Annotated in this window: 104 protein-coding genes and 1 pseudogene (1 of these 105 only partly in view); 49 read left to right on the top strand and 56 right to left on the bottom strand. The window is 68.2% G+C overall.

The annotated features are described in order from the left end of the window. On the bottom strand, positions 1-344 hold the 5' portion of the coding sequence (locus ACFV2O_RS24045; RefSeq protein ID WP_379253746.1) for an adenosine-specific kinase. The gene continues 139 nt to the left of window position 1, outside the view; the window shows 344 of its 483 coding nt (coding positions 1-344); its start codon is at positions 342-344; the stop codon falls past the left edge of the window. A 77-nt stretch (positions 345-421) separates the two neighbouring features. Then, positions 422-1189 (bottom strand): serine/threonine protein phosphatase, encoded by a 768-nt coding sequence (locus ACFV2O_RS24040; protein ID WP_356965783.1) that lies wholly within the window; start codon positions 1187-1189, stop codon positions 422-424. A 647-nt stretch (positions 1190-1836) separates the two neighbouring features. Between ACFV2O_RS24040 and ACFV2O_RS24035 the strand changes: the two genes are divergently transcribed. Beyond that, on the top strand, positions 1837-2787 hold the full coding sequence (locus tag ACFV2O_RS24035) for a DMT family transporter (protein WP_379253745.1): 951 nt from the start codon (positions 1837-1839) through the stop codon (positions 2785-2787). Positions 2788-3029: 242 nt separating this feature from the next. Then, entirely contained in the window at positions 3030-4427 is a 1398-nt protein-coding gene (locus tag ACFV2O_RS24030) for a hypothetical protein (protein WP_379253744.1), read from the top strand. 19 nt (positions 4428-4446) lie between these two features. Here the strand turns inward: ACFV2O_RS24030 and ACFV2O_RS24025 are convergent, their stop codons facing one another. Next, entirely contained in the window at positions 4447-4785 is a 339-nt protein-coding gene (locus tag ACFV2O_RS24025) for an MmcQ/YjbR family DNA-binding protein (protein ID WP_379253743.1), read from the bottom strand. A gap of 215 nt (positions 4786-5000) precedes the next feature. Here ACFV2O_RS24025 and ACFV2O_RS24020 point away from each other — a divergent pair, with 215 nt between their 5' ends. From ACFV2O_RS24020 to ACFV2O_RS24000, 5 genes are all read left to right on the top strand, one after another. Further along, positions 5001-6551, top strand: coding sequence for an acyl-CoA carboxylase subunit beta (locus ACFV2O_RS24020; protein WP_355075377.1), 1551 nt, complete (start codon positions 5001-5003; stop codon positions 6549-6551). Between the two features lie 75 nt (positions 6552-6626). Continuing rightward, positions 6627-8084, top strand: coding sequence for a lipase maturation factor family protein (locus ACFV2O_RS24015; protein ID WP_379253742.1), 1458 nt, complete (start codon positions 6627-6629; stop codon positions 8082-8084). Positions 8085-8243: 159 nt separating this feature from the next. Beyond that, entirely contained in the window at positions 8244-8390 is a 147-nt protein-coding gene (locus ACFV2O_RS24010) for a hypothetical protein (RefSeq protein WP_355075381.1), read from the top strand. 166 nt (positions 8391-8556) lie between these two features. After that, on the top strand, positions 8557-9660 hold the full coding sequence (locus tag ACFV2O_RS24005) for a mechanosensitive ion channel family protein (protein ID WP_379253741.1): 1104 nt from the start codon (positions 8557-8559) through the stop codon (positions 9658-9660). 59 nt (positions 9661-9719) lie between these two features. After that, positions 9720-10523 (top strand): class I SAM-dependent methyltransferase, encoded by an 804-nt coding sequence (locus ACFV2O_RS24000; protein WP_379253740.1) that lies wholly within the window; start codon positions 9720-9722, stop codon positions 10521-10523. A gap of 52 nt (positions 10524-10575) precedes the next feature. On the opposite strand, the gene ACFV2O_RS23995 is transcribed toward ACFV2O_RS24000, so the two are convergent. The 5 genes from ACFV2O_RS23995 to ACFV2O_RS23975 form a co-directional block, all read right to left on the bottom strand. Next, positions 10576-11076 carry a metallophosphoesterase family protein gene (locus tag ACFV2O_RS23995; protein WP_379253739.1) on the bottom strand — a complete coding sequence of 167 codons (501 nt, stop codon included), beginning with the start codon at positions 11074-11076 and terminating at the stop codon, positions 10576-10578. Between the two features lie 399 nt (positions 11077-11475). Continuing rightward, a complete protein-coding gene (locus ACFV2O_RS23990) occupies positions 11476-11832 on the bottom strand; it encodes a hypothetical protein (RefSeq protein WP_379253738.1) in 357 nt (118 codons plus the stop codon). Next, positions 11829-12683 carry a DUF692 domain-containing protein gene (locus tag ACFV2O_RS23985; protein ID WP_379253878.1) on the bottom strand — a complete coding sequence of 285 codons (855 nt, stop codon included), beginning with the start codon at positions 12681-12683 and terminating at the stop codon, positions 11829-11831. Before ACFV2O_RS23985 ends, ACFV2O_RS23990 begins: the two co-directional genes overlap by 4 nt. A gap of 13 nt (positions 12684-12696) precedes the next feature. Beyond that, on the bottom strand, positions 12697-13617 hold the full coding sequence (locus tag ACFV2O_RS23980; RefSeq protein WP_379253737.1) for a TIGR04222 domain-containing membrane protein: 921 nt from the start codon (positions 13615-13617) through the stop codon (positions 12697-12699). A gap of 114 nt (positions 13618-13731) precedes the next feature. Next, positions 13732-14958 carry a PucR family transcriptional regulator gene (locus ACFV2O_RS23975; RefSeq protein ID WP_379253736.1) on the bottom strand — a complete coding sequence of 409 codons (1227 nt, stop codon included), beginning with the start codon at positions 14956-14958 and terminating at the stop codon, positions 13732-13734. A 170-nt stretch (positions 14959-15128) separates the two neighbouring features. On the opposite strand from ACFV2O_RS23975, the gene ACFV2O_RS23970 reads away from it, so the two are divergent. The 5 genes from ACFV2O_RS23970 (at position 15129) to ACFV2O_RS23950 (ending at position 20579) form a co-directional block, all read left to right on the top strand. After that, a complete protein-coding gene (locus ACFV2O_RS23970) occupies positions 15129-16598 on the top strand; it encodes a class I adenylate-forming enzyme family protein (RefSeq protein ID WP_379253735.1) in 1470 nt (489 codons plus the stop codon). Between the two features lie 99 nt (positions 16599-16697). Further along, positions 16698-18518, top strand: a complete 1821-nt coding sequence (locus ACFV2O_RS23965; protein WP_379253734.1) for a DUF3556 domain-containing protein — start codon at positions 16698-16700, stop codon at positions 18516-18518. Between the two features lie 28 nt (positions 18519-18546). Then, on the top strand, positions 18547-19953 hold the full coding sequence (locus ACFV2O_RS23960) for a phytoene desaturase family protein (protein ID WP_379253733.1): 1407 nt from the start codon (positions 18547-18549) through the stop codon (positions 19951-19953). A 116-nt stretch (positions 19954-20069) separates the two neighbouring features. Continuing rightward, on the top strand, positions 20070-20363 hold the full coding sequence (locus ACFV2O_RS23955; RefSeq protein WP_356965813.1) for a hypothetical protein: 294 nt from the start codon (positions 20070-20072) through the stop codon (positions 20361-20363). Positions 20364-20447: 84 nt separating this feature from the next. Beyond that, positions 20448-20579 carry a hypothetical protein gene (locus ACFV2O_RS23950; protein WP_379253732.1) on the top strand — a complete coding sequence of 44 codons (132 nt, stop codon included), beginning with the start codon at positions 20448-20450 and terminating at the stop codon, positions 20577-20579. Positions 20580-20693: 114 nt separating this feature from the next. Here the strand turns inward: ACFV2O_RS23950 and fadD11 are convergent, their stop codons facing one another. The 6 genes from fadD11 to ACFV2O_RS23920 are packed head-to-tail and all read right to left on the bottom strand — an operon-like array spanning position 20694 to position 28461. Continuing rightward, positions 20694-22523, bottom strand: coding sequence for a fatty acid--CoA ligase FadD11 (fadD11, locus tag ACFV2O_RS23945; RefSeq protein ID WP_379253731.1), 1830 nt, complete (start codon positions 22521-22523; stop codon positions 20694-20696). Next, positions 22520-23485, bottom strand: coding sequence for a short-chain dehydrogenase/reductase (locus ACFV2O_RS23940; RefSeq protein ID WP_379253877.1), 966 nt, complete (start codon positions 23483-23485; stop codon positions 22520-22522). The genes fadD11 and ACFV2O_RS23940 overlap by 4 nt, the downstream gene beginning before the upstream one ends. An 8-nt stretch (positions 23486-23493) precedes the next feature. After that, complete coding sequence (locus tag ACFV2O_RS23935) at positions 23494-24960, bottom strand: flavin-containing monooxygenase (protein ID WP_379253730.1); 1467 nt, start codon at positions 24958-24960, stop codon at positions 23494-23496. Continuing rightward, positions 24957-26459, bottom strand: a complete 1503-nt coding sequence (locus ACFV2O_RS23930; protein ID WP_379253729.1) for an aldehyde dehydrogenase family protein — start codon at positions 26457-26459, stop codon at positions 24957-24959. Before ACFV2O_RS23930 ends, ACFV2O_RS23935 begins: the two co-directional genes overlap by 4 nt. Positions 26460-26518: 59 nt before the next feature. Further along, on the bottom strand, positions 26519-27571 hold the full coding sequence (locus ACFV2O_RS23925; RefSeq protein WP_379253728.1) for a PDR/VanB family oxidoreductase: 1053 nt from the start codon (positions 27569-27571) through the stop codon (positions 26519-26521). Further along, a complete protein-coding gene (locus tag ACFV2O_RS23920; protein WP_379253727.1) occupies positions 27568-28461 on the bottom strand; it encodes a metal-dependent hydrolase in 894 nt (297 codons plus the stop codon). Before ACFV2O_RS23920 ends, ACFV2O_RS23925 begins: the two co-directional genes overlap by 4 nt. Before the next feature lie 96 nt (positions 28462-28557). Between ACFV2O_RS23920 and ACFV2O_RS23915 the strand changes: the two genes are divergently transcribed. Together ACFV2O_RS23915 and ACFV2O_RS23910 are read left to right on the top strand one after the other, a co-directional pair. Further along, on the top strand, positions 28558-29190 hold the full coding sequence (locus ACFV2O_RS23915) for a TetR/AcrR family transcriptional regulator (RefSeq protein ID WP_356965825.1): 633 nt from the start codon (positions 28558-28560) through the stop codon (positions 29188-29190). A 562-nt stretch (positions 29191-29752) separates the two neighbouring features. Then, entirely contained in the window at positions 29753-31279 is a 1527-nt protein-coding gene (locus tag ACFV2O_RS23910; protein ID WP_379253726.1) for a flavin-containing monooxygenase, read from the top strand. Between the two features lie 28 nt (positions 31280-31307). Here ACFV2O_RS23910 and ACFV2O_RS23905 read toward each other — a convergent pair whose 3' ends face one another. From ACFV2O_RS23905 to ACFV2O_RS23890, 4 genes are read right to left on the bottom strand one after another with little or no spacing between them, the layout of a single operon-like run. Beyond that, positions 31308-31688 (bottom strand): VOC family protein, encoded by a 381-nt coding sequence (locus tag ACFV2O_RS23905; RefSeq protein ID WP_379253725.1) that lies wholly within the window; start codon positions 31686-31688, stop codon positions 31308-31310. Between the two features lie 34 nt (positions 31689-31722). Continuing rightward, complete coding sequence (locus ACFV2O_RS23900; protein WP_379253724.1) at positions 31723-32670, bottom strand: alpha/beta hydrolase; 948 nt, start codon at positions 32668-32670, stop codon at positions 31723-31725. A gap of 18 nt (positions 32671-32688) precedes the next feature. After that, positions 32689-33447, bottom strand: coding sequence for a glucose 1-dehydrogenase (locus tag ACFV2O_RS23895; protein ID WP_379253723.1), 759 nt, complete (start codon positions 33445-33447; stop codon positions 32689-32691). 26 nt (positions 33448-33473) lie between these two features. Then, entirely contained in the window at positions 33474-34601 is a 1128-nt protein-coding gene (locus ACFV2O_RS23890) for an LLM class flavin-dependent oxidoreductase (RefSeq protein ID WP_379253722.1), read from the bottom strand. Positions 34602-34818: 217 nt separating this feature from the next. Here ACFV2O_RS23890 and ACFV2O_RS23885 point away from each other — a divergent pair, with 217 nt between their 5' ends. The 4 genes from ACFV2O_RS23885 to ACFV2O_RS23870 are packed head-to-tail and all read left to right on the top strand — an operon-like array spanning position 34819 to position 38906. Next, positions 34819-35574 carry a glucose 1-dehydrogenase gene (locus tag ACFV2O_RS23885; RefSeq protein WP_379253721.1) on the top strand — a complete coding sequence of 252 codons (756 nt, stop codon included), beginning with the start codon at positions 34819-34821 and terminating at the stop codon, positions 35572-35574. 14 nt (positions 35575-35588) lie between these two features. After that, the gene (kstD, locus tag ACFV2O_RS23880) at positions 35589-37298 is read left to right on the top strand and encodes a 3-oxosteroid 1-dehydrogenase (protein WP_379253720.1); all 1710 of its coding nucleotides are present in this window, start codon (positions 35589-35591) and stop codon (positions 37296-37298) included. Then, positions 37298-38029: a glucose 1-dehydrogenase gene (locus ACFV2O_RS23875; protein WP_379253719.1), complete on the top strand. Its 732-nt coding sequence runs from the start codon at positions 37298-37300 to the stop codon at positions 38027-38029. Before kstD ends, ACFV2O_RS23875 begins: the two co-directional genes overlap by 1 nt. A 58-nt stretch (positions 38030-38087) precedes the next feature. Next, positions 38088-38906 (top strand): SDR family NAD(P)-dependent oxidoreductase, encoded by an 819-nt coding sequence (locus ACFV2O_RS23870; RefSeq protein WP_356965841.1) that lies wholly within the window; start codon positions 38088-38090, stop codon positions 38904-38906. 345 nt (positions 38907-39251) lie between these two features. Here ACFV2O_RS23870 and ACFV2O_RS23865 read toward each other — a convergent pair whose 3' ends face one another. Continuing rightward, on the bottom strand, positions 39252-40838 hold the full coding sequence (locus ACFV2O_RS23865) for a FadD3 family acyl-CoA ligase (protein WP_379253718.1): 1587 nt from the start codon (positions 40836-40838) through the stop codon (positions 39252-39254). Between the two features lie 366 nt (positions 40839-41204). Here ACFV2O_RS23865 and ACFV2O_RS23860 point away from each other — a divergent pair, with 366 nt between their 5' ends. After that, entirely contained in the window at positions 41205-43367 is a 2163-nt protein-coding gene (locus ACFV2O_RS23860) for a pyruvate, phosphate dikinase (RefSeq protein ID WP_379253717.1), read from the top strand. Beyond that, positions 43357-44142: a tyrosine-protein phosphatase gene (locus ACFV2O_RS23855; protein ID WP_379253716.1), complete on the top strand. Its 786-nt coding sequence runs from the start codon at positions 43357-43359 to the stop codon at positions 44140-44142. The genes ACFV2O_RS23860 and ACFV2O_RS23855 overlap by 11 nt, the downstream gene beginning before the upstream one ends. A gap of 46 nt (positions 44143-44188) precedes the next feature. On the opposite strand, the gene ACFV2O_RS23850 is transcribed toward ACFV2O_RS23855, so the two are convergent. The 3 genes from ACFV2O_RS23850 to ACFV2O_RS23840 form a co-directional block, all read right to left on the bottom strand. Further along, complete coding sequence (locus tag ACFV2O_RS23850) at positions 44189-44389, bottom strand: hypothetical protein (protein WP_364436780.1); 201 nt, start codon at positions 44387-44389, stop codon at positions 44189-44191. A gap of 336 nt (positions 44390-44725) precedes the next feature. Beyond that, positions 44726-45631 carry a tyrosine-protein phosphatase gene (locus tag ACFV2O_RS23845; protein ID WP_379253715.1) on the bottom strand — a complete coding sequence of 302 codons (906 nt, stop codon included), beginning with the start codon at positions 45629-45631 and terminating at the stop codon, positions 44726-44728. Between the two features lie 80 nt (positions 45632-45711). Continuing rightward, positions 45712-48108: a PEP-utilizing enzyme gene (locus ACFV2O_RS23840; RefSeq protein ID WP_379253714.1), complete on the bottom strand. Its 2397-nt coding sequence runs from the start codon at positions 48106-48108 to the stop codon at positions 45712-45714. Between the two features lie 162 nt (positions 48109-48270). Here ACFV2O_RS23840 and ACFV2O_RS23835 point away from each other — a divergent pair, with 162 nt between their 5' ends. The 3 genes from ACFV2O_RS23835 (at position 48271) to ACFV2O_RS23825 (ending at position 51866) form a co-directional block, all read left to right on the top strand. Then, positions 48271-49752 carry an FAD-dependent oxidoreductase gene (locus ACFV2O_RS23835; RefSeq protein ID WP_379253713.1) on the top strand — a complete coding sequence of 494 codons (1482 nt, stop codon included), beginning with the start codon at positions 48271-48273 and terminating at the stop codon, positions 49750-49752. Positions 49753-49848: 96 nt separating this feature from the next. Beyond that, on the top strand, positions 49849-51012 hold the full coding sequence (gene hsaA / locus ACFV2O_RS23830; protein ID WP_379253712.1) for a 3-hydroxy-9,10-secoandrosta-1,3,5(10)-triene-9,17-dione monooxygenase oxygenase subunit: 1164 nt from the start codon (positions 49849-49851) through the stop codon (positions 51010-51012). Next, on the top strand, positions 51012-51866 hold the full coding sequence (locus ACFV2O_RS23825; RefSeq protein ID WP_379253711.1) for an alpha/beta fold hydrolase: 855 nt from the start codon (positions 51012-51014) through the stop codon (positions 51864-51866). Before hsaA ends, ACFV2O_RS23825 begins: the two co-directional genes overlap by 1 nt. Before the next feature lie 20 nt (positions 51867-51886). On the opposite strand, the gene ACFV2O_RS23820 is transcribed toward ACFV2O_RS23825, so the two are convergent. The 4 genes from ACFV2O_RS23820 to ACFV2O_RS23805 form a co-directional block, all read right to left on the bottom strand. Next, positions 51887-54166, bottom strand: coding sequence for a LuxR C-terminal-related transcriptional regulator (locus ACFV2O_RS23820; RefSeq protein ID WP_379253710.1), 2280 nt, complete (start codon positions 54164-54166; stop codon positions 51887-51889). A 141-nt stretch (positions 54167-54307) separates the two neighbouring features. Next, on the bottom strand, positions 54308-55543 hold the full coding sequence (locus tag ACFV2O_RS23815) for a bifunctional 3,4-dihydroxy-2-butanone-4-phosphate synthase/GTP cyclohydrolase II (RefSeq protein ID WP_379253709.1): 1236 nt from the start codon (positions 55541-55543) through the stop codon (positions 54308-54310). 61 nt (positions 55544-55604) lie between these two features. Continuing rightward, positions 55605-56180, bottom strand: coding sequence for a PadR family transcriptional regulator (locus ACFV2O_RS23810; protein ID WP_379253708.1), 576 nt, complete (start codon positions 56178-56180; stop codon positions 55605-55607). Positions 56181-56217: 37 nt separating this feature from the next. Beyond that, complete coding sequence (locus ACFV2O_RS23805; protein ID WP_379253707.1) at positions 56218-57051, bottom strand: IclR family transcriptional regulator; 834 nt, start codon at positions 57049-57051, stop codon at positions 56218-56220. Positions 57052-57274: 223 nt separating this feature from the next. On the opposite strand from ACFV2O_RS23805, the gene ACFV2O_RS23800 reads away from it, so the two are divergent. The 5 genes from ACFV2O_RS23800 to ACFV2O_RS23780 all read left to right on the top strand — a co-directional run bounded on the left by ACFV2O_RS23800 (position 57275) and on the right by ACFV2O_RS23780 (position 61296). Next, positions 57275-57781 (top strand): flavin reductase family protein, encoded by a 507-nt coding sequence (locus tag ACFV2O_RS23800; protein ID WP_364436753.1) that lies wholly within the window; start codon positions 57275-57277, stop codon positions 57779-57781. Positions 57782-57874: 93 nt separating this feature from the next. Next, positions 57875-59017, top strand: a complete 1143-nt coding sequence (locus tag ACFV2O_RS23795; RefSeq protein ID WP_379253706.1) for a Rieske 2Fe-2S domain-containing protein — start codon at positions 57875-57877, stop codon at positions 59015-59017. 11 nt (positions 59018-59028) lie between these two features. After that, complete coding sequence (locus tag ACFV2O_RS23790) at positions 59029-59256, top strand: hypothetical protein (protein ID WP_355075456.1); 228 nt, start codon at positions 59029-59031, stop codon at positions 59254-59256. A gap of 56 nt (positions 59257-59312) precedes the next feature. Then, positions 59313-60392, top strand: a complete 1080-nt coding sequence (locus tag ACFV2O_RS23785; RefSeq protein WP_379253876.1) for a 2Fe-2S iron-sulfur cluster-binding protein — start codon at positions 59313-59315, stop codon at positions 60390-60392. Between the two features lie 16 nt (positions 60393-60408). Further along, the gene (locus ACFV2O_RS23780; RefSeq protein ID WP_379253705.1) at positions 60409-61296 is read left to right on the top strand and encodes a VOC family protein; all 888 of its coding nucleotides are present in this window, start codon (positions 60409-60411) and stop codon (positions 61294-61296) included. Here ACFV2O_RS23780 and ACFV2O_RS23775 read toward each other — a convergent pair. From ACFV2O_RS23775 to ACFV2O_RS23765, 3 genes are read right to left on the bottom strand one after another with little or no spacing between them, the layout of a single operon-like run. After that, a complete protein-coding gene (locus tag ACFV2O_RS23775; protein WP_379253704.1) occupies positions 61285-62775 on the bottom strand; it encodes an AMP-binding protein in 1491 nt (496 codons plus the stop codon). The two genes, ACFV2O_RS23780 and ACFV2O_RS23775, sit on opposite strands and share 12 nt — an antisense overlap. Continuing rightward, entirely contained in the window at positions 62768-63601 is an 834-nt protein-coding gene (locus ACFV2O_RS23770) for an enoyl-CoA hydratase (RefSeq protein WP_379253703.1), read from the bottom strand. The genes ACFV2O_RS23775 and ACFV2O_RS23770 overlap by 8 nt, the downstream gene beginning before the upstream one ends. Continuing rightward, positions 63598-65091: a carboxylesterase/lipase family protein gene (locus ACFV2O_RS23765; protein WP_379253702.1), complete on the bottom strand. Its 1494-nt coding sequence runs from the start codon at positions 65089-65091 to the stop codon at positions 63598-63600. Before ACFV2O_RS23765 ends, ACFV2O_RS23770 begins: the two co-directional genes overlap by 4 nt. Before the next feature lie 142 nt (positions 65092-65233). On the opposite strand from ACFV2O_RS23765, the gene ACFV2O_RS23760 reads away from it, so the two are divergent. Then, entirely contained in the window at positions 65234-65839 is a 606-nt protein-coding gene (locus ACFV2O_RS23760; protein ID WP_379253701.1) for a QsdR family transcriptional regulator, read from the top strand. A gap of 65 nt (positions 65840-65904) precedes the next feature. Beyond that, the gene (locus tag ACFV2O_RS23755; RefSeq protein ID WP_379253700.1) at positions 65905-66051 is read left to right on the top strand and encodes a DUF1059 domain-containing protein; all 147 of its coding nucleotides are present in this window, start codon (positions 65905-65907) and stop codon (positions 66049-66051) included. Positions 66052-66090: 39 nt separating this feature from the next. Here the strand turns inward: ACFV2O_RS23755 and ACFV2O_RS23750 are convergent, their stop codons facing one another. Further along, on the bottom strand, positions 66091-66690 hold the full coding sequence (locus ACFV2O_RS23750; protein WP_355075468.1) for a TetR/AcrR family transcriptional regulator: 600 nt from the start codon (positions 66688-66690) through the stop codon (positions 66091-66093). Between the two features lie 65 nt (positions 66691-66755). Between ACFV2O_RS23750 and ACFV2O_RS23745 the strand changes: the two genes are divergently transcribed. From ACFV2O_RS23745 to ACFV2O_RS23735, 3 genes are all read left to right on the top strand, one after another. Further along, positions 66756-68054 carry a DUF3533 domain-containing protein gene (locus ACFV2O_RS23745; protein WP_379253699.1) on the top strand — a complete coding sequence of 433 codons (1299 nt, stop codon included), beginning with the start codon at positions 66756-66758 and terminating at the stop codon, positions 68052-68054. 189 nt (positions 68055-68243) lie between these two features. Beyond that, positions 68244-68477, top strand: a complete 234-nt coding sequence (locus ACFV2O_RS23740) for a hypothetical protein (RefSeq protein ID WP_379253698.1) — start codon at positions 68244-68246, stop codon at positions 68475-68477. Between the two features lie 67 nt (positions 68478-68544). Continuing rightward, positions 68545-71448, top strand: coding sequence for a UPF0182 family protein (locus ACFV2O_RS23735; protein WP_379253697.1), 2904 nt, complete (start codon positions 68545-68547; stop codon positions 71446-71448). A 22-nt stretch (positions 71449-71470) separates the two neighbouring features. Here ACFV2O_RS23735 and ACFV2O_RS23730 read toward each other — a convergent pair whose 3' ends face one another. The 5 genes from ACFV2O_RS23730 to ACFV2O_RS23710 all read right to left on the bottom strand — a co-directional run bounded on the left by ACFV2O_RS23730 (position 71471) and on the right by ACFV2O_RS23710 (position 75561). Next, entirely contained in the window at positions 71471-72055 is a 585-nt protein-coding gene (locus ACFV2O_RS23730) for a DUF2165 domain-containing protein (protein WP_379253696.1), read from the bottom strand. A 301-nt stretch (positions 72056-72356) separates the two neighbouring features. Further along, positions 72357-72872, bottom strand: a complete 516-nt coding sequence (gene msrA, locus ACFV2O_RS23725; protein ID WP_355075477.1) for a peptide-methionine (S)-S-oxide reductase MsrA — start codon at positions 72870-72872, stop codon at positions 72357-72359. Continuing rightward, positions 72869-73324, bottom strand: coding sequence for a peptide-methionine (R)-S-oxide reductase MsrB (gene msrB / locus ACFV2O_RS23720; protein WP_355075479.1), 456 nt, complete (start codon positions 73322-73324; stop codon positions 72869-72871). The genes msrA and msrB overlap by 4 nt, the downstream gene beginning before the upstream one ends. Before the next feature lie 138 nt (positions 73325-73462). Then, entirely contained in the window at positions 73463-74623 is a 1161-nt protein-coding gene (locus tag ACFV2O_RS23715) for a hypothetical protein (RefSeq protein WP_379253695.1), read from the bottom strand. 11 nt (positions 74624-74634) lie between these two features. Continuing rightward, positions 74635-75561 (bottom strand): metal-dependent hydrolase, encoded by a 927-nt coding sequence (locus ACFV2O_RS23710; RefSeq protein ID WP_379253694.1) that lies wholly within the window; start codon positions 75559-75561, stop codon positions 74635-74637. Positions 75562-75790: 229 nt separating this feature from the next. On the opposite strand from ACFV2O_RS23710, the gene ACFV2O_RS23705 reads away from it, so the two are divergent. Next, a complete protein-coding gene (locus ACFV2O_RS23705; RefSeq protein ID WP_356965893.1) occupies positions 75791-76426 on the top strand; it encodes a TetR/AcrR family transcriptional regulator in 636 nt (211 codons plus the stop codon). A gap of 50 nt (positions 76427-76476) precedes the next feature. Here the strand turns inward: ACFV2O_RS23705 and ACFV2O_RS23700 are convergent, their stop codons facing one another. Continuing rightward, positions 76477-76827 carry a hypothetical protein gene (locus ACFV2O_RS23700; protein ID WP_379253875.1) on the bottom strand — a complete coding sequence of 117 codons (351 nt, stop codon included), beginning with the start codon at positions 76825-76827 and terminating at the stop codon, positions 76477-76479. Between the two features lie 233 nt (positions 76828-77060). Here ACFV2O_RS23700 and ACFV2O_RS23695 point away from each other — a divergent pair, with 233 nt between their 5' ends. Further along, positions 77061-78284 carry a cytochrome P450 gene (locus ACFV2O_RS23695; RefSeq protein ID WP_379253693.1) on the top strand — a complete coding sequence of 408 codons (1224 nt, stop codon included), beginning with the start codon at positions 77061-77063 and terminating at the stop codon, positions 78282-78284. Positions 78285-78640: 356 nt separating this feature from the next. After that, the gene (locus ACFV2O_RS23690; protein ID WP_379253692.1) at positions 78641-80443 is read left to right on the top strand and encodes a CocE/NonD family hydrolase C-terminal non-catalytic domain-containing protein; all 1803 of its coding nucleotides are present in this window, start codon (positions 78641-78643) and stop codon (positions 80441-80443) included. 86 nt (positions 80444-80529) lie between these two features. Here ACFV2O_RS23690 and ACFV2O_RS23685 read toward each other — a convergent pair whose 3' ends face one another. Further along, complete coding sequence (locus ACFV2O_RS23685; protein ID WP_379253691.1) at positions 80530-81264, bottom strand: 2OG-Fe dioxygenase family protein; 735 nt, start codon at positions 81262-81264, stop codon at positions 80530-80532. Positions 81265-81290: 26 nt separating this feature from the next. Further along, positions 81291-81410, bottom strand: a pseudogene (locus ACFV2O_RS23680) (SDR family NAD(P)-dependent oxidoreductase); the annotation flags it as partial. A 65-nt stretch (positions 81411-81475) separates the two neighbouring features. Between ACFV2O_RS23680 and ACFV2O_RS23675 the strand changes: the two are divergent. The 3 genes from ACFV2O_RS23675 (at position 81476) to ACFV2O_RS23665 (ending at position 84282) form a co-directional block, all read left to right on the top strand. Beyond that, entirely contained in the window at positions 81476-82159 is a 684-nt protein-coding gene (locus tag ACFV2O_RS23675) for a TetR/AcrR family transcriptional regulator (protein WP_355075491.1), read from the top strand. 168 nt (positions 82160-82327) lie between these two features. Next, positions 82328-83623, top strand: coding sequence for an FAD-binding domain-containing protein (locus tag ACFV2O_RS23670; RefSeq protein ID WP_379253690.1), 1296 nt, complete (start codon positions 82328-82330; stop codon positions 83621-83623). A 95-nt stretch (positions 83624-83718) separates the two neighbouring features. Next, the gene (locus tag ACFV2O_RS23665) at positions 83719-84282 is read left to right on the top strand and encodes a hemerythrin domain-containing protein (RefSeq protein ID WP_379253689.1); all 564 of its coding nucleotides are present in this window, start codon (positions 83719-83721) and stop codon (positions 84280-84282) included. 103 nt (positions 84283-84385) lie between these two features. Here ACFV2O_RS23665 and ACFV2O_RS23660 read toward each other — a convergent pair whose 3' ends face one another. Both ACFV2O_RS23660 and ACFV2O_RS23655 read right to left on the bottom strand, forming a co-directional pair. Further along, positions 84386-85276: a manganese catalase family protein gene (locus tag ACFV2O_RS23660; protein WP_379253874.1), complete on the bottom strand. Its 891-nt coding sequence runs from the start codon at positions 85274-85276 to the stop codon at positions 84386-84388. Positions 85277-85426: 150 nt separating this feature from the next. Beyond that, the gene (locus ACFV2O_RS23655; RefSeq protein WP_379253688.1) at positions 85427-87052 is read right to left on the bottom strand and encodes a glycoside hydrolase family 13 protein; all 1626 of its coding nucleotides are present in this window, start codon (positions 87050-87052) and stop codon (positions 85427-85429) included. Between the two features lie 155 nt (positions 87053-87207). Here ACFV2O_RS23655 and ACFV2O_RS23650 point away from each other — a divergent pair, with 155 nt between their 5' ends. Continuing rightward, on the top strand, positions 87208-88035 hold the full coding sequence (locus ACFV2O_RS23650) for an SDR family oxidoreductase (protein WP_379253687.1): 828 nt from the start codon (positions 87208-87210) through the stop codon (positions 88033-88035). 74 nt (positions 88036-88109) lie between these two features. Here ACFV2O_RS23650 and ACFV2O_RS23645 read toward each other — a convergent pair whose 3' ends face one another. The 6 genes from ACFV2O_RS23645 to ACFV2O_RS23620 all read right to left on the bottom strand — a co-directional run bounded on the left by ACFV2O_RS23645 (position 88110) and on the right by ACFV2O_RS23620 (position 94458). Beyond that, positions 88110-89459, bottom strand: coding sequence for a family 1 glycosylhydrolase (locus ACFV2O_RS23645; protein WP_379253686.1), 1350 nt, complete (start codon positions 89457-89459; stop codon positions 88110-88112). A gap of 133 nt (positions 89460-89592) precedes the next feature. Then, a complete protein-coding gene (locus ACFV2O_RS23640; RefSeq protein WP_379253685.1) occupies positions 89593-90174 on the bottom strand; it encodes a TerD family protein in 582 nt (193 codons plus the stop codon). A gap of 123 nt (positions 90175-90297) precedes the next feature. Beyond that, positions 90298-91221, bottom strand: a complete 924-nt coding sequence (locus ACFV2O_RS23635) for a phytoene/squalene synthase family protein (RefSeq protein ID WP_379253684.1) — start codon at positions 91219-91221, stop codon at positions 90298-90300. An 11-nt stretch (positions 91222-91232) separates the two neighbouring features. Beyond that, on the bottom strand, positions 91233-92765 hold the full coding sequence (gene crtI, locus ACFV2O_RS23630; protein WP_379253683.1) for a phytoene desaturase family protein: 1533 nt from the start codon (positions 92763-92765) through the stop codon (positions 91233-91235). Positions 92766-92782: 17 nt separating this feature from the next. Beyond that, positions 92783-93898: a polyprenyl synthetase family protein gene (locus tag ACFV2O_RS23625; RefSeq protein WP_379253682.1), complete on the bottom strand. Its 1116-nt coding sequence runs from the start codon at positions 93896-93898 to the stop codon at positions 92783-92785. A gap of 65 nt (positions 93899-93963) precedes the next feature. Further along, complete coding sequence (locus tag ACFV2O_RS23620; protein WP_355075507.1) at positions 93964-94458, bottom strand: DUF6764 family protein; 495 nt, start codon at positions 94456-94458, stop codon at positions 93964-93966. A gap of 123 nt (positions 94459-94581) precedes the next feature. Between ACFV2O_RS23620 and ACFV2O_RS23615 the strand changes: the two genes are divergently transcribed. Then, on the top strand, positions 94582-95439 hold the full coding sequence (locus tag ACFV2O_RS23615) for a MerR family transcriptional regulator (RefSeq protein ID WP_379253681.1): 858 nt from the start codon (positions 94582-94584) through the stop codon (positions 95437-95439). 143 nt (positions 95440-95582) lie between these two features. On the opposite strand, the gene ACFV2O_RS23610 is transcribed toward ACFV2O_RS23615, so the two are convergent. Together ACFV2O_RS23610 and ACFV2O_RS23605 are read right to left on the bottom strand one after the other, a co-directional pair. Continuing rightward, complete coding sequence (locus tag ACFV2O_RS23610) at positions 95583-96950, bottom strand: NtaA/DmoA family FMN-dependent monooxygenase (protein ID WP_379253680.1); 1368 nt, start codon at positions 96948-96950, stop codon at positions 95583-95585. An 11-nt stretch (positions 96951-96961) separates the two neighbouring features. Continuing rightward, on the bottom strand, positions 96962-98176 hold the full coding sequence (locus ACFV2O_RS23605; RefSeq protein ID WP_379253679.1) for an LLM class flavin-dependent oxidoreductase: 1215 nt from the start codon (positions 98174-98176) through the stop codon (positions 96962-96964). A 367-nt stretch (positions 98177-98543) separates the two neighbouring features. Here ACFV2O_RS23605 and ACFV2O_RS23600 point away from each other — a divergent pair, with 367 nt between their 5' ends. Further along, on the top strand, positions 98544-99575 hold the full coding sequence (locus tag ACFV2O_RS23600; RefSeq protein WP_379253678.1) for an aldo/keto reductase: 1032 nt from the start codon (positions 98544-98546) through the stop codon (positions 99573-99575). 54 nt (positions 99576-99629) lie between these two features. Here the strand turns inward: ACFV2O_RS23600 and ACFV2O_RS23595 are convergent, their stop codons facing one another. The 5 genes from ACFV2O_RS23595 to ACFV2O_RS23575 form a co-directional block, all read right to left on the bottom strand. Beyond that, complete coding sequence (locus tag ACFV2O_RS23595; RefSeq protein ID WP_356965927.1) at positions 99630-100688, bottom strand: LLM class flavin-dependent oxidoreductase; 1059 nt, start codon at positions 100686-100688, stop codon at positions 99630-99632. 415 nt (positions 100689-101103) lie between these two features. After that, positions 101104-101445, bottom strand: a complete 342-nt coding sequence (locus ACFV2O_RS23590) for a hypothetical protein (protein ID WP_379253677.1) — start codon at positions 101443-101445, stop codon at positions 101104-101106. Then, a complete protein-coding gene (locus tag ACFV2O_RS23585; RefSeq protein WP_379253676.1) occupies positions 101436-102071 on the bottom strand; it encodes an MspA family porin in 636 nt (211 codons plus the stop codon). The genes ACFV2O_RS23590 and ACFV2O_RS23585 overlap by 10 nt, the downstream gene beginning before the upstream one ends. Positions 102072-102184: 113 nt before the next feature. Further along, on the bottom strand, positions 102185-104128 hold the full coding sequence (locus ACFV2O_RS23580; RefSeq protein ID WP_364438967.1) for a glycoside hydrolase family 15 protein: 1944 nt from the start codon (positions 104126-104128) through the stop codon (positions 102185-102187). A gap of 169 nt (positions 104129-104297) precedes the next feature. Beyond that, positions 104298-104879 (bottom strand): TetR family transcriptional regulator, encoded by a 582-nt coding sequence (locus ACFV2O_RS23575; protein WP_379253675.1) that lies wholly within the window; start codon positions 104877-104879, stop codon positions 104298-104300. Between the two features lie 96 nt (positions 104880-104975). Between ACFV2O_RS23575 and ACFV2O_RS23570 the strand changes: the two genes are divergently transcribed. From ACFV2O_RS23570 to ACFV2O_RS23560, 3 genes are all read left to right on the top strand, one after another. Further along, positions 104976-105446, top strand: coding sequence for a DUF4334 domain-containing protein (locus tag ACFV2O_RS23570; RefSeq protein WP_379253674.1), 471 nt, complete (start codon positions 104976-104978; stop codon positions 105444-105446). Positions 105447-105452: 6 nt separating this feature from the next. After that, positions 105453-106541 (top strand): NAD(P)-dependent alcohol dehydrogenase, encoded by a 1089-nt coding sequence (locus tag ACFV2O_RS23565; RefSeq protein WP_379253873.1) that lies wholly within the window; start codon positions 105453-105455, stop codon positions 106539-106541. Between the two features lie 254 nt (positions 106542-106795). Next, the gene (locus ACFV2O_RS23560; RefSeq protein WP_355075525.1) at positions 106796-106936 is read left to right on the top strand and encodes a hypothetical protein; all 141 of its coding nucleotides are present in this window, start codon (positions 106796-106798) and stop codon (positions 106934-106936) included. 198 nt (positions 106937-107134) lie between these two features. Here ACFV2O_RS23560 and ACFV2O_RS23555 read toward each other — a convergent pair whose 3' ends face one another. Together ACFV2O_RS23555 and ACFV2O_RS23550 are read right to left on the bottom strand one after the other, a co-directional pair. Then, complete coding sequence (locus ACFV2O_RS23555; protein WP_356965934.1) at positions 107135-107380, bottom strand: hypothetical protein; 246 nt, start codon at positions 107378-107380, stop codon at positions 107135-107137. A gap of 487 nt (positions 107381-107867) precedes the next feature. Further along, the gene (locus tag ACFV2O_RS23550) at positions 107868-108599 is read right to left on the bottom strand and encodes an IclR family transcriptional regulator (protein WP_379253872.1); all 732 of its coding nucleotides are present in this window, start codon (positions 108597-108599) and stop codon (positions 107868-107870) included. 195 nt (positions 108600-108794) lie between these two features. Here ACFV2O_RS23550 and ACFV2O_RS23545 point away from each other — a divergent pair, with 195 nt between their 5' ends. The 4 genes from ACFV2O_RS23545 to ACFV2O_RS23530 all read left to right on the top strand — a co-directional run bounded on the left by ACFV2O_RS23545 (position 108795) and on the right by ACFV2O_RS23530 (position 112990). Further along, positions 108795-109619, top strand: a complete 825-nt coding sequence (locus ACFV2O_RS23545) for a 2-keto-4-pentenoate hydratase (protein WP_379253673.1) — start codon at positions 108795-108797, stop codon at positions 109617-109619. A gap of 4 nt (positions 109620-109623) precedes the next feature. Next, entirely contained in the window at positions 109624-110607 is a 984-nt protein-coding gene (locus ACFV2O_RS23540) for an acetaldehyde dehydrogenase (acetylating) (protein WP_379253672.1), read from the top strand. Continuing rightward, entirely contained in the window at positions 110604-111629 is a 1026-nt protein-coding gene (gene dmpG / locus ACFV2O_RS23535) for a 4-hydroxy-2-oxovalerate aldolase (RefSeq protein WP_379253671.1), read from the top strand. Before ACFV2O_RS23540 ends, dmpG begins: the two co-directional genes overlap by 4 nt. A gap of 422 nt (positions 111630-112051) precedes the next feature. Then, positions 112052-112990 (top strand): undecaprenyl-diphosphate phosphatase, encoded by a 939-nt coding sequence (locus ACFV2O_RS23530; RefSeq protein ID WP_379253670.1) that lies wholly within the window; start codon positions 112052-112054, stop codon positions 112988-112990. Positions 112991-113039: 49 nt separating this feature from the next. Here ACFV2O_RS23530 and ACFV2O_RS23525 read toward each other — a convergent pair. After that, positions 113040-113835: AMP-binding protein (locus tag ACFV2O_RS23525; RefSeq protein WP_379253669.1), on the bottom strand; the 796-nt coding region annotated here is incomplete at its 5' end.

Below are 113835 nucleotides of genomic sequence, written 5' to 3'. Positions count from 1 at the left end.
ACGGGATTGGCTGTGGCGCAGTAGATTCCGCAGATCTCCGGGACCTGCTGCACGGCGTTCAGCACGTTGACGGGGTAGCCCTCGCGGAGAAAGACGATGAACGAGTGTCCCGCACCGATGTCGACCGCGTTCTTGGTGGCGAGCTCGACGAGTGCGTCGTCGTTGCCGGACCGGCGGACCAGGCGCGGTCCGGAGGCCTCGCAGAACGCCAGCCCGAAGCGCAGGTGCGGACCGACTCCGACCAGCGCCTCGTGCAGGTCTTCCACGGTCTTGATGAAATGGGACTGTCCGATGACGACGTTGAGATCATCCGGTTTGTCGATGCGCACGGCTGTCAGCTCCACAGCGACATACTGCGCCCCGACGACGTCGATTCATAGCATTTCGACATTTGTTCCGCGCGTCGCAAACGGTCCCGGGATCACCCGTCGTGGGTGCCCCCCGGCCGGAAAGGCAGGTCCACGACCAGTGCGGTGGCGTTGTCCCTTCCACCGGCCAGGAGGGCGGCATCCACCAAAGTGTTCGCGATCGTGGGAGCCGCGTCGCCCTGCGCGAGGATGGCTTTGACCGCGGCTATGCCGAGTGGCTTGTGTACGCCGTCGGTGCTCAGCAGCAGTCTGCCCGTGCTCGAGCCGGTGGCGGCGTATCCGATCGCGTCCGGCCGCACGGTGCGCGCCGAGGTGGTGACCAGATGATCCATTCGCGGGGTGGAGGCGAGCCCGCGGGTGCGGTACAGCTCGGCGACGGTGTGGTCGGTCGTGATCTGGTGCAACACTCGCCCGTTCCAGCGATACGCGCGACAGTCGCCGACCCACGCCACCTCGCAGGGGCCATCGGGTTGATCGGCGGCCGGAAGCACCGCGACCACGAGCACGCTGTCGGCCGAAGGCTCCGGGACCTCGCGCAGGAGTTCCTCCTGGGCCGCGAGAATTCCCGCGCGCGCTCCGTCGGCGGCGGCGGAGCGCGCCGCCGCGGCGGCGACCGTGCGTGCCGCGCGGGCTCCGAGCAGATGATCTCCGACGCCGTCGGCGACGACGTACGCCGTCGCTCCGGTCACGGCGTCGGTCTCGATCGCCACCGCGTCGGCGTTGATCGACCGTGACGCGCGCCGACTGGCCGAAGCGCCGGTCGTTCCGCCCAGCCGCGGTGTCTGGATCCGCGGCATGCTCGCGGTGGTACCGGTAAACACGAACTGGTCTCCTCGTAGCTGGGCTCTGAGTGCTGCCGACCAGCACCCTTCAAGGACACCGCATCAGTATTTGGACTTGGCGAGAGTCCGTTGTGTGAACGCTGAGAATTCGCTCTCGATCAGGTCACGACGGGCGTCCCGGCCGGTGGCGCTGCCCGCCTTCCGGCCGGAGCAGACGCTGTCGCGTGCTGCCGCCGGCGGGCGGACGAAGGGCGCATTGATCGATCACCGCTGTACCTTGTGCCGCAGTCCACAGCGCGGGACGCATTTCGCAACATTGTTTCTGGATTCCGGCAATCGATCGGCTCACTGTTCGTTGCTCGGCGCATTTACGTTCTCCGCTGTGAAGCAGGGGTGCACGCAGCGCACAAATCACCGAAGCCGGTCACTTTTGTCCGATTTGTTCGGCTCTCGCCGCACAATTCGACGGATATCTGCGGCGACCGCAAATTCGGAGCCGTCGGCTCGTTACGTCCCAGCGCGGGTGCAGGATCGGTGCGTGTCCACGTCTGTTCGGCGCTGACGCGGCCGACAACCTCTCTGCCGCAGATCAATCGACGCGCCGAGTCGGGCCGTGCAGCGGATCCGCCGGCGTCCGACAACGCGCGCCGCCCCGGGTGCAGGCGTGTTCAGGAACGGAGTACTACGTGGTCATCAGTCCCGCCGATGACGCCTCCCTACGATTCGCGCCGCGGCTGATCCCGCCGCGCGGAGGTGTGCACACTCCGGTGCTCGTGGTCGCCGCGATGGTCAGCATCCAGCTCGGCGCGGTCATCGCCAAGCACCTGTTCACACTCGCGTCGCCGGTAACGGTCGCGTGCGGCCGGATCGTCCTCGCGGGCGTGTTCGCCGTGCTGCTGTGGCGGCCGTCGCCGCGGCTCGAGCGCAGGGCGCTGCTGCCGGTCGCCGGGCTCGGCGTGGCCATCGCGGGCATGAACCTGTGCTTCTATGCGGCCCTGGACCGCATCCCGCTGGGCATGGCGGTGACGATCGACTTCATCGGTCCGCTCGCCGTCGCCCTGATCGGGTCGCGGCGCACCCGCGACGCGCTGTGGGTGACGCTCGCCGGAGCGGGCGTTCTGCTGTTGGTCGACAGCGAAGGGCCGGTCTCGTGGAGCGGGGTGCTGTTCGCGGCGGCTGCCGGTGCGGGATGGGGCGCTTACATCACGTGCGGCGCCGTGGTGGGCAGGCACACCGCCGGACACGACGGACTGGCGTTGGCGATGGGCCTCGGCGGACTGCTCGCCGTGCCGGTGGTGGTCGCGAATGACGCTGTGGCGCTGAGAGATCCGGTCTTCCTGGTGGCCGCGGCGGCGTTGGCCGTGCTCTCGTCGCTGCTGCCGCATGCCATCGAGATGGCGGCCTTGCGCCGGATCACGCCCGCGGTGTTCGGCGTCATGATGAGTTTGGAGCCCGTGGTGGCCGCGGGCGTCGGGCTGCTGTTGCTCGGCGAGCAGATGCGGGCGGCGCAGTGGTCGGGTATCGGCCTGGTGGTCGTGGCGTGCGCGGGAGTGGCGCGCGGTTCCCGTGCCGACGCCGTCGGCGATCGGGCGTATGCCGAAATGGCGGTGTCCAGCGCTGTAGACAAAACCACCTAGGTTTTCCGGATGTCGGCATCGCTCACGTATTTCCGTCGCGGCTGCCGACAGACATGATGACTAGGCAGAACGCATTCGGCGCGCGACGTTTTCGCTACAGCGAGAAGTTGTCGGTGACGTAGACAACATCCGAAACTCGGTCGAATTCCCCGCCTTACCGGCGGGTACGTGATCGAATGCTCTGCAACTGATGTCGCGAACCCGTGTGATGCACCGGTTCAGTAATCCGGGAGGTTGTGGCTGTGGCCGACGCAAGCGTGCCCACGCTGCGTCCGTCCGAGCTGGAGAGGTTGGCTCAGCTCGACGAACACAACGAACTCTCCGCCGACCAGGTGCGATCGAGCTCGCAGCGGATGGGCGTGCCGGAGGAGGACCTGTGGCGGTGGCTGGAGGACCGCCGCAGTGCGTCCGCGCCCACCAGACGCATCGATGTCCCCGAGCGGCCGACCGCCCACGTCGAGGTTCCCGACGCGCCGACCGTCCACGTCGAGGTTCCCGACCCGCCCACCACACGCGTCGACGTCCCCGACCCGCCGACCACGCGCATAGATGTCCCTGATCCGCCGACCACCCGGATCGATGGCCCTGAGCCACCGACCAGGCACGTGGGGTATGGGGAGATCAACCACCGGCAGTCCCGCATCATCACGCTTCCCGAAGCGGCCGGAGGCGGGCTGCTGCCGCAGATCTCCGACGGGGACGTCACCACTTTCCGGGCCGATGCCTACCGGAGCCTGCCACCGGAAGAATTCGCGCGCATCGACGCCGTCTACGCCGACGGGATCCAGCTGGCCTGCCGGTGGCTGGCCGAACACACCGGGCGACCGTGCAGGCACGACCTGAACCAGAACGGCGTCGGCAGCTGGCTGGGGCCGCGCGGGGCCGGCCTGGCCGAATACATGCTCTCGGTGCTGCAACCTCGCCTCAGCGTGCCGGACCGCTTCCAGCAGGGCGCCGGTTTGGTGGACGAGTGGAACGACATTCTGAGCCTGTACCGATTCCTCGGCGGCCTCGTCGCCGACAGCCCCAGCCGCGGGCACACGATCACGCGCCTGCGCGGCGCCCAAGCGGCGTTCCTGTTGCACGGGATGCGCCTGGATCTGCCGCCGGACCTGGCCTACTCGGTCGGGCCGGGGCTGACGACGGTCCCGATCGACGACGACCTGGTCGCCCGGGTCCGGGCCAGGACCGCCGATCCGGTGGACGCGGCGGCGATCGTCACCGCGCTCTTCACCGGCGCCACCGCGATGGAACTCAACGCGATCCCCTGCGTCGCGCTCGCCGCGGACGCGCTGATCTTCAACGGCCCGATCGGTTACACCCACGCTCCGGACCTGTACGTGTGGGTTATTCCGCCGTCGGCGCGCCCTCTGCTGTACGAAGCCCGCGTCCACCAGGAATCACGCCCCACACCGAACACCAAGCTGTTCGCCGGCGCCATCGGCGGAGCGGGTTTCCGCCTCCGCAGGCTCGCCGCGGCGTGCGAGGTGACGCTGCCGGATCTGTACCACTGGCATCACAGCTGGATCCGCGAAGCGGGACTGCTCCGGAAGTCCGAACAATCGACACCGGTCCGCAATACCGATCTGCTCTTCGGTTTGAAACTCGCGCCACGGCCACGCCGCCGCCGCGCCCGCTGACGCCGGGGCGTCGAGCAGGTCACCCGGCGTCGTCGAGCAGATGCCGTGGTGCGGCCTGCCGCCACGAGTCCTGCACGATGGCTTCGAGTTCCTCCCGGTCGTCGAGGGCGGTCAGCCGCGCACGGACCCAGGCGTTGCCTGCTTCGTGCGCGGCGATCCAGAACTTGTCCGGTTCGGCGACGACGAGTTCGTCGCGGTCGGCGACGGGGCAGCGGACCGCCATCGAGGTCTCGGACTCAGGAAGGGTGAGGAACAGCTTGCCCGCGACCCGGAAGGTCGGCATACCCCAGGTGAATTGTTCGGATGTCTCCGGTAGCGACAGCGCGAAGGCCCGGACATCGTCCCCGGTGAAACTCATGCACCGAATCCTGCCAGCTCGCAAGGGAAGTCTCGGACCCGGTCGGATCACGGCGGAGATCGCCCACGCGATGCCGGGCCGATCCATAGGGCACCGTGCCAACGCGGCCGTCCGCGCGTTGTGAGCTTCCCAGTAATCGACTCGGCGCCACGGCGTTCGCCGTCCAGCCCCCTATCGTCTGCGCAACAGCCAGTGAGGTCGAGAGGCAGTTTCGGATGGTCGGCACGCGCGAGAAGTTGGAGCAGTTGCGGGGCACCCTCGCGATCGCCGAGGAACCTGCCGGTGCGTCCGGCATCGCGAAACGACAGAACAAGGGCATCCCCAGCGCCCGCGAGCGGGTGCGATCGCTGCTCGACCCGGGGACGTTCGTCGAGATCGGCGCACTCGCGCGCACGCCGGGAGCGCCGGACGCGAAGTACGGCGACGGAGTGGTCACCGGGCATGGTCGCATCGACGGGCGGCCGGTCGTGGTCATCGCGCACGACCAGACGGTCTACGGCGGCTCGGTCGGCGAGATGTTCGGCCGGAAGGTCGCCCACATCCTGAAGTTCGCCTTCGAGAAGGCGTGCCCGGTGGTGGCGATCAACGATTCCGGTGGCGCCCGGATCCAGGACGCGGTGACTTCGCTGGCCTGGTTCGCGCACATGAGCCGACGCCAGGAACGGCTGTCCGGGTTCGTTCCGCAGGTCTCCATCATGCTCGGCAAGTGCGCCGCCGGTTCGGTGTACGGCCCGGTGAACACCGACGTGCTCGTCGCGACCGAGAACTCCTACATGTTCGTCACCGGACCCGAGGTGATCAAGACGGTGACCGGCGAGGACGTGACCGCGGAGGAGTTGGGCGGCGCCCACGTGCAGGCGCGCAACGGCACGATCCATCACGTGACCGCCACCGAGCAGGAGGCGTTCGACTGGGCCCGCAAATACCTGAGTTACCTGCCGTCGAGCTGCCTGGAGCAGGCTCCGATCGTGAATCCGGGTCTGGAACCCGAGATCACCGCCACCGACCTCGAGCTCGAGTCGATCATCCCGGACTCCGACCGCGAGGGATACGACATGCACGAGATCCTGCTGCGCATCTTCGACGACGGCGATTTCCACGAGATCCGTTCGGCCACCGCGGCGAATCTGATCACCGGCTTCACGCGCGTGGACGGCCGCAGCGTGGGTGTCGTCGCCAACCAGCCGCTGGTTCTCGGCGGCGCGGTCGACGCGAAATGCTCCGACAAGGCAACGCATTTCATCAGGCTGTGCAATGCCTTCGGCATTCCCCTGGTGTTCGTGGTCGACACTCCCGGCGTGCTCCCCGGCGTGGAGGAGGAGCGCAACGGTGTCATCGTCCGCGGCGGTCGCGTGTTCCGCGCGATCATCGAGGCGACCGTGCCCATCATCAACGTGGTGGTGCGCAAGTCCTACGGCGGCGCGTACGGCTTCATGGCGTGCAAGCAACTCGGCGCCGACATCAGCCTCGCCTGGCCCACCGCCCGCATCGCGGTGATCGGTGCGGAGAGCGCGGTCGACATCGCGGGCAGGCGTCAGCTGTCACAGGTGCCGGAGGAGCAGCGCGCGGCCGTACGAGAGTTCATGATCGACCAGTACAACGCTACCGTGGCGACGCCGTGGATCGCGGCGGAACGCGGATACATCGACGCCGTCATCGAACCTTCCCGGACCCGGCTGGAAATACGGCACGCGCTGCAGCTCCTGCGGGACAAAGAGGCGGCTGCCGAACACAACCCGCGCAAGCACAGCCTGTACCCGATGTAGTAGCGGTTTCCCTGCCGCCGGGCCGGGTATGCGCCCGGATGGGAACGAAGGTCCGCGGTCGGAGGAGTTGCGGGCATGGACTGGTTCACCGCATCCGAATATTGGTTGAGCAGGCAGCTGCTGACTCGTGGTGTCGCAGCCGTCTATCTGATCGGCTTCGTGGTCGCCGCCCGCCAATTCCGGGCGCTGATCGGGGAGCACGGCATGCTGCCCGTGCCGCGCTGGCTGGCCCGGCGCTCCTTCCGGCGCACGCCGAGCATTTTCCATGTCCACTACTCCGACCGGTTCTTCGCCGTCGTGTCCTGGTTCGGTGCGGCGTTGGCCGCGGCGATGGTGGCCGGCACCGCCGATCTGGTGCCGCTATGGGCAGCGATGCTGATGTGGGCGCTGTTGTGGGTGCTCTACCTGTCGATCGTCAACGTGGGGCAGGACTGGTACGCGTTCGGATGGGAGTCACTACTGCTGGAATGCGGGTTCCTGGTGATCTTCCTCGGCAACGACCGCACCGCGCCGCCGGTGCTGGTGCTGTGGCTCGCCCGCTGGTTGCTGTTCCGGGTGGAGTTCGGCGCCGGACTGATCAAACTGCGCGGTGACCGATGCTGGCGCGATCTGACCTGCCTGTATTACCACCACGAGACGCAGCCGATGCCGGGGCCGCTGAGCTGGTTCTTCCACCATTTGCCCAAGCCGCTGCACCGGGCGGAGGTACTGGGCAACCACTTCGCGCAGCTCGTCGTGCCCTTCGGGTTGTTCGCGCCGCAGCCGGTGGCGAGTATCGCCGCGGCCGTCGTCGTCATCACCCAGCTGTGGCTGGTGCTGTCGGGCAATTTCGCCTGGCTGAACTGGCTGACGATCGTTCTCGCGTGCAGCGCCGTGAGCGGGTCCGCGGCCTCGGCGGTGCTCCCGGTGCCCGCAGCGCCGTCGCTGCCGGGACCGCCGGCGTGGTTCACCGGCCTGGTCATCGCGTTCGCCGCGTCGGTGGTCTTCCTGAGTTACCGTCCCGCCCGCAATCTGATCTCGAGTCATCAGGCCATGAACCGGTCTTTCGACCCCTATCACTTGGTCAACACCTACGGAGCGTTCGGCAGTATCGGCCGCACCCGTTACGAGGTGGTCGTGGAAGGCACCGAGGAGCCGGCCGTCACCGACCGGACGCGGTGGAAGGAATACGAGTTCAAGGGCAAGCCCGGTGATCCGCGCCGGCTCCCGCGCCAATGGGCCCCGTACCATCTGCGGCTGGACTGGCTCATGTGGTTCGCCGCCGCCTCACCGCGTTACGCGCAGTCGTGGCTGGGCCCCTTCCTGATACGACTGCTGGAAAACGACGCGGCCACGCTGCGACTGCTACGGAACAATCCGTTCCCGCAGGCCGCACCGCGCTTCGTCCGGGCGCAACTGTATCTCTACCGCTTCACCACACCTCGCGAATTGGCTCGCACCCGAGCGTGGTGGGACCGCACGCTGGTGACCCGATACGTTCCGCCCCTCTCACTGGACGACCTGCATTACCGCAGCCGTTCCGGTCGGCAATGACGCCTTGGTCGGCTCCACCGCGGGCCGAGAATCCATGCCGGACAACGGCTTGCGCTCGAAGCGCACGCCGGGGTGGCATTCGCCACAACGGGCGTGGCGACGATCGACGGAGAAACCGGGTATGCGCCCGAATGACGCAATCGACCGAAGGAGGATGTCATGTCCATCTCGGCCTCGCGCTCGCAGTATCGCGCCGCCCGACGCGGCGGCAGCGGCTATCCCGGCACGGAGCTGCCCGTCGAATGGACCATCGCGGCATGGGTTTTGGTGTTGACGGTGCTGAGCCTCGCGCTGGCGCTCCTGTAGGAACGCCACCCGGCGAAGATCGGGGACCAACTGAAGGCCCGCTTCGCTGGAGCAGGAAAGCTCAGCATTGCACTCACCTACGCGGGAGCTGAGCGGCATCGTGCGCTCGAGAATACTGGCGGTGCGCTACCGATGCGGCGAAAAGTTCTGCACCGCGGCAGGGTGAGTGGACGAGGAGAAGGAGTTCGATCCGTTGGAGGAAATACTACGGCCGCTCATCGTGCTTCTCGGTACGGTGGCCATCACCGTGACGGCCGGTCTGCTGTTCGATCGCTTACTGCGTTACAGCGCCCGTAGACGCCCGGGCAACCAACTTCCCACTCTGTTGCGCCGGGTGCAATTGCCTGTGCAGGTGTTGCTCGGCGCGATGGCCTTGCACGCCACCTACCCGTTGGCCCACCTGGATTTGCGCCAGGACGCGATGATCAGGACCGTCCTGGCGACGGCGGCGATCATGGCAGCGGCATGGGGCGTCATCCGTGCCGCCGACGCGGTCGCGGAGAACACGCTGCGCTCGTATGCCCGCCGCACCCAGGACATCATGCGGGTTCGGCAACTGCGCACCCAGCTCGGCCTGGTGCGCCGGATCGTCACCTCGGTCCTGGTGGTCACGACCGCCGCCGTCGTGATCCTGCTGCTCGTGCCGAGCCTGCGGACCCTGGGCACCTCGCTGCTGGCCTCGGCGGGGGTGATCGGCATCATCGCCGGTGTCGCCGCCCAGTCGACACTGAGCAACCTGATCGCCGGATTGCAGATCGCGTTCGGGGACTCGGTCAAGATCGGGGACACAGTTGTGGTGGAGGGGGAGTGGGGCATCGTGGAGGAGATCACCCTCGCATTCCTCACCGTCCGGATCTGGGACGACCGCAGACTGACCATGCCGGTCTCCTACTTCAACAACAAGCCGTACGAGAACTGGTCGCGTGGCGGGCCGCAGATCACCGGTACGGTTTTCCTGTACCTGGACCACAGCACACCGGTGCCGCTTTTGCGTGAGCACTTGCAGGAGTATCTGCGAACGCGCACGGATTGGGACGGTCGCGACTGGGGTCTGCAGGTCACCGACAGCACGCCGACGAACATCGTGGTGCGCGCGACGATGTCGGCCGCCGACGCCGACGACGTGTGGAACCTGCGCTGCGCGGTCCGTGAGGAAATGCTCGACTGGCTCGGCCGCAACCACCCCTACGCCCTGCCCAAGATCTCCACCGCGATCACCGAGACCGCCACCGATCGTCATCTGGCGCTGGCGGGCGACGGCGGTGACTGAGGTTACTATCGAGTCTCCGTGTCGGTCCCGGACGAGTTCCGGGACGAAGGGGGCCGATCATGACCGAAGCAGCCGACGGGATCACAGACGACCTCTTCGCCGGAACCGCTTGGCACTACGCGCGCTACCGGCCGGACTATCCGCGGAGTTTCTTCGATGAGCTCGTCCGGCGCCTGCGTCTCGACGGCGCCGGACGCCTCCTCGATCTGGGCTGTGGCACAGGCCAACTCACCGTCCCGCTCGCGCGGCACATGGCCGACGCGGTGGGCATGGATCCCGAACCCACGATGCTCGTGGAAGCCGCCCGTCGTGCGGAAGCCGCCGGGGTTGCGAACGTCGCGTGGACGCAAGGCGGTTCGGCGGATCTACCAGCTGGGCTCGGTCGCTTCCGGCTGGTGACCATGGGCCGGTCGTTCCATTGGATGGACCGTGCGGAAGTCTTGGCGGCCCTGTCCGGCATGGTCGAGGAGAACGGCGCGGTCGTGCTCGCCAACGACAGCTGTCTCGTGCGCCCGGCTACCACGTGGCAGCGAGCCATCGAAGAGATTCAGTGCCGTTTCCTGCCGCCGGAACAGTGGTCGGGTAGGACGACGCCCGCCGAGGGCCAGGAGTCGCATGAAGACATCCTGGCTCGATCGTCCTTCCCGCGTGTGCACCGGGTGGTCCACGAATTCCAGCGTTCGTGGACGATCGAGCAGGCGATCGGGTACCTCTACTCCACCTCGTTGCCGCTGTACCGGCTTCTCGGTGACCGGCGGACCGCTTTCGAACAGCTGGTCACCGACACATTGCTGGCGATCGACCCGGGCGGATGTTTCATCGAACCGGTGACCCTGGAAGTGCTGACCGCGACCAGGCGCTGAGGCGAGTGCGCACTGTGGGGAGCCGGCGATCGGAGTGCGGTGCGCCGAGAGGTCAGCGGTTCGGAACGGTGTGCAGCGTTACCCCGCTCAGCCGCCCGGACTGTATCCGCGCGGTGAGATAGGTGTGTTCCGGTTGGCGGCGGCGGTCGGTGGGCGAGCCGGGATTGAGCAAGCGCAACCCGCTGTCCGCGACGCTGTCCCACGGAATGTGGCTGTGGCCGAAGACCAGTACGTCGGTATCCGGGAAGTTCCGGGCGCAGCGTTCCTCCCGGCCCTTCGCGGGTCCGGTTTCGTGCACCACCGCCAGTCGGAGTCCGTCGAGTTCGGCGCGGGCGACCTCGGGCAGCCGCGCACGCAGCTGCGGACCGTCATTGTTGCCGTAGACACCGACGAGGCGCGCGCTACGTGCCTCCAGGCGGTCCAGCAAGGCGGCCTCCACCCAGTCGCCCGCGTGCACGACCACGTCGGCGGCGTCGACCTCGCGCCAGAGCAACTCCGGCAGATCTCGCGCACGCTTGGGCACGTGCGTATCGGAGATGATGAGCAACCGCATGGTGACCGGTCTACCACGGTTGCGGCGGAGCGCCGATTGTCCCGGTCGTCCGGCTGACGACGTGGCAGATTGCTTGTGTGATATCTATCACACCACCTCGGGTCGTCCGGTCGAGATTGGACCTCCGGTCGTGGGTATGCCGGGCGTGACGGTGACGCAGTACAGCGCACCGGTGCGACAGTTTCCATCGCGTTGTCCGGGAGGGCTTGTGTCTTCGATGCTTTCGTTTCTCATGCTAATGCTGATGCTGCCGGGGATGGCGACCGTCGCTGCGTATGTGACGGTGGCGATCAGTGTGTGGCTCGAGGAGCGTCGCGACGCCGCCGACCCCGCGGTCCGGGTGGAAGCGCGCCGCTCGTAGACCGGGGCCGGTTCGAACTCAGGGCAGGTCTATCCCCGTCACCGGCGCAACCAGCGCGTTATCGCCCGGCGGCGAGGTGTGGCCTTCCAGTCGACACCGGTGGCGGTCGCGAAGGCGGCGGCGTCGGCGTAGGTGGTCGTCTTCGGATGATTCCGTGCCCATGTCGTGAAAAGGGCGGTGAAGTCACCCTCGCACGCGTGCACCAGCAGCGGAAAACGGCGTGCCACCTCGCCGGCGCGCTTGCGCAACAGGGCCTCCGCCGCGGCGCCGACGGCCTCGGCATCGAATCCGGGCGGCACCGTGGCTCCCGCGACGAGCGCACGCACCAGCGCTGCTTGCCGCTGGGCCAGCGTCGCGTGGTCAGGCGGCCGCGCCGCTCGGGACGCGGCGCTCACGCCAGTATCGCCCTGGCGCCCGCGGTGATCGGCGGGCGGTCGACGGCGGCCGCGATGGCGTCCAGTTCATCGAGCAATTCGGTCGCGAGCGGATAGTTGCCGTCGCGCTCCAGCATGATCGGCGCCGGACGATGCGCGGTGTATTCCGCCGCGAGCGCGAGAACTTCGCCGGGAACCGGGTCGGTGTGGGTGTCGTGATAGTGGCCGCCGGATTCGTGACCGCCCGCGACGTGGCAATACGCCACGTGTTCGGCGGGCAGGCGAAGGAGCTCGGCGAGCGGGTCGCGACCGCGGTTGCGGGCGTTCGCGTAGACGTTCGCGAGATCGAGCAGCAGCCATACCCCGGTGCGTTCGACGAGTTCGGACAGGAATTCCGCTTCGGTGTACTCATCGTCGGGCCAGTCGAACAGCGTCGCGATGTTCTCCACCGCGAGCGGGACGTCGAGCGCCGCATCGGTCCGGGCGATATTGCGGGTGAGTGCGTCCAGCGCTTCCCGGGTCCGCGGTACCGGTAGCAGGTGACCTGCCTCCAGGCCGCCCGCGCGTACGAAAGCGACGTGCTCGCTCACCAGCGGAGCCGCCACCGCCGCCGCGCAGGCCGCCAAATGCTCGACGCGATGGCCCGCGACCGGCTCCGCGCCGCCGAGCGACAGCGAGATGCCGTGCGGCACCACGGCGACGCCGCGGGCCCGCAGAGCGGCCAGTTCCTCGGGGACGGCGAGCTGCCCGGCGTGGCGGGGGTCCCGGGGTAACGACTCCGCGATGACCTCGCAGAATCCGAGCCCCGCCAAGGCGGCTATCACCCCGCAGATCTCGGGTCGCCAGCCGATACCGAGCGCGTCCGGTGGCAGCGGGCCGGGGCGCTCATCCACCGCAACCGCCGCAGCCGCCGCCACATCCGCCGCCACATCCGCCTCCGTCCCCGCCACTGTCCCCGCCGCTGTCGCCCCCGCCGTCCCCACCGCCCGACGCGCTCGGCGGCGCGACTGCCTGGGCAAGTCCGGGATCGAGCGCGACGAGCGCACCGATGCCGAAAACAGCTGCCGCGAGTGCCGCGCTCTCGGCGCCATAGGTCGCGTAGGAAGGCGAATTGCTCGGCCGCAGATACCGATTGCGCTCCGACGCGGCGTCCCGGGCACGCACACCCAGCGCGGTGAGCCGGGGCTTGCGCACCACCAACCAATAGCCGAGCGCCTGCGCGATCACCAGCACCACCAGCACCCCGACCGGGTTCCCGTGCGAAGCGCCCGCGATGATCCGCACCACGCCGAGCGCGCCGGTGACGAGAAGCGGCATGCCCGCGTCACGCAGACCGTGGCGCAGGTCGGGCCCGGGGAAGTACCCGAGGTCGACCATCCTGGTGCGCAGCGCGTCGAGCGACCCGCCGACGATCGCGCCGACGGTCTTGCGCTGCCCCGCCGCCAGCCGGTCGTACACCGACACGGTGAACGGATCCAGCTGCCCACGCTCCTGCGCGGTGAGTGCGCGAACCGGCGCGGCGCCCGAATCGATCGCGTCGACGCCGCGCAACCGCGCCATCGCCGCGAGTACGGCGTTCTGGTCGCCGTACAGCATTCCCAGCTCGGGCGAGGTCAATTCCGCGCCCGGCGCGGCGATCGCGTCGGTTTCCGGATCCGCGCCCGTCGCCCGTGATCGCAGCCAGATCCCCACGAACAGGGCCACCAGCGCGAGCGGTATATAGACGGCGAGGAACTGCGGCCCGGAAATACCCCAGGTATCACCGGCCGCGACAAGTCCGTCCGAGCCCACCCCGATCACTTTCATCTCCCACCTCGGAATCGGTCCAACCTTGTCCAAGTATCGGGCCGCCGCGGCTCACACGCCACAGCGAATCGCCGTGGCGCGCATCGGCGGCGGTCGTGACCCCGACGGCCCGGCTCACTTCACGCGGCCGAGGCCGAGTTGCTCGGAGAGCATCAGGGCGATCTCGGTCTCCAGCCGATTCACCGTCAACGGATGACCGAGCACCTCTTCGGCCCTGCGTATCCGGTAGTGGACGGTGTTCTTGTGGACGTGCATGCGCGCCGCGGCGTCGGTGAGGCTGCCGCGGGCCTCCAGATACGTCTGCACCGTCTCGCGCAGACGAGCGGTGGTCTCGTCGTCGCGCATGAGATCGCCGAGCACCCGATGGACCCACGCTCTCGTGTCGGGCAGATGGTCGATCAGCAGGCTCGCCAGCGCCACCCGGGAGTGCACGGTCAGCGGACGACCGGGGTCGGCGAGCAACGCGAGGCCACGAGCGCGCTGGGCATCGCGGAAGGTTTGCCGGAATCCGGCCAGTCCGGGGCCGGGGTCGCCGATCGCGACGCGAATTCCCGGGCGGCGGCGCAGTTCTCGCTCGAGCAGGTCGGCATCCAGTGACGGTTTGCCGACCGACGATATCCACGCCCAGCAGTTCTGCTCGTCGACCAGGACCGTCAGCGGGTGTTTGCCGGTCGCGGTGGCGAGCATGGAGGTCCCTGCGCGCAGCAGTTCGATCGATGCCGCGCCGGGTTCGGGCACCCAGAGGACGGCGGCCATATGCCACCCCCGCAGCGAGGCGGACAACATCTCCTCCGCGGAGGCCACGTCGAGGTTCTCGGTGTCGAGCACCGCGCGGATCTGGGCCGCGCGGGTGGTGTCCGAGCGTGCGTCCCAGCGGCGTCGTTCGCTCTCGTAGATGTCGATGACACCTTCGATGACCTGGTCGATGTAGCTGTTGACCAGCACGGCGACCCGGCTGGTGGTCGCCAGGGCGAGATCGGCGGGTGTCTCGGCACGCCGGAGCGCGGCGATGGTCTGCTGCATGAACATGTGTTCGCCGAGGCGGTACGCGCGCAGCAGGGCCTCCAGGGACATCCCGTGCTGGGCGAACCGGCGAGCGTACTCGGCGGCGGCGGGCGGCACGGTGATGTCGTCGCGCGAGATGCTCAGCATGAGCATGTCGAGGATCGCGGTGAGGTTGGACGCGGTGCTGGCGATCATCAGCCGGCGCACTTCGTCGTCGTGGCGGAATTCCGGGATCACCTCGGCGAACATCGCGGTCATCTCGGCGGTCAGCCGGTCCAGATCGGCTTTGACGCGTCCGGCGACATCGCGGATGGTCGTGTCCACGTCAACGCTCATGCCGGGACCGTACCGGAACTGGTGCGGCGGCTCCGACGCATTCCGCTTTCTTTTGTGCCATCGGCACAAAGCCCGTCGAAAACTCTGGGATGCGGGCCCGTAGCCGGGTTCTCGCACCCGATCTAACTTGGATTGTAATCCCCGTCACCCCGAAGTAGGTGAGGACATAAGTGCAGCACGTTGTGGAAATTCCGGAGGTCAGGGCGACCTGGAATCCGTCCGGCCCCTGTATTGCGGACGACCGCGAGCAACTCGACAATCAGACTTTCGTGAAACGGGTACGTACGGCGGCAGCCGTCCTGTACGCGAATGGCGTTCGTGAAGGCGACGTCGTCGCGGTCGTATTGTCGAATCGACTCGAATTCGTCGTCATTCTTTTCGCGGCATGGCGGCTGGGTGCCGCGGTCAGCCCCGTGAAGCCGGATTCGACTATCGAGGAGGTGCGTTATCAGGTCGAGGACTGCCGGGCGAAGGTGGTCGTGACCGAAGGCGGACGCGAAGGTGCGACGCTGGATGTGACCGAGGTGGCCGGACCGGGCACCGAGGTCGCCGGGCCCGAATCGGCGCCGGTGGATCCGAGCGCCGCGGCGCTGATCATCTACACCAGTGGCACCACCGGGCAGCCGAAGGGCGTCGTGCTCGACCACGCCAATATCGCCGCCATGTGCGAGATGCTGGTCGGGGCACTGGCATTGAACGACACCGACCACAGCCTGCTGATCCTGCCGCTGTTCCACGTCAACGGGATCGTGGTGAGCGTCCTGTCGCCGCTGCTCGCCGGTGGCCGCGCCACGATCGCGGGCCGATTCTCGGCTTCGGCGTTCTTCGGCATCGTGGAACGTGCTCGCCCGACCTATTTTTCGGGCGTTCCCGCGATCTACGCGATGCTCGTCGCGCAGCCGGAGAGTTCGGCGCCGGACACGTCGTCGTTGCGCCGTGCGATCTGTGGAGCCGCGCCGATGCCCGCGGAACTGATCGCGCGGTTCGAAACGCGTTTCGGTGTTCCGATCGTCGAAGGCTACGGACTGTCCGAGGGTACCTGCGCGTCGACGCTGAATCCGCCCGGCGGACCGCGGAAGCCGGGCACGGTCGGGCGGCCACTGCCAGGGCAGACCGTGGCGATCATGGATGCCGACGGTCGGGTCGTGCCCGCCGGGACGAGCGGGGAAGTGGTCATCCGGGGTGCGAACGTGATGCGAGGCTATCTCGGCCGACCCGAGGCGACCGCGCACACGGTGGTCGACGGCTGGCTGCATACCGGTGACGTCGGCTATTTCGACCCGGACGGATACCTGGTGCTGGTCGACCGGATCAAGGACATGATCATCCGGGGTGGCGAGAACATCTATCCCAAGGAGATCGAGAACGTCCTGCACGCCCATCCCGCCGTCCTGGAAGCCGCGGTGGTGGGGGCGCCCGATCCGGTCCTCGGCGAGGTACCGGTCGCGCATGTGGTGACGATGCCCGGCGCGCGGGTCGACGCCGCGGATCTCGTCGAGCACTGCCGGAGAACTCTTGCCCGCGCGAAGGTTCCGGTGTCGATCGAACTCGTCGAAGCGCTGCCCCGGAATCCGGTCGGCAAAATCGACAAACGAAAGCTCCGCGCGCTGGTCGTCGACGCGATCGCCACCACCACATAGAAAATCCGCTCGGCGGTGAGCGGAAACTCCCGTGATCCGAACCGCATTCGGCCGGGTCCTCGCATGCGCTTTATTCATCGGATAAGAAAGGTCCGAACAATGGGATTCAAAACAGCGGATTTCCCGCCCGTCGACGTGACGACGTTCCTCGATCAGCCGTTGCGGGAGCGGATGAGAACTTTGGCCCTGCATTGGGTCGAATTCGGTTTCGGCTCGCCGAGGATGATTCACACGATCTATCTGCTCAAGGTTCTGCTGGTCTCGGCGCTGGGCGGCGTCGCCGTGGCGACCTGGAGTTCCGGCGTCGGTCCGTTCTGGGATGTCGCGGCCTGGTGGAACGAGCCGATCGTCTACCAGAAGCTGGTGCTGTGGACCGTCTTGATCGAGGCGCTCGGCATCGCCGGGTCGTGGGGGCCGCTCGCGGGCAAGTTCAAGCCGATGACCGGCGGAATCATGTTCTACGCCCGCCCCGGCTCGATTCGCCTGCGGCCGTGGCGACGGGTGCCGTTCACCGGCGGTGACACCCGCACGGTGGCAGATGTGCTGCTGTACCTGGCGTTCCTCGGGACGCTCCTGGCGGCGATCGTGCTGCCCGGCGTGCCGAGCGCCTCGCTCAGCGCGGCGCTGCCGGACAACACCTCCGGCCTGGTGAATCCCGCGCTGCTCGTCGCTCCGATCGTGCTGTACGTGCTGTGCGGCTTGCGGGACAAGACGATCTTCTTGACCGCGCGTGGCGAGCAGTACCTGCCCGCACTGGTGTTCTTCGCGGTGCTGCCGTTCGTCGACATGATCATCGCCGCCAAGTTGCTGATCTGCGCGGTCTGGATCGGAGCGGGCGTGTCCAAGTTCGGGCAGCACTTCACCAACGTGGTACCGCCGATGATCTCCAACAGCCCGGGCGTGCCCGCGAAGTGGATCAAGCGGCTGCACTACCGTGACTTCCCCAGGGACATCCGGCCGTCGAAGGTCGCCTCGTTCATGGCCCATGTCGGAGGCACGACCGTCGAGATCGTCACGCCGCTGGTGTTGCTGTTCTCCACCAACCACTGGCTGACCCTGGCCGGAGTGGTGCTGATGGTGGTCTTCCACGCGTTCATCACCTCGACGTTCCCGCTGGCGGTGCCGTTGGAGTGGAACGTCCTGTTCGCCTACCTGAGCATCTTCCTGTTCCTGGGCTTCCCCAACGGGGGCGGCTACGGTCTGGCCGACATCTCCTCGCCGTGGCTGGCCGTGGCGATCGTCGCGGCACTGGTGTTCTTCCCGATCCTCGGTAATCTGCGCCCCGATCTGGTGTCGTTCCTGCCGTCGATGCGCCAGTACGCGGGCAACTGGGCCTCGGCCCTGTGGGCCTTCGCGCCCGGTGCGGAGGAGAAGCTGAACACCATCGCGCACCGGCCCACCGTGAACCAGATCGACCAGCTGCGTGCGATGGGTTACCCGCCCGAGGTCGCGGAGATCACCATGCAACAGACCATCGCATGGCGCTCGATGCACAGCCAAGGCCGCGGCCTGTTCTCCCTGCTGTACACCCACATTCCCGATATCGATCGCTGGACCGTGCGGGAAGCGGAATTCGGCTGCAACTCGCTGATCGGGTTCAACTTCGGCGATGGTCACCTGCACAATCTGGACCTGATCGAGGCCGTGCAGTCCCGAGTGGGATTCGCTCCGGGAGAATGGATCGTGGTGTGGGTGGAATCGCAGCCGATCCACCGCGGCGTCCAGGAGTATCAGGTCATCGACGCGGCGCTCGGCGTCGTCGAACGCGGCACCTGGCGAGTGCGCGACGCGGTCGAGGCGCAGCCGTGGCTGCCCGACGGCCCGATCCCGCACGAGGTGACGTGGCGGCGCGCGGGCTACACCGTGCCGACGCCGCTGGAGGAATCGACTCGGGTGCTCGCGCCGCAGACGGTCGGCTGACGGTCGGCCACGAGGGATGGAGAGCGACATGAGCAGCGCAGTCGTGGTCGGCGGCGGCCCCAACGGTTTGGCCGCGGCCATCACCTTGGCCCGAGCCGGCTGGGACGTCACCGTGCTGGAGGCCGCCGACGAGATCGGGGGCGGCACTCGCACCGGTGAGGCGATCGTGCCGGGTCTGCTGCACGACCACTGCTCGGCCATCCACCCGATGGCGGTCGGCTCTCCTTTCCTGCGCGGTCTCGACCTGGAGCGCTACGGATTGACCTGGGCCTGGCCGGAGATCGACTGCGCCCATCCGCTCGACGACGGCACCGCGGGCGTGCTGCTGCGCTCGGTCGCGGAGACCGCGGCGGGGCTCGGCGGTGACGGCCGAGTGTGGCGACTGCTGTTCGAGCGGACGGCGGCAGGCTACGACCGGATGAGCTCCGACATCATGCGGCCACTGCTGCGCGTGCCGCGCCACCCGGTGCGGCTGGCGCGTTTCGGGATTCCCGCCGTGGTCCCGGCCACGCTGCTCGCCGGACTGTTCCGCACCGAGCAGGCGAGGGGGTTGTTCGGCGGCGTCGCCGCGCACGCCTTCCATCCGCTGCACCGGCCGCTCAGCGCGAGCATCGGCCTCGGCATCCTCACCGCGGGCCACGCCTACGGTTGGGCGGTCGCCGCGGGTGGATCGCAACGGATCACCGACGCCATGGCGGCGGCCCTCGGCGACCTCGGCGGAAAGATCGAAACGGGCGTGCGGGTGCGGTCGGTGTCCGATCTGCCGCCGGCGGAACTGACCATGTGGGACCTGTCGCCGACCGCGGTCGCGGAGATCCTCGGCGACCGCCTGCCGCCTCGAATCCGGAAGTCGTACCAAAAGTTTCGTTACGGCCCGGGTGCCTGCAAAGTCGACTTCGCGGTGCACGGCGGCGTGCCGTGGACGGCGGAGGCGGCGCGCCGGGCGGGGACGGTGCACCTCGGCGGCACGTTCGCCGAGATCGCCGCCACCGAACGCGAGATCCATCGCGGTCGCATGCCCGAACGGCCTTTCGTACTGGTCGGGCAGCAATATCTCGCCGATCCGCAACGTTCGGCGGGCGACATCCATCCGATCTGGGCATACGCCCATGTCCCGCACGGCTATCCCGGCGACGCCACGGCGGAGATCACCGCCCAGATCGAACGCTTCGCCCCCGGTTTTCGCGACCGCATAGTCGGAACCAGCGTGCGCAGCGCGGCGGAATTCGCCGAATACAACCCCAACTACGTGGGCGGCAACATCATGACCGGCGCGAAGGACATAACACAGCTGCTGTTCGGTCCGCGTAGGACCCTGCAGCCCTACGACGTAGGCGTGCCGGGTCACTACCTGTGCTCCGCGGCCACACCGCCGGGCCCAGGGGCGCACGGGATGTGCGGCGTGAATGCCGCGCAGCGGGCGCTCCGGCGCTGACGAGCCCGGCCATCGTCTCGATCCTCGCCCTCGCCTGACGCTGCCGCGCCGACACCACCGGCTGGTCCCGGGTGACCAGCCGGTTTCCCGCGGAATCACCCGGGCAATCGGTCATCATGGATGCGGAAAACACCAATGCAGCAGACACGTCGTCGAGCAGCGCACAGCGTTTCGGCCGAGTCACGGCGGATGATCTACGCCGGTTGCTGGCCACCGGCCAACCGGACGCGTACCTGGTCCTCGAGGAAGGGCAGATCAGAATCGAAGGTGCCTTCGGGTCCGAGCCGCAAGGAATGCTCATCCTGTCGCGGGCCGAACTGGCCGCCCGGATCGGAGAGGACCCGGACGCCGCCGCACTGACCGAGACCGCCGCCGAGCTGGATACCGAAGTTCGTCTCCGGGGTGCCTGAAACGCCGGCGGCCCGTGCGGCCGGCTATGGGATCTGCCGGAAATCGCTTTGCACGGTCACGCGCCGGATGGCCACGATATCGGTATGAGCATCGAACCGTGCTCGGCGCTCGCACCGGGCGTCGTGCCACCGGAACGGATCGAACTGGACGAGCTGCTGTTACGGCGATGGCAGCCGGAGGACCTGACGAGGCGAATGTCCGCAGTGCCGCGGTAGCCCGGCGGCTCGGCTACCGGCTGGACCGGATCGAGCCGCGCGAAAAGCGTGCGCCCGCGGAGTCCGGTCGTGGGATGTACTGGGTCAAGGAGCGATGATCAGCCGCCGGTTCGCTCAGCCGGTGGCAACCGGGGCGGCGACAGGCCCGGCGGGTTCGTGGACATCCGGGCCGAGGTCGGGTGCGTAGAGTCCGGCGATTTCGGTGGCGTATTTCTCGGCGATCACCCGGCGCTTGAGTTTCATCGTGAGGGTGACTTCGTCGCCGCCCGCTTCCCAGAAGGTGGGCAAGACGCGGAACCGCTTGACTTGCTCCACCCGCGAGAGCTTCGCATTGCCCGCGGCGATGCCTGCGGCGATCTGCTCGATGACGCCGGCGTCGGCCGACAAGGCCGTTGCCGAGCAATCGGGCAGGTCGTGCCGCGCGGCGTACGGTCCGGCGGTTTCGGCATCGAGGACGAGGAGCGCGGTGTTGTAGGGGCGGCCGTCGCCGATCACGGCGATCGCCCCGATCAGCGGTGTCGCCGCCTTGATCGCGTTCTCGATGTTGGTGGGGGACATGTTCTTCCCGGCGGAGTTGATGATCAACTCCTTCTTGCGGTCCACGACCCTGAGATATCTGGCGTCATCGATGGTGACGACGTCTCCGGTGCTCAGCCAGCCCTCGGAGTCGACGGTCTCGGCGGTCTTGCCGGGCTCACCGCGATAGCCCTTCATCACGAGCGGGCCGCGGACGTGGAGTTCACCGTCGTCGGCGATCCTGGCCCGCATGCCGGGCAACAGTTTGCCCACGGTGCCGAGTCTGGCGTCGCCGGGGTGGCTGACGCTGCAGATGCAGGTGAGTTCGGACATGCCCCAGATCTCGGCGATCGGGATCCCGAGCCCGGCGAAGAATCCGAGCGTTTCGGCGGGGATCGGCGCGGCCCCGGACATCGCCCAGCGGACGCGGTCGAGACCGAGTTTCGCGCGCAACCCGGACAGGACGAGTCGATCGGCGCGTGCCCACTCGGCGGCGACGGATTCGGGCACCGCCTCCCCGGCCAATTGATGAGCGCTGCGCTGGGCGGCGACCGCCAACGCCCACCGCAACGCGGCCTGGCGCTGCTCGTCGGGCTCGTTGGCGACCGCGAATTCGATTGCCGCTTTGAGCTTTTCCCATACCCGGGGCACGGCGCCCCAGATCGTGGGATGCAGGTCGGCCAAGGCGGCGCTGATCCCCGTCGGAACGGCGACGCAGGTCACCTGGGTGCCGAAGACCTCCTGGAAGTACAGCGCGGTCAGCCGGTCGGCGATGTGCGCGGTGGGCATGTAGGACGTGATGGTGTCCCCGAACCGGATGCCAAGCACCTGATCGACGGCGTAGCACTCGAACATCAGGTTCGCGTGCGTGGTCTCCACCCCTTTGGGATCGCCGGTGGTGCCCGACGTGTAGATCAGCGTCGCGACGTCGTCGGGCTGGACCGCGCGCCACGCGGCGTCGAAGTCGAAGTCTCGCTCGCCCGCGGCGATGACGTCAGCGACCGACAAAGTGCCCTCCGGGGCGTCGTCGACGCAGACGATGTGGTCGAGTTCGACGCCGCTCGCGCGGACCTGTTCGACATATCCAGGCTCACAGATCAGCACGCGCACACCGGCGTTGTCCAGAACGTACGCGATCTGCTCCGGCGACGCGGTGTTGTACACGGAGAAACTGGTGGCGCCGAGATGCTGCGCCCCGACCTCCAGCGGATAGAACTCGATGCGGTTGGACATCATCAGGGCCACCGTGTCGCCGCGCCGGACGCCCAGTCCCGACAGTCCGGCGGCGATCAGACGGACCCGCGTCGCGTACTCGCGCCAGGTGAGGGTGGCGGCGTCGCCGGGAGTGCGGAGCGCGATCGCGTCGGGATCGACGGCCGCGTTGTGCTGGAAGGCGGCGGGGAGCGTGTCGAAGCGTGGAGTGCTCACGAGAGGGATTCCTTCGGGTCGGACGGCGCATGCTGCGGCTGGACCGTGCTGAGTGGAGATGCGACGGGCGACCTGGAGCCGTCGTGACCGGCATACGGCGACGGCGTCGTGCGCGCTTCGACCCTGCGCAACAGGTCGTGGACGCGGCGGTCGTGAGCGAGTGCGCTGTCGAGCACGACATTGACCGCCCCGCGCAGCAGCGCGTAGGGCTCCCACCCTGCCGGTGCGATGGTGCGCGCGGCGCGACGCTCGATGCCGTCCGCGATGGTCCTGGCCGCTTGCGCCGCCGAGATGCGCGTGTTCAACGGCCACGGCAGCAGGTCGTCCAGCTCACGGCCGAGTTCGTCGTGATCGAGGGTGTCGTGGGTCATCCGGGTGTCCACGATGCCGAAATAGGCGATGCCCGCCGAAGCGCCGAAGGGCGCCAGTTCCACCCGCAACGCCCGACCCAGCTGTTCGACCGCGGCTTTGCTGATCATGTACGGGGCTCCCGCCATGCCGGGAGCGAACGCCGCGCACGACGACACCACGACCACATGACCTTCGGCGGCGACGACGTGGTCGAGCGCCGGGCGCACGGTGTTGAACACACCGGTGAGGTTGATGTCCATCACCCGGTCGAAGTCCTGCCCGTCGAGCGTGCGCACCGTCGCCGGGCGGGGCACCACGCCCGCATTGGCCACCACCACGTCCAAGCGGCCGAAATGGTCGGCGGCCCGGTCGATGGCCGCCCGCATCGCCGAGCGGTCGGCGACGTCGGCGGCGATGGCGAGGGTTCGATCGCCCAATGCGGCGGCTGCCGCGTCGACCGCGTCCCGGTCGAGATCGACCAGCACGACCGAGGCCTGCTTGTGGTGCAGCAGCGCCGCCAGTTCGCCGCCGATGCCGCGCCCCGCGCCGGTGATCAGCACGACCCTGCCCGCGACCGAATATCCGCGCCGCCCCCTGGCGATCCGGAGCATGTCGCCGATCACCGGGTCACCTCGTAGGCCGCGGTGTCGAATCGGCTGGTGCGCTGCCGGTATTCGAAGCTCCAGTTCGGGTAGAGACCGGCATTGAGCCCGTCCGGCGTCTGGTAGTAGCTCTGGCATCCGCCCGTGAGCCATACCGTCGACGAACTGCGGCGAGCCATCTCCGCGACGAAATCGGCCTGCGCTGCCGGTCGCACCTCGATCCGGCGCGTTCCGCGGGAGCGCGCGTCGCGTAAGGCGTCGACGATGTAGGCGATCTGGGATTCGATCATGTAGATCGCGGACTGGTTACCGGCGGCGCCGAACGGACCGAGCGTGCAGAAGAAATTGGGGAACCCGGACAGCGCGACACCGAGATAGCTCTGCGGTCGTTCCCGATAGAGCTGCGCCAGCGTTCGCCCGTCGCGCCCGACGTAGCGCTCGTAGGCGGTCGGGATCGAGGTGAAACCGGTTCCGAAGATGAGGGTATCCACCGCATGCTCACTGCCGTCGCGCAGCAGAATCGAGTGCGGCCGGATCTCGGCGATCGGCTGGGTGACCACGTCGACGTTCGGCTGGTCGAGTGCCGGTAGGTAGGTGTCGGAGAAGATCGCTCGTTTGCAGCCGATGACGTAGTCGGGGGTGAGCTTCTTGCGCAGCTCGCGGTCGCGGACCTGCCGCAGCAATTGCAGTCGGCCCAGCGCTTCGTACGGGTGCCGGAAGCGCTGATCGACCAGCGAGATGAGCCCGAAGGTCTCGATCGCCGCGTAGAACCCGCCGCGAATGGCGCGCTGCGCCAGCGGGATACGGCGCAGCAGCCGTCGCTCGAGTTCGAGGGTGCTGCGATCCATGCGCGGGACGATCCAGGGGGCCGATCGCTGGAACAGCAGCAGCTGGGCCACCTTCGGCTGGATCTCCGGCACGAACTGCACCGCCGAGGCGCCGGTGCCGATCACCGCGACCCGCTCGCCGGTGAGATCGTGATCGTGGTTCCAGTGCAGCGAATGGAAGGACGTGCCCGCGAAGGAGTCGATGCCGGGCAGCCGGGGATACTTCGCCTCCGCGAAGAGCCCGGTGGCCGAGAGCAGGAAGTCCGCGGTCAGCGTGCCGCGCGAGGTCTCGATCCGCCAGAGCGAACCTTGCTCGTCCCACCGGGCGTCGAGCAGTTCGGCGCCGAACCGGATGTGGCGGACGACATCGTGCTCGATGGCCACCGAGCGGATGTAGTCCAGGATTTCCGGCTGCCGTCCATAGGTGCGCGACCACTCCGGATTGGGTGCGAAGGAGTAGCTGTAGAGGTGGGACGGCACATCGCAGGCACAACCGGGATAGGTGTTGGCCCGCCAGGTGCCGCCGAGGTCGTCGGCGCGTTCGAGGACCACCAGATCGTCGAATCCGGCCTCGCGGAGTTTGATCGCCAGGCCGATGCCGCCCAGACCCGCGCCGACGATCGCGATGGGGGTGTGTTCGATCGGATCGGAGGTCACTGGCGCTTCCTTCCGTGTAGGACCGCGATGAGCAGGTCGACGACCATGTCCACGCGGTGGTCGCGCCGGAACGAGGTGAGCGGCAACGGGGACGGGAAACGCTGGCGCGTGGTGGCTTTGGCGTAGGTGAATTCCCTGAGCCCGTCCGGCCCGTGCACGCGGCCGAATCCGGAGGCGCCGACGCCGCCGAGCGGCAGCGCGGGAATGGTGGCGTGCGCGACGAACGCGTTGATGGAAATGCCGCCCGCCCGGATGCGGTCGGCGATGTCGCGCCCGTTGCGGCGGGCGAACACGGTGCCGCCCAGCCCGTAGGCGCAGCGGTTGACCAACTCGACGGCCTGGTCCATGTCCCTGACCTTGGTGACCGTCAGGGTGGGACCGAAGGTCTCCTCCGTCACCGCGGACGCGTCCTCGGGGACGTCGACGAGGATGGTCGGTTGGACGAACTGGCGATCGATGGCATCCGGGCCGCCGAGCACCGCCCGGGCGCCGCGCGCGACCGCGTCCTCGATGTGGCGGCGAATGATCGCTAGTTGCTTCGGCATCGTGATGGGGCCGATCTTCGAATCCGCCCTACCGGCGTCGATCTGTCCCGCCGCCGCCACCAGTTCGGCGAGGAAGTCGTCGTAGACGTCGGCGTGGACGTAGACGCGCTCCACGGCCAGACAGGTCTGCCCCGCGTTGGACAACCCGCCCCACACCGCCGCGTCGGCGGCGGCGGAGAGGTCGGCATCGGCGTCGACGATCAACGCGTCCTTGCCGCCGCACTCCATCAGCACCGGCGTGAGGTTCTCCGCGCACGCCGCGAGGACGAGTTTGCCGGTGGCCGTGGATCCGGTGAACCCGATTTTGCCGACGCCGCTGCGGCACAGAGCGTTTCCGGTGTCGCCGAGCCCGGTGATCACTTGCAGCACCGGCTCGGCGGGCATGGTGCGTGCGAACGCCTCCGCGAGCCACAGCCCGACGCCGGGGGTGTACTCGCTGGGTTTGAACACCACCGCGTTCCCGGCGGCCAGCGCGAAGGAGATGGAGCCGAGCGGAGTGAAGACCGGGTAGTTCCACGGTCCGATCACGCCGACCACGCCGAGGGGAAGGTATTCGACCGTGGCCGCGTGGTTGCGTGTCAGCATGCTCGACGGCACGGAGCGACGGCCGAGCACCTTCTCGGCGTTGCGGGCCGCCCATCGCAAGTGTTCGAGGGCCATCGCGATCTCGAGTTTGGCGTCGGAGACCGGCTTGCCCATTTCCCGGTGGATGATCTGGGCCAGTTCGTCACGGCCGGTGGCGATCTGGGCGCGCCAGGCGTCCAGATGCCGAGCGCGTCCGGCGAAGCCGAGATCATGCCACCAGGTCGCGGCCTCGTGCGCGGCGGCGACGGCGGTGTCCACGGCATGGCGGTCGTGGACCGGGTAGGTTCCGACCACCTCGCCGGTGGCCGGATCGCGCACGTCGAAGGTCGACACGACCGACGGTGCGTGGTTGTCGGTGGAGACGCTCATCGGGTCGTCTCCCTCGATCGGCAACGCATAGACAACGCTGTCCCTTTCGTATGACGATCTCAGAGGTCGACCACGAGGTGTTCGCCCGCGGCGCGGGAGACGCAGACCAGCATCTGGTTCTCGCGTTCGGCCGCGGTGAGCACGCGATCACGGTGGTCGACGGCGCCGGAGACGACCGCGACTTTGCAGGTGCCGCAGAATCCCTGCCGGCAGGAGTAAGGGGTGTCCGGCAGTGCGCGATGAATCGCGGTGAGCGCCGTTTCGTCGGCCGCGACCCGGACGGTGGTCGCAGTGCGCGCCAGAGTGAGGTCGAATTCCGCGCCGTCGACGACCGGGAGCGCGGAGAACCGTTCGGTGTGCAGCGAGGCCGTCGGGTTGAGTTCGAACAGGCACCGTTGCGCCGCCTCGAGCATCGGCGGCGGCCCGCACACGTACACCGCCGCGCCGGGTTCTGCGCGCGCCAGCAGTGCGGCGACATGCGGAGGGCCGAATTCGTCGTCCGGCCTGACGTCGGCGCCGGGCAGGTCGGCCAGGAACGGCATGGTCTCGCGTGAGCGGCCGACGTACACCAGGCGTCCACGCGCGCCCGCGGCCTCGACCATCGGCATGATCGGGGTGATGCCGATGCCACCGGCCAGGAACAGATACGACGGCGCTTCGACGAAGGTGAACGCGTTGCGCGGCCCGCGAATGCGCAGACGGTCGCCGACTCGCAGCGAATGATGGATCTCGCGCGATCCGCCGCCCCCGTCGGGAATGAGCCGCACCGCGATGCGATACCGGAACCGGTCGCTCGGGTCGCCGCACAGCGAGTACTGGCGCTGCCGTCCCGAGGGCAAGAAGACATCCACGTGCGCGCCCGGCCGCCAGGTGGGCAGCGGACCGCCATCGGCCGCGCGCAGTGTCAGGCTCACCACGTCGGCGGCTTCGCGTTCGATCCCGGCGATCGTTACGTCCGTATCGAAACCCGTGCGGCGCACCGTGTTCGGGCGGGACAGGAGTGCGGCGGTGCGTCCGGTGACGAACACCTTCCGATAGATGTCCATGACATCGCCGATCAGGCGCAGTCCCCCGGTCGCCGAGCGCTCGGCCAGGGTGGGTGATCCGTTCATCGGTGCGCCGCCCGCGCGGCAGGCGAGTGCGCCAGATAGCGCAGGGCCTTGTCCATCGGACCCAGCTGGGACGGATGGAAACCCGGCCGCAGGTACCGCGGCATCTCGGTGACGAAGACCGTCCACTTCGGGATGACGCCACGCCGGGTCGCGCTCCAGAACTGCAGGCCCCAGCACCGGCCCTTCTGCGGCGACGGATCCTTCCGGTAGAGATAGGCGGTGGAGACGATGAACAGCGGAAGCAAGGTCGCGCTGGCCAGGATCGCCGTGCGGGCTTTCCGTGCGTAGCTGCCGTCGATATGCATGAAAGCGTCGTAGACGACGCTGCGGTGCTCCACCTCTTCGGCGCCGTGCCACCGGACCAGGTCCAGCATCGCCGGATGCATGCCCTTCTCCTCGAGGATGTCGGCGTTGAGCAGCCATTCCCCGAGCACCGCTGTGTAGTGCTCCATGCCCGCGAACAGACCCAGCCGTTCCTTGAGCCACTCCTCCCGCGCCCGGCCGGTCAAGCCGTGGTCACCGAGGATGCGATCGACCAGCCAGGCGACTTTGCCGACGTAGGAATCGACGTCCAACCCGATCGATCGCAGGTGGGCGCGCGCGGCTTCGTGACTGTTCGCGTGCATGGTCTCCTGCCCGATGAACCCCGTGACCTCTTCCCGCAATCGTTCGTCGTCGATGTGCGGCAGGGCTTCGGCCAGTGCCTGCGCCATGGCTCGTTCCCCTTCGGGCAGCACCAGGTGCATCACATTGACGATGTGGGTGGCCAAGGCCTCGCCCGGCACGTAGTGCATGGGCACGGAGTCGAAATCGAAATGGACGTCGCGCGCATGGATGGCATGCGCTTCGTCGCGATACCGGCGCTGCGTCGCGCCTGCCTGCTCAGCCATGACCCGACCGTACAGAACAACAAATCGCATTGCAATGTTGCAGCAACAACTCGGGCTGAATGTTGCACGATGGATCCGTTTTGCTAGCGTTGGCCCATGCCCACCGCGTCGAAGGCCACTGCGAGCAGCGAGAACGTCGCCGGCACCCTCGTCACCCGGATCCTGGACGCGGCTCTGGTCCTCTTCGAGCAGGTCGGCGTCAAGAAGACGACGATCGAGGAAGTGGCGCGGAAGGCGGGCGTGGACCGGGTGACGGTCTATCGCCATGTCGGTGGTCGCGACGACTTGGTGCAAGCCGTGATCAGCCGAGAGGTGGCCGCGGTGCTCGCCGAGATCACCCAGATCGCCGACCGGCACGACGAGCTCGGCGATCTCGTCGCCGACATCTTCGTCACCGTGATCACCCGCTGGCGCACGAATCCGCTCGTCGACCGCATGCTGGCGCTGGAACCGGCGCGCGTTGTCCTGAAACTCACCGTCGATGGCGCGGGCCCGTTCGCGATGTCCGTCCACGCGACGGTCACCGCGCTCGAGCGCGCTGTCGAACGGGGAATCCTGCCGCCCGCAACGGATCTGACCACTCGTGCGGAAATCGTGTGCCGGATCGTCCACTCGCTGATCCTCGCGCCGCACGGGCTCACCGAACTCCGGACCGACGGGCAACTCGACGATTTCGCGCGCACATACCTGGTACCGGTGGTGGCCGGACCGAACGTCGCGCCCCGCTGACACCGGACGCGCCGGGCCGGTCGCTCCGTGGAATGCCGCGCGCGGATGTCCAACGGGCGAACGCTCAGTTGTATCGCGGCAACCGCATTCGCCGGCTTGTAAGGCGTGTCTGTCGATTCGTCCGGTGTCCCCGCGAAAAACGCTGCGCCGCAATTCGTTCAGAAGACGCCTTCGTCCACTTGGCGATCCCGGATGTGCCGTTGACCAGCGCCACGTCGAATCCGTCGCGTTCGGCGAAACGGTCCTCGGCATCTCCCGCGCTCTCGTTGCGACGGGACGATCGGCCGTACCTGCGACAAGGCCCGGCAAATAGCGGAGAGTGTGCTACTTGACGGGCGATCGATCGCGAATGACCGCGTGGTGAATGGAGGACCGCGACAGTCAGCGGATCGTCGAACATCGTCCCGTTGATCATGTGATGCGCGGTGTTTCACTGTGGCCCCGTACTTCTGGCATACGCCGTCCAGCGGTCAACCACTCGGAAGTGTTTCCATCCAGAAGCCTTCAGCCAACGAAGAGATGAGGTAGCTGCATGTTGACTGTGTGACGATGAAGGAGGAGGGTGGCGATCTCGATGACCTACAAGGTGGCTGTCGTCGGAGCGGGCTTCGGCGGCATCGGGATGGGAGTCGGGTTGCGGCGAGCCGGGATCACGGATTTCGTGATCTTCGAGCGGGACGGCGACGTCGGCGGGGTTTGGCGAGACAACACCTATCCGGGTTGCTCCTGTGATGTGCCGTCCCACTTGTATTCGTTCTCGTTCGCGCCCTACCGAAGTCGGCGCATCCGATATCCGCGCCAGGCGGAGATCCTGGAGTATCTGCGCCGGGTCGCCGCCGACCACGGTTTGGTTCCGCATCTGCGATTGGGCACCGCGATAAGGGAAGCCAGCTATCTGGAAACCGAGGGCGGGTGGGAACTGACCACCTCCGACGGGCGGCGTGTGGTCGCCGAGGTGGTGATCTTCGCCGTGGGCCAGCTGCACCGGCCGAGCATTCCCGATCTCGCGGGCCGGGCGGATTTCGCCGGACCGTCGTTCCATTCCGCGCGCTGGGACCACGACCAGGACCTGCACGGCAGGGACGTGGCGGTGATCGGCACCGGCTCCAGCGCGGCACAGATGTTGCCGACCCTGGCCACGAAAGCCCGGCGGGTCCGCGTCTTCCAGCGCACGCCGCACTGGGTACTGCCCAAACCACCCGCCGACTTCGGGCCGCTCGCTCGAACGGCGCTGCGGCTGCCCGGCGCTCACCATCTCTATCGCCGAGTCCTGTACTACGGCTCCGATGCCGTGCTCGCGCCGATCATGCGCCGAGGTTGGTCGGCGCGGCCCGCCGAATGGGCTGCCCGGCGGTACCTGCACAGCCGGATCGCGGACCCGCGGCTGCGGGCGAAACTCACCCCCGACTATCCGATCGGGGGCAAGCGCATCATCTTCGACAGTCACTATTATTCGGCCTTGGCCCGCGAGAACGTCGAGCTGATCACCGACCCGATCGCCCGGATCACCCGTGATGGACTGCGCACCGCCGATGGTGCACACCATGCCGCGGATGTGATCATCTACGCCACCGGTTTCCGTGCTCCGGAGTTCCTGGTCCCGATCACCGTGCGTGGACGCGGGGGCGTGCTGCTGCACGACCAGTGGCGTTCCGGAGCGACCGCGCTACTGGGCATGGCGGTCCCCGGCTATCCGAATGCCTTCCTGATCGCCGGGCCGAACAGTTTCAACCCCGCGGGCAGCAATCCGGGAATGAAGGAGTGTCAGGTGGACTACATCGTCCGTTGCCTGCACTGGCGTGATCGGATCGGCGCGTCCGCGATCGAGGTCAGGGAAACCGCGATGCGGGCACATCTGCAGTGGCTCGAGCAAGCGGTCACCAAGACGGTGTGGCCGGCGATGGGACCGAACTGCTGGTACAAACACGCCAGCGGGCGCGTCACCAACCCGTGGCCCGCCTCGGCGCGTGCCTTCGATCGCGCATTACGGCGACCGCCGTCCGAATCGTTCCGTGCGGTTCCCCCCGATCCGGCGAACCCGACAGATCCGGCCGCATCGGAACCGGCCGCCGGAATCCACTCCGAGTGACAATGCCCGGCCGAGCCGTATTTCGTTGCTACTCGGATGTTTCCGTTCGCTGGGCCGGATTCGCACCCGAGATCGGTTCATAGAGGGCGATGTGCCAGGCGGAGCCGGGCGTCGGCCGTATCACGGCGCGGCGTTCGTGCGGTCCGATGGCCGGCTGCGCGGCTTCGAAACCTCCGGCGCGCAGCCGGTTCAACGCGGCATCCAGGTCGTCCACCTTGATCGCGAGGAACGGGCTGTCGTCCTCGCGGTCGGTGCCCGCGAGCATCACGCGGACGCCATTGCTGTCGAACTGGGCCCAGCGGTCGCCGTCGACGACGGTGGGTTCGGTAGCGAGGACGGCGGCCAGCAGTGCCACCGTGGCGGGCAGGTCGTCGGTGGGGTAGGCGGGGCCGATCCGTTGGATCGTCATGGGTGGGTCCTAACAGTGCGTGGTGCGGGCTCGTTCAGGAACGCCGCTCGGCGTGGGCGGCGCGTACGACCTCGTAGGTGGCGGTGTTGGCCCGGACCGCCTCGGGCAGGTCGTCGGCCATGCTCAGGAAGCCGTGGAACATGCCGTCGCAGCGGTGGATCGCCGCCGGGACACCGGCTCGCCGCAGCCGCTGCCCGTAGTCCTCGCCCTCGTCGCGCAGCGGATCGAACTCGGCGGTGACGATGTGTGCGGGCGGGAGCCCGGACAGGTCGGCGGTGAGTGGGTTGGCGTACGGATCGGCGCCGTCGTGCGAGCCCAGGTACTGACGCCAATACCAGCGCAGGTGGGCGGCGGTGGTGAAATAGCCGTCCGCGTTCTGGCGGTAGGACGCCGTGGCGCAGGCCGGATCGAGCATGGGATACAGCAGCAGTTGCCGGGCGATCTCGGGACCGCCTCGATCGCGTGCCATCAACGTGGTCACCGCGGCGAGGTTGCCGCCCGCGCTGTCCCCGGCCACGACGAGGCAGGCGGGATCGCCGCCCAGCGTTTCGGCGTGGTCGGCGACCCAGCGCAGCGCCGCGTACGCGTCCTCGGCGGCCGCGGGGAACCGGTGCTCGGGCGCCTGCCGGTAGTCCACCGACACCACGATCGCCTCCGCCCCGACGGCCATGGCTCGGCAGAACCGGTCATGGCTGTCGAGGCTGCAGATCACGAATCCGCCGCCGTGGCAGAAGATCACGATCGGAGGCGGCTGCACCGCCGCGGCGGGACGATAGATGCGGACCCGGATCTCGGGTGCGCCCGGCGGGCCGGGAACCAGTCGATCCCACACCTCGGCGACGGGAATCGGATCGACGACGGGCGCGGGGCGGGCGGCGAGCAGCCGCCGCGCCTCGGCGGCGTCGAGCACTTCGGTGCCCAATTTCGGGAACGCGGCACCCGCGGCCTCGACGATCGCCCGCGCCTGTGGTGTCAGCGGCATCGCGGCTCGCTCCTTTCGCTACTGCTCGAAATCCGGTGGCAGGAACTTGCCCGCCGCCAGGCCGCCGTCGACCGTCACCTCGGCGCCGGTGATGTAGGCCGAGGCGTCGGAAGCAAGGAACGCGACCAGTTCGGCGACCTCCTCCGGCGCGCCGGTGCGTTGCAGCGGCAGGGAGGGGAAGCTGCCGGGGCCGGTGGTCAGGTACGGGACCATCGGGGTCGCGATCGGGCCAGGATGCACCGAGTTGACCCGGATTCCGGCCGGGCCCAGTTCGAGCGCGGCGGTCTTGGTCAGCCCGCGCAGTCCCCATTTCGAGGAGCCGTAGGCGGAGTGACCCATCAGCCCCTCGAGGCCCGCCTGCGAGGAGATGTTGACGATCGAGCCGCCGCCCGCCCGCGTCATCGGCCCGATCGCCGCCTGGATGCCGCGGAACGGACCGACCAGATTCACGCGCAGGATTCGCTCCAACTCCTCCGGCGCGGTGTCGGTCAGCGGCTTCGCGGTGTAGATGGCTGCGTTGTTCACCAGGACGTCCAGCATGCCGAACGCCGTAACCGCCGTGCCGACGGCGGCCTCCCAGTCGTCACCGCTGCCGACGTCGTGCCGGACGAAACGCGCGGCGGCGCCCAGCGATTCGGCCAGTTGCGCGCCTTCGGCTTCCAGCACGTCGGTGATCACCACCCGGGCGCCGCGCTCCACGAACAGCCGCGCCTCGGCGGCGCCCTGTCCCCGGGCGGCGCCGGTGATCAGGGCGACCTTCCCACTCAGGTCAACCATGTCGAACTCCTCGATGTCGTGGCGGGTCAGCTGTTGCGGAAGTGGGGGATGACCTTCTCGCCCCAGTGCCGGATGGTTTCCAGGCATGCCTCCTGCGGCACGGTGCCCATCTGGATGAGGCAGAGGATCTCGTCGGCGCCCGCGGCCTGCAGACGCTCGACGTAGGCGATGGCGTCCTCGGGGCTGCCGTAGGCGTGCTCGACGTTGAAGACCGAGGTGGCGCCGGTCTTCACGGGGATCTTGGCCTCGTGCAGATAGGCCACGTGGTCGTCGGCGGCCTGCTTGATGGCGGCGACTTCGTCCGCGTTCGGGTCCACGGCCTCGTCGGGAGCCGGACCCGCGCCGTAGTAGTGCTTGATGGACTGGGCGAAGAAGCGCTGCCCGCGGGCGCCGATCTGCTGTGCCTTCTCCCGGTCGTCGAGGACGATGGTGGGGCACAGCGCCGCGAAATGATCGTTCACGACGGTCGAGACGAAACGCTCACCGGTGCGCGCGGCGATCGCCTCGTCATAGGTGCGCCGCAGTTCGGCGATCTCCTCCACGCCCGCGAAACCCAGCACGAGCGCGCCGATTCCGTAGTCGGCGGCCATTTTCAGCGTGTCCTTCTTGGTGCACGCCATGAACAGCGGCGGATGCGGCAACTGCTCCGGCCGCGGCAGCAGCGAATGCGGCGAGACCTGCAAGAGTTCGCCGTTGTACTCGAATTCGGCTTCGGGATCCTGCCATGCCTTGCCGATCATGCGCAGCGACTCCTCGACCTCCTGGTAGGTGCGCTCGGGGTCGACACCGCACATGGAGGTCTCCACCGGCGTCGCGCCGCGGCCCGCGCCGAGGTTGAGCCGGCCGCCGGACAGCACGTCGAGCATCGCGGCGCGTTCGGCCGCCCGCACGGGGTGGTTGAAGTTGAACGGCATGCACACCACGCCGTGCCCGATCCGGATCCGTGCGGTCTTGGCGGCCACCCAGGTCAGGAAGACCTCAGGGGCGCTCATGTGCGCGTACCACTTCAAGCCGTGGTGCTCGACCGCCCAGACGGTGTCGAATCCCATCTCGTCGGCGAGTACCGCCTGCTCGACACAGTCGCGCAGCACCTGGTGCTCGTGCTCACGCGAGGGGTTGGCCATCTGGGCCTCGAAGATCATCGAGAACTTCATCCGGTCTCCTTCTCGACGCCCGATCGGGCGTTTCCGGTTTCGTCGGGGTGATTCGTCCCGCTGCGGGACAGTCGGAAGCTGTATGCCTAATCGAAATATGACCGCTGGAATTTCTCAGGTCAGGAGCTAGTCCCGGTGGCCGGGACCATCCGGTGCCTTGCCCCGGTGGGCGACCTAGCGTCGGTGCGCAAGGGACGGTCAGAGAGGACGGAAATCGGTGGGACAACTCGACGGCAAGGTGGCGCTGGTCACCGGCGGGGCGCCCGGGATGGGCGCCGAGCACGTACGGCAGTTCGTGGCCGAGGGCGCGCGGGTGGTGTTCGGTGACGTGCTCGATCACGAGGGAACGGCGCTGGCCGCGGAACTGGGTGACGCCGCGCGGTACGTGCACCACGATGTGACCAGCGAGGCCGATTGGTCCGCTGCGGTGTCGGAGGCGGTCGGCCACTACGGGCGGCTGGACGCGGTGGTGAACAACGCGGGCATCCTGCGGTTCGTCCCGATCGCCGAAATGGCTCTGGCGGATTTCACCGCGATCATGTCGGTCAACGTGACCGGCACCTGGCTGGGCATCAAGACCGCCGCACCGGCGCTCGCCGAGACCGGCGGCGGTGCGGTCGTGAACGTCTCCTCGGTGGAGGGGTTCGTCGGCGCCGCGGGCCTGTCCGCCTACAGCGCGAGCAAGTTCGCGATCCGCGGCATCACCAAGTCGGCCGCCCGCGAGCTCGGCCATCTGGGTATCCGGGTCAACTCGCTGCACCCGGGCGGCATCGCCACGCCCATGACCGCGGCGGTGTCCGGTGCGTCCGGCGTCGACGGCGACGGCTTCTTCGCGAGCCTGCCGATCCCGCGCTGGGGGCAGCCCGTCGAGGTCTCCCATGTGGCGGTGTTCCTGGCCTCGGACGCGGCGAGTTATTGCACCGGAGGCGAATTCGTGGTCGACGGCGGCATGCTCACCGGCTGCGGCTACTGACGGGAAGCGACGCGATGACTCAGGAATTCGAATTCGACGTGGTGGTCGTCGGTTCCGGCGCCGCGGGCATGACCGCCGCCCTGACGGCCGCCTACCGTGGACTTTCGGTGACGCTGATCGAGAAAGGCCGAGCGTTCGGCGGCTCCACGGCACGGTCCGGCGGCGGCATCTGGATTCCCAACAACCCGGTACTCCAGAGCGAAGACGTGCCCGACAGCCCGGAACTTGCCCGCACCTATCTCGCGGCCGTGGTGGGCGATCGGGTACCGGAGGCCAGGCAGCGGGCGTTTCTCGAGCGCGGACCGGAGATGATGCGCTACCTCGGCGCTCGCAGCAAATATTGGGAATTCGTCTACGACCGTGGCTATTCCGACTACCACCCCGAGTTCCCCGGTGGTCTCGCCCAGGGACGCAGCATCGAGCCGGCCCCGCTGGACGGACGGCTGCTCGGCGGCGACCTGCACAAGATCAACCAGCCGACCATGTCCGGTCCCAAGGGCATCGCCTTCACCGTCAGCGACTTCCACGATCTGAACATGATCGCCCGCACCTGGGCCGGGAAGCGCACCGCGATCAAGGTCGGTATCCAAGCGGTGGGGAACAAGCTGCGCGGACGGCTGCCGCTGAGCCTGGGCAAGGCCCTCGCGGCCCGGCTGTGGCTGTCGCTGCGCGACGCCGGGGTGCCGGTGTGGCTGAACACGCCGCTGACCGAACTGATCACCGAGGGCAACGCGGTGGTCGGCGTACGCGCCGAACGCGACGGGACACCGGTGGTGATCAAGGCGCGCCGCGGCGTGGTGCTGGCGGCGGGCGGCTTCGAGCACAACCTGGAGATGCGTCGGCAGTACATGAGCGGCCCCCAGTCCACCGAATGGACGGTGGGCGCCACCGAGAACGTCGGTGAGGGCATCGTCGCGGGCCAGAAGGCCGGTGGCGCGGTCGATCTCATGGACGACGCCTGGTGGGGACCGTCCGTGCGCAATCCCGACGGGCCGCCGTTCTTCTGCCTGGCCGAGCGCTCCCAGCCCGGCGGCATCATGGTGAACCACGCGGGCGAGCGGTTCGTCAACGAATCGGCCCCCTACGTGAACGTCGTGCACAAGATGTACGAGCAGGAAGCGGCGGGCGTCGGGCACATCCCGGCGTACTTCATCATGGACCAGCGGTTCCGGGACCGGTACCTGTTCCTGGGCAACTTCCCGAAGCGTCCGCTTCCGCAGAAGTACCTGGATGCCGGGATCATCCGGCAGGCAGACACTTTGGCCGAGCTCGCGGCGAAGATCGGCGTGCCGCCCGCGGCGCTCACCGCGACGGTGGAGCGCTTCAACGGTTTCGCCCGTGCCGGTCGCGACGAGGACTTCCGCCGTGGTGATTCCGCGTACGACCGCTACTACGGCGATCCGACGGTGCGGCCCAATCCGTGCCTGGCACCGATCGAGCAGGGGCCGTTCTACGCCGTCGAGATGGTGCCGGGTGATCTGGGCACCAAGGGCGGTTTGGTCACCGACGAGCACGCGCGCGTCCTCGACAGCGACGACCAGCCCATCCCCGGCCTGTACGCGGCGGGGAACAACTCGGCCTCGGTGATGGGCAACGACTACGCGGGCGCGGGCGCGACCATCGGTCCCGCCATGGTATTCGGCTACATCGCGGCCGGTCATATCGCAGGGAACCAGCCGGGAACGACCGAACGTCGGGCGCAGACATCGGAAGGAGCGCGTTGATGGGACGCGTCGAGGGTAAGAACGTGATCGTCACCGGCGGCGCCCGGGGAATGGGTGCGGCCTTCGCGCGGCGGCTGGTCGCCGAGGGCGCCAGAGTGTTGATCAGCGACGTCCTGGTGGACGATGGCGTGGCTCTGGCCGCCGAGCTGGGCGACGCGGCGACCTTCCTCCCGCTCGACGTCACCGACGAGTCGGCCTGGAACGACGTGGTCGCCTACACCGAGAAGGTCTTCGGGCCGGTCTCGGGCCTGGTCAACAACGCGGGCATCGTCCACGTCGATCCGATCGAGAAGCTGTCGGAAGCCGATTTCCGCAAGGTGATCGACGTCAACCAGGTCGGGGTGTTCCTCGGCATGAAGGCGGTGCTGGGGTCGATGCGCCGGGCCGGAGGCGGCTCCATCGTCAATATCTCCTCGATCGGCGGCATCATCGCCTTCTCCAACATCCTCGGCTACACCGCGTCCAAATGGGCCGTGCGCGGCATGACCAAGACCGCCGCCCAGGAGTTCGCCGCCGACGACATTCGCGTCAACTCGGTGCACCCCGGTGTCGTGGTCACCGAGATGACCGCGGATTCGACACGCTCGCAGGGCATGTCGGGCAATCAGCCGATCCGCAGGGCCGGCCGTCCCGAGGAACTGGCGAACCTGGTGCTGTTCCTGATCAGCGACGAGTCGAGCTTCAGCACCGGCTCGGAATTCGTGGCGGACGGCGGCTACACGTGCCTGTGAGGACCACCGGCAGAGCAAACCGGCGGGCCGACCGCCGAGCGAGACAAGGAAATCGACCGTGAAGAATTTCGAGGGCAGGACCGCGGTGATCACCGGCGCGGGCGCGGGGATCGGCCGGGCGTTGGCGGTCGAACTCGCCCGCCGAGGTGCACGGCTGGCGCTGTCGGGCCGCAACGTGGAGAACGTCGCCGAGACCGCGGCGCTGTGTGCCAAGGAAGGCGCGCAAGCCCGCGCGTACAAGCTGGACGTGACCGACCGGGCGGCGGTGTACCGCCACGCCGACGAGGTGGCCGAGGACTTCGGCGGGATCAATCTGGTGGTCAACAACGCCGGAGTCTCGCTGACCGCGAATGTAGAAGAACTCGGCTGGGCCGACTTCGAATGGATCGTCGGCATCAACTTCTGGGGCGTCGCCTACGGCACGAAGGCGTTCCTGCCTCATGTCATCGCCTCCGGTGACGGCCATATCGCGAACGTGTCGAGCATGTTCGGCCTCGCCGCCTGCCCAAGCCAGGGCGCATACAGTGCGACGAAATTCGCCATTCGCGCCTTCACCGACGCGCTGCGGCAGGAGATGAACATCGCCGGGCACGCGGTGGGCGTCAGCAGCGTGCATCCGGGCATGATCAAGACGGAGATCGCCTGGAAGGCGCGGGCGGGCGGCGATCGCGACCGCGACGCGCTGGCCGCCAACTTCGACCGCCTGGCCAAGACCACCCCGGAGCACGCCGCGCGGGTCATCGTGAACGGTATCCGCAAGAACAAGGCGAAGATCTTGATCGGCGCGGACGCCCACGTCATCGATTGGCTGCCAAGGCTTTTCGGATCCGGTTATCAGAAGATCCTCACCGCCCAGATGAAGAACGAGGTCGCCTGACACGCGGCGCGCGATCCTGTGGGCGGCAGGTGCGTGTCAGCAGCCGGACGCGTTCTCGCTGATCACCCACTGCACAAGGTGGTCCTACCGAACCGGGTCCTTCGCGACCTGGCGGAGTAGGACCGCCTTGCTCGTTTCCGGCGCTTCGACAAGAAGGACGGCCCATGCCGGGGGGATGGCAATGGAGCGGGCTCGAGACGGTGGCGCTCCAAGGGGCGATGCATTGGTCTCCTGACCCATATGGCTATCCTGCCGCGTGGGGGATGGTGCAACGGTGGATTGGGTTCACCTACAGGTTCGCCGGCGGCCTGGGAGGCGATTACCGGGGTAGAGGCGGGGAAGTGCTCAGGGCTGGGCACCCTGCGAACGAAGGACCCGTTTGAGGACCTTGCCGGCAGCGTTTCGAGGTAGTGCCGCTACGACCTCGATGCGACGCGGGGCCTTGTAACCGGCGATACGGGTCCGGGCCCAGGCGAGAATCTCTGTCGGGTCGATTTCGACGGGGCCGTCGGGGACGACGAAGGCGTGGCCGACTTCACCGAGACGAGCGTCGGGGACACCGACTACTGCGGCTTCGGCGATCTCGGGATGGTCGAGGAGGATTCGCTCGATCTCGGCGGGGTGGACGTTGAACCCGCCCACGATGAACATGTCCGCGCGGCGGTCGGCGACGCGCAGGTAGCCGTCGGTGTCGAGGGTGCCGATATCGCCGGTGTGCAACCAGCCGCCGGAATCGATGGCCGCTGTTGTCGCTGCGGGGTCGTCGAGGTAACCGTGCATCACGTTGGGACCGGAAATCACGATCTCGCCGGGCTCACCCGCCCGCACCCGTCGCCCGGAATCGTCCACAACCCGAATCAGCATGCCGGGCAGCGCTTTTCCTACGGTGTGCGCCAGGAGGTGCGCCGGTGCATCGGGTGCGCAGATCGTGGCGACGCCGGTCGACTCGGTCAGTCCGTACCCGGTGAAGATCTTCTCGGCACCCAGTTCACGGCGGATCCGCTCCACCAATTCGGTCGGCACGCTCGAACCACCCGTGCCCGCCAGCCGCAGGGAACTCAGATCGTGGGCGGCGCGTCGGTGCGTGAGCAGGTCGTGGAAGAGCGTCGGTGGGCCGGTCAGCACGGTGATCCGCTCGCGCTCGATGGCCCTGAACACACGCTGCGGATCGAATCGGTCCACCGGCACCATGGTGGCGCCGCGTAACAGGCACGCGATGATCCCGGCCTTGTAGCCGAAGGTGTGGGAGAACGGGTTCACCAGCAGATACCTGTCGTCGCCGGCGAGAGTGACCGCATCGGCCCAACGGCTGAACGCATCGATCGTCTGCCGGTGGGTGGACGGCACGCCTTTCGGCACTCCCGTGGTGCCGGAGGTGAACAGGATGTCGGAGACCGACTCCGGGTCCACGGACGCGATCCGCGCGTCGGCGTCCGCGACGGGAACTTCGACGCCGAGTGTGAGAAATCGGGACCACGAGAGTTCCACGGCGGTGTCGTCGAGCACGACGGTGGTGTGCAACTCCGGCAGCGCGCACCCCGACTCCCGCAGCATCCCCGGGTAGTCGGTGCCGAGGAATCCGGCCACGGTGAGCAACATGCGGCACCGGCCGCGAGCGAGGATGTCGGCCGCCTCGCGACCGCGCAGCCGAGTACTGATCGGGACGAGCGTCGCGCCCGCACCGAGCACGCCGAGCGCGGCGGTCACCCATCGCGCGGTGTTGGGTGCCCAGATCGCCACCCGATCGCCGGGCCGCACCGATCGTGCCAGCAACGCCCGTGTGACCCGCCGCGCCGCGACGGCGAGTTCGGCGTAGGTGAGCTGACCCTCCGGCGCCACCACCGCGATCCGCGCGCCGTGCCGCCGTGCCCGGTCGGCCAGTACCGCCGGAATGGTCGCGAGCTCACCGGTCGCCGCGCGCCGTCGATCCATGCCGCGATCGTGCCGTACCAGCCGTTCGCTGCGGACCGATCGCCGCCGAAGATCCCGCTGACCGGGAATTCTCTCCCGGTCAGGAGTTCGCAGGTACCGCGTATCGCCCATCGGTACCGGCGCGGTCGCGATATGGCACGTCGAGCGGTCGAGGGCGGCGACGACCGGCATGCCGCCATCGGGTCGGCTCACGCGGGAGCACTGGTCCTGCTCAGCGGGACCACGGGTACGACAGGTGACCAGTGGCACGGCAGGCTCGAAACGAGCGACAGGTGTGTGCGCCGCGGTTCGCGCCGCGCACGGCCCGGTGTACGAGATCCGAATCGCGCTGAGGCGCGGAACGTTCAGTGATTGCCAAGGAGTGACATGACGGCCGGAGCAGAGCTAGTGGAGCGAAACGACGAGGCAGCGGGCGCGGGGCCGGTCGTCGAACTCGACGGCGCCTGTTCGCTGTCCCGGGAACGCATCGGCGGCAAGGCGTGGAGCGTCAACCGCATGCGCGCGCTCGGCCTCTCGGTGCCGCCCGCGTTCGTGATCACCGTCGAGGGCTGGGCCGACTTCTCCGCGCGCGGGGAGATCGGCGAGGACATCTGGCACGGTGTCCGGGCGGGCATCGCCGCTGTGGAGCACGGCACCGGCCGCATCTTCGGCTCCGGCACCCGCCCGCTGCTGGTGTCGGTCCGCTCGGGCGCCGCGGTGAGCATGCCGGGGATGATGGACACGGTGCTCAACCTCGGCATGAACGAGGCGGTCGAGCGAGCGCTGGCGGCGGAGACCGGGAATCCGGGCTACGCGGCCGATACGCGGGAGCGGTTCCGTACCCAGTATCGCGAAACGGTGCTGGGTGATCCCGCCGGTGCGGTGCCGGAGGACCCCTGGGAGCAGTTGCGGGCGGCCATCAGTGCGGTGTTCCGGTCCTGGGATTCGCCCCGGGCGCAGACGTATCGGCGCAATCGCGGCGTGTCCGCAAGCCTCGGCACGGCGGTGACGGTGCAAGCCATGGTGTTCGGCAATCTCGACGAGAAGTCCGGTACCGGTGTGCTGTTCAGCCGCAACCCGAACACCGGAGAGCGTGCGACGTTCGGCGAGTGGCTGGTCGGCGGACAGGGTGAGGACGTGGTGTCCGGCCGGACCACCCCCCGGCCGCTCGACGAACTGGCGACGCTGTCACCGCAGGTGTACGCCGAACTCATCGCGGCGGCCGACCTGCTGGAACGCGACGGTCGCGATATCCAGGACATCGAATTCACCGTCGAGTCCGGCGCCCTGTGGCTGTTGCAGTCGCGGTCGGCCAAGCGCTCGGCGCGGGCGGCGGTGCGTGCCGCGGTCGCGATGGCCGAGGAAGGGCTCATCGGCACCGACGAGGCGCTGAACCGGGTCACCGCCGACCAGGTGCGCACTGTGCTGCGCCCGGCGACCGGGGAGTACACCGGGACACCGCTCGCACGCGGCGAAGCGGCGTGTCCGGGCCTGGCCTCGGGTGTCGTCGTCACTGATCCGCACGAGGCCGAGCGTAGGGCGGAGACGGGCGAGGACGTGATCCTCGTCCGCCCGACCACCAGCCCCGACGACCTGCACGGCATGATCGCCGCCCGGGCGATCGTCACCGAATTGGGCGGCGCCACTTCGCATGCCGCGCTGGTCGGCCGCGAGATCGGCAGGCCCTGCGTGGTCGGCTGCGGCCCTGGCGTCGTCGCGGCCCTCGCCGGTCAGGTGGTGACCGTGGACGGCGGTGCGGGCAGCGTCTGGCCGGGCCGGGTCGAAGGCAAACCCGTCGATGCGAGCACCCTCGCGGACGTCGGCCGATTGGCCGGGTGGGCGGGCACCGACGCCGACCGGTTGGCGGCGTGGCTCGACGCGCGCGCGACCGATGTCCCGGGGCAAGTAGATGTGTCACCCCCGGCGACCGTGACGGACATACCCGACCTCGATTTGCTGCGGCTGATCGGCATCAAAGGCCGGGCCGCCCATGACGCGCTGGCCGCGGGCGTAGGTGCGTCTGCCGAGACCGTCGCCGGTCGATGCGAACAGCTGGTAACCGCGGGCTGGTGCGCCGCGACACCGATCGGAGTGCGGCTCACACCCGAGGGCAGACAGCACCTGGACGGCCTGCTGGCGGCGGAGCGACGGACCGTCGACCGTGCCGCGATCGCCTCTGTCTACGCCGAATTCTGCGATTTCAACGGCGTTTTGAAAGAAGTCGTCACCGCCTGGCAGATGAAGGATCCGGCCACCGTCAACGATCATGCCGACGCCGACTACGACGGTTCGGTGCTGACCCGGCTGACCGACCTGCACGGCGCCGTGCAGCCGCTGCTGCGGCGGATCGGCGACGTCGCGCCCCGGCTGGCACGGTACCGCGCCCGCTTCGCACACGCTGTCGAGCGGATCGCCGATGGTGACCACGCTTGGGTCGCACGTCCGGTGCTCGACAGCTACCACACCGTGTGGTTCGAGTTGCACGAAGACCTGATCGGACTGTGCGGCCTGAGCCGCGCCGACGAGGCGGCGGCCGGCCGTGCCCACTGACAGCACGGGCGAAGCCACCGTGCCCGGTGACCGGTGGGTCGAGTTCGCCCATATCGACAACGTCCGCGACCTGGGCGGGCTGCCCGTGCAGAACGGCGGCACAACCCGTTTCGGCGTCGTCTACCGTTCCAGCACGCCGCAGAATCTCACCGAGTCCGACATGGCGAAGCTGCTCGGACCGATCGGTCTGCGCACACTGATCGATCTGCGGCTGCCCGACGAGGTGGAGCGCGAGGGCTACGGCCTGCTGGCCGCCGCCGACGTGCGGCGGGTCTGCCTCCCGGTGCGGAAATCGCCGCAATCCTCGCTCGCCGCACGAGATCTGGTCCCCGACTCGAGCCGGGTGGATCTGGTCGACTTGTACGACAAGCTGCTGGCGGGCAGCGCCGAGTCCATCGTCGCGGCGGTCCGGCTCGTCATCGACGCAGGCCACCACTCGGTGCTGTTCCACTGCGCCGCGGGCAAGGATCGCACCGGAGTGCTCGCAGCGGTGCTCCTGGACGCGGTGGGCGTGCCGCCGGAGGCGATCGCGGCCGACTACGCCCTGACCGGCGAACGCATGCACCGGGTCCGTGACCGGCTCGACGCGCTTCCTTCCTACACGGGGCTGCCCCCGGTCAGCACCGGCATTCTCGGCGTCGAGGCCGAAGTGATGCGGCGTTTTCTCGCGAAACTGTCCGCGGACCACGGCGGCGCGGCCGAGTGGTTGCTGGCCGGCGGGCTCACCACAGGGGAGCTGGCACGACTGCGTGCCGTGCTGATCGCGCCGGAATAGGACATCGCGGCCCGGTCCGGCGAGCTCACCGAGCCGCCCCGGCAGGTCAGTCCTTGACCGGGTCGGCTCCGGCCCGCTTGATCACCGAGTCGCCGACCTCCAGCACCTTCCACAACGTCCGGTCCACACGGATCTTCATCGTGCTGCCGTCCTGCAACCGAACGTGCAAGCGCCGATACAGATTCGCGCCGTCCAGCAACCCACGCGACTTCTTCACGACCGTCCCGCGCCACTCCTGCTGTGTCACTGATCGACTCCTCACTCGACTGGGCGCCGACGCTGTAGCGATTCCCCGACCGGCGTGGTTCCAGTGTCGCCACCCATCGCGCTGGAAACATCACCATTCAGAAGTAAGTCCGCTGTGCCGGAAGTCGCACACCCCATCGAACGGTCGGTTGATGCCGCATGCCACCGGAGGGTGGTTATGGGTCCGGGCGACACCCTCCGCGTGCTGATGGCGGCCCGATCCTCGAGCGCGAATTCGTGACCCGCATACGCTCAGCGGCGCGGTCGTCCGGTGGGTCCCGAAACGTCTGAGCGGGTCGGGTGGATCACGATCCACCCGACCCGCTCCGGTCGTCGACTACCGCGGCAACAGTTCGGCTTTCAGCGCTTCCAGCGTGGCACCGTCGACGCCGAGTCCGTCGGTGACGAACCGGTCGAACGATCCGAAGGACGCGGCGGCCTGGTCGAAAGCAGCGTCGAGGTATTCGGCGCGCACGCCGAGGATCGGATCGAACAGCGCCGGATCGGTGACCAGCCCCTTGGCCACCAGCCCGTCCATCGTCGACTTGTTGCTCGCGGCCAGGTTGTCGTTCGACTCCAGATAGTCCTTGTACACCTGGCCTTTCGGGACACCGAGCGCCGTCATCAAGATCGCGGTCATCCAACCGGTGCGGTCCTTGCCCGCGGTGCAATGGAACAACACCGGTCCGTTCGCGTTCACGATGTCCCGGATGGCGGCCCCGAACTGCGCGCGAGCCGCTGCGTCGGTGACCAGCCAGCGGTAGTAGTCGCGCATGATGCCCGCGGCCTTGCCGTCGCCGAACATCTGCTGCTGCACGGCGGGGCCGCCCTGCACCGCCTTGCCCACCATCAGGTAGAAGTCGTTGCCAGGGTCGTACACCGGACGCGCGAGCGCGGGAATCGACGCCGGAAGCTTGTCGGGGTTGGCCCCGGCCTCGTTCGGGCTGCGGAAATCGATCACCGCGGTGATGCCCGACGTGACCAGCTTCTGCTGGTCGGCGGCGGTGAGTTTGTCCAGGGCGTCGGTGCGGAACACCACGCCGGTACGGAGTTTGCCGTTGCCCTGGGTGGGATAGTCCCCGATGTCCCGCGCATTCGGCGCCGACGACAACTGCATGGAGCGGTCGTGCACAGTGTGCACCAGTCCGGGCCCCGCCAATGCGGTGGTGGTGGACGGGAACACGGCGATCAATGCCGCGGCGACACCGGTCAGCGCCCCGCGAACAGCACGCGAAATCGTCACTGGCTCATTCCTTCCAGAGAGTCGCGGCCCGGCGACGCCGAGCCGCCAAGTGGGCCGGAGTGTGCGACCCCGGCCACGGCTCAGGCGTCGGCGAGCAGGGTGACCGTGCCGGCCGCCCCGTCGACCCGCACCCGTTGCCCATCGGCCAGCCGGGTGCTGGCGGTCTTGGTGTCCACGACGCAGGGGATGCCGAATTCCCGGGCCACGATGGCCGCGTGTGAGGCGGAGCCGCCGATGTCGGTGACCACCGCGGCGGCGTAGGCGAACATCGCGGTGTGCCCGGTGTCGGTGACCGATGCCACCAGGATGTCGCCCGGCTCGATGTCGTCGTCCAGGGACAGGACGCGTTTCACCGTGCCTTCCACGACGCCGGGGCATACCCCGATGCCGGTCAGGCCGTCTCCGGGCGTCAACGCGTCCGCGTTCGGCAGCGGCTCCCAGTCACCTGCGATCACATCCGGCATGCGGACGCCGCGCAACCGGCTCAGCTCGGCTCGGCGGCGTGCTACCTGTTCGGTCAGATCGCCTGGCGCCCAGAGTATTTCGTCGAGCGTGAGAAAGCAGGCGTCCTCGGCCTGCTGTAGCAGCCCCTGCCGGATCAGCCGATCCGCCCGCTCCCGCACGGCGAGGCGCAGGCAGTGGGTGTACCGGACCACGGCGTCGCGGACGCGTTCGCGCGCCATCGTCGCTCCCGCCGCCATCCGTGCGGTGCGGCTGGGCGCCGGGTCGACCGGTTCCCGCTTGGGCGCGGGCATCCGAGCGGCGCGTGCGGCGGCGGTCACCAGCAGCTCCGGCCGGTCGCCGAAGGTCGGGTTGAGCAGCTCGCACTCGCCCGGTCCGCGATGTCCGATCCGCCGCAGCTCTTCCTCCAGCGCGGCGGCGAACGCCGGGGAGATCGTCCGCGCCGCGGTGACGTCGCCCGCGTGCGCCGCGTCGTGCAACGCGGTGTCGGCCCGGCACAAGGCGGCGAGCCGTTCCACCGCGAGCATGGTCCTGGCCGACTCCAAGCGCTCCAGATCGATGGGCACGGTCGCCGCTTCCTTGCCGCGGGAGTGGATGGCGGTGGCCGCGCCGGTCATCATCACCCCGATGGACGCCGCCGCCCAGGACTGATTCAGCCGATCCCGCCACAGCAGGGCGCGGGCGTGCAGTTGTTCATCGGTGAGCTCGCGAATCGCCGCGGCGCCAAGGGATTCCTGATGCGCGGCGGCATTGATGCCGTCGGTGGTCTCGCGGTAGCGCAGCGCGGTGCGCAGCACCCGGCCCGCCGCGCGCCATGTCGCGCGGGTACTGGCGAATCCCGTCGGTGTGGGTGGCTTGCCGTGCGGGGTCAGCGAGATCTCGGGCGGGATGTTGCCGTAGACGTCGCGGCGGATGCTCTGCTCGTCCCAGCCCGGCATGTTCTCCGCGGCCAGCACGCCGATGGAGGCGTTGATGTAGATGTGGTGCCCGAGCACCGTGGTGACCCGGCTCGTCCAGTGCTCCAGCGCGATGCCGTCCAGCGCGATCATGGTGCCCATCGCGGCATTGGCCAGCCGGATAGCGCCCGCTTGTAGATCCACCGTCAGCGGGGTGAGCGGTCCCGGCAGTGCCTCGGATGTATTGGTCGCGGTGTGCACCGGATAGGCCGGGTCGACGCGATCGTCGAACTCGCCCTCGAGACCTTCCGGCGCGACCGACACCAGCGCGTGTCCGTCCGAGGTGGCCGCGCGGGTGGGTATCAGGTAGCCGGGCAGCGGGATGGCGCCGGGCCGGGCGACGAACTCGTTGCCCTCGAGTCTGCGACCGGTCAGTCCGCGGACGATGTCGGCCGCCACTTCGGACGCGGTCCAGCCGCACCGGAATCCCCATTCGTCGCGTGCCACCCTCGGATCCACCTGCGGTGGCGTGCCGGCCGTCCGCCGCGACTTCCGTGTTCGGGCCGCCTGGCGGATGCGATGCGCGTCCGCAGTGGAGACCACCCCGGACGCGGCCAGTTCGACCACGCCGGTGCGCTCGGATTGCGCGGCCAGCACCAGGAAACGTTCGAAGTCGTCGGTGTGCAGCACCTGGAATCCGCCAGCTCGGCGAGAACCGAGCAGCCCGCGCAGGATTCGCCAACTCGCGCCATCGACGCGCCTGCCCGCGACCGGCGCGGTGCGCACGATCAACGCCGCCGCCCCGCTGGACCGCACGACGTCCTCGGCGATCGATTCCGACCCCGCGACCACCGGAACCACGATTCGCGCCCCGGCCGCTCGGGCCGCCGTCGCGATGGCGGCGAGCGAACCGCCCAGATGCACTACCGACGCGCAGTCGGCGGCGGCCCGTGCGCACAGCTCGGGCTCGGCCGGATCACCGGTGATCACCTCGACCCGAGGGTCGACGTACCGGTGCCGCGCGCGGTCCAGCCCGACCACGTCGTGGCCCGCGGCCAGCAGCATGCGCGCCACCGCGCGACCGGTCGGATCGGAAACTCCGGTGACCAGGACCCGCATGAAATCTTCCTCCTCGCTGGCGCCCATGCAGACGTGACGCCGTTCACACACCATCGCCATACGGCGAGCCCGCGGCCGACCACAGTCCCGATGAACGGGACCGGCGGGTCGCTCACCAAGACGGGGGGCCTGCCATCGCGACCGGCGCGGGAAGGTCGACCCATGAGTGATCGGTATTCGGTCGCGCCTCGGGAGGCCGCCGACGTGCGCGCCTACGACCTCGAGACCGATGTGCTGGTGGTCGGTTACGGATGCGCCGGAGCGGCGGCGGCATTCGAGGCGGCGGCGAGCGGCGCGCAGGTGCTGGTGCTGGACCGGATGAGCGGTCCCGGCGGCGCATCCGTCCTCTCGGGCGGTGAGATCTATCTCGGCGGCGGCACACCGATCCAGCGGGCCTGCGGATTCGACGACGACCCGGGAGCCATGGCCGCGTTCCTGTCCGCCGCGCTCGGCCCGGGGGCGGATCCGGCCAAGATCTCTCGCTACAGCGAGGACAGCGTCGCGCACTTCCACTGGCTCGCCGACCGCGGCGTGCCGTTCAAGCCCACACTGTGGGACGCGCCGACGTGGGTACCGCCGACGGATGACGGGCTGATGTGGCTGGGAGAGAACAGCAAGCCGTTCTCCGACCTCGCCGGTCCCGCGCCCCGCGGGCATCGCCCGGCCACCGCCGACTTCGGCGGCAAGCTGCTCATGGACTGTTTGGCCGAGGCAGCGCGATCCGCCGGCGCGACAGCGCTTTTCGATACCAGGGCGACCTGCCTGATCCCGGCGGCCGACGGCACCGTCGTCGGTGTGGTGGCCCGGCGGTACGGCACGGAGCTGACCATCCGGGCACGTCGCGGCGTCGTGCTGACCACCGGCGGATTCGTGGACAACGACGCCATGCTCGCCGCCCACGCACCGAAACTGCTGGGGCACACCAAGGTCAGCGCGGGCACCGACGACGGAAGCGGGATCCGGATGGCGCAGGCGCTCGGCGCGGCCGTGCGGCACATGTCCACGGGCCAGGTCGGTATCTCGCTCGTTCCCGGCCTCGCCGCGCGCGGCATGGTGGTCAACGGGCACGGGCAGCGGTTCGTCAACGAGGACACATATCCCGGCCGGATCGGCCAGGCGGCGCTGTTCCGGCACGGCATGCGGACCTGGGTCGTGCTGGACGAACGAGCCTTCGAGGAAGTGCCGGAACCACAGCGGTGGGGTGTGCAGCCGACCCATGTGGCGGAGACCGCCGAGGAACTCGCCGACCTGATGGGCGTACCGGCGGCCGCGCTGGCCGATACCGTCCGCCGGTACAACGACTTCGCCTCGCGCGGGGTGGATCCCGAGTTCGGGAAAGCGCCGCGCTGGGTGCGGCCCCTCACGCCGCCGCTCGCCGCGATCGACGTACGGGCGGGGGTGCGGCCACCGTCGGAATCCGGTGATCGCCGTGGGACCGGTGCGTCCGTGTTCACCCTCGGTGGTCTGCACACCTCGCTCGACGGCGCCGTACTCGATATCGACGGCGCTCCGATCCCCGGTCTGTTCGCCGCGGGCCGTGCCGCGAGCAACCTGCACGGCGAGGGCTACATCAGCGGCACTTCGCTCGGCGACGGCACCTTCTTCGGCCGCCGCGCAGGTACCGCCGCGGCCCGCACCAGCTGATCCGGACGGCGGGTTCCGGTCATCGGGATGGATCGGACCGGACGGCGCCGCACGGCCTAGCGTCGAAATACGGCACTACCAGGAGGACTACCGCATATGACCAACAAGGTGCTCGATCGGGTACGGGATCTGCTGCCCGCGATCCGGGAGCGAGCCGCCGACGCCGAACTGCAGCGCAGAGTGCCCGACCAGAGCATCCGGGAGCTGACCGAGGCCGGGGTGTTCCGCATGCTGCAGCCGTCCCGCTTCGGCGGCGACGAATCCTCACCGGTCGCGTTCTACGAGGTGATCCGCGCCATCGCGACCGCCTGCCCGTCCACGGCCTGGGTGTCCTCGGTGCTGGGCGCGCACCCGTGGCAACTGGCGTTGTTTCCGCTGCGGGCGCAGGAGGACGTGTGGAGCGCCGATCCGGACACGCTGGTCTCGTCGTCGTACGCGCCGACCGGCAAGCTGACACCGGTCGAGGGCGGTTTCGAGATCAGCGGTCGGTGGAGCTTCTCCTCCGGGTGCGATCACGCCCGCTGGGCCTTCCTGGGCGCGGTCGTGCCGAACGACGAAGGCGGTGCGGAGTATCTGACCGTTCTGGTGCCGCGTGCCGATTACCGCATCGAGGACGTCTGGCACGTGTCGGGGCTGTCCGGCACCGGCAGCAACGACATCGTCATCGAGAAGGCGTTCGTACCCGCCCACCGGACCTACAGCGCGAGTGAGCAGGCCGAGCTGCGCGGACCCGGGCAGGAGATCAATACCGCTGCGCTGTACCGGATTTCGTTCGGCGCGGTATTCTCCAACACCATCACCGCACCCATCATCGGCGCTGCCCAAGGCGCGTACGAAGCGCACATCGAGCGCATGCGCGAGCGGGTGCGGATCTCCTACGGCGGGCAGAAGGCCGCCGAGGATCCGTTCGCGCACGTCCGCGTCGCTCGCGCCGCCTCCGAGATCGACGCCGCCGTCCTGCAGATGGAGCGCAACATCGGCGAACAGCTGCGCTACGCCGAGGCGGGGGAGGAGATCCCCCTCGAACTGCGGGTCCGCAGCCGCCGCGACCAGGTGCGCGGCACCGAACGCGCCATCGAGGCCATCGACCTGCTGTTCGACAACTCCGGCGGTCATGCGATCCGCAAACCCAATCCGATCGAACGGCACTGGCGCGACGCGCACGCCGGGAGCGTGCACGTGATCAACGACGTGGAGCGCGCGCTGGTCCTGTACGGCCGGGACGCGTTCGGCCTGCCGGTCACGGATCGGATGATCTGATGACGCTCACCGCGGAGAACACCACGCGCCGGAGCACGACGGGCGGGCTGGAACTGCGCTACCACGAAGCGGGGTCGGGCGCGCCGCTGGTGCTGTTGCACGGCTCCGGACCGGGCGTCTCTGGATGGGCCAACTTCGGCGCCAACCTGCCGGTGCTGGCCGAGCGTTTCCGTTGTCTGATCGTGGATCAGCCGGGCTTCGGTGCCAGTGGCCGCCCGCCGGTGTACGAACGCAACTATCTGCGCATCTCCGCCGACGCGGTGCTGGGCCTGCTCGATGACCTCCACCTGGAACGGGTGCACCTGCTCGGCAATTCGATGGGTGGCGCGGTCGCGACGCTACTGGCGCTGGAACATCCCGCCCGGGTCGATCGGCTGGTGCTGATGGCGCCCGGTGGCGTCGGGGTGAACGTGCTGGGGCCCGAGCCGTCCGAAGGCATCACGCGCTTGCTGGAGTTCAGCGCCGCTCCCACCCGGGAACGGCTGCTGCCCTGGCTGCGCGCCATGGTGTCGGATCCGGCGACCCTCACCGAGGAGTTGATCGAGACCCGGTCGGCCGCCGCCTCCGATCCCGCCGCCATCGCCGCGCTGCGCGACGCGTACGCGACCTTCGCCGATCCCGCTCTCGCCGAACCGGTTCCGCTGTGGGCCCGGCTGCGCGGCCTGCGCGCCGAGACGCAGATCCTGTGGGGGCGTGACGACCGGGTGACACCGGTGGAGGCGGCGTTGTTCCCGGCACGGCAGATCCCGAACGCGGATCTGCGCGTCTTCGCCCGGTGTGGTCATTGGGTGCAGATCGAACGCAAGTCGGCGTTCGAGCGCGCGGTCGTCGATTTCCTCACCGCCGGTCTCTGACCGCCCGCCGTCCACGTCGATCACACCTCGTGATCGCGGACCCACCCCGCGATCTGGGTTCGGGAGGTGAAGCCGAGCTTGGTGAGAATGTGCTCGACGTGGGTCTCGGCGGTGCGCACCGAGATCACCAGCTCGGCGGCGATGCGTTTGTTGCTGTGCCCCGCCGCCACCAGCCGGGCGACGTCCTTCTCCCGGCGTGTGAGGACGTCCGCCGCCTGCGCCTCGACCGGAGCGGCCTGCGGCGGTCGCGCCGTGGCGGGCGCGCGTCCCAGCGCGTAATCGATCGCCTCGCTCAGCGACAGCGTCGCGCCGCTGTCGAAGATCTCCTCGAACTTCCGCTCGCCCAGTTCTTCTCGCACGCGACCACGCATCCTGTCGCCGAGTACGCCGGTGATGGCGTGGGCGAGGCGTACCGTGCTGCGCGCCAGGATCTCCGCGGCGCCGAGCAGACGGGCGGCTCGCTCGAAGTCGGCGCGCGCGACCGCCGACCACGCCAGCCCTTCGAATCCGGAGGCGAGCCAGACGCATCGGTCGAACAGGCTGAACATCTCGACGGAGCGGGCGAGATATCCGGTCGCGGCACGCTGATCGCCGCGCCGCCAATGATCCAGCCCCATCGACCACTGCGCCAGCCCGCCGAGCAGATACGGTCCGCGCTCTGTGGTGACCTTCAGCAGCCGCTCGGCGAAGGCGGTCGAGCGTTCGTCGGCGAGCACCAGCGCGCACACGAACGCGAAGGCGAGGCTGTCCATCTCCATCGCGTGATGGCCGCACTCGGCCGCCAGATGCGTGGCGGTCTCGGCCAATTCGAGCGCGCGGGCGGTGTCGCCGTCGTTGAAGGCAAGCAGCGCCGAATCGAGCATCGCCTCCGCGAGGATGTCGGGGGCATTGACCCGGCGCGCCAGGGCAACGCATTCGTCCACCAACTGGCGCGCCGACCCGCGATCGGACAGCAACGCCGCGAGCGAGGCCGCCGCGGACAGCCCGCGTGCGCGCAGCTCGGTGGGTTCGCTCGACCTCGTCAGCGCGTCGGTCAGCCAGCGATAGCCCTCGGTGAGGAAGCGATTGTGCTCCCAGAACGGCCGCAGCACCGCCGCCATCTCGAGCGCCGACTCGGGTGCGTCGGTCAGGCCGAACTGTAGCGCCGCGCGCAGATTCGCGTGCTCGCGGTTCAGTTCGCGGAACCAGACGACGTCATCGGAACTCCAATACGCGGTGCGGCCGCGCAGTGCCAGCCGCCGGTAATGATCGCGGTGGCGGCCGCGCACCTCGGGCTCCTCGCCCCGCTCGGCCAGCCGGTCGCGGGCGAACTGCCGGATCGGCTCCAGCATCGAGTACCGCCCGACATCGCCGTCGTAGCGCAGACTCAGCACCGACTTGTCGACCAGGCCGGTCAGCGCGTCGATCACCGTGCGCCCGTTCGGTGCGGGCAGGCACACGGCTTCGGCGGCGTCGATGTCGAAGCCGCCGGAGAACACCGACAGCTGCTCCCACAAGCGCTGCTCGGCCGGGATGCACAGGTCGTAGCTCCAGCGGATCGCGCCCTCGATGGTCTGCTGTCGTTCCGGCGCGAGTCGCGGTCCCGCGCTGAGCAGGCCCATGGTGTCGTCGAGCCGGGCGAGGATCTGTTCCGGAGTGAACACGCGGAACCGCAACGCGGCCAGCTCCAACGCGAGCGGAATGCCGTCCAGCCGGCGGCAGATCGCGGCCAGCGCATCGCGATTCGCGGGAGTGGCCGCGAAGCCGGGGTTGGCGGCGGCGGCCCGCTCGGCGAGCAGTCGCATCGCATCGCTGTCGGTGGTCCCCGCGTCCGGTAGCGGCAAGGGCGCGACGGGCATGACCTGTTCGCCCTGCACGCCCAGCACCTCCCGGCTGGTCGCCAGCACGCGGACCTCCGAGGTGGTGGCCACGATCCTGCCCACCAGCCGCGCGCAGGCGTCGATCAGGTGCTCGCAGTTGTCCAAGATCAGCAGCAGCCGCTTGTCCGCGAGGAACTCGGTGAGCCGCCGCAGGGGCGCCGCCGTGTCGTCGCGCAACGCGAGGGCCTCCGCGACGGTCACCGTGACCAGATCCGGGTCCTGGACGTCGGCCAGCTCGACCAGCCACACCCCGTCCGGGAACGCGCGTGCGACCGCGACGCCGACTTGGCGGGACAGCCGGGTCTTGCCGACGCCGCCCGGACCGAGCAGGGTCAGCACGCGTGTCGTGGGCAGCAGCCGCTTCGCGGCGGCGAGTTCCTCCCGGCGCCCGACGAAGCTGGTGACCTCGGCAGGGAGGTTGCCGATGGGACGCCGCGCCATGGGTGTCAACCCTAGGTACCGCGCGGGGCGCGGAAGAGCGTTCTGGACAAATTCAACTCCGATGAACGTGCCCGCGGGCCCGGCCGGCGCGGGATCGGCGGCGGCGTTCCGGTGACCGCGGACGGATCGAACCGGCGCCGCTCACCGAGCGGCGGCAGCGGCGTCGACGTCGACGTCGCTGAGCTGATGGCGCATACGGTCGCGCTTGGCGCGCAGGTACCGCACGTTGTGCTCGGTGGGACTGGTCTGCAGCGGAATCCGTCGTTCGACGGCGATGCCGTATTCGGTCAATCCCGCCTGCTTGGCCGGATTGTTGCTGAGCAAGTGGACCGACCGCACTCCCAGGTCGGCCAGGATCCGCGCCGCGGCGCCGTAGTGACGGGCGTCGACGGGCAGCCCGAGTCGCAGATTCGCGTCGACCGTGTCGGCGCCCTCGTCCTGGAGCGCGTAGGCGCGCAGCTTGTTCAGCAGTCCGACGCCGCGCCCCTCTTGTCCGCGCAGGTACACCACGACCCCACGGCCCGCGGCGGCCACTGCCCGCATGGCGGCGTCGAGCTGCTCGCCGCAGTCGCAGCGCAGCGAGCCGAACGCGTCGCCGGTGAGGCATTCCGAATGCACCCGGGTCAGTACGTCGCGCTCGCCCGGCGCGCCGAACACCAACGCGAGGTGTTCGGCGTCGTCGGTCGTGTCCCGGTAGCCGATGAGCCGGAATTCGCCGAAGCGGGTGGGCAGCCTGGTCTCGACGACGCGCACGACGCCCGGCTCCAGCCTGCGGCGATGGTCGATCAGGTCGGCGATGGAAATGATCGGGATTCCGTGCACCCTGGCCATGGTCAGCAGGTCGGGGAGCCGGGCCATCGAGCCGTCGTCGCGCACCACCTCGGCGATGACCGCGGCGGGGCGCAAGCCCGCCATCCGCACCAGGTCGACCGCGGCCTCGGTGTGCCCTTGCCGACCGAGCACGCCACGCGGGTGCGCTCGCAGGGGGAACACGTGCCCGGGGCGAGTGAAATCCCGGGGTGCGGCGCCGGGATCGGCGAGCAAGCGCATGGTGTGCGCGCGGTCGGCGGCCGATATGCCGGTGGTGATGCCCGCCGCCGCGTCGACCGAGACCGTGTACGCGGTGCCCTTCGGGTCCTGGTTGATCGCCGTCATCGGCGGCAGCTCCAGACGGTCCAGGTCGCTGCCCGTCATGGGCACGCACAGCACGCCGCTGGTGTGCCGCACCAGGAACCCGATGTTCGCCGCGGTCGCCTGCTCCGCGGCGAGCACCAGATCGCCTTCGTTCTCGCGGTCCTCGTCGTCCACGACGAGGACCATGCCGCCGTTCGCGATGGCCGCCACCGCGGCAGGCACCGAGTCCAGTTCACCGGTCATCGTCCGCCACCTCCATATGCCTAATAGAAATATGGCGGGGCCGGAACAGCCAGGTGGCGTCTCACTGAGTGAGGCGGTCGATATCCGTCAGCAGCTCGCGGGCGAAATCGCGCTCCGCCTCGTAGTGCCGCACGCACCAGCGCAGCACCAGTTCGGGATAGGCCCAGTCCGGATTCGCCTCGGCGCCCTGCGCGTCGGCCTCGGCGCGCCTGCGCATCTTCTCGGCGTACTCGATGTGCTCGGTGAGTATGTCGCGCATCCGGTCGGGTTCGGCGAGGTTGCCGAGCCATGCGCGCAGCATCACGCTGTGCTTGAGCACCGGCGCCTCCACCGGTGCGTGATTGACCCAGTTCGCCGCGGCCGCACGGCCTTCCGGCGTGATGGCGTACATCCGCTTGCCGCGCACGCCGTCCTCGTGCACCACCGTGCGGGAGCTGGCGTAGCCGTGCTTCTCGAGGCGTTTGAGTTCGGCGTAGATCTGGCTGAACGACGGGCTCCAATAGAAGAACTGCAGACTCCAGTCGGCCCATTTCTTGAGGTCGTAGCCGGAGAGTTCGTCGGCGTGCGAGAGCATGCCGAGTACGGCCCACGCGGTGGTCGGCAGGTCGGGCACCGCGGGTGTGACGCCATCGGTCATGGTCGGACTGTACCGCTCAGGCATATTCGGATTCGAACTATCGCCAGCGCGCCCGGCGCCCGAACAGCGTCCGTCCGGCCTCGTGGGAGATCTCGAGCAGCACCCGCGCCAGCTTGTCGAAGCTCATCGCCTCGGCTCGCCCGGACAGCGACAGGGCTGCGGGGGCGGTGCCGCGGCCCCGTAGGGGCGCTGCGACACAGGCGATTCCGTCCATCGCTTCCTCGCGGTCCAGCGCCACGCCCTGGCGCAGCCGGACCTGGGCCAAGGCGCGATGCAGCGCGTCGGGCTCGGTGATGGTGTGCGCGGTCCGTCGCGGCAGCCGGGAATGGAACGCGGCTTCGGCGATGGTCGGCTCGAGTGAGGCCAGCATGGCCTTGCCGAGCGCGGTGCAGTGCGCGGGCATGCGGCCGCCGAGGCGGGTCGGCAGCATCGCGGCCAAGCGCCCGCCCGCCTTGTCCAGGTACACCACCTCGCGCCCGTCGAGCACCGCCAGGTGTCCGACCATGCCGGTGCGCTGGCACAACTCGTGCAGCAGCGGGCTGACCGCGTCGCGGATCTCGTTGTGGTCGGCGGTGAGCCCACCCAGTTCCAGGGTTCGCATGCCGAGCCGGTATCCGCCGGACGTGTGGGCCAGCCACCGGAGCCGGATCATCTGGTCGAGGATCCGATGGACGGTCGAGCGCGGCAGGCCGGTGCGTTCCACCAAGCCGAGCAGCGTCAGCGTCGGGGTGGCCGCGTCGAACGCGTCCAGGATGAGGGTCATCCGCTCGATCATCGACACCGGCACCTCGGTTTCCACCCCCTTGGCGCGGGTCCGCCGCGGGACCCGGTCGGTGCGCGGCTCGCTGTCGGGCAGCAGGGTGACGGTCATTCGAACCTCCGTCGGTCACAGTCGGTCAACGTCGACCAGGCATTCGTGCTCGATCGTTTGTGTCTCCCATCACACTGACGACTTCGCAGCCGAGATGAATCGGGAGAACTACGTAGCTTCTACGGATCCGCATCTCGGTGACCGGACTCCGATCTTGACGACCCTCGGGCGAGCGCTGCTGTCATAGCTGACAGGTATATGCCTGATCGAAATAGGAGGCCCGATGGAACCGGTGCTCGAGATGGACGGATCGCCGCTGGACGTGCGCGACTTCAAAGCGGTGCTGGGTCGCTTCTGCACAGGCGTCACGGTGATCACCGCGCACGCGGAGGACGGGCCGGTCGGATTCACCTGCCAGTCGTTCTCGGCGCTGTCGCTGGAGCCGCCCGCGGTCTGCTTCTGCCCCGCGCGCACGTCCACATCGTGGCCGCGCATCCGGGCCGTGGGCCGGCTCTGCGTCAACATCCTGGCCCACGACCAGCAGGAGATCTGCCGCCGTCTCGCGCGCAGCGGCACCGACAAGTTCGCTGGGGTCGACTGGGAGCCCTCGCCCAACGGCTCGCCGCGGCTGGCCGGAGCCATGGCCTGGCTCGACTGCGAGATCGAGCAGGAGGTCGACGGCGGCGACCACACCATCGTCATCGCACGCGTCACCGCGCTGTCGGAGCATCGCGAGGCGCCTCCGCTGCTGTTCTACCGCTCCGCCTTCGGGCGGCTCGATGAGGCCTGAGCACCTCCCGGCCAGTGGGACTGCACATTTCCGGGGCGGGACGGCGAACCGAAATATCGAAGTGACAACCGTGCGCGAATCGTGGAGGAACCGATGACTACCGACACCGAGGTCCGAGTGATCGACGCGAGCGCTCCGCCCGCCCGCTACGCGCGCGGCTGGCACTGCCTGGGGCTCGCGCAGGACTTCCGGGACGGGAAACCGCATACCGTCGAGATCTTCGGCACCGAACTGGTGGTCTTCGCCGGTGCGGGCGGAGAGCTGTACGTGCTGGACGCCTATTGCAGGCACATGGGCGGGAACCTGGGGGACGGCCGGATCAAAGGCGACTCCATCGCCTGTCCTTTCCACGACTGGCGGTGGGGCGGCAATGGACGCTGCACCGGCATCCCCTACGGCCGCCGAGTTCCACCCCGGGCTCGGACCCGCTCGTGGCCGACGTTGGAGCAGAACAAGCAGCTGTTCGTGTGGAACGACCCGGAGGGAGATCCGCCCCCGGAGGAGGTCACCATCCCGCGCATCGACGGGGCGTTCAGCGACGAGTGGACCGACTGGACCTGGAACACCATGACGATCGACGGCGCGAATTGCCGCGAGGTCATCGACAACGTGGTGGACATGGCGCACTTCTTCTACGTGCACTTCGGGTTCCCGACCTACTTCAAGAACGTCTTCGAGGGTCACATCGCCAGCCAGTACATGACCTCGGTGTCGCGCGAGGACATGATGGGGGAGACCGCGAAGGCGTTGGGGGGCAAGAACGTCCTGCACTCTGATGCCTCTTACTACGGCCCGTCCTACATGATCGATCACCTGCGCAGCGAGAGTGCGGGCCTGACGGTCGAGGGCATCCTCATCAACTGCCACTACCCGGTGTCACCCACGAAATTCGTGCTGCAGTACGGCGCGATCGTGAAGAAGCCACACGGCGTGCCCGCGGAGCAGGCCGAGGAGATCGCGGCGAAGTTCGCCGGTGGCCTGGGCCGCGGCTTCGAGCAGGATGCCGCGATCTGGCAGCGCAAGACCCGCATCGACAACCCGCTGCTGTGCGAGGAGGACGGACCCGTCTACCAGCTGCGCCGCTGGTACGAGCAGTTCTACACCGACGTGGCCGACATCGATCCGAAGATGACCGACCGCTTCGAGTTCGAAGTGGACACCACCAGGGCGGTCACGGCGTGGGAGGCGGAGGTCGCCGAGAATCTCGCCGAGCAGCGCGCCGCCGCCGGAGCCTGAGCGGGGCCGCGATGGAACGGGTTACCTGCCGTATCTGCGCGACGTGTGTGCTCGTCGAGAAGTTCAGTCCGCAGCACACCAGCGTGCAGTGGAGCGCGGGCGCGGTGGCGGCGTGCGCCGAGTTCGCCGGCGCGGACAGTGCGCGGGTACGGACCTGCGTCGCGCTGCGCGACAGCATCGATGCCGCCGTCGCGGGCGGTCTCATCGACGTCAGCACCCGGGACGGGGACGTGCCGTGACAGCCGTGGAGGACCGAAGAGGAGACGCAGCAGTGGATCGAGCCCGAGCGGCCGTGGTGCCGGGGACCCGGGCCGAGGTTCCCGACGACACCGAGACCCGCCCCGGCGCATTCCTCACCCTGCGTGTGGCGCGGGTGATCCGGGAGACCCACGACGCGGTATCGCTGGAGCTGAGTCCGACCGCGGAGCAGTCGAATGCGATCGACTATCGGCCGGGCCAGTTCCTGACCCTGCGGATTCCGAGCGAGCTGACCGGCTCGGTGAGCCGCTGCTACTCGTTGTCGAGCGCGCCGCACGAAGCGGGGCCGCTGAAGGTCACGGTCAAGCGAACGCCCGACGGCTACGCGTCGAATTGGTTGTGCGACAACGCGGTCGCGGGCATGGATTTCCACGCGCTGCCGCCCGCGGGTGTCTTCACCCCGGCATCGCTGGACGAGGACGTGCTGTTGTTCGCGGCGGGCAGCGGGATCACCCCGGTGCTGTCGATCCTGAAATCGGTGCTGGCAGACGGAGCCGGGCACTGCGTGCTGATCTACGCCAACCGCGACGAGCGCTCGGTGATCTTCGCCGATGAACTCGCCGACCTGTCCGCCCGGCATCCCGGCCGCCTGGTCGTGGTGCACTGGCTGGAGAGCGTGCAAGGGCTGCCGTCGCGGCCGCAGCTCGCGGCGCTGGCCGGACCGTGGCGCGAGCGCGAGGCGTTCGTGTGCGGACCCGGCCCGTTCATGGACGCCGTCTCCGCCGCACTGATCGGGTCGGGCGCCGACCGCAAGCGCGTGCACGTCGAGAAGTTCGTGTCGCTGAACGGCGATCCGTTCGATACCGCCACGCCCGATGTCGTCGACTCCATCGACTCCGGCGACCACGCGGCGGTCGAGGTGGAACTCGACGGCGAGACGCGCGCACTTCCGTGGCCCCGCCACCAGGTCCTGCTCGACGTCCTGTTGGCCAACGGGCTGGAGGCGCCCTATTCCTGCCGCGAGGGCGCGTGCAGCGCCTGCACCTGCCGGGTCGTCTCCGGTCAGGTGGCGATGCGGCACAACGAAATTCTCGACGAGGCCGATCTGGCCGAGGGATACGTGCTGGCCTGCCAGGCGGTCCCGGTCACCGACACGGTGCAAGTCACCTATTCCTGAGGAGTACGACGAATCAATGGCTGACATCGCCTCGCTCGGCTACGTCCGAGTCGCCATCGCCGATGTGGCGGCCTGGCGCGCCTTCGCCTTCGACGTGATGGGTTTCGCGCAGGCCACCGGGCCGAATCCGGACAGTCTGTACCTGCGGATGGACGAGCACGCCTACCGTTTGGAACTGGTTCCGGCGGAACAGGACCGGGTGCTCGCCGTCGGCTGGGAGGTGCGCGACTACCGCGCGCTCGCCCGCGTGCGGCAGGCGCTGGAGCAGGCCGGTGTGACGGTCACGCCGCTCGCTCAGGAGCAGGTCGACGCACTACGCGTCGAGGAAGCCTGCACCTTCACCGACCCCGCCGGGTTCACCGTCGAGGTCTTCCACGGCCCGGTGCTCGACCACAGCCCGGTCGTCACTCCCCACGGAAACCGTTTCGTCACGGCGGGTTCAGGACTCGGCCACGTCGTGCTACCGGTGCCCGATCTCGAGGAGGCGAACCGTTTCTACTGCGAGATACTCGGATTCCTGCCGCGCGGCTCCTTCCGAGTGCCCACCCCACCCGGGGTGGGACCGGTACGCGTGCGGTTCCTCGGCGTCAACCAGCGTCACCACAGCCTCGCCTTGATCCCCGGCACCCGTCCCGACGGCCCTGGCCTGGTGCACATCATGGTCGAGGTCGACGAACTCGACGCCGTCGGCCGGGCGCTCGACCGCGTCATGCGGGCGGGTCTCCCGTTGTCGTCGACCCTCGGCAGGCACACCAACGACAAGATGATCTCCTTCTACGTCCGCACGCCCGGCGGCTGGGATCTCGAATACGGCACCGAAGGTCTGCTGGTCGACGAGTCCACTTACAGCGCGGAGGAGATCACCGCCGACAGCTACTGGGGCCACGAATGGTCACGTGGCTGATCCGGTGGCCCGGCTCGTCAGCCGCGCCTCGAGATCGAGCAGCTCGGCGCGGCGCAGTTTCCCGGCGTCGTCGCGCAGCGGGGTGTCGGTGAACCGGTAGGTGCGCGGGCATTTGTAGCGGACCAGTCGCGACTCGACGTGACCGCGAAGCCGCGCCTCATCGAGCGGGGCGTCGGTCTCGACCACGGCGTGGACGCGCCTGCCGAGGTCGTCGTCCGGCAGCCCGACGACCGCGCACCCGCGCACGCCGGGATACTCGGTGATCACGGCCTCCACCTCGGCGGGGAAGACATTGGCGCCCCCGGTGACGATCAGGTCGGTGCGGCGGTCGCTGAGATAGAGGAATCCCTCGTCGTCCACGTGGCCCAGATCGCCGAGAGAATCCCAGCCCGGCCAGCCGGCGCGGGTGCGCGGTTCGGCGCCCACGTAGCGATAGCTGGGTCCGTCGCCCTCGGCCGGGCGCATGAAGATCTCGCCGACCACGCCGGGCGGGCACGGGCGTCCGTCGGCATCCAGGACGACGAACTCGCCGAAGACGGCGCGGCCGACCGAGCCGGGGTGGGTCAGCCAGTCCCGGCCGTCGATCAGCGTCATCATCTGATTCTCGGTGCCGCCGTACATTTCGTAGATCTTCTCGGCGCCGAGCAGCTCGATCCAGGCCCGCTTGAGCCACGGCGGGCAGGGCGCAGCCATGTGCCAGAGCCGCCGGACGGAGCCGAGGTCGTAATCCGTCGGCCGATCACGCACCTCGGTGAGCATGCGCGACATCATGGTCGGCACCACGGTCAGCCAGCTGACCCGGTGGCGAGCGATCGCCCGCAACGCCGTGCGCGCCTCGAATTTCGGCAACACGACCAGGTGCTGGCCCGCCAGGAGACCGAAGAACGAGGTATTGAACGGCGCGTTGTGATAAAGCGGGCCGCTGACGAGCTGGACATCGTCCGGTCGCTGACCGAGCACCGCGTTGAGCGGCGCGACGTCGAGCAGACCCGCCTGGCCGGACACGATCAGCTTCGGACGTCCGGTCGTCCCGCCGGAAATCGGCGCCTTCCACGCGGGCGCGACCGGATAGTGGTCGAACGGCGCGTCGGAGAACTCTGCCGACAGCTCGTCCTCGTCCGGCGCCGTGGGTAGACCCGGTTCGGCGGCGCCGACCACCAGCCGCGGCCGCGCGAGCCGGAGCACGGCCGATCGCTCCGGTGCGGGAAGCCGCGGCGAGATGAGTTGCGGCACCGCGCCCAGCTTCCAGACCGCGAAGACCGTCGCGAAGTAGGACGGTTTGTTCGCCAAGGCGACGGTCACGTAATCGCCTCGGCGGACACCGAGTTCGGCGAAGTGCCTGGCTCGGCGATTGGCGGCCGACTCGAGGTCCTGCCGCGACCAAGTGTCGCCTTCGAACGTGATGGCCGCGGCGTGCGGGTCGGCGGCGGCCAGGTCGGTGAGGATCTGCCCGAGCGGCCGGGCGAGTGGATCAGGCACGGCGGGCGAACCTCGCGAGGAAGTCCGGGTCCACGATGTCGCCGTGGACTTGGACGTTGTGGCTGTGCGCGAGCTGATGCAGCGCGAAGGCCGTCTGCTGCGCCGTCGCGCGGCCCTGCGCGTCCTGTGCAGCGTTGACCGACCGCTTGGCCAGTTTCAGCGCGAACAGCGGCATGGCGGCGATCGTCGCGGCCAGCCGCATGGTGTGCTCGGTCAGTTCCGCTCGCGGGACGACCCGGTTGACCATGCCGATGCGTTCGGCGTCGGCCGCGGGGAGAGTCCCGGCGGTGAACAGCAGCTCTTTCGCCTTGCGTATGCCGAATTCCCACGGGTGGTTGAAGAACTCCACCGCGTTGGCGCCCATCGCGACGACGTTGTCGACGAACTCGGCGTCCTCGGACGCCACGATCAGATCACACGGCCAGATCAGCATCAGCCCGCCCGCGATGACCTTGCCGTGCACCTCCGCGATGGTCGGTTTGGGGATGTTGCGCCATCGCTCGCTGAACCCGGCGTAGATCTCCTCCTCGCGGGCCATGAGTCCCTCGGCGCCCGGGCTGCCGAAGCCGGCCCAGGTGCCGACCGGCGTGCGCAGACCCATGTTGGCGCGCCAGTCGTGTTCGCGCAGATCGTGTCCCGAGGAGAAGTGCGGGCCTTCGGCCGCCAGCACGACCACGTGGATGCCCTCGTCGCGGGCGGCCCGGTCGAACGCGTCGTTGAGAGCGTAGAGCAGCTCGGTGTTCTGCGCGTTGCGTGCGTCGGGACGGTTCAGGACGATCCGGGCGATCCTCGGCGTGCTGTCGTCGTAGCGGACCAGATCGCTCATCGCACACCCGCCCACAGCAGTCGCTCCGCGGCATCGGGATCGTTCGCCACGGTGACGGTGTCGGCGATCAGGCCGGTGGTCCGCCGCTGCGGCTCGTACCGCGCCCAGCCCGGATCGGCGTCGAGCACGAAAGCCCGATACATGCCGTGCAGGTTGTCGGCGACCGCGTCGGGGGCGTGCGCGCCGACCAGGGTGTGATTCTCCGGGCGGGTATGCGTTTTGAAGACGAATGGCAGGTCCACCGCGTGCGCGGCGCCGAGCCGCCCGCCGAGCCGCGGTGAGCGCCAGTCGAATCGGAAGGCCCACGCCGCGCCGCCCGCGTCGGTCTGCGCCTCGGCAAGGCGAATCGCCGGGATGCGGAAGAACCAGTCCGTGACGACCGCCGACAGCAGATCGCCCGCCGAGGCATCCGGCCGGGACACGCGATAGCGGGGAAGCGCGACGGCGGGGTCCAATCCGTATCCCGCGGCTCCGGCGGCCAGGGTCGGCTCATCGATCTGATCGATGGCGCCGGAAGCGACCAGGATGAGCCGGGCGTCCTCGGCATTGCTCCCGGCCAGGATCGCCACGTCGGTGGTCGCGCCGGAGGCGACCGCCCCCAGCGGATCGTCGACGACGATCGAACCGTCCACCACGGGCGCGAACGGCAAGGTGGTCAGCGCCAATCGTCCCCATTTCGCCGGATCCGCGGCGGTTTGCACTTCGTGCAGCACCGCCCTGACGTGTATGGACAATTCGTCGATCGGCACGTCCGCGAAGGCGTCGAGCGAGGGCTCGATGCCGATGTGCGCGGCCACGTTGTCGATCAGCAGGCGCGCCTCGTCCGGGGTGACGGTGTTGGCCGCCGCTCCGGAGTGCGCGATCAGACCGCGGAACAGGCCCCGAGCGCGCGGCACGGCGAGCAGGGTGGTGGCGAGCATGGCGCCCGCGGACTGTCCCGCGATGGTCACCCGTGCCGGGTCGCCGCCGAAGGCCGCGATGTTGTCGCGCACCCACTCCAGCGCCGCCACCACGTCCAGGATGCCGAGATTGACCGTGTCCGCGCCGAAATGCAGCCACCCTTCGCCGCCGAGGCGATAGTTGACGGCCACCACGACCACCCCGCTCGCCGCGAATGCCGTGCCGTCGTAGGTCGGCAGGGCGTTGGAGCCATTGGTGAACGCTCCGCCGTGGATCCACACCAGGACCGGGCGCGCACCCTTGGTCGAGGAGGTCCAGACGTTGAGGTTGAGCACGTCGTCGCCCGGGATCGACACTTCGGGAACGAGCCCGTCGTAAGCGGGCACGTACGGCGCGCGTGCCGCGGTCGGGCCCGGATCGGTCGCGTCCCGGACCGTGGCCCACGCTTGCGGCGGCACCGGTGGAAGGAACCGATGCTTCCCCACCGGGGCGGCGGCGAAAGGGATACCGAGGAATTCGTGCACCGACCCACGGGTGCGTCCGCGCACCGGTCCGTATCGGGTTTGGACGGTTTGCCACATATCTGACATTCGTTTCATCCTTGTTCGGAATTCAGCACATGTTGCAATCAAGCCCTACGGGATCTCGCTGGTCAATAGCATCGTCGTGACCAATTAGTAACACATGTGCAACATAATGACTCTCTGTTGCATCACCGGTACGCTGGCCCGCATGGCATCTCGAACGCCTCTGCAGCGGGCGCTGGGGGACGTCGCGCAGCGGCGGCCCGAACCGATGGACGCTTTCCGTCTGGCGAAGCGAAAGTTCCTGCGCGGCGAGCGACTCGACGTCGGCCAGCTCGCGACCGAACTCGCGGTCAGCCGGGTGACGCTGTACCGCTGGGTCGGCAGCCGCGACCAGTTGTTGATGGAGGTCATCTGGTCGCTCACCGAGGCGACACTGCGCGACGAGTGGGAGCGGGTACGAGACGAGCCGGGCGCTCGGGTGCCCGCGCTGCTCGCCGCCTATCTCCGAGCGGTACTGGCGCAACCGGGAGCGCGGAAGTTCGTGTTGGAGGAGAACGAGCGTGCCATGAAGCTGCTCACCTTGGCGGGCAACGGGTTCCAGCCGCGCCTTGTGAAAGCCGTGGCCCGGTATCTCGCGCGCGATCTCGAGGACGAGCGCATCGCCACGACGCTGACCCTCGACGAGCTGGCCTACGCCAGCGTCCGGATCGCCGAGTCGTTCCACTACCTGCCGACGATCGCCGGGGCGCCCCCCGACCCGGACGGGGCGGAACGGGTCTTGAGCTCCCTGCTGCACAAAGGGCCGGGGTGACCAGCGGGCTCGCGCTCGATCACCTCCCTGTGCATAGACTGTCGGATCGAGGAGGAAGGACGCTGATGAAGCGAAAGCTGAACTGCCCCTGCGGAGAACTGATCGTCGGAACCGACGAGGATGATCTCGTGGCGAAGACGCAAGCCCATCTGGCCGAGAAGCATCCCGGCCACGACTACTCACGCGACGAGATCCTGTTCATCGCGTACTGACGAACAGCTGCGTGGAGGCCGCCGAGCAACCGCGGCGCATCACGGGCGGGGGCGCAAGCCTTCGATCATGTGTGTGGTCGTCTCGTCCACCAATTCGTCGGCGGTCTCGGCGGCGATCACGCCCGAGCCGACGAAGGTGGCCAGACCTTGTAGCGCGGCGACCGCGGACAGCGCGATCCGGCGCGGGTCGCCGTCGATCACCTCCCCCCGCTTCTGTGCTTCGGTGATGAGCGCGACCGGCGTCGCGAACGCCGCGTCGACGGCCCGGGACATCGCATCGCCCGCGGCGGGGCTGTGCCTGCGCGCGAACATCAACGCGACGAGCGCCGAGTTCTCGGTCGCGAAATGGAGATAGGTGCGGGCCAGGGCGCGGATGTGCCCATCGGCCGAGTCGGCGGCCGCGGTCTGTGCCAAGGCGGCGGCGAGGCGTTGGAAGCCGGACACCGCGATGGCATCCAGTAGCGCCTGCTTGTCCTTGAAATGCCGGGTCGGAGCGGCGTGACTGACTCCGACGTCACGCGCAAGTCGGCGTAGCGACAAGCCGTCGACGCCGGACTCGCGCAGCGTGGCCTCGGCCCGCTGCAACAACTCGGCGCGCAGGTCGCCGTGGTGATAGGACCGGCTTCGAGTGATCGGCATGGTGTAGGCAGGATAACAAAATGTAGTCATTGCCTACTTTGTAGGCGGTGACTACATTGACTCGCATGACGGTTCGGACCTTCACCGCCCCGATCGCAGTGCTGACGGTCTTCGCGGCGCTGCTCGCCACCATGTATCTCGGCTACGCCAGCAATACCGAGAAGAACCTGCACGACTTCCCGGTGGCCCTGGTGAATCAGGACGTCGGCGACACGCTCGACGGCAAACCCGCCAATTTCGGCGCCCAGGTCAGCGACGCGCTGGTCGCGGGCATCCCGGCGGAGAAAATCGACCTGCGCGTCGTCGGTATCGCCGAAGCGCGCAAACAATTGCAGAACGGTGAGGTCTACGGCGCGATCGTGATCCCGTCCGACTTCACCAAGCGGCTCGCCATCCTCGGCGCCGCCGCCGTGGTGCCCGGTGCGGTCGAGCGCCCGGTGATCACCATCCACACCAACCCGCGAATCGGCCCCTACACCACCGGCATCATGCAGCGCATCGCCGACCGCGCGTTGCGTCAGGTGGACGAGACCGTCGGCAAGAGCCTGACCGATCGGGTGAACGCCGCCCTCGCCGCCGGGCCAGGCGCGCCGGTCGAGCCCAGCGGGGCCGCCCGGCTGATGCTCACCGATCCCGTGCAGATCGTCACCGCGCCCTACCGGCCGATGGACGACGGCGCCGGGCAGGGCCTCGTCGCGTTCTTCTACACCTTGATCCTGCTGCTGGCGGGCTTCACCGGCGCCATGATCATCCACACGCTCGTCGACTCGGTGCTCGGTTTCACGCCCACCGAATACGGCCCGTGGTTCGTGCACCCGCCGTCCACCGGCATCTCCCGGTTCCGCACGCTGCTGATGAAATGGGCGGTCATCGTCACCGCGGCTCCGGTTCTGTCGGGGATATTCCTCGGGGTCGCCTCGGCATTCAATGTCCCACTGGGCAGTCCGCTGCTGTTGTGGCTCTACGGAACACTGGCCATCGTCGCGGTCGGAGTGACCGCGCTCGCCGTGCTCGCCACCTTCGGCACCGCGGGGCTGCTGGTCAATCTGATCCTGTTCGTCGTCCTGGGCCTGCCCTCGTCGGCCGCCACGGTCCCGCTGGAGGCGACGCCCGCCTACATCGCGAACCTGGCCGCCTTCGAACCGATGCACCAGATCTACCTCGCCGTTCGCGCCATCCTGTTCTTCGACGCCCACGCCGAAGCCGGTTTCGGCCAGGGCTTGTGGATGACGGTGCTCGGCCTCGGGATCGGCCTGCTGCTCGGTGTGACCGCGACCTACGCCTATGACCGCCGCGGCCTGCACCGGGCTTCGGCTCCGACCGAGAACGCGCCGGTCATCGCGGTACCCGCCCTAGCTCGATGAAAGCGCGCCGCGCGGTGGTCAGCGTGGGCTACCGCGCGGTGTGAACCTCCCCGGCTCCTTGATCAGTAGAAGATCGAGCGTCGTGCGGATACCGGGCTGGGCGGCCACCACCGTCAGTGGTCACCGGCCGCCAGCAGCGCGTCCAGCTTCTCCGGGTCGACGCCGAAACCGGCGAGGCGGTTCAGCGGGATGGAGCACCCGGCCCACGAATACTTCCGCGACCGCTACCGCACTGCCCGGGACGCTCTCACCCGCGCCATCGCCGACCTTCGCGAATCCGGCCGCGTACCGGCCGATCTGGATCCCGACCGCTTCGCCGTCCTCGACGGCCTGCAGACGCAGTGGCTGTACGACCCGGCCGTGGACATGGCCGATCACGTGGCGTACCTGTGGGAGCTGATCGAGCGCTCCGCGACGTCGTAGTATCGAGCTTGGTAGTCCGCCCCGGCCGTCCATCGTCGAGCCGGGCGGCAGCCACGGGGAGTGCAAGATGAGCGCACGCGAGGGCCTCCGCCCGCGACGGTTGCATCGCAGCACCCGGGTGCTGGTGGTCGCCGCCACGGTGTTCGTCGTGTCGCTGTTGGTGGTGCCTCGGCTGATCCGAGGCTACGTCAGCTGGCTGTGGTTCGGCGAAGTCGGCTTCCGTGGTGTCTGGCTGACCGTGCTGTTCACCCGGCTCTCGCTGTTCATCGCGGTCGCGCTGTTCATCGGTGGCGTCCTTTTCGCGGTGCTGTGGCTCGCGTTCAGGTTCCGTCCGCTCTTCGTTCCCGAGTCCGAAGAGGAGAACAGTCTTCGGCCGTATCGGGCGGCGGCGCTCAGGCATCCGGTGCGGTTCGGTCTCGGCATCGCGACCACGCTGGGGCTCGTCTGCGGCCTTGCCGCGGAGTCGAGCTGGATGACCGTCCAGCTGTTCGTCCACGGCGGGTCCTTCGGCGTGTCCGATCCGCAATTCGGGCACGATGTCGGGTTCTTCGTCTTCGACCTTCCCTTCTATCGATTCGTACTCAACTGGCTGTTCATCGCCGTGGTCCTCGCCTTCGTCGCGAGCCTCGCCGCGCACTACCTGTTCGGTGGCCTGCGGGTGTCCAGAAAGACGGGCGGCCTGGCGCACGCGGCCCGCGTCCAGCTCGCGATACTGGCCGGCTCGTTCATCCTCTTGAAGGCTGCCGCCTATTGGCTCGACCGGTACTCACTGCTATCCAGCCGCAGCAAGGAACCCACTTTCGCGGGCCCTGGCTACACCGACATCAACGCGGTGCTTCCCGCCCGCCTCATTCTCTTCGCGATCGCCGTGATCTGCGCCGTGGCGGTCTTCGCCGCCATCGTCGTGCGGGACCTGCGAATCCCGGCGATGGCCGCGGCGCTTCTGCTGCTGTCGTCGATCCTCGTCGGAGCCGTCTGGCCATTGGCCGTCGAGCAGTTCTCCGTCCGCCCGAACGCCGCCGACATGGAGCGCGTCTACATCCAACGCAACATCGCGGCCACCCGGCAGGCGTACGGGATCGGCAGCGACCGGGTCGAGTACCAGCCCTATCCCGGCGTCGGCACCAAGTCGCCGCCCGAGGTCCCCGCGGACGTCACCACGATCGGTGACGTCCGCCTGCTGGACCCGAGCGTGCTCTCCCGGACGTTCACCCAGCAACAACAGCTGAAGAATTTCTACAGCTTCCCACCGCATCTGGACCTGGATCGCTACCGGGTCGGTGGGCAACTGCGCGACTACGTGGTCGCGGCGCGCGAGCTGACCCCGACCGCGCTGAGCGGCAACCAGCGCCATTGGGTCAATCGGCACACCGTCTACACGCACGGCAACGGGTTCGTCGCCGCACCGGCCAACCGGGTGAACGCGGCGGTCCGCGAGGCCGCGGGCGATGCCGCGAGCAGCAACAGCGGATATCCGATCTACGCGGTCGGTGACATCGCGTCCCAAGCCTCCGGGCATCAGGTGATCCGAGTGGATCAGCCGCGCGTCTACTTCGGCGAAGTGATCGCCCATGCGAGCCCGGACTACGCCATCGTGGGCGGCGGCACCGAGCCCCGCGAGTACGACACCGACACCACCACCTACACCTACGCCGGCGCGGGCGGCGTCCCGATCGCCAACTGGGTCAACCGCCTCGCCTTCGCGGTGACCTACACCGAGCGCAATATCGTCTTCTCGAAGGCGATCGGTCCCGGTTCGAAGATCATCTTCAACCGCGATCCCCGCCATCGTGTCGAACTCGTCGCACCGTGGTTGACCACCGACAACGACCCCTACCCGGCGGTCGTGAACGGCCGGATAGTCTGGATCGTCGACGCGTACACCTCGATCGACGGCTACCCCTACGCCAAGCGCAGTTCGCTCGAAGCCCTGGAGCCGGGCGACGAGACCCAGCGGGAGTCGCCGCGAGAGATCTCCTACGTGCGCAACTCCATCAAGGCGACCGTCGACGCATACGACGGCACGGTCACCCTCTACCAGGTCGACCGGCAGGATCCGGTGCTGGCGGCCTGGATGAAGGTCTTCCCCGGTACGGTCCGACCGGAGGAGTCGATCAGCCCGGAGCTACGGGCGCACTTCCGGTATCCCGAAGACCTGTTCACGATCCAGCGTGAGATGCTCGCCAAATACCACGTCGACGAGCCGCGCGAATTCTTCACCACCAACGCGTTCTGGTCGGTGCCCAGCGACCCCACCGTGGAGTCCAATCCGCATCAGCCTCCGTTCTACGTCCTGGTCGGCGACCAGGACGGCGCGGAACCGTCGTTCCGGCTGGCCAGCGCGATGGTCGGCTACAACCGGGAATTCCTCTCCGCCTACGTTTCCGCCCGCTCCGACCCGGAGGGCTACGGCAAGATCACCGTCTCGCAGTTGCCCACCGACACCCTCACTCAGGGTCCGCAACAGATCCAGAACTCGATGATCTCCGACACCAGAGTCGCTTCCGAGCGAACCCTGCTCGAGCGCTCGAACCGGATCCAGTACGGCAATCTGCTCACCCTGCCGATCGCCGACGGCGGCGTGCTCTACGCCGAGCCGCTGTTCACCGAACGGATCTCGACGGCACAGAACGCGTCGACATTCCCGCAATTGGCGCGAGTGCTGGTCAGTTACCGCGATCCCGGCACCGGCGGTGTCCTCGTCGGCTATGCGCCGACCCTCGCGGAGGCCCTGGAGCAGGTGTTCGGTCCGGCCACCGGCAGACTCGCCACGCCGCCCGGCGGCGGACCCGGCGCCCCACTGCCGCCGGGCCAACAGCCCGCCGCGCCACCGGTCGCGCAACCGCAGGCGCAGCCCCCGCCGGTGGATCAGGCGAAGATCGCCGAACTCAACGCGCAGATCGACCAGATCCGGGCCGCACTGGAACGTCTGCAGAAACAGCTGGGCGAGCTCGAACGCAACGGCCGCTGACGCCCGCGTCGTCGGCCGCCCGCTACTGGTCGGATTCCGCTGCTGCCGAGTCATTTTCGAGGACGGCGCTGCGTTGCGAGTCCGGCAGGTGAACCAGAATCAGGCCGACGCCCGCGATGAGGAAGTTCTGCAACGCGGCCGACGAGGCGTTCACGTCGTCATTGGCCCACATGCGGAACCATTCGCCGCCGATGGTCAGGAACCCGCCCAAGAACAGCAGCACCGCCATGGTCCAGCCAAGACTCGACAGTTTCACGGCCGCGTTCAGACCGGCTCGCAGCCTGCGCGGCCGTCCGGTCAGCACCCGGCCCCATACGGCTCCCGCCGTGAGGAGCACGAAGGCGATCAGGAATTCCCAGATCACCACGAGGATGTAGGCGACGAGCGCGACATTGCCATTGGTGATCGCGCGCCAGTCCGTGCCCGGATTGTGGATCGTCGCTTTCATCGACAGCACAGCGGCCACGCCGTTGCGATTGGTGTCGGTGTCGACGCAATTGGTGAACGCGACGAACAGGTAGTAGAAGCCGGTGATGGTGGCCAGCGTCGCCACCGCCATCCGGCGACTGCCCACCACATCGAGAACCTTTGTGCCGCTGCGCGTCATCTGCCTACCTCGGGTCGACCGGCCAGGAGCTCCAAGCGTCGACGATCATATCGGTGCCCGATCACGCATTCTCCCCACGGCGGGGAGCCCGGCACGGCCGGGGACGAGTCGAAATGTTGTCTACCGCATGAGGTTCCGTCCGGCATCGCCCGGGGTCTGTGCGCGAGGCTGCCGGCTGTACGATCGGCGGCAGCGGGCGGGGGACGTCGTGAAACGCGACGACTGCGCCACCCGGGTGTGGTGGCGCAGTCGTCAACTGTGCGCTCCGAAGGCTCGGCGGAAGCGCCGAATCCACCGGCTTCTACTGGGCGGTGGTCTGTCGCTTCGGCAGCTTCCACCCCGGCCGGGGAAAGTGGCAGGTATAGCCGTCCGGGTAACGCAGCAGGTAGTCCTGATGCTCCGGCTCGGCCTCCCAGAACTCACTCGCCGGGGTCACCTCGGTGACCACCTTGCCGGGCCACAGGCCGGAGGCGTCCACGTCGGCGATGGTGTCCAGGGCGACGCGCTTCTGGTCGTCGTCGAGATAGAAGATCGCCGAGCGGTAGCTGCTTCCGATGTCGTTGCCCTGGCGGTCCTTCGTCGTCGGATCGTGGATCTGGAAGAAGAACTCCAGCAGTTGCCGGAAGTCCGTCCGGGCCGGGTCGTAGACGATCTCGATCGCCTCGGCATGGCCAGGGTGGTTCCGGTACGTGGGATGGTCGTTGCGTCCACCGGTGTAGCCGACGCGTGTCGACACCACCCCCGGCTGCTTGCGGATCAAGTCCTGCATGCCCCAGAAGCATCCACCGGCCAGAATCGCCTTGCGCGTGTCGGTCACGCCTCCTCCTTCGCGAAGAGAGTCCTGTACTGCCCATAGCCTTCCGCCTCGAGGTCGTCGAGGTGGATGAACCGCAGCGCAGTCGAATTGATGCAGTACCGCAAGCCGCCCGCCGCGCGGGGACCGTCGGTGAACACGTGCCCGAGATGGCTGTCGCCGTGTGCCGAGCGCACCTCGGTGCGGACCATCAGATGGCTGAAGTCCCGCTTCCGCACCACGTTCCCGGCTTCGATCGGCTTGGTGAAACTCGGCCATCCACTTCCGCTGTCGAACTTGTCGACCGAGGCGAACAACGGCTCACCCGACACCACATCCACATAGATGCCCGGCTCGTGGTTGTCCCAGTACTCGCCCGTGAACGCCCGCTCCGTGCCGTTCTCCTGAGTGACGTGGTACTGCTCAGGCGTCAAGGCGGCGACCGCCGCGGGATTCCGGTTGTACTCCCGTGCCACATGACCTCCTCATATCGGCCCCTGGTACAACCAGGGCACCGGCATGGAAAATCCCGTGCGAGCCGGGCGTCACACTCCGGTCCGGGCAACCGTGCCCACGGCGGCCGCCCGTCGTCACCGACGGCGTCGGTCGTCCCGCTATACCGTGGAACTCGCGGTGGCTTCCGGGGCGGGAGGGGCAACGCTCGGGGGCGCCTTTCTCCGGGGCACCGTGAATACGGCGACCAGGCAGAGAACCGCGACAACGAAGCACGCGAGGGTGTACCACAGATTCCCGATCGGGTCTCCTTCGCTGGTCACACCGTCGACGGCGGCGAAGAAATCGGGCAACGCGGTGGCCCAGAGCAATGCCATCACGCCCAGGTACACCACGCCGTAAATGCGGACGAAGTCGTTCGTATAGGGCGCCGCGTCCGAGTCGCCGCGACGCAGCCGGAGCCACTGGCGGGTCAGGATCACCACGGCGGCAATGGAGAGGACGGCCAATTCGGCGGCGTAGAGCACGCCACGCACCGTGGTGCTACCCATGCCGAAGACGGTCGCGGGGATGGGCAGCACCGCTGTGCCCAACGACGCGAGAATGCCGATGACGATCGTGCGCCCGACCAGCTGCCCTCCGGAGAAATTTCGGCCCTGGTCGATGTGGCGGCCGACGAACAATTGGACGCAGAAGGCGAGCGACATCGGCCACAGAGCGGCGAAGACGACCACGCTCGGAAGCGGTACCGAATCGAACATCGGTTGATTGATCGGGTTGTCGACCGACCACTCCCACCAGCGCAGCTGCGGGCCGAGATGATCGAAGATCTCGTAGAAGGCGTGGTGGACGAAGCCCACGCACACCGATCCGGCGAGCACCCCGTAGTGCCGGAAGACCCCGAGAATCCTGACCAGTTCGAACGCGAGGGTGGCCATGAACGGGTAGATCGCGATGATGTAGAGCGGTAATCGGCCCCAGAGGAATTCCACGGTGAACAGGTTGTGCGCGAACATCGTGTCGACGTGCGCGTCGATGCCGAACGCCGCGGGGAAGTACAGCGGCGGCTCGATGATGAACAGATACGCGGTCGCCCCGAACCAGAGCACCAAGTTGGTGGGATCGCCGTGGCGGCGCAGCCGCACGATGGCGTAGATCAGGGCCAGGACCGCGCCGAGGACGATCGTGAATTCGAGGACGGGCAGGGTCCAGTTCTCCAACGTGAAAGGGTTCCGCACCTCGAGCGGCCCGCCCGCCTCCTCGCAGGAGAAGCCGAGCGCGGTCGCGAGACGGTCGAAGGTGGGTGCGCAATGATCAGCCATCGGTCCGGCTCCTAGCGTGCGACCGTGTCGGCGGTGTACCAGTGCGAGACGTCGTAGCCGGCGTCATAGCGTTCGAACCACACGGCGGCCAGTTCGGGTAGTTTCTCGTGGTCCGGATTGTGCTTCGGCAATTGACTGCGGATGACGCCCACCAGCGCGACGAGTTGTTCACCGAGCGGCAGGTGGTCGAACGCACGCGGCATCGGGCCGTTGTCCTCGGCCTGCAGAAACGGCAACCATTTGCGCAGCTTCTGCCTCCGCCGGTAATTCGCGAACATCGACAGCGCGTCGACCTTGCGCTCCTCGCGGGGGACATGCTTGTTGAAGCCCGCGCAGGCCAACCGGATCACCTTCATCACGTGACGGAAGATCGACGGCGCCATGCGCATCCGATACACATCGCTCCCGACGACGGAATCGAAGATGATCAGCGCGGAACTGCGATGTTCGACCTCTTCGACGAAGTGCCAGATGAACAGCGACGCCACCCGGTCGTCGCCCGGCCGGAACAAGGTCGAGTCGTTGTCGAGCATCAGTTTGAACACCGGAGTGAACGTCGCTTCGAGATCGGCGGTGTAGGCGAGGCGGTATTCGACCGAAGTGTTCACGGTGAGGCGGTCGAATTCCGCGATCACTTCGTTGAGCGTCTCCTGCAGTCCCGGGTACCGCCGGATAAGGGCATTGGCGTGCTGGCGGTGGGCGGTGGAGTGCTGCCCCTCCTGGCGCACGAACGCGTCGGCTTCCTCGGCGACCTCGGGATCGGTGATCAGGGGCATGGCCTCGCGGATCATGTTGACGATCATCTTCTCGAAGCCGATCGCCAGGAAGGACACCGCATTGGCCATGGACGAGAAGGCCGGATTCTCCTCGTTCCACAAGAAGGGCACGTCGTAGTCCGCGAATGCGAAGCGCATCTTCCGTACTTGAAGATCGGTCACTGGGCTATACCTCGACTTTCCGAAAACGAACCGGTCCGGCGGCACCACCCGATGCGCCGAGCCGCGTTGCAGTGATCATACATACGGCTGTCCAAGTGTATGATCAGAATCGCGCTCGAACCGGGACTCCGGCACCCTTGTGATACGGTCGAACCCTTGATCCGGAGGGTCGGCAGGCTTTCCATCAGGGGGTTCGCAAGCGACGGGCTTCGAGTCGAGGAAGCGGGCAGTGGCAGGAAGGCGCGGGTGGGGCGGGAGTCCGCCGAAGGACGACGAGGAAGCCTCGCGTCGCATCGTCGCCGCCGCGGTCGAACTGATCGGACGGACGGGTTCGGAGATCGGCATCGCCGACGTCGCCGAGTCGCTCGGCGTCATCCGGCAGACGGTCTACCGGTATTTTCCCAGCGCGGACGCGCTGATGACCGCGGCGGCGATCGCCTCCGTCGACGGGTTCCTCGATCGGCTGACACAGCACGTCAGCGGGTTGGAGGACGCCGTGGAAGCGATGACCGAGGGGGTGGTCTACACCCTCGCCGAGGTCCGTCGAACACCCCACCTCGGCATCTTGCTGTCGAGCACGTACTCGAACGTCCATCCGGAGAGCCTGACCTCCGAAGAGGCGCAAGCCTTCGGTATGACGATGATCAAGCGCTTCGACGTCGACTGGGCGCGTTACGGATACGACGACGAGTCGCTGCACGAGCTGGTCGAATACGTCCTGCGCACGATGCAGTCGTTCTTCATTTCCCCGGGCAATCCACCGCGCGGCGAAGACGACCTGCGACGGTATCTACGGCGCTGGATGGGCGCAGCGATCATCGCCCAGACGAAGCCCTCCGCGAGCGTCCAGGGGTTTGCGCCGTAATCGGTTGCGGCACTTGTGGTGTGTCGCCGATGTGGACGAGGCGAGTCGGATCAGCTCGCGTCGTCGAGCCGTACCGTCACGAAGACGCGGCCGCGTTCGTCGCGTCGCGCTACCGCGTGCCCGGGTCGGTCGGCGCCGTTCAGATGGAGCGTGATGGGGCCGCCCTCGCCCAAGAAGTTCCGCCACCACGTCTTCCGGTCCGGCAACGCGACTCCGATGACGAGCTCGTCCGCTTTTCGCCAGTAGTTGACCGGTGTGCTGAACGTCCGCCCGGACCGTCGCCCCACATAGGTGATCACCACGAATCCTCTGCCCAGCAGGCGCCCGAGTACCGGCGCGTCGAGCATGGCTGCCACCCCGGCGTTCACCGCTCGCACGACGCGTCCCAGCACCGTCTTCAGTTCCACGAATTCCTCCAGCCACCCACGGACATCGCCCAAACCCTAACCGCTTTCGCGGCGACGAGCCCGCCGCGGTGGGCCGGACGGTCACCGAAATGTCGTTTTGCGACGCTCGACTTCCGGTTGTGGGCAGGATTCGCCAATTGACCGGCACCTCGAACGGACTCGCTTCGATACTCGTGCGACGACCGTCATCACGGCGGCCGGAGGGTTCATGCGCAGAAGGGAAACCGATGACAACCAGCCTGCCCGCATTCCCCGCGGCGAACGAGGATCTGCTGGACACCTGCATCCGGCTCCGGGAGATCGCGCCGGTGGTCGAGGTGGAGTTCCCCGGCGGCGTGCCCGCCTACCTGGCCCTGACGCACGACGCGGTGCGTGAGATCCTCGCCGGGGACAACAAGACCTTCGCGCGGGATCCGAAGCATTGGCCGGCCCTGCACGACGGTTCGATCGCGGAGGACTGGCCGCTGCGCGCCGTCGTGCAGGGCGATCACCTGTCCACCAAGGACGGTGACGACCACCGGCGGCTGCGGGGTCTGATCAGCAAGGCGTTCACGCCGGGCCGGGTGCAGGCGCTCGAGCCGCGCATCCAGGCGATCATCGACCGATTGCTGGACGACGTGATCGCCGCCGGTGACGGCGTCGATCTGGTGCCCACCTTCACCGAAGCGCTGCCGATGGCGGTGATCTGCGAACTGTTCGGGGTGCCTGAGCCGGAGCGGGACCGGCTGCGACGCTGGACCGCAACCCTGCTGGCCCACACCACACCGCCGGAGGAAGCATTCGCGACGCAGAACTCGCTGATGACATACCTGTACGAACTGGCGGACCGGAAACAGGAAACGCCCGGCGACGACCTCACCACCGGTCTGGTCCAAGCTCGCGATCGAGACGACAAACTCACGGCCGATGAACTGGTCGCCGTTCTGTGGATCATGCTGGTGGCCGGGCACGAGACCACGGTGCATCTGCTCGGGCACGCCATTCTGGCGCTGTCGCGACACCCCGAGCAGCTCGCCCTCGCGAAGGCGGAAAACCGCTGGGGTGATGTGGTCGAAGAGACTGTGCGCTACCGCCATTCGGTGATGATGACGAGCTGGCGATTCACGCTGACGGACGTGACCGTGGCCGGAGTCGCCATACCCAAGGGCCAGGCGGTCGGTGTCGCGTACCAGGCCTGCGGGATCGACCCGGCCGAATACGGCGAGACCGCGAACGAGTTCGACATCACGAGGGAGCAGCGCGGCGGACATCTCGGATTCGGTCACGGGCCGCGGTACTGCATCGGCGCGGGCCTGGCCCGCCTGGAGGGCCGTCTCGCGCTCGCCTCGCTGTACCGTCGGCTGCCGAACCTGGAACTCGCCATCGACCCCGACGAAATCCCGTACTCGCCGTCGTTCTTCACCGTCGGACCCCTGTCCATTCCGGTGAAACTGGGCGCCGAGAAGCAGTAACCCTTGCCCGGCGCGGCAGCCGAACCACGAGGTCTCGGGTCCCGACTTTCGTGCCGGTTGCCGCGCCGGTCGACTCGCAATTGCCGATAATCGGTCAGCGTGGTGAACGACTCGCTGGGCGCCCGGCCACGGCGCACTCGATGCATGTTCACATGGTCGGCAAGTTTGCGCGGATGGTGGCCGGGCCGTTCGCGATGGTCGCGGCGATAGTCGAATCTTGCAACGTTTCCGCTGTTCAAAGGTCTATTGCGAACGGGAAACGCATTGTCGGATCTGTCGAGATCGGATCATGTGTCGTGTCACGCTGCTGCGGTCCGCAGTTCCGTAGCAACTGGCAGGAAGGATCGATGACGCCGATGTCACAAGGAGATCCGATCGTCGGGACCACGTCCGAACAGCTCGCCCGGATCGCAGTCCAGGGGCCCTGGGACGCCCAAGGGCAGGTGCGCCCGGAAGCGGTGCAGTTCGCGTCGAACTTGGTGAGCGCCGTGCGTAAGCGCAGCGGCAAGGGGCTGGTGCCCGATGACGTGGACGACCTGGTGAACCGGGCGCTGAACGTCGCGGTGCCGACGTTCCCGCGCATCGAAGGGGCGGGCGGGATCGGTCTGTCGGCGCACATGCTGCGTCAGACCACCACCCGGCCGTGCCCGCTGGTGGTCTTCCCCGCCGGGTGGACACCCGTCGGCTGGCCCTTGTTCGAGTACGCCTATCTCACCCTCGCGTGGAAGGGCTATCACGTGCTGGCCTACACGCCGCGCGGAATCGGCTGGACCGCCACACCGGGAACGAACCTGCCGTGGTTCGGCACGTCCGAAGGCACCGTCGATGTCGCTGGTCCATGGGACCGGGCCGACGGCAAGAAGGTGCTCGACTACGCGATAGACGAGCTCGCCCCCAGCGGCATCGCCTTCATGGGTGAGTCCTACGGCTCGGGCATCAGTCAGCTCGTGGCTGCGCACGATGACCGGGTCGACGTCGTCGTCGCGCTCAGTACCTGGGGCAACCTCGCCACCAGTCTGTACGACAACGGCACCCGCCATCTGAAGGCGGTCGAGGCACTGATCGGCCTGACCGGTGGCGAGCAGGCGGAGAAATTCGACGAAGAAGCACTGGAGATCCTGGCGAAGTTCGCCGAGGGGGTGGACATGGATCCGGTTGTCGAGTGGGGCACCGAACGCGCACCGGAACGCTATGTCGGCTCCCGTGATATTCCGACCTTCTTCTCGAATACCTGGCACGAGGGGCTTTTCCCGGTGAACCAGGTGCTGGAGACCTTCGAGAAGCTTCCGCGCCCGAAACGGCTGAACATGTGGATCGGCGACCACGCGGCGCCGGAAGGCCCCGGCCTGATCGCTCCACCCATGCCCGGTGCGGGCCCGAACGAGCCACTGCGCGAGGCATACGCCTGGCTCGATCACTACCTGAAGGACGAGGACAACGGCGTCGACGCGTGGCCGGAGATCAGCAATCAGGTCATGTTCACCTACGTGACCACTCCGGGCGCCGGGAATGGCAAGAATGTGATCGTCGAACCGGCGCGGCGCGAGGAGAAGGCCTCGTGGGCGGACGTCACCACCGACACGGAAGTGCTGGTCTTGACCGATGAGCGTGAGGGCGGCGACGGTGTGCTGACCCCCGATTCCACGGGCGGTTGGCAACGCAGTTTCACGGTGGGCGAGGAGCCCGAGGTCGTCGCCATGGACAAGCTCATGACGACGGGCCAGGAGGAGTGGTCGGGCAATCCCAAGGTCTACCGAATCGATGAGATCGACCGCGGTCATGCCCTCGTCTGGTCGACGGGGCCGCTGCTCGCAGCACGAGGCGGCGTCGCCAGGCAGATCCGCGGGATCCCGCGGTTGCAAGTGACCGTCGACAGCACCGACGAGTCCGCGACGGTGGTCGCCTATCTGCTCGATGTCGACGAGAACGGCTCGGCGAGAATCATCACCCACGAACCGAAGACGACGGAGTCCGGTCTGCCCGCGACCGTTTCGTGGGAGCTGCAAGCAGCCGCCTACGATCTCCCCGACGGCCATCGGTTGATGCTCGTCCTCGACGGCATGGATCCGCTGTATTCCAGCGCGAACAAGGCCGGTTCGACGATCACCGTCAGCGCACCGGATGGCGCCCCGTCCTGCCTGGAGTTGCCGCTCGGCTGACCGTTGCGCGTGGCCCGGGCGGGCAAACCATCCGGGCCACGCCATGGTCGACGACGGATCGGGCCACGACCACGATTCGGCGGTCCTCAGCCCGGCGCGAACGTCACCACCAAGACATCGCGATAGGCGGGGCGGCTCCGATCCACCGGACGCACCGGCGAAACACTGTGCAAGGTGCGGCGGTCATCGCCCAGCAGCAGCGTTCCCGGCCGATCGAGGGTGGTCCGCAGCAGTCGTCGTCCGTTCGGATCGTACACCGAACTCGCACCGCCCAGGGCATTCTGCCGTCCCACCAGAAGCGAGGAGACCAAGGTGACGCCGTCGCGGTGGCGGCCTTCCGGTGTAGGCAGGCCGTGCGCGTCCGCCGAGGCGATGACCCGGAAGGGATGTACTTTCGCGCTCCACCGCGCCGGGGCTTCCAGCGCCGTCGCCAATCGCGCGAGCAGTCGCAGCACCGCCACGAAAACAGGGTCGGTCACGAATGCGTCGGTCAAGGGCTCGAAAGTGCGGTCCACGCCGATATAGAGCGGGTTGGATTCCTCGGGCTGTACGAACGAATCCGACGACAACAGGCCGATCCGACCGGCCGAACCGGTGAGCGAGAACCGGCCGTACCGGCGCAGCCTGCGCGTGCCACGGGCGTCGGCGTAGACGTCCGGATGCAAGTCTTCCCAGTGTCGGCGAAATCGTTCCCAGTCGGCCGGCTCCAGGTCGAGGCTCGCGGTCGTGACGTCAGCGGGCAGGAGGTGCACGCCGTCGGCGACCAAGGCGTCGCTCGCGGTCCGTTGTACCTGCTCCGCCGTCTGCCCTTCCGGGTTCAACGGACGTGGGGCCGGGTGGGCGCGGAGATGGCGTCGTCCTCCGCCGCGATCACGACGTCGTAGTCGTGTTCGGTGAACCGCCGGGCCAGTTCCAAACCGATACCGCTGGAGGCTCCCGTGACGAGTGCGAGTGGTGTGTCGGTCATGTGCTGGGGCTACCCACTGAAGCCGCACCCATACTCGGGTCCGACCGGCTCGGTAGTCTGCAGGGGTGTCCGCCGCGCCCGCCGACGCTGACGCACCGATCGTTCCGGTGCGAGACGGAGTGTTCTTCACACTTCCCGCCGCGTTGCCGCGGGGACGGCACAATCTGGGGCGGGAGCAGGTGATGGCGGCGCAGCGGGAACGGCTGCTGGTGGCCGTGACCGAACTGCTCGCCGCCCGCGGTTACGCCGGATTCGGTCCCACCGATGTCGCCAAGCGGGCCGGAGTGTCCTTGGCGGCCTTCTACGACGCGTTCGCCAATAAGGACGAGTGCGTATTCGCGGGCTACGACCGCTTCATCCAAGTGCTGCTGACCCAGCTGACCGCCGCGGACCTCAAGGGCCGGGACCGCAGATCCATCGTCGCCGACGCCCTCGGCCAGTACCTCGGCTCCCTGCAGAACGACCTGGTCGTAGCGCGCGCCTACCAGGTGGAGATCGACGGGCTCGGGCCGGCCGCCCGGCGACGCAGGCGCAAGTCGATCCGGCTGTTCGCCGAGTACATCCGCGGTCTGGTACAGAGCGCCAGCGGGAACCGGCAGCCACTGTTGTCCGTCACCGCGTACATGGGTGTCGTCTACGCCGTACGCCAGCTCACCGCCGACGCGCTCGACGAGTCGGGCGAGCCGGATCTGACCGCGCTGAGCGCCGACCTGGAGCCCTGGCTCACCGATCTGTTCCGCGAACACTGATCCGGCGCGCGCGGCCGCGAGCCCGACTTGACATGACAGCCGCCGTCGCGCAGCATTGGCGTAAAGCTCGTTACTTCGATACCGCCCGCATCGGCGTGGCATGCCGCCGAATGTCCGATTACGCCGTCGTCGATCCCCGCGACGGATGCCTGTCGTCGAGAACCTCGAATGGCCGTAACAATCGCACTCTTCACCCGTGACCTGCGCGTCCACGACAACCCGGCCCTGTTGGCCGCCGTACACGAGGGCGCGGCGGTGGTTCCGCTGTTCGTCGTCGACGACCGGCTCGTCGGCAGCACTCGCCCGGCCGGCAACAAACTGCGTTTCCTCTCCGCCGCGCTGGCCGAACTCGATGCCGAACTTCGCTGCGCCGGAGGGCAACTGGTGATTCGGCACGGTGACTACGTCGAGGCGGTGGATCGGGTGGCGGCACAGGTGCACGCCGACAGCGTCCACATCGCCGAGGACGTCACCTGGTACAACCGATGCCGACTTCGGGCACTGGGCGAACGGCTGGCGCGGCGCAGCTGCCTGCTGCACACTCATCCCGCCACCCTCACCGCCGTGGATCCCGCCGATTGCGGACCGTATCGGCCGGACGACGAGGTTCCGGACTTCGCGACCTACTTTCGCCGATGGTTGTCGGCGCCGAAGCGACGACCGCTGGAAAAGCCCACGGAATTGATCGTTCCTCGCATCGAGAGTGATCCCGTGCCGAGATTCGACGAACTCGGCGACGCGGCCGTTTCACCGCAGCTGGCGGTCGGAGGCGAGATCACGGGTCGTGCGCTGTGGCGAGGCTGCACCGCCGACCGGCGACAACCACGCGGCCGGTCCAACGGTGACCTCACGGGCGAAGGATGCTCCCGGTTGTCGCCGTACCTGCATTTCGGTTGCCTGTCGGCCGCCGAAATGGCGTACCACACCGATATGGCGACGCCGGACGGCCGCGCTTTCGTCCGGCAGCTCGCTCGGCGCGACTTCCATCTCCAGTTCCTCAGCGCCCGGGCCGATCTCGCGCGGTCCGGCGCGGGTACGGATGTGCGGCAGGCGCACGATCCGGTCGTCGTCGGCGCCTGGCGCGACGGCCGCACCGGATACCCGATCGTCGACGCGGGCATGCGGCAGCTGGCCGCGCAAGGGTGGATGCCGGAGCGGGCACGGGTGATCGCCGCCAGTTTCCTCACCACGACGCTGCAGGTGGACTGGCGGGTCGGCGCCGAGCATTTCCGCCGGTGGCTGCTCGACGACGCGGCGAGCGACCGCTTCACCTGGCAGCAGGCGGGCCGTTTCGACCCGAGAGCGGTCGGCACCGCCGAACGTTACGACCCCGAGGGGAACTACGTGCGGCGCTGGATACCGGAACTGGCTTCCCTGCCGGGTTCGGAGATCCATCGCCCGTGGTGCCACAGCGTGCCGCCCTCGGTATATCCCGCTCCAATCGCGGGCAGCGCGAGCACGTAACCGGCCTGCCGGGCGGTTTCGCGTGCTCGCTGCCGGGTACCGCGGCGACGGACGTAATTCGTCAGTCCGTCCCGATTGCCCGAGGGAGGTCAACCATGGCAACCACGATCGACTCGACCACCGACGCCGTCGATTTCCTCATCGACCAGCACGGCCGGATCCGGCAACTGTTCATCGAGACCGCCGACACCTCCGACCCTGTTGAGCGCGAAAGCAAGTTCTTCGAATTGCGACGCCTGCTCGCCGTGCACGAGACCGCCGAAGAAGAGATCATTCACCCGCGCGCCCGGCGTGAGCTGGGCGATGGCGCGTCTGTCGTCGACGCGCGGCTGGAAGAGGAGAACAAGGCGAAAAAGCAGCTCGCCGAAATGGAGTCGCTCGACATCAGCTCGATGGAATTCCAGGTGAGACTGGCCAAGCTGCGCGAAGCGGTGCTGGCCCATGCCGACCATGAGGAACGCGAGGAATTCAACCGGCTGCGCGAGGAACTCGACGACGAGACGCTGCAACGACTGCGCAAGACCGTCGAGCTCGCGGAGGCGATGGCGCCGACCCGGCCGCATCCCGGCGTGGAATCCGCCGCCGCGAACGTTCTGGTCGGCCCGTTCGCCGCGATGATGGATCGTGCCAAAGACATGATCAGCAAGCCGCGGCATTGATCCGTGCGGCAGTGCAAGACGCGCGCGGCGCGCGGCACCTGGTGCCGCGCGTCGCTCAACGCCTGAACAGCCGTGTTCCGTTCCGGGCGTAGGAGTGGGGGAGTCAGTCCGGTACGTGTGATTCGTGGGTGAACGGTTTGGTGCCGTGAACCGCGGGCTCGCCTTGCGGGTTGGTCTGCGCGCCATGGTTCACGCGTTCGTCGGAATCGAGCCATTCGCTGACCGGATTGTCGATGTAGCGCCATTCCGTGCCCGAGGGCCACGGCCCCTGCCCTTCGTTCCATGGGCCGCGGGCGCTCGCGGAGCCGTTGGACATGTTGAAGGCCACGTTCTGGAACCGATCGTCGCCGGGCAGTGCTCCGGGCGGGAAGTTGACCGGCAATTCGTTCAGCGCCGCGGTGAACTGCTGGAAGTGTGCGATCTCGCGGGTCATCAGGAACGAAAGCGTGTCCTGCACACCGGGATCGTCGGTGAACTGCTTGAGATATTCGTACACGATCTTGGCGCGCGACTCCGCCGCGAGGTTGCTGCGCAGATCGACCGAGGGCTCACCGTTGGCGTCGACGTACGACCCCGACCAGGGCACGCCCGCGGAGTCCTTGACGACGGGTCCGCCGCCGCTGAGCGCGAAGTACAGGGGGTTCACCGCGACCTGATGGATCACCTGGTCACGTCCGCCGGGGGTCGCCACCATCGGCATCCAGTCGCACCGCTCGTTGGCTTGCTTCAAATCGTCGTTGAGCCCGTCGAGCAACATGGTGATCATCGCGCCGACGATTTCGAGATGGCTGAGTTCCTCCGTGGCGATGTCCATGAACAGGTCATAGGTTTTCGGGTGCTTGCCACGCAGCATGAACGCTTGGTTGAAATATTGCATGGCGGCCTTCAATTCGCCGTTGGCGCCGCCGAACTGCTCTTGCAGCAGCGTCGCGAAACGCGGATCGGGACGGTCGACGCGAACTTCGAACTGGAGATCCTTGTTATGGGTGAACATCGCTCTCCTTACCGATATGGTCGGCTGAACGAGATGGCTTCTACTGCCTAACCCAGCGCACGATGAGCAAGAGACGCGTTGCTTGTTCGGTGGCGACGATACGGGTTCGAATTGCCGGTCGTTCGCAGCGACACGAGGCGCGACCATGCCCTACCCAACGCCGGGGACCTCCAGCCAGGCCGCGCTGTCGGCGGGCAGGACGCTGTTCTGCAAAGGCTCGCTGGACAACAACAGCCGCTCGTGCCTGGGCAGCGTGGTCGGCGCGTTCGAAACGTTCACGATGCACACCAGGCCGGGAGAGCGTCGGAGAAGCAGCACACCCGGCGCACTGGGCAGCCAGGCCCAAGAGCCCTCTCCGAGGGCCGGATGGTCCCGGCGCAGACGCAGCGCCCGGTGATAGAGGTCGAGCATCGAGTCCGATTCCCGCTTCTGCAATTCGGCGGTCAGCGACACCCAGCGCTGTGGCTGCGGCAGCCAGGGAAGGGTGTCGACGGGGCCGAATCCGAATGGCGGCCGGAATCCGCTCCACGGCAGTGGCACACGGCACCCGTCGCGGCCGCGGGCGGTGTGGCCGGAGCGCTCCCAAGTCGGATCCTGCAGCACCTCTGGCGGGAGATCTTCGACCTCCTCCAAGCCGAGTTCCTCGCCCTGATAGAGGTAGGCGCTGCCGGGGAGCGCGAGCATCAGCAGCAGCGCCGCCCTGGCGCGGCGACGACCCAGCCCGACATCGACGGGACCGTGCGGTTCGTGCTGTGAACCGCCGCCGCGGGTGGAGGCCCGCCCGTAGCGGGTCACATGCCTGGTGATGTCATGGTTGGACAATACCCACGTGGGTGGCGCGCCCACCGCGTCCAACGCCTCGGTCGTGCAGTCGACGACGGCACGCAGCGCGTCGGCATGCCAGGAACACCGCAGAAAATCGAAGTTGAATGCCGTGTGCAGTTCGTCCGGACGCACGTAGCAGGCGAGGCGCTCGGGTTTGGCCACCCACGCTTCGGCGACGAAGACCCGATCCGGCCCATAGGAATCCGCGATCTTGCGCCAGCCGCGATAGATCTCGTGTACCTCCTGCCGGTCCCAGTGCGGATGGTCGGTCCGATCCGGCGGCTCCATCATGTCCTCGTGATCGGTTTCGATATCCGGTAGATCGGGGTGTTTGACCAAACCGTGCGCCACGTCGATGCGGAAGCCGTCCACGCCCCGATCCAGCCAGAAACGCAGGATCGACTCGAACTCGGCACGGACGTCCGGGTGCTCCCAGTCCAGGTCCGGCTGGTGGGTGTCGAACAGGTGCAGATACCACTGCCCGTCCGCCACTCGGGTCCACGCAGGGCCACCGAACACACTCCGCCAATTGTTTGGCGGACCGCCGGAGGACACGCCGCGCCGGAAGAGGTAACGGGCTCGCTCCGGCGAGTCCGGCCCGGCCGCCAGTGCCTGCTGAAACCAAGGATGCTGATCCGAGGTGTGGTTGGGGACCAGATCCACGATGATGCGCATATCCTGCGCGTGCACCTCGGCGATCAGCTCTTCGGCCTCCGCGAGCGTGCCGAACCGGTAGTCGATGTCGCGGTAGTCGGAGACGTCGTATCCTCCGTCCGCCATCGGCGACGGATACCAGGGCGTGACCCATATCGCGTCCACTCCGAGGTCGCGCAGATAGGTCAGTCGAGACCGGATACCGGCGATGTCGCCGAGGCCGTCGCCGTTGCCGTCGCCGAAACTGCGGATGTAGATCTGATAGATCACGGCATCGCGCCACCAGGGAGCAGTCATCGCGGCACCCTCCTCTCGGCTCGTTCCAGGGCGGTTACCCGCAATCGGAATCCTCGTAACGTCGCGTCGGCGCTACGAGGTCGAGGAGGAATCGTCACGCGCGGGGTGGCGGCGGGCGGTGGTGTGGTCTGTGCCCGCCCGGGTAGTCGCTGGACATGGCTACCACAGCTCCACTACCGGAAGAACGAGCAGGCACGCCGCGGCGAGCCGTGGTGACCGGGGGAGACTCCGGAATCGGTGCTTCGATCGCCGTCGCGCTCGCGGCGGGCGGGACCGATGTCGGGCTGACGTTCCACAGCGACCAGCGCGGCGCGGAGGGCACCGCGACGCAGGTGCGCGAACAGGGCAGGACCGCCGCCGTGCGCCGTCTCGACTTGGCGGCCCCGTCGTCCGCCGGGTCGGTGATCGACGAACTCGCCGACGAACTCGGTGGCCTCGATGTGCTGGTGAACTGCGCGGGTACCGGGTCCGCGCGGAAGGCGATGGACATGGACTTCGACACCTGGCGGCACGTGCTGTCGGTCGACCTCGACGGCGCGTTCGTCTGTTCCCAGCGCGCGGCCGGACATATGATCGCCGCGGGCAACGGGGGCAGGATCATCAACATCACCAGCGTGCACGAACACGTTCCCCGGGTGGGCGCCGCACCGTACTGCGCGGCCAAAGCGGGGCTCGGCGCACTGACGAAAGTGTTGGCGCTGGAACTCGCCGAATACGACATCACCGTCAATTCGGTCGCGCCGGGGGAGATTTCGACACCGATGACCGGCCAGGAAGACGTCGATCCCCGAGCGCAGTCGCGTCCCGGCGTGCCGCTGGGCCGAACGGGGCACGCGAAAGAGGTCGCTGCCGTCGTGGCGTTTCTCGCCGCACCGGAGGCGAGCTATGTCACCGGCGCGTCCTACGTGGTAGACGGCGGCATGCTTCTGATGGGCCCGCAGGCCAGCACCTTGTTGACCGACGAGAAATGGCGCACGCCGTGACCACGGATCCGGTTACTTCGTGTCGTCGCGGGGCGATGCGCTGAGCTCGAGCAGACCAGGGTGCGGGCGTCCGTCTATCGCTCCGCTACCGGAGTCATGCAACTGGCCGGGGGATCGACGAACAAGCAGAGGGCCGGACCGCGGGTGGGACGGTAGCCGTCGGGCACTCCGCCCGCGGTGATGACCTGCGTGTAGGCGCCGACGGCGTCGGTGGGGCGGCGGGTGAGGGAGGGGTCGGTACGTACGTCCACGGTGTAGAGGCCGAAACGGGGCGTGTAGCTTCCCCATTCGTAGTTGTCGGTGAGGCTCCAATAGTTGTAGCCCATGATGTTCATGCCGTCGGCCTTGGCGCGCTGGATCCAATAGACGGTGTCGCGAAGGTGATCGCCGCGAACATAGCCGTCGGCGCGTGGACGGCCGTCTTCGGTCGGCATCCCGTTCTCGACGACGTAGAGCGGTTTACCGGGCAACCGGCGCGAATAGTATTGCAGCGCATAGTAGATGCCTTCGGTGCGCAACGGCAGCTCCCAGATGTGCGGTCCGGGCAGCGTGGGCATCGCCGAACCGCTGGCCCGCAGGATGGACTCGATCAGCGACTGCGCCGGGTCGAAGGCGAAGTAGTAGTCGACACCCACGTAGTCGAGCCGATCGGCGATGCGGTCCATCAGCGGGCCGTTCACCTGCGCCTCCGAACCGGCGACGTAACCCATGTTGCTGGTCACCTGTGCGCCCGGCTGCTTCTGGTGGATGTAGTCGTAGCTGGCATTGTGTGCCTGCGCGACCCGCTCGAGCATTTCGCCTGCATCCGCGGCGCCGTGGCGGACCTCGTGCATGATGTAGGCGACGGGCTCGTTCACGGTCACCCACAACGGGTTGCGTGCCGCGTAGCGGTCCACGACGTTGCGCATGTTGGCCAGCCAATCCTCGACCATGCGGGGATTGCGCCAGCCCCCTCGGTCGGCGGCCCAGCCGGGGTACACCCAGTGATCGAGCGTGATCATCGGTCGCATACCGGCCCGCTCGACGCTCGAGATCACCGCGTCGTAGAAGCGGAAGGCGCCTTCGTCCCACACTCCCGGCGCGGGTTGCACTCGGGCCCATTCGATCCCGATCCGGAACACCCGCACGCCCAGGTCCGCCGCGAGTTGGATGTCGGAGGCATAGCGGCCGAAGAAGTCGACGGAATCGCCGAGGGCGTCGTAGCCAGGCGTCGCGCCGACGTATCGGGTCCAATTGCTGTCCGGCGCATGACCTTCGGACTGGAAGCCGGAGGTCGATACGCCCCAGAGGAAGTCTCCGCCCAGCGCCGGTAGGCCGGCGACCGGCTGTATCGGCGGGATGGCCGCGGATTGCGTGGCGAGAAGCAGGGTGGATGCCGCGGCGGCGAGCGCGGCCAGGACGTACCGACGGAACCGAGATCGCATCGACCCAGAGTAACTGGGTGCTGTCCACTGATTGCCGGAATCCGCTTATCGCAGCGATTCGAAGACGTGGACACTTGTTGCGATCGGTTTGCGGGTGGGCCACGCGGACCGCGACGCGTGGCACCCGCAGGTGTTACTGCATGGCGAAGCGCAACAGCGCCTGCATGTCGCCCTGCTTGATCTTGCCTTGGCGATTGAGGACTTCCAGCTGCCACACAGCGCCGTTGCGGAAGGCGCGAGCGACCGCGTTGGCGTTGTCGGTGCCGAGCAGCGAGGGCCAGATGTCGGCGACTTGCTGGCTGTTGCCGCCGGTGGCGTCGTAGATCTTGAAGGAGATGTTGTTCGCCTTGTCGAAAGAACTGCCCTTCTTGAAGGCGGCCGCGACGAAGACGATGGCGTCGATCGCGGTGGGGACGTCGGCGAAGGTGACGTGGATGGTCTCGTCGTCACCGGAAGCGGCGCCGGTCTGCTCGTCACCGGTGTGAGCGACCGAGCCGTTGCCCAACGGGTCCAGCGAATCGAGTCCCGCGAAGCGCACCGGGTCGTTGCCCTGCATGAGGATCGCGATCAGATCGAGGTCGACGCCGCGTTTGCGGCGTGCCCAGCCGAGTGCACCGCCGCTCGTTCCGGACGACGGATCCCAGCTCACTCCCACACTCAATTTCGTGATACCTGCGAGGTCCGCGGCACCGTCTTCTTTTCTGAGCGTAATCACGACATCAGGATACTGACGACCAGCCGCCGCGCTCGGGACGACGAATCCGCCTCCGGGACAGGCAGGTCCGCACCGGGTGGTGGAAGTCCATCGCGGGACGCGGCACCGTTGTCGCCGCAGCGATCACCGGCCCGCTCGGCGTGCCCACCACGCCTCGACCAGGCCGGTCGCGCCGACTCGCGCTCGCCGCCGGTTCGGCACGGCGGCGCGGTGATCGAACACCGCGAAGTCGCTGTCCTCGATGCGGTCGAGGATCTCCGAGTACAGCGTCGTCGCCGTCGCGACGCAGGGGCGCGAACGGCGATGCAGCAGGGCGATTCCGGCAGCGGCGAAGCGGTAGATGTCGCGAGTGCGGGCGATTTGCGCCGCCAGGGCGCTGCGTACCCGGGGCTCGGTACGCCGCCGGGTGACGCACCAGCGCAAGAGATCGCGATCGACGTCGAACGCGGCCAGTTCGTCGGCGGGTAGATACACCCGGTCACGCAGCAGGTCTTCGCCGACATCCCGCAGGAAGTTGGTCAGCTGGAATGCCTTGCCGAGCGCGGCGGCATGCGGAGCGGCCGCATCGGCACAGCCGGTGCCCAGAATCGGCAACAACTGCAATCCGATCACTTCGGCCGACCCGTAGACGTAGGTGTCGAGCGCGGCGCGATCGGGATAGTCGGTGACGGTCAAATCCATTCGCATCGATGTGAGGAAGGCGTCGAACAGCTCCACTGGAATGCGATAGCGATCGGCAGTGTCCAGTACCGCCGGGAGAACGGCGTCGGTGTCGGCGGCGCGTGCGCGGAAGCGGCCCGCGAGTTCCTCGAGTCGCCGGGCACGTTCGGCGATATCGAGACGCGGGTCGAACTCGTCGAGGATGTCGTCGGCTCGGCGGGCGAATCCGTATAGGGCGTGGACCGCGGGGCGCTGATCCGGTGCGAGCAAACGGGTCGCGAGGAAGAAGGTCTTTCCGTGGCGTGCGTTGAGCCGGCGGCAGTACCGGTAAGACCGGTGCAGTCGCTGGTCGCTGAGCCGGGTGGTGTCGAGGTCGGTGCGGGTCATCTCGATTCCGATCACAGTTGTCGATCGATGCGGCTGGTGGCGAGCGCGGCGCCGATGCGGCGCGGCCGCACGGGCTGGAGGCCGGTGATGCGATCCGCGGCCAGTCGGCCGGAGATCAGCACCGGCGGGATCCCTACCCCCGGCACGGTAGAGCCACCGGCCAATACGGCATTGTCGACACCGCGGATCATGTTGGCCGGTCGGAACGGACCGGTTTGGGCGAACGTATGCGCCAGCGCGAACGGGCTCCCGGCGAGCATGCCGCGGCGCGCCCAGTCGGCGGGCGTGTCCACGCGCAGTATCTCGGCATCGCCGAAGACCGAGCCGAGACGATCCTGAGCGACCTCGAGTAGTTGCTCGGCATAGCTGGTTCCCGTCCGCTCCCAATCGATTCGGCCGCGTTCCAGGTTCGGCACCGGGGCGAGCACATACAGCAGGTCCCGTCCGGGCGGAGCCGTAGACGGATCGGTAGCCGAGGGACGGGTGACCAGCAGCGAAGGATCGCGCATCACCTGCCCGCGGACGATGATGTCGTGGAACGACTCCTCCCAGGCGGCGCCGAACAGCAGATTGTGGTGCGCTATCTCGGCCGTCGGCGCACACCCCAGATGGACGATCACCGCCGAGGGCGCGGAGGTCAGCGGCACCGGTCGACGTGGTGTGCGCGCGATCAGGCCATAGGCCTCGTGCAGTTCGGTCGTCAATACCACTGCGTCGCAGGAGATTCGGTCGCCGTCGTCGGTGCGTACCCCGGTGATCCGCGAGCCCGTGCGCTCCAGGGCGGTCACGGTGGTGCCATAGCGGAATCGGACACCGGCCTCGGTCGCCGCGGCGGCCAGCGCCTCGGGGAGCGCACGCATCCCACCGCGTGGAAAGAACACACCGCCGACGGTGTCCATGTAGGCGATGACCGCGTAGGCGGCCCGCGCCCGGCCGGGCGCGACGCCCGCGTACAGCGATTGAAAGGTGAAGACACGCCGCAATTCCGGGTCGGGAATGTAGCGCGCGACGGCGCGATCCCAGCGGCCGAAACCACCCAAGGCGATCAGCCGGGCGAGAGCGGGGGTCACCATGGACAGCGGTGAGTCGAAATTCGCCGCGATGAACCGGTCCATCTCGGCTCGGTACAAGCGCGTCAGCCAACGCCGCAGGCGGCGATAGCCGTCGGCCTGGTCGGCGCCGGCGAACCGGCGGATCTCCGCTTCCATCCGCGCGGCGTCGGTGTGTACCTCCAGCCTCCGGCCTCCGGCGAAATGTGCCCGATACGCCGGTTCCACGGGCGCCAACTGCAAATAGTCAGCGCTGCGCGCCCCGGCGGCCGCGAAGACGCTTTCGACGATATCGGGCATGGTCAGCACCGTCGGGCCGGTGTCGAGGCGATAACCTGCCGGATCGGCCTGCCCGGCGCGGCCGCCCGGTACGGCTTCGCGTTCCACGACGATCACTTCGCGGGAGCGGCCGGCCAAATGCAGGGCCGCGGACAGTCCCGCGAGCCCGGCTCCGACGACCACCACCCGGTCGGTCGCGCCTTCGACGGTGCGCATCGAGGAAAACCTCCCGGTCAGGCAACGCGTTCGGTGCATGCGGTGGCCATGTGCTTCAGTGCGGCGTGCACCGGTGCGCTGAAATTCGCCGTGTGCAGAGCGTTTTCGGCGCAGGCGAGCAAGTCGGCGATCATCGTCTCGATCCTCTCGGGCGCCCCGGACTCGATGATCAACATCCTGGCGCGGTCGACCTCCGCGGGACCGAGCTGGACGCGATGGAGGAGCCGGGACAATTCGGTTCGGGCCGCGGGGGCCGCCATTTCGCGTGCGAGGACGACGACGCTGGTCGCGGTGCGTTCCCCGAGATCGCCGTCCGCGGGTTTGCCGGTCACGGCCTGCGACCCGAAGATGCCCAGAATGTCGTCACGCAACTGGAATGCCTCGCCGACCGCGGCGCCGTACCGGCCGAGCGCGTCCAGGACGGCCGCATCGCAGCCCGCCATCGCGGCGCCCATCTCCAACGGGCATCGCACCGTGTAGTTCCCGGACTTGACCCGCGCGATCGCCAGGACCGAGGCCAGCGCCGGCTCGGTGCGCGCGTCGTTGAGCAGATCCGCGAACTGGCCTGTCGCGAGTTCCACCCGCATCTTGTCGTAGCGCGGCCACGCGTGCGCGAGCGCGGACTCGGCGAGCCCGCTTTCGCGGAGCATCTGCTCGGCCCAGACCAGGCACATGTCCCCGAGCAGGATCGCCGCGGACTCGCCGTACCTGGTGGAAGACCCGGGCACGCCCATGCCGCGGTGCGCCCCGGCGAACCGGACATGTGCGGACGGGCCGCCGCGTCGCGTCGCGGACCGGTCCATGACGTCGTCCTGGAGCAGCGCGAACGCGTGCAGCAGTTCCAGACCGGCGGCCGCACGCAGCGCTGCCGGATCGTCCGGTCCGCCGCACAGCCAGCCGAGGTACATGAACGTCGACCGCAAGCACTTCCCGCCGGTGGCGTACTGCCGCAGAACGTCGTGTGCGCCGAGGCGATGAAGCGGCCTGGGGCATGCCCGCAGAAGGAAAGCTTCCAGCTCGCCGAGTACTGCCCACCGCACCGCTTCCCGCCACTGCGAGAAGGGGGCGGCTCCCAGTGCCGGGATGCCACCGACCGGTTCGGTCACTGTCGATTCGGACCACGTGATGCTCATTCCCGATTCCCTTCCACGCCTCGGGCAATTACGCGCATGTCTGAGATGCTATGCACAACGATGCACTATCGAGGCGAAAAGCAGCCCTGCAATGTCTGGAAGTCGCCCGCGAAGCCGAACCCGCCCGCGCAGGTCGGCGTCGAGGTGCCGGTAACCGTGACCGTCGCACCGGGACCGGCGATGCCGATCGACAACCCTGGGCGCGCGCCGGTGGTCGTGACCGTCGCGCCGGGTCCGACGGCGATCGCGGCCGGGCCGGACAGGTATGTCGAGTTCGAGGTCGCCACCCCTCCGTTCTGCGCGATGGCCAGGGACAGGCTGTTCGGTGCGGCGTCCGCGGTGGCGTCCGCGTCGAAGCCGTAGGCCGCCGCGGCACCCCCCGCGCCACTGCTCGCCGAGCAGGAGGCGGTGCTGTCGGCGGTCTGCGTCGCGGCGAGGCCGGGTGCGGGGCACTCCGCGGGGGCGGCGGTGGCGGCGGGTGCGGCGAACAGCATGCCCAGCCACGCCGCGCCGACGCCGGTGGTCAGCCCCACCGATCGCGTGAGAGTGGGTCGATCCATGACGTCCTCCTTTGGTGCTCGGGCTTGCAAGGCTTCACGCTACGCCATTTTTGATGCAAAATCGATGCATCATTCGAATTCTTCCGAAAGGAGCGGGAGACATGCGGCGGATGCGGTCCCGCGATGGTTGACCAGGGGTCCGCCCGGTACGCGGTGGGCGCGGTGGCGAAGCGGCTGGGCGTTCCGGTCGCCACCCTGCGCAGTTGGAACCAGCGGTACGCGATCGGCCCGCCGAGGCATCGGCCGGGAGCGCACCGCCGCTATTCCGAATCCGACATCGCGACCTTGCGGAGGATGATCGCGCTCATCGAAGCGGGCGCCACACCAGCCGGTGCGGCACAGCAGGCGCTCGCCGAAGCTCCGCGAGTATCAGAGGGTCGCAGCGCTCTCCTGCTCGCCGCCGAACAACTGGAACCCGATGTCGCGCTGACTCTGATCATGGCTCGGCTGGCGCGCGACGGTGTGGTCGCGACGTGGAACAGATTGTGTCGTCCGGCATTCGGGACGATCGTCGCGGCACAGGACGCCGGTCGGGGGCTGATCGAAGTGGAACATCTGTTGTCCTGGGCGGTGATCGCGGGATTGCACCGCATGTTCCCGCCGGTCCGGCGTCCGGGTTCGCAACCGCCGGTGCTCTTGGCCTGCACCGCGGGGGAGAACCACGTGCTGCCCCTGGAAGTATTGCGTGCCGCGCTGGCCGAGCGGGGCGTCGTCGCGTTGTTGCTGGGCGCGGCGGTGCCCGACTCGGCTTTGGCCGAAGCCTTGGCGCGCCATGATCGGCCCTGCGTACTCGTGCTCTGGTCGCAGCTGCCCGCGACTGCCACCGCGGGAACGCTTCGGGCAGTGCGAGAGGCGGCGGCGCGGCTGCTGGTCGCCGGGCCGGGCTGGTCCACGGTCCGGCTACCGCCCGAGGCTCCCTATGTCGCCACTCTCGAGGAGGCCTTGGAGGTTCTCGGCGAACCCGGACCCGACGGGGCGTGATCCCGGGTCACTTCCGGCCCAGCCCACCGATGGCGAGTGTCCACGCTCCCGCGCCGCCGCGTCCGGCATCGGTGGGCTGGGCCGGACGTGGCAGGCGTGGGCGGCGGCGCTCGCGGTCGATACCACGGGCCGCCGCCGCGAACTCAGGCGTCGGCCGAAACCGTCTTCGCCGAGCGCACGTTCGGGAGGGCGAGATTGTCACGCAGGGTGGTCCCGGTGTACTCGGTGCGCAATGCACCACGGTCCTGCAACAGCGGCACCACTCGGTCGACGAATTCGTCCAGGCCCCATGGCACGAGGTGCGAACCGAGAATGAAACCGTCGGACCCGTCGTTCTGAACGAAAGTGTCGATCTTCTCCGCGACCTGTGCGGGGGTTCCGACCAAGGGACCGCGCTCGAATTGGTCGATCACCACCTCGCGCAGCGAGAGCTTCTTCGTCTCGGCGACCTGGCGCAGACGTTCGGCGGTGGCGAAGCGGTCTTGATGCAGGAAGGCGCGGCCCTGGATGATCGGCGGAGCGTCGGGGTCCGGATCGATGTCGGGCACCGGCCCTTCCGGATCGTAGCCGGACAGGTCGCGGTTCCAGATCTGCTCCAGCAGAATCAACGCGGTCTGTCCGGTGACCTGCTCGTTGCGGACGGCATGGTATTTCTCGATCGCCTCGGCCTCGGTGTCCCCGAGAACGAAACTCGCCGACGGCAGAATCTTGATGTCGTCGGCCGCCCGCCCCGCCGCTACCGCGCGCGACTTGATATCGCGGTAGAAGTCCGCCGCCTCGGGCAATTTGCCGTACGGGGAAAAGATGGCGTCGGCATTGGCGGCGGCGAAGGCTCGTCCTTGCGGCGACACACCGGCTTGCAGGATCACCGGCCTGCCCTGCGGGCTGCGCGGCACGGTGAAACGACCGGAGATGTCGAACTGGCTGCCGCGGAAAGCGAATGCCCCGGCATCCGGCCGAGCCAGAAACCGTCCGGCGTCCTTGTCGGCGACGATGTCGTTCGCATCCCACGAATCCCACAGGGCGCGAACGGCATTCAGCGTCTCCTCGGCGCGGGCGTAGCGGTCGGCGGGATCTAGGAATCCGCCGCGCCGGAAGTTCCGGCCGGTGAACGCGTCGAACGAGGTCACGACGTTCCAGGCGGCGCGGCCGCCGGAGAGATGGTCCAGGCTGGCGAACTGCCGGGCCAGTTCGTAGGGCTCGTTGAAGGTGGCGTTGATGGTGCCCGCGAGCCCGAGATGCTCGGTGACCGCGGCGATCGAGGCGAGCACGGTGAATGTGTCGGGACGGCCGATGATGTCCTGATCGAAGATCTTGCCCGCGCGTTCGCGCAGGATGAGCCCTTCGGCGAGGAAGAAGAAATCGAACTTGCCGCGTTCGGCGGTGCGCGCGGTGTGTTCGAAACTGCTGAAATCGATCTGGCTGCCCGCCTCCGGATGCCACCAGGCGGTGTGATGGTTGACGCCGCCGAGGTAGGCGCCCAGGATGATCTGCTTACGGGGGGTGCTCATGGTGACCTCGCTCAGGCAGTCGCGTAACGATTGGGGACGTCGGTGGGCAGGCCGAGCAGCGCGCGCAGCGAGCCGTCCGGGTAGCCGGTGCGGAACACACCGCGCCGTTGCAGCGCGGGCACGAGCCGGTCGGCTACCGCTGCCAGATCGTCGACCGCCACGCCGGGCCGCAAACGGAACCCGTCGATCCCCCGCTCGCTCCAGTCGGTGAGCAGATCGGCGAGCTCGTCCGCACTTCCTGCGAAGACAGGGGCGTCGGAATCGAATTCGGCACGCGCGAGCTCGCTCAACCGGGACAGCCGCTGCGGACCCGGCTCCTCGTCGGTATCGAGGAAGACTGTGATGTCGGCATAGACCCGCAGCGGCTCACCGGCGCGTCCCACTCGGGCCGCTGCGGACGCGACTTGCTCCAGGATCGGGCCGGGGCCTTCGTCGCGCGTGGGCGTGACGAAGACCAGATCCGCACCGCGGGCGGCGAATTCGTAGATCAGCGGGCCGTGCGCCAGAGCCGCCACCACCGGCTGCCCTTGGGGCGGACGCGGCGTGATCGATGGCCCACGGACGCTGAAGAAGCGGCCCTCGAAGTCGATGTAGTGCAGCTTGTCGCGATCGATGAACCGGCGGGTGGCCACATCGCGGATCTCCGCGTCGTCTTCCCAGCTGTCCCACAATCGCCGTACCACTTCGACGGCGTCGGCGGCCTCGTCGAACAGATCGTGGACGTGGCCGGGAAAGCTCCCGGAAGCGATCGCTTCCGCGATTTCGGCGGTGCTGAGGTCGCGCACCGAGCGACGTCCGAAGTGGGCCGTCTCCTCGGCCGTCCCGGACACGCGCGCCTGCCAGCCCGCCCGGCCACGCGACGTGTAATCGAGCGTGGCGATCGACTTGGAGACGTGGAAGGGTTCGGTGTGCGTGGTCGTCACGGTCGGGATGAGCCCGATGTGCCGGGTGACCGGGGCGACCCGCGCGGCGATCAGATGGGCGTCGAGCCTGGCTCGCACCTGATCGACGGCGTCGTCCGACGGTGCGTGCCGCTCACCGGGGATTCGCAGGCTGTCCTCGATGCTCACGAAATCGAGCAGTGCCCGTTCCGCCGTCGCGACCAACTCGGTCCAGTAACCGGGGCTGAACAACTCGGCGGGCCGGGAGTTCGGCTCCCGCCATGCGGCCGGATGCCAGCCCGCCCCGTCGAGCGCGACGCCGAGGTGCAGTGGGTTCGGTGCCATCGTCTCCCGTTTCTCTCCATGCGCGAATGTCGTGCCGTGCAACGCGCGAACCTGCGCGTACCCGCCCGACGATGACCATGGCGGGAATCACCGGCCTCGGCCGGATCAATGGCCGGTCGCCGCGCGGGAATCAGTGGCTTCGGATAACACGTGGCCACGGCGGTGAGTGGCGCTACGGGCACGGGCACGACCGTCATCGCGCACGGGGTGTCAACGATTCGGATCAGCTCGATCGATGGGAAATACCCCGGGTGGCCGTGCCCGGCGACCATGGGTTTCGATCAGCGTGAGCCGACCGGTCGCAACGGCGGGGACGGAAGTGGTCCACTCTCCGTGATCGCGCATCGAAAGGAAGAGATACACACCGATGAGTTACGGCCCCTTCGATCTGACCTACGCCGCCGCCGACGACCGGTACGAAAAGGTCCCGTACCGCCGGACCGGCAACTCCGGCCTCGACCTTCCCGCCTTCTCCTTCGGCTTGTGGCAGAAGTTCGGCACCGATTACCCGTTCGCGACGCAACGCGAGATCATCCTGCACGCTTTCGATCTCGGCATCACGCATTTCGACAACGCCGACCGCTACGGTCCCCCGCATCGCGCCGCCCAGAAGAACTTCGGGGCGGTGCTGGCCAAGGACCTCGCTCCCTATCGCGACGAGCTGATCCTCTCGACCAAGGCGGGCAACCCGATCGGGCCCAGCCCTTACCTCAGGGGCGGTTCGCGCAAGTCGATCCTCACCTCGCTCGAACACAGCCTGCGCGACCTGGGCACCGAGTACGTCGACATCTTCTACCATCACAGCCCGGATCCGAGCACGCCGCTGGAGGAGACGGTCGGCGCGCTGGTCAGCGCGGTGCAACAAGGCAAGGCGCTGTACATCGGCCTGTCCAACTACGCGCCCGACCGCACCCACGAGGCCGCCGAGCTGCTCCGGAACGCGGGCGTCCCGCTGCTGATCCACCAGGCGCGCTACTCGATCTACGACCGCCGCCCCGAACGAAACGGCCTGCTGGACACCGCCCGCCAGGACGGCTTCGGCACGATCGTCTACTCGCCGCTGGCCCAGGGCCTGTTGACCGACAAGTACCTGGAGACGATTCCCGACGGGGCGCGGGCGCGCAACAGCAGCTTCCTGTCGCCGGACGTCATCGACGAGGCCTACCGGCAGCGCACCGCCGCGCTCGACAAGATCGCCCAGGCGCGGGGTCAGTCGCTCGCGCAGCTGGCGCTGCAGTGGGTGCTGCGGCGCCCCGAAGTGACCTCCGCGCTGATCGGCGCGAGTTCCACCGCGCAGCTCGACCACAACATCGCGGCGTTGAACTTCCCCGCGTTCACCGACGACGAACTCGCACTCATCGACGAGCACGGCGTGCACGGGACCGGCCTGAAACTCTGACTTCGCGCAAGCGGTCGGGAGGGGCAGCGCGGGCGCTGCCCCGTCTCGGTCCCGTCAATCTCGCAGCAACGGAAGCAGCTGGTTGCCTTGGCGCTCGATCTCGCGCAGATACGGGGTGTCGGAGAGCACGAAGTGCGTGATGCCGAGATCTTGGTACTTGCGCAGCGACTTGGCGACGTCTTCGGGGGAGCCGACCAGCCAGGTGGTCCCGGCGCCACCCGCGCCGAACTTCCCGGGCGTGGTGTAGAGGTTGTCGTCGAGCACCTCGCCCTTCGCGGCCAGATCCAGCAGTCGCTGCTGTCCCACAGCCGTCCGGCGATGTGGGTTCGGCACGGGGGCGTGGTGGTTGTCGGCCATCTCGGCGACCTTCGCCTCCGCCTCGGCCCAGGCCTGCTCGGTGGTGTCGCGGACGAAAGTGGTGACCCGCAGGCCGAACTCCAGGGGCGCATGTTCGCGACCGAGTTCCTCGCTCAGCGACCGCAGGCGCTCGATCCGTTCCCTGACTCCCGACAGGGGCTCGCCCCAGAAGAGCTGGACGTCGGCCTCGGTCGCCGCCACCCGCTCCGCGGCCTCCGACGCACCGCCGAAGTAGAGCTTCGGGTGGCGGCGCTCGCCGCGCGGGACGATCCTCGGCAGCGCGGTGGAATTGCTGACCTGGTAGTACTCACCCCGGTAGGTGACGTTCTCCTCCGTCCACAGCCGACGGACGAGTTGGAGGAACTCTTTCGTGCGGGCGTAACGCTCGGCCTGATCGCCCTCGGTCTCGCCGTAGGCCGCGAGATCGTCCTTGCCCGACACGATGTTCACCCGCACCCGGCCGCCGGAGAGGTGGTCGAGGGTCGCCGCGGCCGATGCGAAGTTCGCCGGACGCCAGTAGCCCGGTCTGATCGCGATCAGCGGCTCGAAACTCGTGGTCCTGGCGGCGAGAGCCGTTGCGACGGTGAGGGTGTCCGGGCGACCCCACCCGGTGCCGAGCAACGCGCCCTGCCACCCGTGCTCCTCGAGCGCCTTCGCCTGAGCGGTCAGGGTGTCGAGGCTGTTGTGGTCGGCCACGATGGTGTCGCCGCGGTGTCCCGGCGTGACCTGATTCGGGATATACCAAAGGAAACTCATCGGCGGTTATTCCTGTTCGGCGGGCGTGATGAACGGCGAATCACCCGGCTGGCGGGTCGACCAGCCTTCGGACATCGGAATTATCGACCTCGAACGAGGCCGTAGGCCGTTCACAGCCCGCGTCGTTCACCCTGGACCACCGCTCCTGAGCTGCGACGATTCGCCGCGATGAGCAATAAATTCATCCAGATTCCAGCGCGGCCGATATGCCCTGCGCGATACCGATTTTCGGTGGATCACAGTCCCGGAGCGATCCTGGCGTCGACCGGGGGAGGCGGCGGAATCACATCGCTGTACGGGCGAGCGAGTGGTCGGAGCCGAGCTGTGCGCGCATGTCCCGCGGCGATCCTGCCCGGCGGTGAATCGACGGGGCCGGTCGCCGTGCCCGGCGGAGCAACGGCGACCGGCCCGTTGGTTATCCGACCGGAACGATCGGGGTGCCCGAGCCCGGTCCCGGCGCGGGCGGAACCAGCGCACCGGCGGGCGTATTGGTATTGGGCGCCGACTTGGCGGGCGGGGGCGCCAGCACTTGCAACGGCAGTGCCGGTGGCGGCGCGGCCGGCCCGCCGCGCGTCCCGGGTACGGGCTTGTCGTTGCCGCAAGCGGTGGCGGAGGAAGGTGATTCGCCGCAGTTCGGTCCCGGGCCGACCGGCACGATCGGCTCGGCGGAGGCGGTTGCCGCGGCGATGATCAGCGAAACCGACACGCCGATCGGCGCCATCCAGCGTCGCGGCGCTCGCCCGTGCGTCACAGCCATATCGGGTCACCGTAGACCGCGACCGAATTGTCCGCCGTCGCCGTGGATATCGACACGATCGCGAACGAGCGCAGGCTCACCGCGCCCGCGCACGCGTCGATCTTGATCTGGATCTGATCGACGGAGATCGAGCCGTGCGGTCCGGCAAGCGGTTTCGTTCCCAGCGTGATGCTGTTGATGGTGCCCGGCTTGATGGTCGTCGACATGCTCGGCAGGGCCAGCGCGCTGCCGCCGATCCCGAGGCCGGGCGAGGGGGCGACGGTCACCGTGGCGTTCGGGCCGATAGCCGCGGAGATGCCCACGGTCAGGCCGTTGGAGACGTCTATCTGGCAGCCGATCTGGTATCCCAATTGCAGCGTTCCGGAGTTCACCGCCTCCCGGCCCTCGCCGCCGATGTCTGCCGCGGCCGACAAGGTGACGAATCCTTCCCTGGTGAACGGTGTCGCGGCGAGATTGGGTACGCGCTGCACGTCTTCGGCGGTCTTGCTGATCCGCAATTCCCAGCCGTCCTCGGTGCCGACGACACGAGATTTGTCTGCCACTGGGTCAGCGGTCGCGGGGGCGGCGGTCATGCCGAATGCCGCGGTCGCGGCGATGCCGAGCATCGCCATCGTCGAGCCCTTCAATGGAATCCTTAGTCCTGTTAACAGTCGAACGCGATAGTACTGACTCCGCTGACGTGGCGGCGCGAAGGCCGCCCGCCATTGGGGTACAGCGGGTTTCGCCGATCGGGTTCTCGTCAGCGGTGGATGTATCCCCGGGTGAGCGATGCGTCGTCCAGTCGCGGTGCGATCGATTCGCCGCCGAGCGCCTGCCGCAGGAGCGCTTGCTCGTCCTGGATGACGTGCATGACGGCATTGATCAGGGCGAGGTGGGTGAACGCCTGTGGATAGTTGCCCCAATGACGGCCGGTTCGGGGATCGATCTCCTCGGCGTAGAGGCCGAGGGGGCTGGCGTAGCCGAGCAGTTTCTCGCACAGCTGCTTGGCCTTCTTCTTCTCGCCGACCTCCGACAGCGCCGATACCAGCCAGAACGAGCAGATCGTGAAGGCGCCTTCCTCCCCGGCGCATCCGTCGTCGGTCTCGTCGACGCGGTACCGCAGGACGAGACCGTCTTCGGTCAGTTCCTCGGCGATGGCCAGCACCGTGTTGCGCACCCGCTCGTCCTCGGGTGGCAGGAAACGTACCAGCGGGATGAGCAGGGTCGAAGCGTCCAGCGAGGTGCTGCCGTAGTACTGGGTGAACACCCGCCGGGAGTCGACCGCGTGTGCGCAGATGTCGGCGTGGATCTCGTCGGCGGCCTGTTGCCACCGGTGCGCGCGGGCGAAGTCCTGGTGGATGCGGGCCAGCCGGGCGCCGCGGTCGGCGGCGACCCAGCACATGACCTTGCTCGAGGTGAAGTGCCTGGGCTGTCCGCGGACTTCCCAGATGCCGTGGTCGGGCTCGCGCCAGTAGGTGAGGGCGCTCTTGACCGCACGGCCGAGCAGCGGCCAGGCCCGCGCATCGATCTGATCTTGATGACGGCCGTAGAGATAGACCGCGTCCAGCGCGGCGCCCCACACATCGTGCTGACGTTGCCGGTAGGCCTCGTTGCCGATGCGCACCGGGCCCGCGTTGTCGTAGCCGCGCAGGTGGGGGAGGGTCTGTTCGGCGAGATCGGTCTCGCCGCCGATGCCGTAGACGATCTGCATGTCGCGGGCTTCTTCGGTCAGGTCGAGAATGTAGGAGAAGAAGTCGTTCGCCTCCCAGGTGAAACCCAGCGTGTACAGGCCCCACAAGGCGAAGGCGGAGTCGCGGATCCAGGAATAGCGGTAGTCCCAATTACGCTCACCACCAGGTGTTTCGGGTAGTGACGTGGTGGCGGCGGCAGCGACGGCCCCGGTGGGAGCGAAGGTCAATCCCTTGAGCGTGAGCGCACTGCGAGTGAGTTCGGCGGTCCAGGGATGGTCCGGAAATCGCCCGCCCGCCAGCCAGTGCCGCCAGTGGTGGATCGTGCGCAGCAGCCGCTCTTCGGCCTCCGCGACGTCGCCGGGAGCGTCACGACTGCCCCAGGCGAGCGCGCAGAACCGGGTGTCCCCCTTCTTCAACAGGGTGCGGGCGACTGCGTGCGTTCCCTCCAGACCCAAGCGCATGTCGGTGCTCAAGGTCAGTTGCAGATCGGTCCCGTCGGCGCCGGCCTGTGCGAGGTGATAACTGCCGAGGTACTCCCACCGTGCGCGATGCCTGCCGTAGTCGAAGGCCGGTTGGCAGTCGAGCCCGAACTGGATCTGCCCGGTCTCGCAGTGCACCGTGCGCAGCAGGATGTGCTCGGCGTCGTAGTCCGTTGGCGTGCGCCGGTGGGCGCTGCGGCCGGGTTTCTGGTGCCGCCACGGCCCGACCAGCAGCACATCGCGCACCGTCGCCCAGCCCTCGCCGCTGCGCCAGCTCGTCTCCATGACCATCGTGCCCGGGATGTAGCGACGATCGGTGGGCACCACGAAGTCGGCGGGAGCGAACCGGAACGAGCCGGCGGAGCGATCGAGTATCGCGGCGAACACGCTGGGAGAGTCCATGCGCGGCAGGCACATCCACTCGATGGCACCGCTGGGCGCGATCAAGGCGGTGACCTCGCAATCGGAGATGAACCCGTAGTCGTCGATGCGTGGGAACGCTGTGAGCCGCGGTGTGCCTTCGATCTCGTCCATGCGTTTCTCCGTCGTCGTCTCGGGGCTTACCGTCCGGCGGTCGTCCACCGGCGAGTATCTGGTGCACCGCCTTTCTTCGGGAGAACACTGTGCGCGGTATCGAGGCGTGAGTGCTGCGACGCTCCCATCAGCCCATCACCTCGTGGGCCGGATCGGCAAGCCCCGAGATCTAGCGACCGCCGTCGGCTCCGGGTGCCTCCGGGCTGACCAGTCGTCGGGCGGCGAGGACGGTGGCGGCGCGGCGTTCGGTGATGTTGTGCCGGGTGGTGCGGGTGGCGTGCATGGCCGCGGTGCGGGCGAGGTCGGTCAGCATGACGATCAAGGTGATGGGCGCGAACGCCCCGGTGATCAATCCCTGCTCTTGGCCGCGGCGGATCTCGGCGAGTTTTCCCGCGATGATCCGGCGGATGGCGTCTTCGGCGGCGGGAATGTGGGTCTGCTCGATCTCCGCCCATGCCTGCAGCCGGGCGTTGTCCGGGTGCGCGACGTAGTGGTCGAAGAGTCGGCCGACGTAACCGGGCAGATCCGCGGCGTCGAGGGCGGTCTCGTCGGTGGTCTGGGCGACCCATTCCTCGGTGACCGCGGCGTAGAGCTCGTCTTTGCCCGCGAAGTACGCGTAGAGCCGGTCCTTGCTCGCTTTGGCCGCGTCGGCGATGCGGTTGATGCGCGCTCCCGCGATGCCGTACCGGGCGAACTCCGCTTTGGCCGCGACGAGGATTCGTTCGCGGGTGGCCTGACCTGCTGCGCGCATGGCCGCATCCTATCTTGCCGAACCTTTTGGTTCGGATATACAGTTGCCGAACCAAAAGGTTCGGGAAACTGCGGCGGGAACGAGGATGGTTTGGTTATGGGCTCTGTGGGGACTGGCTGGCGAGAACTCGTCGCGCGGGAGACCGGAGTGACCGCGGCGGAGCTGGACGCGCTGTGGGCCGGCCTGCCCACCGCGCGCGCCGAGGACATCCTCGGCGAGTGGAAGGGAGCGGCGTTCCCGACCGGGCATCCGCTGCGCAAAGCGTTGTCGGTGAGCCGCTGGTACGGCAAGACGTTCCACAGTGTGCTGGACGCCAAGCCGTTGATCTGCCGCGCCGAGGGCGGATCGCTGTTCTCCGATGTCGAGCTCGGCGGCGGTGGGGAAGCGACATTGTGGAACATCGAGTTCCGCGGCGAGGTCACCGCCACCATGGTCTACGACAAGCGCCCGGTCTTCGACCACTTCAAATGGCTCGACGAGAACACGCTGATGGGCATCATGAACGGCAGGCCGGAGCTGGTGCTGGCCGACGGCGAGTACTTCTACTTCCTGCTCGAGCGGATCTGACCGATGGTGACCACCACCGCGGTGCTGTCGCGCGACCCCGCCGCGCCGTTCACCGTCGAATCCGTCGAGATCGACGGCCCCCGCGAGGACGAGATCCTGGTCCGGGTCCAGGCCACCGGCATCTGCCACACCGACCTGGTCACCCGGGCGGCTGGGGCCGCCGACCGTCCCGTGCTGCTCGGCCACGAGGGCGCCGGAGTGGTGGCGGCCGTCGGCGCGGCGGTGACCGGTGTCCGTCCCGGTGCCCGTGTCGTATTGACCTTCCGGCACTGCCGGTCGTGCCGCAATTGCCGAGCGGGACGCCCGGCGTACTGCGAGCGAGCGGTGGAACTCAACCAGTTCGGCGCGCGGGCGGACCGGTCGCGCCGGGTCACCGTCGCCGGAACCACGGTGCGGGACGGGTTCTTCGGCCAGTCCAGCTTCGCCGCGTACGCCTTGACCACCGCCGACAACACGGTGGTCGTCGACACCGAGGTCGATCCGGCTGTGCTCGCCCCACTGGGCTGCGGGTTCCTCACCGGCGCCGGGGCGGTGCTCAATGTGCTGCGGCCGGATCGCGCTGCCCGCGTTGCGGTCTACGGCGCAGGCGCGGTCGGTATGGCGGGTGTGCTGGCGGCGGTGGCGTGCGAGGTCGACGAACTGGTTGTGGTGGAGCCGTCACCCCTGCGGCGGGCGCTGGCGCGGGAACTGGGCGCGACCGCGGCCCTGGATCCGGCGGCCGACGACATCGTGCCCATGATTCGGAAGCTGACCGACGGCGGGGCTACCCACGCGCTCGACACCACGGGATCGGCGGGCGTGCTCGCCACGGCGGCAGGCGCGGCGGCGATCGGCGGCACGGTGGTCGCGGTCGGATTGGGCGCCGGGGTCCCGGCGATCGATCTGCGCGATATCGTGTTGGGCGGCAAGGTGATCCGCGGTTGCCTCGAAGGCGACGCGGTGCCCGCGACCTTCATCCCGCAGCTGCTGGACCTGCACGCCGCGGGACGGTTCCCCATCGACCGTCTCGTCACGACCTACCCGCACGCCGACATCAATGTCGCGCTCGCCGACCAGCGCGCGGGCACGGTCGTCAAACCGGTCCTCACCTGGTGAGGTGACCGAAGTCAGGCCGCGGCTGCGCCTCGGCACGCACGGCGGTTCCGACAACTGGCACCGAAAGAACGGTTTGTTTGTGGTCGCGGGTGGTACCCGGTGCACGTATCGGCTCGACAGCGCGGTCGCGCCGGTACGCGATCGGGGCATCCCCGTTGCTCGACCACCGGCCGGTTCGACAAATGTCATGAAATCGCTTGCGCCGCACGAGAACGAGGGTCCCCTAAGGTTGAATGGCGCAAAGGAATTGCATCGTGATCGAGGACGCGAACGTGCCCGGCACCGACGATGAAGACCGAGACCGGATCATCTGGCCCGAGTCGCGTTTGAGCGCATGGTGGGCGGATGTCATGGGCCACCGCTTCCCCCGAACTCAGACCACGACATCGAGTTGATCCCCGGCCGCCGGTGCGTCGGGTGCGAGTACGAGCAGCGGGGGAGATGTCCCGGTGGATTTCATTGGCTGAACTGCTCACGGCACGTCGGCCTGGGGGGCGTGCCGTCCGGTTTCCTTGTCCCGGCCCGCGCGGAGCGGATCCGCGAACGTTCTCTGAACTACCTCATTCCGGTATGACGGCGCACGTGCGCGTGTGCTACGCCCCGTCCGGTTGTGGCGTCCGGCGCAGCGCGAGGAGTCCGTCGATGATCTCGATCGCCGTCAGCGGAGCCGTCGCGGCGTTGTGGATCTGTGCGGCGAGACCCGCGGGGCAGCCGGGCCCCGGCCTGGCGGTCGTGGCGCACGCGGTACAGCCCGCGACGGCCTCGGCGAGATGCGCTTCGACATTGCGCACGTCGAGTGCGGTGATCAAATCGAACCCGCTCGAGAAGGGGATCGGCATGTCGATGGGTTCCTCCGGCTCAATGTCCGATCGGGTGGCACGTCGCCGCGAGTCGTCCGTCTCCGTGCCGCGCGGCGCGAATCGGCCGGAACGTCGGACGGCCGCGCGAGCAGGCGCCGGCCGCTGCCGGGCCGTCGCGAGCGATGCATGGGCGAGAACTCGAGGCGCTGTCTGGTGGATGGGATCCGCTTGTGGCCGACCCCGTTGTCGGCCTGCCGACGTCGTTGTCGGGTCGGATGTCCGGTGACGTCGTTGTCGTTCGGACGAAGGAGCAGCACGTGTTTATATAGGCTCCGCATCGGTAATGTAACAGATGGATATACCTTCTGGGAACCCGTCAGCGAACTCGGATTCGCCGACCTTTTGCCCTGCCTGTGCCTGCTTTCGTGCGCGTGCGGCGGAGCGCGGGCTGCGGTTCAGCGACGACTACGCGTTGGGGGACTACCGACCCCGTCCGGCCTCGTGCCGGGCGGGGTCTTCCTGGTGCTCAGGAGGGAGGGGCGGACAGCAACCGGGTCCGCCGGGTCAGGGTGGCTCCGATGCCGTCGGCGGCCGCGCGGACCGATGCCGCGTGGGTCTCGGGATTGAACCGATGGGACGGGCCCGCCACGCTGATCGCGGCGACCACCTCGTCCGCCTCGCGAACGGGGGCGGCCACGCAGACGATGCCGGGCGCGGATTCCTCGAATTCGAAGGCCACTCCGTCGGCGGCGATCCGATCCAGCTGGGTGCGCAACGTGCCCGGTAGGGCCATCGTCCGGGGGGTGTAGCGGCGAAGCGGCGCGGCCAGCACCTGGTCACGAAGCGCCGCGTCGGCGTTGGCCAGTAATACTTTGCCGATGGCCGTGCAGTGCACCGGCATACGGCCCCCGATCCGCGACGGAGCGCTGGCCTGCCTGCGTCCGCCGATCTTCGTCAGGTACACGACATCCGTGCCGTCGAGAATGCCCAGATGGACGGTCTCGTGGATGCGCGCGTTGAGTTCCTCCAGGAATGGAATGGACACTTCGAGCAGACTCCGTTCGACCGATGCGCGCATCCCGAGCTCGAACACATAGCTTCCGAGCCGATACCCGGCGTCGTTCCGGTCCAGTAGTCGGACCGCCACCATGTCGGCGAGGACCCGGTGCAGCGTGCCCTTCGCAATGCCGGTCCGCCGTCCCAGCTCGGCCAGGCTCAACGCGGTGTCATCGATCGAGAACGCCTCGAGCACGGCCATGATCTTGCCGAGCACGGTCGAACCGTCTATCGCACGACCAGCGAACGCGGATGACACGGTCGACCTCCAACCTCCGGACCCGCTCACTCTACCGCGGCAACGTTCGGCTCAGTGGAACGCAATGCTGGCGGATGCGTCCCACCTGCGGCGACAGTGAGAGCACTGTTTCACCCCTCACGAGATCCGGGACTTCCGATGCCAACACCACCAGGCCTTGACCGACGCTCCGTGGCTGCCGACGCTGCCACGATCGCCGCCGCCGACCTGCTCAGCGCGGCCGCCCGCTCCGGCACCCCGTGCGCTCCGGTGCGCGACCTGATCGGTGCCGACGACGTGACCGCCGCGTACGCGGTGCAGGAACTGCTGACCGCCGAGCGCATCGCGGCGGGCGCCGAGGTGGTCGGCCGCAAGATCGGCTTGACCTCCCCGGCGGTGCAGCGGCAGCTCGGTGTCGATCAACCGGACTTCGGAGTGTTGTTCGACGACATGTACTACGGGCAGGACACACCCGTGCCGCTGAGCCGGTTGTTGCAGCCGAAGGTCGAAGCCGAGATCGCGTTCGTGCTCGGCGCGGACCTGGCGGAGGGGCCGCTCGATGACGAGCAGGTCCGCGGCGCGATCGACTACGCCGTGGCCGCGCTCGAGATCGTCGACAGCCGCATCGCCGGTTGGGACATCACCTTCGGTGACACCGTCGCCGACAACGCTTCGAGCGGTTTGTACGTGCTCGGCGCCGAACGCCGCACCCTCGATTCCTTCGAGCCCGTCACGGCACGGATGCGGATGTCGATCGACGGTGTCGAGGTGTCGACGGGAAACGGCGCGGCTTGCCTCGGCGATCCGCTGCACGCACTGGCCTGGCTGGCGCGGACCACTCGCGAGTTCGGCAGGCCACTGCGCGCCGGGCAGACAGTGCTCTCCGGAGCGCTCGGACCGATGGCGCCGATCGAGGCCCCTGGAATCGTCACCGCGGACATCACCGGTCTCGGATCGGTGACCGCGACCTTCATTCGGGAGTGAAACCATGAACGACAGCCCCGCCAAGCTCAAAGTCGCGGTGATCGGATCGGGCAATATCGGCACCGATCTGATGATCAAAGTGATCCGGCACTCGACCGTCCTGGAGATGGGCGCGATGGTCGGCATCGACCCGGAATCCGACGGTCTGGCCCGCGCGCGCAGACTCGGCGTGCCCACCACGTCCGACGGCGTGCGAGGCCTGCTGGAACTGCCGAACTTCGGCGAGATCGACGTGGTCTTCGACGCGACTTCCGCCAAAGCCCACGCCGCCCACGCCGCGGTGCTCGAACCGCTCGGCAAACGCCTGATCGATCTGACACCCGCCGCGCTCGGCCCGTTCGTCGTCCCGGCGGTGAACCTGGACGCGCATCGCCACGCGCCCAACGTCAACATGGTGACCTGCGGCGGGCAGGCCACCATCCCGATCGTCGCCGCCATCTCGCGCGTGGCGCCGGTCGCCTACGCCGAGATCGTCGCGTCCATCGCCTCGAAGTCGGCGGGACCGGGTACGCGGGCGAATATCGACGAGTTCACCGAAACCACCGCGCACGCGATCGAAACGGTCGGCGGCGCGCGGCGCGGGAAAGCCATCATCATCCTCAATCCGGCGGACCCGCCGCTGATCATGCGCGACACGGTGCTGTGCCTGGTCACCGCGCCGGATCCCGGCACCCATGAGGCGATTCGCGAATCGGTGGAACAGATGATCGCGCACGTGGCCACCTACGTCCCCGGCTACCGCCTCAAGCAGCAAGTCCAGATCACCGCCGTCCCGCAGGACCAACCGGTGCACACCCTGCTCGGCCCGGACACGGCGACCGTGCCCACCCATCAGGTGACGGTGTTCCTCGAGGTCGAAGGCGCCGCCCACTACCTCCCGGCCTACGCGGGAAATCTGGACATCATGACCTCGGCGGCCGTGCGCTACGCCGAATCCATCGCCGACACGATCGCCGCGGCTCCGGCGGGACAGGAAGCGCTCCGATGACCACCCAACTGTTCATCCAAGACGTCACACTCCGCGACGGCATGCACGCCGTGCGCCACCGCATCACTCCGGACGACGTCGGCCGGATCGTGGCGGCGCTCGACGCGGCCGGTGTCGACGGCATCGAAGTAGCCCACGGCGACGGTCTCGCAGGGGGCAGCCTGAACTACGGCCCGGGAAGCAACACCGACTGGGAATGGATCGAAGCCGCCGCCGACAATCTCACCCACGCCCGGCTGACCTCGCTGCTGCTGCCCGGCATCGGCACCATCGAAGAACTGAAGCACGCCTACCGGCTCGGTGTGCGCTCGGTGCGCGTGGCCACCCACTGCACCGAAGCCGACGTATCCGCCCAGCACATCGCCACCGCACGGGAACTCGGCATGGACGTCTCCGGATTCCTGATGATGTCGCACATGGCCGAACCGGCTCGCCTGGCCGAACAAGCGAAACTGATGGAATCGTATGGGGCGCACTGCGTCTACGTCACCGATTCCGGCGGCCGGCTGACCATGAACGGAGTCCGTGACCGGGTCCGCGCCTACCGCGAGGTGCTGGACCCAGGCACCGAGATCGGAATCCACGCGCACGAGAATCTCTCGCTGTCGGTGGCCAATTCCGTCGTGGCGGTCGAAGAAGGCGTCACCCGGGTCGACGCCTCGCTCGCAGGCCACGGCGCCGGAGCGGGCAACTGCCCGATCGAACCTTTCGTCGCCGTCGCCGACCTGCACGGCTGGAAGCACAACTGCGATCTGTTCGCGCTACAGGACGCGGCCGACGACTTGGTGCGGCCCCTGCAGGATCGCCCGGTCCGCGTGGACCGCGAAACACTCACGCTCGGCTACGCCGGGGTCTACTCGTCCTTCCTACGGCACGCCGAAACCGCTTCCCGGCGCTACGGTATCGACGTGCGCACGATCCTGCTCGAAGTGGGACGTCGCGGGTTGGTCGGCGGACAAGAGGACCTCATCGTCGACATCGCGCTCGACATGCTCGCCGAATCCTCCGGCGCCACCGCCTGAACGGCATCGAGCTCGCCGACGGTGATCTTCGACCGTCGGCTTTCCGACTCGGATTGTCCGAGCGGGGAGTGCGGAGTGTCCGAGTTCGTGGACACTCCTGGCTACGTAGTGTCTCTGCGGACGCAGAACGATCGCCGTCACAAATCCTTTGTGATGTGTTCGGGGTCAGCGGCTTTGCCGCGCCGGTGCGGCTTCCGCCCACCTGGATCCCGGCCATACGGCCCATGGTTTCCGAAGGCCGCGTGCCCTCGTCGTCTCGTCGATCCTCTGCGAGCTCCGACGGTCCTTCCGCGGCTTTGGCTGCCGGACAGTGACATTCCGGTCCCGCCGCGACAGCGCCACCGCCGCGGCGGGACCGCCGTCGTCGCCGGCCGCGAGAGGCCCTCACACGGTTGCGTTGTGTGCGTGCGAGACTCGGGGCGATGCTCACTTACTTTCAAGCGACAGTCATCGGGGCGGTGCAAGGTGTCACCGAACTGTTCCCGATTTCCAGCCTGGGGCACTCCGTGTTGGTCGCGGCATGGCTCGGAGGCGACTGGGAGAAGTTGACCGGCGAGGGCGAGCCCGGTGCGGGCACACCGTATCTGGCGTTCGTGGTGGCGCTGCACGTGGCGACGGCGGTGGCGCTGCTCGGCTACTACTGGCGCGACTGGTGCGTCATCGTGGCGGGCTTTTTCACCACGCTGCGCACCGGGCGCCTCGACACCATCCCCCAGCGGCTGGCCTGGTCGATCGTCGTCGCCACCATTCCGGTCGGCGTGCTCGGCTTCCTGCTGGAACATCCGCTGCACGCGCTGTTCGGGACGCCTTTCTACGCCGGTATCTTTCTCGCGCTCAACGGCATCGTGCTGATCGTCGGTGAGGGATTGCGCCGGCGGAACGAGCCGTCGCTGGCCGAATACGGGCGGAGGTTCGCTCGACGGGAAGCCCGCAGGGGCACCCGCACGGCCGAGGCGGAGACTCGGCGCCAATCCGACCGGCCGCTGGCCGCCCTCGGGACAGCGGACGCTCTCGGCATCGGCTTCGCGCAGGTCGGCGCGCTGCTGACCGGATTCAGCCGGGCGGGCCTGACCATGGTCGGCGGCCTGTCGCGGGGTCTCGCGCACGAGCACGCGGCGAAATTCGCTTTCCTGCTGGCCACTCCGGCGATCCTCGGCGCGGGAGTCCTGGAACTACCGGAACTGGTCGGCCCGCAAACCGAAGGTATCCGTGGACCGGTGTTGTTCGGAGCCATCGTCTCCGGGGTGTCGTCGTGGCTGGCAGTACGGTTCCTGGAGCGCTACTTCCAGACCCGGACCCTACTGCCGTTCGCCATGTACTGCATCGTCGCAGGCACCCTCTCGGTCGTCCACTTCAGTTGAGCTCTGCTCGGCCGAAGTGGCCGATCCGGCTCCGGCGCGGCCGGAACGATCAACCGGTCACGCATTCGTCGGCCTGCACCTCCTCGTCGGTGTCCAGGACGACCGCCGCGCCGACCATCCCGGCGGCGACCAGTTCGATGACAACGGCGGAGGATCTCGGTTCGCCGCGGTAGGGGATCTCGGACTCGTAGGTGAGTTCGTCCCGGTCGCGCAGTTGCGCGGCCGCGATGGCGAGATCGTCGTAGCTGAGGGTCTGGTCCCCGACGAAGGCCGGGTCGGTGCCGGTCAGCGCCCGGGTGCGGTGTGCGTAGGTGACTGGGCGGGGTGATTCGGCGGCGATCTCGGCGATGACGGCGGGGTCGTCGAGGGCGAGCCAGTCGAGGGTGCCGGTGGGTGGATCGCCGAGGGTGAGGCCGATTTTGGCCTCGAGGTCGTCGGGCAGTGCGGTGTCGGGGACGACGGCGGCGCCTGTTTTGAGGACGGCCCAGGTCGCGATGACCGCTTCCATGCCGCGATCCAGACGCAGTGCCACGCCCGCGCCGGGGCCGCAGCCCCGCGCGATGAGTACCCGCGCCAAACGCGACGAGCGGGTCTCCAGATCGTGGTAGGACAGCTCGTCGTCGCCGGACAGGATGGCGGGGGCGTCCGGATCGTCCTCGACAGCGGCCACGAGTGTTTGGGCGAGTGTGGTGCCCGCGGTCGCCGCCGAGTTCGGCGGCGGGGTGGGAACGCTTCTGGCCGTGCCCATTACCCGTTCGGTTGGGTCGAGGATGTCGATGTCGCCGATGGGGGTGTGGGGGTTGGTGGCGATGGTGGTGAGGATGCGTTCGAGTCGGTGGCCGAGG

Origin of the sequence: Nocardia sp. NPDC059691, assembly GCF_042733915.1 — a bacterium.
In the GTDB taxonomy this organism is placed as follows: domain Bacteria; phylum Actinomycetota; class Actinomycetes; order Mycobacteriales; family Mycobacteriaceae; genus Nocardia; species Nocardia sichangensis.
Note: the sequence above shows the minus strand (reverse complement) of the source record. Positions and strands in the feature narration are given on the sequence as shown.

Excerpts from the sequence above, each read along its gene's own strand:
- ACFV2O_RS23965 (WP_379253734.1), top strand. The coding sequence starts at position 16,698 with ATGGGATTCAAAACAGCGGATTTCCCGCCCGTCGACGTGACGACGTTC.
- ACFV2O_RS23670 (WP_379253690.1), top strand. The coding sequence starts at position 82,328 with ATGGCCGTAACAATCGCACTCTTCACCCGTGACCTGCGCGTCCACGAC.
- ACFV2O_RS23745 (WP_379253699.1), top strand. The coding sequence starts at position 66,756 with ATGACGGTTCGGACCTTCACCGCCCCGATCGCAGTGCTGACGGTCTTC.
- ACFV2O_RS23995 (WP_379253739.1), bottom strand. The coding sequence starts at position 11,076 with ATGCGGTTGCTCATCATCTCCGATACGCACGTGCCCAAGCGTGCGCGA.
- ACFV2O_RS23635 (WP_379253684.1), bottom strand. The coding sequence starts at position 91,221 with ATGACCCGCACCGACCTCGACACCACCCGGCTCAGCGACCAGCGACTG.
- ACFV2O_RS23580 (WP_364438967.1), bottom strand. The coding sequence starts at position 104,128 with ATGGACGAGATCGAAGGCACACCGCGGCTCACAGCGTTCCCACGCATC.
- ACFV2O_RS23980 (WP_379253737.1), bottom strand. The coding sequence starts at position 13,617 with ATGAAAGTGATCGGGGTGGGCTCGGACGGACTTGTCGCGGCCGGTGAT.
- ACFV2O_RS23900 (WP_379253724.1), bottom strand. The coding sequence starts at position 32,670 with ATGCCGCTGACACCACAGGCGCGGGCGATCGTCGAGGCCGCGGGTGCC.
- ACFV2O_RS23760 (WP_379253701.1), top strand. The coding sequence starts at position 65,234 with ATGGCATCTCGAACGCCTCTGCAGCGGGCGCTGGGGGACGTCGCGCAG.
- ACFV2O_RS23835 (WP_379253713.1), top strand. The coding sequence starts at position 48,271 with ATGAGTGATCGGTATTCGGTCGCGCCTCGGGAGGCCGCCGACGTGCGC.
- ACFV2O_RS23820 (WP_379253710.1), bottom strand. The coding sequence starts at position 54,166 with ATGGCGCGGCGTCCCATCGGCAACCTCCCTGCCGAGGTCACCAGCTTC.
- ACFV2O_RS23615 (WP_379253681.1), top strand. The coding sequence starts at position 94,582 with ATGGTTGACCAGGGGTCCGCCCGGTACGCGGTGGGCGCGGTGGCGAAG.
- ACFV2O_RS23800 (WP_364436753.1), top strand. The coding sequence starts at position 57,275 with ATGGAACCGGTGCTCGAGATGGACGGATCGCCGCTGGACGTGCGCGAC.
- ACFV2O_RS23570 (WP_379253674.1), top strand. The coding sequence starts at position 104,976 with ATGGGCTCTGTGGGGACTGGCTGGCGAGAACTCGTCGCGCGGGAGACC.
- ACFV2O_RS23890 (WP_379253722.1), bottom strand. The coding sequence starts at position 34,601 with ATGAAGTTCTCGATGATCTTCGAGGCCCAGATGGCCAACCCCTCGCGT.
- ACFV2O_RS23790 (WP_355075456.1), top strand. The coding sequence starts at position 59,029 with ATGGAACGGGTTACCTGCCGTATCTGCGCGACGTGTGTGCTCGTCGAG.
- crtI (WP_379253683.1), bottom strand. The coding sequence starts at position 92,765 with ATGCGCACCGTCGAAGGCGCGACCGACCGGGTGGTGGTCGTCGGAGCC.
- ACFV2O_RS23545 (WP_379253673.1), top strand. The coding sequence starts at position 108,795 with ATGCCAACACCACCAGGCCTTGACCGACGCTCCGTGGCTGCCGACGCT.
- ACFV2O_RS24010 (WP_355075381.1), top strand. The coding sequence starts at position 8,244 with ATGTCCATCTCGGCCTCGCGCTCGCAGTATCGCGCCGCCCGACGCGGC.
- ACFV2O_RS23920 (WP_379253727.1), bottom strand. The coding sequence starts at position 28,461 with ATGGCTGAGCAGGCAGGCGCGACGCAGCGCCGGTATCGCGACGAAGCG.
- ACFV2O_RS23780 (WP_379253705.1), top strand. The coding sequence starts at position 60,409 with ATGGCTGACATCGCCTCGCTCGGCTACGTCCGAGTCGCCATCGCCGAT.
- ACFV2O_RS23645 (WP_379253686.1), bottom strand. The coding sequence starts at position 89,459 with ATGCGATCTCGGTTCCGTCGGTACGTCCTGGCCGCGCTCGCCGCCGCG.
- ACFV2O_RS23665 (WP_379253689.1), top strand. The coding sequence starts at position 83,719 with ATGGCAACCACGATCGACTCGACCACCGACGCCGTCGATTTCCTCATC.
- ACFV2O_RS23805 (WP_379253707.1), bottom strand. The coding sequence starts at position 57,051 with ATGACCGTCACCCTGCTGCCCGACAGCGAGCCGCGCACCGACCGGGTC.
- ACFV2O_RS23610 (WP_379253680.1), bottom strand. The coding sequence starts at position 96,950 with ATGAGCACCCCCCGTAAGCAGATCATCCTGGGCGCCTACCTCGGCGGC.
- ACFV2O_RS23555 (WP_356965934.1), bottom strand. The coding sequence starts at position 107,380 with ATGCCGATCCCCTTCTCGAGCGGGTTCGATTTGATCACCGCACTCGAC.
- ACFV2O_RS24000 (WP_379253740.1), top strand. The coding sequence starts at position 9,720 with ATGACCGAAGCAGCCGACGGGATCACAGACGACCTCTTCGCCGGAACC.
- ACFV2O_RS23770 (WP_379253703.1), bottom strand. The coding sequence starts at position 63,601 with ATGAGCGATCTGGTCCGCTACGACGACAGCACGCCGAGGATCGCCCGG.
- ACFV2O_RS23625 (WP_379253682.1), bottom strand. The coding sequence starts at position 93,898 with ATGAGCATCACGTGGTCCGAATCGACAGTGACCGAACCGGTCGGTGGC.
- dmpG (WP_379253671.1), top strand. The coding sequence starts at position 110,604 with ATGACCACCCAACTGTTCATCCAAGACGTCACACTCCGCGACGGCATG.
- ACFV2O_RS23895 (WP_379253723.1), bottom strand. The coding sequence starts at position 33,447 with ATGGTTGACCTGAGTGGGAAGGTCGCCCTGATCACCGGCGCCGCCCGG.
- ACFV2O_RS23815 (WP_379253709.1), bottom strand. The coding sequence starts at position 55,543 with ATGACCGGTGAACTGGACTCGGTGCCTGCCGCGGTGGCGGCCATCGCG.
- ACFV2O_RS23550 (WP_379253872.1), bottom strand. The coding sequence starts at position 108,599 with ATGGCCGTGCTCGAGGCGTTCTCGATCGATGACACCGCGTTGAGCCTG.
- ACFV2O_RS23860 (WP_379253717.1), top strand. The coding sequence starts at position 41,205 with ATGACGGCCGGAGCAGAGCTAGTGGAGCGAAACGACGAGGCAGCGGGC.
- ACFV2O_RS23575 (WP_379253675.1), bottom strand. The coding sequence starts at position 104,879 with ATGCGCGCAGCAGGTCAGGCCACCCGCGAACGAATCCTCGTCGCGGCC.
- ACFV2O_RS23755 (WP_379253700.1), top strand. The coding sequence starts at position 65,905 with ATGAAGCGAAAGCTGAACTGCCCCTGCGGAGAACTGATCGTCGGAACC.
- ACFV2O_RS23960 (WP_379253733.1), top strand. The coding sequence starts at position 18,547 with ATGAGCAGCGCAGTCGTGGTCGGCGGCGGCCCCAACGGTTTGGCCGCG.
- ACFV2O_RS24015 (WP_379253742.1), top strand. The coding sequence starts at position 6,627 with ATGGACTGGTTCACCGCATCCGAATATTGGTTGAGCAGGCAGCTGCTG.
- kstD (WP_379253720.1), top strand. The coding sequence starts at position 35,589 with ATGACTCAGGAATTCGAATTCGACGTGGTGGTCGTCGGTTCCGGCGCC.
- ACFV2O_RS23940 (WP_379253877.1), bottom strand. The coding sequence starts at position 23,485 with ATGCTCCGGATCGCCAGGGGGCGGCGCGGATATTCGGTCGCGGGCAGG.
- ACFV2O_RS23530 (WP_379253670.1), top strand. The coding sequence starts at position 112,052 with ATGCTCACTTACTTTCAAGCGACAGTCATCGGGGCGGTGCAAGGTGTC.
- ACFV2O_RS23975 (WP_379253736.1), bottom strand. The coding sequence starts at position 14,958 with ATGAGCGTTGACGTGGACACGACCATCCGCGATGTCGCCGGACGCGTC.
- ACFV2O_RS23620 (WP_355075507.1), bottom strand. The coding sequence starts at position 94,458 with ATGGATCGACCCACTCTCACGCGATCGGTGGGGCTGACCACCGGCGTC.
- ACFV2O_RS23595 (WP_356965927.1), bottom strand. The coding sequence starts at position 100,688 with ATGAGTTTCCTTTGGTATATCCCGAATCAGGTCACGCCGGGACACCGC.
- ACFV2O_RS23740 (WP_379253698.1), top strand. The coding sequence starts at position 68,244 with ATGGAGCACCCGGCCCACGAATACTTCCGCGACCGCTACCGCACTGCC.
- ACFV2O_RS23590 (WP_379253677.1), bottom strand. The coding sequence starts at position 101,445 with ATGGCTGTGACGCACGGGCGAGCGCCGCGACGCTGGATGGCGCCGATC.
- ACFV2O_RS23660 (WP_379253874.1), bottom strand. The coding sequence starts at position 85,276 with ATGTTCACCCATAACAAGGATCTCCAGTTCGAAGTTCGCGTCGACCGT.
- ACFV2O_RS23655 (WP_379253688.1), bottom strand. The coding sequence starts at position 87,052 with ATGACTGCTCCCTGGTGGCGCGATGCCGTGATCTATCAGATCTACATC.
- ACFV2O_RS23955 (WP_356965813.1), top strand. The coding sequence starts at position 20,070 with ATGGATGCGGAAAACACCAATGCAGCAGACACGTCGTCGAGCAGCGCA.
- ACFV2O_RS23730 (WP_379253696.1), bottom strand. The coding sequence starts at position 72,055 with ATGACGCGCAGCGGCACAAAGGTTCTCGATGTGGTGGGCAGTCGCCGG.
- ACFV2O_RS23735 (WP_379253697.1), top strand. The coding sequence starts at position 68,545 with ATGAGCGCACGCGAGGGCCTCCGCCCGCGACGGTTGCATCGCAGCACC.
- ACFV2O_RS23875 (WP_379253719.1), top strand. The coding sequence starts at position 37,298 with ATGGGACGCGTCGAGGGTAAGAACGTGATCGTCACCGGCGGCGCCCGG.
- ACFV2O_RS23930 (WP_379253729.1), bottom strand. The coding sequence starts at position 26,459 with ATGAGCGTCTCCACCGACAACCACGCACCGTCGGTCGTGTCGACCTTC.
- ACFV2O_RS23950 (WP_379253732.1), top strand. The coding sequence starts at position 20,448 with ATGAGCATCGAACCGTGCTCGGCGCTCGCACCGGGCGTCGTGCCACCG.
- ACFV2O_RS23650 (WP_379253687.1), top strand. The coding sequence starts at position 87,208 with ATGGCTACCACAGCTCCACTACCGGAAGAACGAGCAGGCACGCCGCGG.
- ACFV2O_RS23600 (WP_379253678.1), top strand. The coding sequence starts at position 98,544 with ATGAGTTACGGCCCCTTCGATCTGACCTACGCCGCCGCCGACGACCGG.
- ACFV2O_RS23865 (WP_379253718.1), bottom strand. The coding sequence starts at position 40,838 with ATGGATCGACGGCGCGCGGCGACCGGTGAGCTCGCGACCATTCCGGCG.
- ACFV2O_RS23750 (WP_355075468.1), bottom strand. The coding sequence starts at position 66,690 with ATGCCGATCACTCGAAGCCGGTCCTATCACCACGGCGACCTGCGCGCC.
- ACFV2O_RS23905 (WP_379253725.1), bottom strand. The coding sequence starts at position 31,688 with ATGACGATCCAACGGATCGGCCCCGCCTACCCCACCGACGACCTGCCC.
- ACFV2O_RS23765 (WP_379253702.1), bottom strand. The coding sequence starts at position 65,091 with ATGTCAGATATGTGGCAAACCGTCCAAACCCGATACGGACCGGTGCGC.
- ACFV2O_RS23695 (WP_379253693.1), top strand. The coding sequence starts at position 77,061 with ATGACAACCAGCCTGCCCGCATTCCCCGCGGCGAACGAGGATCTGCTG.
- ACFV2O_RS23840 (WP_379253714.1), bottom strand. The coding sequence starts at position 48,108 with ATGCGGGTCCTGGTCACCGGAGTTTCCGATCCGACCGGTCGCGCGGTG.
- ACFV2O_RS23915 (WP_356965825.1), top strand. The coding sequence starts at position 28,558 with ATGCCCACCGCGTCGAAGGCCACTGCGAGCAGCGAGAACGTCGCCGGC.
- ACFV2O_RS23810 (WP_379253708.1), bottom strand. The coding sequence starts at position 56,180 with ATGACCGATGGCGTCACACCCGCGGTGCCCGACCTGCCGACCACCGCG.
- ACFV2O_RS24025 (WP_379253743.1), bottom strand. The coding sequence starts at position 4,785 with ATGAGTTTCACCGGGGACGATGTCCGGGCCTTCGCGCTGTCGCTACCG.
- ACFV2O_RS23540 (WP_379253672.1), top strand. The coding sequence starts at position 109,624 with ATGAACGACAGCCCCGCCAAGCTCAAAGTCGCGGTGATCGGATCGGGC.
- ACFV2O_RS23690 (WP_379253692.1), top strand. The coding sequence starts at position 78,641 with ATGTCACAAGGAGATCCGATCGTCGGGACCACGTCCGAACAGCTCGCC.
- ACFV2O_RS23795 (WP_379253706.1), top strand. The coding sequence starts at position 57,875 with ATGACTACCGACACCGAGGTCCGAGTGATCGACGCGAGCGCTCCGCCC.
- hsaA (WP_379253712.1), top strand. The coding sequence starts at position 49,849 with ATGACCAACAAGGTGCTCGATCGGGTACGGGATCTGCTGCCCGCGATC.
- ACFV2O_RS24020 (WP_355075377.1), top strand. The coding sequence starts at position 5,001 with ATGGTCGGCACGCGCGAGAAGTTGGAGCAGTTGCGGGGCACCCTCGCG.
- ACFV2O_RS23925 (WP_379253728.1), bottom strand. The coding sequence starts at position 27,571 with ATGAACGGATCACCCACCCTGGCCGAGCGCTCGGCGACCGGGGGACTG.
- ACFV2O_RS23715 (WP_379253695.1), bottom strand. The coding sequence starts at position 74,623 with ATGGCTGATCATTGCGCACCCACCTTCGACCGTCTCGCGACCGCGCTC.
- ACFV2O_RS23825 (WP_379253711.1), top strand. The coding sequence starts at position 51,012 with ATGACGCTCACCGCGGAGAACACCACGCGCCGGAGCACGACGGGCGGG.
- ACFV2O_RS23605 (WP_379253679.1), bottom strand. The coding sequence starts at position 98,176 with ATGGCACCGAACCCACTGCACCTCGGCGTCGCGCTCGACGGGGCGGGC.